General features: G+C 71.2%; 112 protein-coding genes, 4 tRNA genes and 1 riboswitch (1 of these 117 only partly in view). Of the genes, 52 read left to right on the top strand and 64 right to left on the bottom strand.

Annotation, left to right across the window (positions count from 1 at the left end):
- Positions 1-623: the 3' portion of a DMT family transporter gene (locus JUB10_RS12690; RefSeq protein WP_207457275.1), read on the top strand. 277 nt of this gene lie to the left of the window's left edge; the window shows 623 of its 900 coding nt (coding positions 278-900); its start codon lies beyond the left edge, outside the window; it ends in the stop codon at positions 621-623.
- Here JUB10_RS12690 and JUB10_RS12685 read toward each other — a convergent pair.
- From JUB10_RS12685 to JUB10_RS12655, 7 genes are all read right to left on the bottom strand, one after another.
- Positions 620-2,005: a pyridoxal phosphate-dependent decarboxylase family protein gene (locus tag JUB10_RS12685; protein WP_207457274.1), complete on the bottom strand. Its 1,386-nt coding sequence runs from the start codon at positions 2,003-2,005 to the stop codon at positions 620-622. The genes JUB10_RS12690 and JUB10_RS12685 overlap by 4 nt on opposite strands.
- 69 nt (positions 2,006-2,074) lie before the next feature.
- Positions 2,075-3,352 carry an ATP-dependent Clp protease ATP-binding subunit ClpX gene (gene clpX / locus JUB10_RS12680; RefSeq protein WP_207457272.1) on the bottom strand — a complete coding sequence of 426 codons (1,278 nt, stop codon included), beginning with the start codon at positions 3,350-3,352 and terminating at the stop codon, positions 2,075-2,077.
- A gap of 198 nt (positions 3,353-3,550) precedes the next feature.
- Positions 3,551-4,210, bottom strand: a complete 660-nt coding sequence (locus JUB10_RS12675; RefSeq protein ID WP_207457270.1) for an ATP-dependent Clp protease proteolytic subunit — start codon at positions 4,208-4,210, stop codon at positions 3,551-3,553.
- A 28-nt stretch (positions 4,211-4,238) separates the two neighbouring features.
- A complete protein-coding gene (locus JUB10_RS12670; protein ID WP_207457268.1) occupies positions 4,239-4,826 on the bottom strand; it encodes an ATP-dependent Clp protease proteolytic subunit in 588 nt (195 codons plus the stop codon).
- 135 nt (positions 4,827-4,961) lie between these two features.
- The gene (locus tag JUB10_RS12665) at positions 4,962-5,606 is read right to left on the bottom strand and encodes a spermidine/putrescine ABC transporter substrate-binding protein (protein WP_207457266.1); all 645 of its coding nucleotides are present in this window, start codon (positions 5,604-5,606) and stop codon (positions 4,962-4,964) included.
- A gap of 75 nt (positions 5,607-5,681) precedes the next feature.
- Positions 5,682-7,049, bottom strand: coding sequence for a trigger factor (gene tig / locus JUB10_RS12660; RefSeq protein WP_207457264.1), 1,368 nt, complete (start codon positions 7,047-7,049; stop codon positions 5,682-5,684).
- A 57-nt stretch (positions 7,050-7,106) separates the two neighbouring features.
- Positions 7,107-7,182: transfer RNA gene (locus JUB10_RS12655), tRNA-Pro, on the bottom strand.
- A gap of 107 nt (positions 7,183-7,289) precedes the next feature.
- Here JUB10_RS12655 and JUB10_RS12650 point away from each other — a divergent pair.
- The 3 genes from JUB10_RS12650 (at position 7,290) to JUB10_RS12640 (ending at position 8,894) form a co-directional block, all read left to right on the top strand.
- Positions 7,290-7,360 (top strand) — tRNA-Gly (locus tag JUB10_RS12650).
- A gap of 145 nt (positions 7,361-7,505) precedes the next feature.
- Entirely contained in the window at positions 7,506-8,516 is a 1,011-nt protein-coding gene (locus tag JUB10_RS12645) for a helix-turn-helix transcriptional regulator (RefSeq protein WP_207457262.1), read from the top strand.
- Between the two features lie 102 nt (positions 8,517-8,618).
- Complete coding sequence (locus tag JUB10_RS12640) at positions 8,619-8,894, top strand: hypothetical protein (RefSeq protein WP_207457261.1); 276 nt, start codon at positions 8,619-8,621, stop codon at positions 8,892-8,894.
- Between the two features lie 12 nt (positions 8,895-8,906).
- Here JUB10_RS12640 and JUB10_RS12635 read toward each other — a convergent pair whose 3' ends face one another.
- The 7 genes from JUB10_RS12635 to JUB10_RS12605 form a co-directional block, all read right to left on the bottom strand.
- A complete protein-coding gene (locus JUB10_RS12635; protein WP_207457259.1) occupies positions 8,907-9,374 on the bottom strand; it encodes an NUDIX hydrolase in 468 nt (155 codons plus the stop codon).
- 3 nt (positions 9,375-9,377) lie between these two features.
- A complete protein-coding gene (locus JUB10_RS12630; protein ID WP_207457257.1) occupies positions 9,378-9,956 on the bottom strand; it encodes a TetR/AcrR family transcriptional regulator in 579 nt (192 codons plus the stop codon).
- A 291-nt stretch (positions 9,957-10,247) separates the two neighbouring features.
- The gene (locus tag JUB10_RS12625) at positions 10,248-11,690 is read right to left on the bottom strand and encodes an amidohydrolase (RefSeq protein ID WP_207457255.1); all 1,443 of its coding nucleotides are present in this window, start codon (positions 11,688-11,690) and stop codon (positions 10,248-10,250) included.
- On the bottom strand, positions 11,687-12,322 hold the full coding sequence (locus tag JUB10_RS12620; RefSeq protein ID WP_207457253.1) for an FMN-binding negative transcriptional regulator: 636 nt from the start codon (positions 12,320-12,322) through the stop codon (positions 11,687-11,689). The genes JUB10_RS12625 and JUB10_RS12620 overlap by 4 nt, the downstream gene beginning before the upstream one ends.
- Positions 12,319-13,257, bottom strand: a complete 939-nt coding sequence (locus tag JUB10_RS12615; protein ID WP_207457252.1) for an Fpg/Nei family DNA glycosylase — start codon at positions 13,255-13,257, stop codon at positions 12,319-12,321. The genes JUB10_RS12620 and JUB10_RS12615 overlap by 4 nt, the downstream gene beginning before the upstream one ends.
- 3 nt (positions 13,258-13,260) lie before the next feature.
- Positions 13,261-13,746, bottom strand: coding sequence for a ribose-5-phosphate isomerase (locus JUB10_RS12610; RefSeq protein WP_207457250.1), 486 nt, complete (start codon positions 13,744-13,746; stop codon positions 13,261-13,263).
- 20 nt (positions 13,747-13,766) lie between these two features.
- Entirely contained in the window at positions 13,767-14,375 is a 609-nt protein-coding gene (locus JUB10_RS12605) for a mycothiol-dependent nitroreductase Rv2466c family protein (RefSeq protein WP_307859222.1), read from the bottom strand.
- A 50-nt stretch (positions 14,376-14,425) separates the two neighbouring features.
- Here JUB10_RS12605 and pepN point away from each other — a divergent pair, with 50 nt between their 5' ends.
- Entirely contained in the window at positions 14,426-16,969 is a 2,544-nt protein-coding gene (gene pepN, locus JUB10_RS12600; RefSeq protein WP_207457248.1) for an aminopeptidase N, read from the top strand.
- A 77-nt stretch (positions 16,970-17,046) separates the two neighbouring features.
- Here pepN and JUB10_RS12595 read toward each other — a convergent pair whose 3' ends face one another.
- Positions 17,047-18,993 (bottom strand): beta-galactosidase, encoded by a 1,947-nt coding sequence (locus tag JUB10_RS12595; protein ID WP_207457246.1) that lies wholly within the window; start codon positions 18,991-18,993, stop codon positions 17,047-17,049.
- Positions 18,990-22,253: a DUF5107 domain-containing protein gene (locus JUB10_RS12590; RefSeq protein WP_207457244.1), complete on the bottom strand. Its 3,264-nt coding sequence runs from the start codon at positions 22,251-22,253 to the stop codon at positions 18,990-18,992. The genes JUB10_RS12595 and JUB10_RS12590 overlap by 4 nt, the downstream gene beginning before the upstream one ends.
- Positions 22,254-22,270: 17 nt before the next feature.
- Here JUB10_RS12590 and JUB10_RS12585 point away from each other — a divergent pair, with 17 nt between their 5' ends.
- Complete coding sequence (locus JUB10_RS12585; RefSeq protein WP_242682572.1) at positions 22,271-23,212, top strand: AraC family transcriptional regulator; 942 nt, start codon at positions 22,271-22,273, stop codon at positions 23,210-23,212.
- Between the two features lies 1 nt (position 23,213).
- On the opposite strand, the gene JUB10_RS12580 is transcribed toward JUB10_RS12585, so the two are convergent.
- The 4 genes from JUB10_RS12580 to JUB10_RS12565 are packed head-to-tail and all read right to left on the bottom strand — an operon-like array spanning position 23,214 to position 27,674.
- Positions 23,214-24,515, bottom strand: a complete 1,302-nt coding sequence (locus JUB10_RS12580; RefSeq protein WP_207457242.1) for a cellulase-like family protein — start codon at positions 24,513-24,515, stop codon at positions 23,214-23,216.
- Entirely contained in the window at positions 24,512-25,384 is an 873-nt protein-coding gene (locus JUB10_RS12575; protein ID WP_207457240.1) for a carbohydrate ABC transporter permease, read from the bottom strand. The genes JUB10_RS12580 and JUB10_RS12575 overlap by 4 nt, the downstream gene beginning before the upstream one ends.
- Positions 25,378-26,337 carry a carbohydrate ABC transporter permease gene (locus JUB10_RS12570; RefSeq protein ID WP_207457238.1) on the bottom strand — a complete coding sequence of 320 codons (960 nt, stop codon included), beginning with the start codon at positions 26,335-26,337 and terminating at the stop codon, positions 25,378-25,380. The genes JUB10_RS12575 and JUB10_RS12570 overlap by 7 nt, the downstream gene beginning before the upstream one ends.
- On the bottom strand, positions 26,337-27,674 hold the full coding sequence (locus JUB10_RS12565; RefSeq protein ID WP_207457236.1) for an ABC transporter substrate-binding protein: 1,338 nt from the start codon (positions 27,672-27,674) through the stop codon (positions 26,337-26,339). The genes JUB10_RS12570 and JUB10_RS12565 overlap by 1 nt, the downstream gene beginning before the upstream one ends.
- Before the next feature lie 240 nt (positions 27,675-27,914).
- On the opposite strand from JUB10_RS12565, the gene JUB10_RS12560 reads away from it, so the two are divergent.
- Together JUB10_RS12560 and JUB10_RS12555 are read left to right on the top strand one after the other, a co-directional pair.
- Complete coding sequence (locus tag JUB10_RS12560; protein ID WP_207457234.1) at positions 27,915-28,907, top strand: mechanosensitive ion channel family protein; 993 nt, start codon at positions 27,915-27,917, stop codon at positions 28,905-28,907.
- 14 nt (positions 28,908-28,921) lie between these two features.
- Positions 28,922-29,323, top strand: a complete 402-nt coding sequence (locus JUB10_RS12555) for a globin (RefSeq protein WP_307859221.1) — start codon at positions 28,922-28,924, stop codon at positions 29,321-29,323.
- A 3-nt stretch (positions 29,324-29,326) separates the two neighbouring features.
- Here the strand turns inward: JUB10_RS12555 and JUB10_RS12550 are convergent, their stop codons facing one another.
- A complete protein-coding gene (locus JUB10_RS12550; protein ID WP_207457232.1) occupies positions 29,327-30,004 on the bottom strand; it encodes a hypothetical protein in 678 nt (225 codons plus the stop codon).
- A 21-nt stretch (positions 30,005-30,025) separates the two neighbouring features.
- Here JUB10_RS12550 and JUB10_RS12545 point away from each other — a divergent pair, with 21 nt between their 5' ends.
- Complete coding sequence (locus JUB10_RS12545) at positions 30,026-30,898, top strand: acyl-CoA thioesterase (RefSeq protein WP_207457230.1); 873 nt, start codon at positions 30,026-30,028, stop codon at positions 30,896-30,898.
- Positions 30,899-30,962: 64 nt separating this feature from the next.
- On the opposite strand, the gene JUB10_RS12540 is transcribed toward JUB10_RS12545, so the two are convergent.
- From JUB10_RS12540 to msrA, 6 genes are all read right to left on the bottom strand, one after another.
- Positions 30,963-31,436, bottom strand: coding sequence for an acyl-CoA thioesterase (locus tag JUB10_RS12540; protein WP_207457228.1), 474 nt, complete (start codon positions 31,434-31,436; stop codon positions 30,963-30,965).
- A gap of 2 nt (positions 31,437-31,438) precedes the next feature.
- Positions 31,439-33,121 (bottom strand): energy-dependent translational throttle protein EttA, encoded by a 1,683-nt coding sequence (ettA, locus tag JUB10_RS12535; RefSeq protein WP_207457226.1) that lies wholly within the window; start codon positions 33,119-33,121, stop codon positions 31,439-31,441.
- Between the two features lie 183 nt (positions 33,122-33,304).
- The gene (locus tag JUB10_RS12530; RefSeq protein ID WP_207457224.1) at positions 33,305-33,778 is read right to left on the bottom strand and encodes a DUF6993 domain-containing protein; all 474 of its coding nucleotides are present in this window, start codon (positions 33,776-33,778) and stop codon (positions 33,305-33,307) included.
- Positions 33,779-33,849: 71 nt separating this feature from the next.
- Positions 33,850-34,359 (bottom strand): single-stranded DNA-binding protein, encoded by a 510-nt coding sequence (locus JUB10_RS12525; protein WP_207457222.1) that lies wholly within the window; start codon positions 34,357-34,359, stop codon positions 33,850-33,852.
- Between the two features lie 94 nt (positions 34,360-34,453).
- A complete protein-coding gene (locus JUB10_RS12520; RefSeq protein WP_207457221.1) occupies positions 34,454-34,669 on the bottom strand; it encodes a methyltransferase in 216 nt (71 codons plus the stop codon).
- A 97-nt stretch (positions 34,670-34,766) separates the two neighbouring features.
- Positions 34,767-35,294, bottom strand: coding sequence for a peptide-methionine (S)-S-oxide reductase MsrA (gene msrA, locus JUB10_RS12515; RefSeq protein WP_207457219.1), 528 nt, complete (start codon positions 35,292-35,294; stop codon positions 34,767-34,769).
- Between the two features lie 95 nt (positions 35,295-35,389).
- Here msrA and JUB10_RS12510 point away from each other — a divergent pair, with 95 nt between their 5' ends.
- From JUB10_RS12510 to JUB10_RS12500, 3 genes are all read left to right on the top strand, one after another.
- On the top strand, positions 35,390-36,394 hold the full coding sequence (locus JUB10_RS12510; protein WP_207457217.1) for an aldo/keto reductase: 1,005 nt from the start codon (positions 35,390-35,392) through the stop codon (positions 36,392-36,394).
- A gap of 103 nt (positions 36,395-36,497) precedes the next feature.
- On the top strand, positions 36,498-36,740 hold the full coding sequence (locus JUB10_RS12505; protein ID WP_207457215.1) for a hypothetical protein: 243 nt from the start codon (positions 36,498-36,500) through the stop codon (positions 36,738-36,740).
- A 90-nt stretch (positions 36,741-36,830) separates the two neighbouring features.
- Positions 36,831-37,652, top strand: a complete 822-nt coding sequence (locus JUB10_RS12500; protein WP_207457213.1) for a hypothetical protein — start codon at positions 36,831-36,833, stop codon at positions 37,650-37,652.
- A gap of 191 nt (positions 37,653-37,843) precedes the next feature.
- On the opposite strand, the gene JUB10_RS12495 is transcribed toward JUB10_RS12500, so the two are convergent.
- The 3 genes from JUB10_RS12495 to JUB10_RS12485 all read right to left on the bottom strand — a co-directional run bounded on the left by JUB10_RS12495 (position 37,844) and on the right by JUB10_RS12485 (position 38,485).
- A tRNA-Arg gene (locus tag JUB10_RS12495) sits at positions 37,844-37,916 on the bottom strand.
- Positions 37,917-37,965: 49 nt separating this feature from the next.
- Positions 37,966-38,220, bottom strand: coding sequence for a thioredoxin family protein (locus tag JUB10_RS12490; protein WP_307859220.1), 255 nt, complete (start codon positions 38,218-38,220; stop codon positions 37,966-37,968).
- A gap of 49 nt (positions 38,221-38,269) precedes the next feature.
- Complete coding sequence (locus tag JUB10_RS12485; protein WP_207457209.1) at positions 38,270-38,485, bottom strand: SCO4848 family membrane protein; 216 nt, start codon at positions 38,483-38,485, stop codon at positions 38,270-38,272.
- 56 nt (positions 38,486-38,541) lie between these two features.
- On the opposite strand from JUB10_RS12485, the gene orn reads away from it, so the two are divergent.
- The 4 genes from orn (at position 38,542) to JUB10_RS12465 (ending at position 39,923) form a co-directional block, all read left to right on the top strand.
- The gene (gene orn, locus JUB10_RS12480; protein WP_207457207.1) at positions 38,542-39,162 is read left to right on the top strand and encodes an oligoribonuclease; all 621 of its coding nucleotides are present in this window, start codon (positions 38,542-38,544) and stop codon (positions 39,160-39,162) included.
- Positions 39,163-39,200: 38 nt separating this feature from the next.
- A tRNA-His gene (locus tag JUB10_RS12475) sits at positions 39,201-39,276 on the top strand.
- A 106-nt stretch (positions 39,277-39,382) separates the two neighbouring features.
- Complete coding sequence (locus tag JUB10_RS12470) at positions 39,383-39,553, top strand: hypothetical protein (protein ID WP_207457205.1); 171 nt, start codon at positions 39,383-39,385, stop codon at positions 39,551-39,553.
- 10 nt (positions 39,554-39,563) lie between these two features.
- On the top strand, positions 39,564-39,923 hold the full coding sequence (locus tag JUB10_RS12465; RefSeq protein ID WP_207457203.1) for a metallopeptidase family protein: 360 nt from the start codon (positions 39,564-39,566) through the stop codon (positions 39,921-39,923).
- A 27-nt stretch (positions 39,924-39,950) separates the two neighbouring features.
- On the opposite strand, the gene JUB10_RS12460 is transcribed toward JUB10_RS12465, so the two are convergent.
- Genes JUB10_RS12460 through JUB10_RS12445 form a run of 4 tightly spaced genes read right to left on the bottom strand, consistent with a single transcriptional unit; the run spans position 39,951 to position 43,364 of the window.
- On the bottom strand, positions 39,951-40,475 hold the full coding sequence (locus tag JUB10_RS12460; RefSeq protein WP_207457201.1) for a nucleoside/nucleotide kinase family protein: 525 nt from the start codon (positions 40,473-40,475) through the stop codon (positions 39,951-39,953).
- Entirely contained in the window at positions 40,472-41,272 is an 801-nt protein-coding gene (locus JUB10_RS12455) for an energy-coupling factor transporter transmembrane component T family protein (RefSeq protein WP_207457199.1), read from the bottom strand. Before JUB10_RS12455 ends, JUB10_RS12460 begins: the two co-directional genes overlap by 4 nt.
- A complete protein-coding gene (locus JUB10_RS12450) occupies positions 41,269-42,741 on the bottom strand; it encodes an ABC transporter ATP-binding protein (RefSeq protein WP_374191703.1) in 1,473 nt (490 codons plus the stop codon). Before JUB10_RS12450 ends, JUB10_RS12455 begins: the two co-directional genes overlap by 4 nt.
- Positions 42,738-43,364 carry an ECF transporter S component gene (locus tag JUB10_RS12445; RefSeq protein ID WP_207457197.1) on the bottom strand — a complete coding sequence of 209 codons (627 nt, stop codon included), beginning with the start codon at positions 43,362-43,364 and terminating at the stop codon, positions 42,738-42,740. The genes JUB10_RS12450 and JUB10_RS12445 overlap by 4 nt, the downstream gene beginning before the upstream one ends.
- A gap of 36 nt (positions 43,365-43,400) precedes the next feature.
- Positions 43,401-43,510: riboswitch (TPP riboswitch) on the bottom strand.
- A gap of 16 nt (positions 43,511-43,526) precedes the next feature.
- Here JUB10_RS12445 and JUB10_RS12440 point away from each other — a divergent pair.
- From JUB10_RS12440 to folB, 5 genes are all read left to right on the top strand, one after another.
- Positions 43,527-44,450 (top strand): LLM class F420-dependent oxidoreductase, encoded by a 924-nt coding sequence (locus tag JUB10_RS12440; protein ID WP_207457195.1) that lies wholly within the window; start codon positions 43,527-43,529, stop codon positions 44,448-44,450.
- Positions 44,451-44,530: 80 nt separating this feature from the next.
- Entirely contained in the window at positions 44,531-46,741 is a 2,211-nt protein-coding gene (gene glgX / locus JUB10_RS12435; protein WP_207457194.1) for a glycogen debranching protein GlgX, read from the top strand.
- A 1-nt stretch (position 46,742) separates the two neighbouring features.
- Entirely contained in the window at positions 46,743-49,088 is a 2,346-nt protein-coding gene (gene treY, locus JUB10_RS12430; RefSeq protein WP_207457192.1) for a malto-oligosyltrehalose synthase, read from the top strand.
- Positions 49,088-50,833, top strand: a complete 1,746-nt coding sequence (gene treZ / locus JUB10_RS12425; RefSeq protein WP_207457190.1) for a malto-oligosyltrehalose trehalohydrolase — start codon at positions 49,088-49,090, stop codon at positions 50,831-50,833. Before treY ends, treZ begins: the two co-directional genes overlap by 1 nt.
- A 10-nt stretch (positions 50,834-50,843) precedes the next feature.
- On the top strand, positions 50,844-51,785 hold the full coding sequence (gene folB / locus JUB10_RS15090; RefSeq protein ID WP_207457188.1) for a dihydroneopterin aldolase: 942 nt from the start codon (positions 50,844-50,846) through the stop codon (positions 51,783-51,785).
- Positions 51,786-51,791: 6 nt separating this feature from the next.
- On the opposite strand, the gene JUB10_RS12415 is transcribed toward folB, so the two are convergent.
- Complete coding sequence (locus tag JUB10_RS12415) at positions 51,792-52,697, bottom strand: oxygenase MpaB family protein (RefSeq protein WP_207457186.1); 906 nt, start codon at positions 52,695-52,697, stop codon at positions 51,792-51,794.
- 66 nt (positions 52,698-52,763) lie between these two features.
- On the bottom strand, positions 52,764-53,285 hold the full coding sequence (locus tag JUB10_RS12410; RefSeq protein ID WP_207457184.1) for a GNAT family N-acetyltransferase: 522 nt from the start codon (positions 53,283-53,285) through the stop codon (positions 52,764-52,766).
- Between the two features lie 35 nt (positions 53,286-53,320).
- On the opposite strand from JUB10_RS12410, the gene JUB10_RS12405 reads away from it, so the two are divergent.
- From JUB10_RS12405 to JUB10_RS12395, 3 genes are read left to right on the top strand one after another with little or no spacing between them, the layout of a single operon-like run.
- Positions 53,321-53,518 (top strand): hypervirulence associated TUDOR domain-containing protein, encoded by a 198-nt coding sequence (locus JUB10_RS12405; protein ID WP_207457182.1) that lies wholly within the window; start codon positions 53,321-53,323, stop codon positions 53,516-53,518.
- Between the two features lie 14 nt (positions 53,519-53,532).
- Positions 53,533-54,006 carry a metallophosphoesterase family protein gene (locus JUB10_RS12400; protein ID WP_207457180.1) on the top strand — a complete coding sequence of 158 codons (474 nt, stop codon included), beginning with the start codon at positions 53,533-53,535 and terminating at the stop codon, positions 54,004-54,006.
- Between the two features lie 53 nt (positions 54,007-54,059).
- Positions 54,060-54,428, top strand: coding sequence for a DUF7882 family protein (locus JUB10_RS12395; protein ID WP_207457178.1), 369 nt, complete (start codon positions 54,060-54,062; stop codon positions 54,426-54,428).
- A gap of 82 nt (positions 54,429-54,510) precedes the next feature.
- Here JUB10_RS12395 and JUB10_RS12390 read toward each other — a convergent pair whose 3' ends face one another.
- The 3 genes from JUB10_RS12390 to JUB10_RS12380 form a co-directional block, all read right to left on the bottom strand.
- Positions 54,511-54,846, bottom strand: a complete 336-nt coding sequence (locus tag JUB10_RS12390) for a hypothetical protein (RefSeq protein ID WP_207457176.1) — start codon at positions 54,844-54,846, stop codon at positions 54,511-54,513.
- Positions 54,847-54,944: 98 nt separating this feature from the next.
- Entirely contained in the window at positions 54,945-55,424 is a 480-nt protein-coding gene (locus JUB10_RS12385; RefSeq protein WP_207457174.1) for an SRPBCC family protein, read from the bottom strand.
- The gene (locus JUB10_RS12380) at positions 55,421-56,884 is read right to left on the bottom strand and encodes a phytoene desaturase family protein (RefSeq protein ID WP_207457172.1); all 1,464 of its coding nucleotides are present in this window, start codon (positions 56,882-56,884) and stop codon (positions 55,421-55,423) included. Before JUB10_RS12380 ends, JUB10_RS12385 begins: the two co-directional genes overlap by 4 nt.
- A 107-nt stretch (positions 56,885-56,991) precedes the next feature.
- Between JUB10_RS12380 and JUB10_RS12375 the strand changes: the two genes are divergently transcribed.
- Together JUB10_RS12375 and JUB10_RS12370 are read left to right on the top strand one after the other, a co-directional pair.
- Positions 56,992-57,207, top strand: a complete 216-nt coding sequence (locus tag JUB10_RS12375) for a hypothetical protein (RefSeq protein WP_207457170.1) — start codon at positions 56,992-56,994, stop codon at positions 57,205-57,207.
- A 23-nt stretch (positions 57,208-57,230) separates the two neighbouring features.
- The gene (locus JUB10_RS12370; RefSeq protein ID WP_207457169.1) at positions 57,231-58,916 is read left to right on the top strand and encodes a long-chain-fatty-acid--CoA ligase; all 1,686 of its coding nucleotides are present in this window, start codon (positions 57,231-57,233) and stop codon (positions 58,914-58,916) included.
- 62 nt (positions 58,917-58,978) lie between these two features.
- On the opposite strand, the gene JUB10_RS12365 is transcribed toward JUB10_RS12370, so the two are convergent.
- From JUB10_RS12365 to JUB10_RS12350, 4 genes are all read right to left on the bottom strand, one after another.
- A complete protein-coding gene (locus tag JUB10_RS12365) occupies positions 58,979-59,794 on the bottom strand; it encodes a hypothetical protein (protein ID WP_207457167.1) in 816 nt (271 codons plus the stop codon).
- Positions 59,795-59,897: 103 nt separating this feature from the next.
- Positions 59,898-60,545: a DedA family protein gene (locus tag JUB10_RS12360; RefSeq protein ID WP_207457165.1), complete on the bottom strand. Its 648-nt coding sequence runs from the start codon at positions 60,543-60,545 to the stop codon at positions 59,898-59,900.
- 7 nt (positions 60,546-60,552) lie between these two features.
- Entirely contained in the window at positions 60,553-60,801 is a 249-nt protein-coding gene (locus tag JUB10_RS12355) for a DUF3072 domain-containing protein (RefSeq protein ID WP_207457164.1), read from the bottom strand.
- Between the two features lie 56 nt (positions 60,802-60,857).
- Positions 60,858-61,943, bottom strand: a complete 1,086-nt coding sequence (locus JUB10_RS12350) for a VIT1/CCC1 transporter family protein (protein ID WP_207457163.1) — start codon at positions 61,941-61,943, stop codon at positions 60,858-60,860.
- A gap of 42 nt (positions 61,944-61,985) precedes the next feature.
- Here JUB10_RS12350 and JUB10_RS12345 point away from each other — a divergent pair, with 42 nt between their 5' ends.
- Positions 61,986-62,330, top strand: a complete 345-nt coding sequence (locus JUB10_RS12345; protein ID WP_207457161.1) for a DUF3140 domain-containing protein — start codon at positions 61,986-61,988, stop codon at positions 62,328-62,330.
- Between the two features lie 34 nt (positions 62,331-62,364).
- Entirely contained in the window at positions 62,365-63,339 is a 975-nt protein-coding gene (locus JUB10_RS12340) for a TIGR03557 family F420-dependent LLM class oxidoreductase (protein WP_207457160.1), read from the top strand.
- 60 nt (positions 63,340-63,399) lie between these two features.
- Here the strand turns inward: JUB10_RS12340 and JUB10_RS12335 are convergent, their stop codons facing one another.
- Both JUB10_RS12335 and JUB10_RS12330 read right to left on the bottom strand, forming a co-directional pair.
- A complete protein-coding gene (locus JUB10_RS12335; RefSeq protein ID WP_207457159.1) occupies positions 63,400-64,584 on the bottom strand; it encodes an AI-2E family transporter in 1,185 nt (394 codons plus the stop codon).
- Positions 64,585-64,648: 64 nt separating this feature from the next.
- Positions 64,649-65,497 (bottom strand): DUF3097 domain-containing protein, encoded by an 849-nt coding sequence (locus JUB10_RS12330; protein WP_307859218.1) that lies wholly within the window; start codon positions 65,495-65,497, stop codon positions 64,649-64,651.
- A gap of 64 nt (positions 65,498-65,561) precedes the next feature.
- On the opposite strand from JUB10_RS12330, the gene JUB10_RS12325 reads away from it, so the two are divergent.
- Genes JUB10_RS12325 through JUB10_RS12315 form a run of 3 tightly spaced genes read left to right on the top strand, consistent with a single transcriptional unit; the run spans position 65,562 to position 66,586 of the window.
- The gene (locus JUB10_RS12325) at positions 65,562-65,765 is read left to right on the top strand and encodes a hypothetical protein (protein WP_207457158.1); all 204 of its coding nucleotides are present in this window, start codon (positions 65,562-65,564) and stop codon (positions 65,763-65,765) included.
- A gap of 46 nt (positions 65,766-65,811) precedes the next feature.
- Positions 65,812-66,051: a hypothetical protein gene (locus JUB10_RS12320; protein ID WP_207457157.1), complete on the top strand. Its 240-nt coding sequence runs from the start codon at positions 65,812-65,814 to the stop codon at positions 66,049-66,051.
- 37 nt (positions 66,052-66,088) lie between these two features.
- Entirely contained in the window at positions 66,089-66,586 is a 498-nt protein-coding gene (locus JUB10_RS12315) for an FBP domain-containing protein (protein ID WP_207457156.1), read from the top strand.
- 5 nt (positions 66,587-66,591) lie between these two features.
- Here the strand turns inward: JUB10_RS12315 and JUB10_RS12310 are convergent, their stop codons facing one another.
- Complete coding sequence (locus tag JUB10_RS12310) at positions 66,592-67,044, bottom strand: YdeI/OmpD-associated family protein (RefSeq protein ID WP_207457155.1); 453 nt, start codon at positions 67,042-67,044, stop codon at positions 66,592-66,594.
- Positions 67,045-67,068: 24 nt separating this feature from the next.
- Positions 67,069-67,452 carry a VOC family protein gene (locus tag JUB10_RS12305; protein ID WP_207457153.1) on the bottom strand — a complete coding sequence of 128 codons (384 nt, stop codon included), beginning with the start codon at positions 67,450-67,452 and terminating at the stop codon, positions 67,069-67,071.
- Positions 67,453-67,574: 122 nt separating this feature from the next.
- Here JUB10_RS12305 and JUB10_RS12300 point away from each other — a divergent pair, with 122 nt between their 5' ends.
- The 10 genes from JUB10_RS12300 (at position 67,575) to JUB10_RS12255 (ending at position 77,225) form a co-directional block, all read left to right on the top strand.
- The gene (locus JUB10_RS12300; protein ID WP_242682570.1) at positions 67,575-68,213 is read left to right on the top strand and encodes a TetR/AcrR family transcriptional regulator; all 639 of its coding nucleotides are present in this window, start codon (positions 67,575-67,577) and stop codon (positions 68,211-68,213) included.
- An 87-nt stretch (positions 68,214-68,300) separates the two neighbouring features.
- Positions 68,301-68,744: an organic hydroperoxide resistance protein gene (locus tag JUB10_RS12295; protein WP_207457152.1), complete on the top strand. Its 444-nt coding sequence runs from the start codon at positions 68,301-68,303 to the stop codon at positions 68,742-68,744.
- A 231-nt stretch (positions 68,745-68,975) separates the two neighbouring features.
- Positions 68,976-70,382: a 2-C-methyl-D-erythritol 4-phosphate cytidylyltransferase gene (ispD, locus tag JUB10_RS12290; RefSeq protein WP_207457150.1), complete on the top strand. Its 1,407-nt coding sequence runs from the start codon at positions 68,976-68,978 to the stop codon at positions 70,380-70,382.
- A complete protein-coding gene (locus JUB10_RS12285; RefSeq protein ID WP_207457148.1) occupies positions 70,379-71,911 on the top strand; it encodes a class I SAM-dependent methyltransferase in 1,533 nt (510 codons plus the stop codon). The genes ispD and JUB10_RS12285 overlap by 4 nt, the downstream gene beginning before the upstream one ends.
- Entirely contained in the window at positions 71,908-72,102 is a 195-nt protein-coding gene (locus tag JUB10_RS12280; RefSeq protein ID WP_207457147.1) for a hypothetical protein, read from the top strand. Before JUB10_RS12285 ends, JUB10_RS12280 begins: the two co-directional genes overlap by 4 nt.
- 103 nt (positions 72,103-72,205) lie before the next feature.
- Positions 72,206-73,549 (top strand): family 1 glycosylhydrolase, encoded by a 1,344-nt coding sequence (locus JUB10_RS12275; protein WP_207457145.1) that lies wholly within the window; start codon positions 72,206-72,208, stop codon positions 73,547-73,549.
- Positions 73,539-74,669 (top strand): glycosyltransferase, encoded by a 1,131-nt coding sequence (locus JUB10_RS12270; RefSeq protein ID WP_207457143.1) that lies wholly within the window; start codon positions 73,539-73,541, stop codon positions 74,667-74,669. The genes JUB10_RS12275 and JUB10_RS12270 overlap by 11 nt, the downstream gene beginning before the upstream one ends.
- A 78-nt stretch (positions 74,670-74,747) precedes the next feature.
- On the top strand, positions 74,748-75,779 hold the full coding sequence (locus JUB10_RS12265) for an LLM class flavin-dependent oxidoreductase (protein WP_207457141.1): 1,032 nt from the start codon (positions 74,748-74,750) through the stop codon (positions 75,777-75,779).
- Between the two features lie 126 nt (positions 75,780-75,905).
- Entirely contained in the window at positions 75,906-76,244 is a 339-nt protein-coding gene (locus tag JUB10_RS12260) for a hypothetical protein (protein ID WP_207457140.1), read from the top strand.
- 99 nt (positions 76,245-76,343) lie between these two features.
- A complete protein-coding gene (locus JUB10_RS12255) occupies positions 76,344-77,225 on the top strand; it encodes a transposase (RefSeq protein ID WP_207457139.1) in 882 nt (293 codons plus the stop codon).
- Here JUB10_RS12255 and JUB10_RS12250 read toward each other — a convergent pair whose 3' ends face one another.
- The gene (locus JUB10_RS12250) at positions 77,226-78,002 is read right to left on the bottom strand and encodes an SDR family NAD(P)-dependent oxidoreductase (RefSeq protein ID WP_207457137.1); all 777 of its coding nucleotides are present in this window, start codon (positions 78,000-78,002) and stop codon (positions 77,226-77,228) included.
- Positions 77,999-79,108, bottom strand: a complete 1,110-nt coding sequence (ald, locus tag JUB10_RS12245; RefSeq protein WP_207457136.1) for an alanine dehydrogenase — start codon at positions 79,106-79,108, stop codon at positions 77,999-78,001. The genes JUB10_RS12250 and ald overlap by 4 nt, the downstream gene beginning before the upstream one ends.
- Before the next feature lie 122 nt (positions 79,109-79,230).
- On the opposite strand from ald, the gene JUB10_RS12240 reads away from it, so the two are divergent.
- Positions 79,231-79,719: an Lrp/AsnC family transcriptional regulator gene (locus JUB10_RS12240; RefSeq protein WP_207457134.1), complete on the top strand. Its 489-nt coding sequence runs from the start codon at positions 79,231-79,233 to the stop codon at positions 79,717-79,719.
- Here the strand turns inward: JUB10_RS12240 and JUB10_RS12235 are convergent.
- From JUB10_RS12235 to gatC, 7 genes are all read right to left on the bottom strand, one after another.
- Positions 79,683-81,476, bottom strand: coding sequence for a thioester domain-containing protein (locus JUB10_RS12235; protein ID WP_207457133.1), 1,794 nt, complete (start codon positions 81,474-81,476; stop codon positions 79,683-79,685). The genes JUB10_RS12240 and JUB10_RS12235 overlap by 37 nt on opposite strands.
- Positions 81,477-81,631: 155 nt before the next feature.
- A complete protein-coding gene (locus JUB10_RS12230) occupies positions 81,632-82,597 on the bottom strand; it encodes a siderophore-interacting protein (RefSeq protein ID WP_307859217.1) in 966 nt (321 codons plus the stop codon).
- A gap of 177 nt (positions 82,598-82,774) precedes the next feature.
- Positions 82,775-84,289, bottom strand: a complete 1,515-nt coding sequence (gene gatB / locus JUB10_RS12225) for an Asp-tRNA(Asn)/Glu-tRNA(Gln) amidotransferase subunit GatB (protein WP_207457131.1) — start codon at positions 84,287-84,289, stop codon at positions 82,775-82,777.
- Positions 84,290-84,424: 135 nt separating this feature from the next.
- Positions 84,425-85,195 (bottom strand): Rho termination factor N-terminal domain-containing protein, encoded by a 771-nt coding sequence (locus JUB10_RS12220; RefSeq protein WP_242682569.1) that lies wholly within the window; start codon positions 85,193-85,195, stop codon positions 84,425-84,427.
- A 135-nt stretch (positions 85,196-85,330) separates the two neighbouring features.
- Positions 85,331-86,743, bottom strand: a complete 1,413-nt coding sequence (locus JUB10_RS12210; RefSeq protein WP_207457130.1) for an APC family permease — start codon at positions 86,741-86,743, stop codon at positions 85,331-85,333.
- 134 nt (positions 86,744-86,877) lie between these two features.
- The gene (gatA, locus tag JUB10_RS12205) at positions 86,878-88,416 is read right to left on the bottom strand and encodes an Asp-tRNA(Asn)/Glu-tRNA(Gln) amidotransferase subunit GatA (RefSeq protein WP_207457128.1); all 1,539 of its coding nucleotides are present in this window, start codon (positions 88,414-88,416) and stop codon (positions 86,878-86,880) included.
- Entirely contained in the window at positions 88,413-88,712 is a 300-nt protein-coding gene (gene gatC, locus JUB10_RS12200; RefSeq protein WP_207457127.1) for an Asp-tRNA(Asn)/Glu-tRNA(Gln) amidotransferase subunit GatC, read from the bottom strand. Before gatC ends, gatA begins: the two co-directional genes overlap by 4 nt.
- 155 nt (positions 88,713-88,867) lie before the next feature.
- Between gatC and JUB10_RS12195 the strand changes: the two genes are divergently transcribed.
- The 5 genes from JUB10_RS12195 (at position 88,868) to JUB10_RS12175 (ending at position 93,075) form a co-directional block, all read left to right on the top strand.
- Positions 88,868-89,821 carry a siderophore ABC transporter substrate-binding protein gene (locus tag JUB10_RS12195; RefSeq protein WP_207457126.1) on the top strand — a complete coding sequence of 318 codons (954 nt, stop codon included), beginning with the start codon at positions 88,868-88,870 and terminating at the stop codon, positions 89,819-89,821.
- A gap of 101 nt (positions 89,822-89,922) precedes the next feature.
- Positions 89,923-90,843, top strand: coding sequence for an ABC transporter permease (locus JUB10_RS12190; RefSeq protein WP_207457125.1), 921 nt, complete (start codon positions 89,923-89,925; stop codon positions 90,841-90,843).
- Positions 90,830-91,819, top strand: coding sequence for an iron chelate uptake ABC transporter family permease subunit (locus JUB10_RS12185; protein ID WP_207457123.1), 990 nt, complete (start codon positions 90,830-90,832; stop codon positions 91,817-91,819). Before JUB10_RS12190 ends, JUB10_RS12185 begins: the two co-directional genes overlap by 14 nt.
- Entirely contained in the window at positions 91,816-92,574 is a 759-nt protein-coding gene (locus JUB10_RS12180) for an iron ABC transporter ATP-binding protein (protein ID WP_207457122.1), read from the top strand. Before JUB10_RS12185 ends, JUB10_RS12180 begins: the two co-directional genes overlap by 4 nt.
- Before the next feature lie 30 nt (positions 92,575-92,604).
- Positions 92,605-93,075 carry a DUF427 domain-containing protein gene (locus JUB10_RS12175; protein WP_207457119.1) on the top strand — a complete coding sequence of 157 codons (471 nt, stop codon included), beginning with the start codon at positions 92,605-92,607 and terminating at the stop codon, positions 93,073-93,075.
- A 133-nt stretch (positions 93,076-93,208) separates the two neighbouring features.
- Here JUB10_RS12175 and ligA read toward each other — a convergent pair whose 3' ends face one another.
- The gene (gene ligA / locus JUB10_RS12170; RefSeq protein WP_307859216.1) at positions 93,209-95,521 is read right to left on the bottom strand and encodes an NAD-dependent DNA ligase LigA; all 2,313 of its coding nucleotides are present in this window, start codon (positions 95,519-95,521) and stop codon (positions 93,209-93,211) included.
- Between the two features lie 116 nt (positions 95,522-95,637).
- Between ligA and JUB10_RS12165 the strand changes: the two genes are divergently transcribed.
- A complete protein-coding gene (locus JUB10_RS12165) occupies positions 95,638-96,990 on the top strand; it encodes an HNH endonuclease (RefSeq protein WP_207457116.1) in 1,353 nt (450 codons plus the stop codon).
- Between the two features lie 375 nt (positions 96,991-97,365).
- Here JUB10_RS12165 and JUB10_RS12160 read toward each other — a convergent pair whose 3' ends face one another.
- Both JUB10_RS12160 and mnmA read right to left on the bottom strand, forming a co-directional pair.
- Entirely contained in the window at positions 97,366-98,859 is a 1,494-nt protein-coding gene (locus JUB10_RS12160; protein WP_307859215.1) for an MFS transporter, read from the bottom strand.
- 287 nt (positions 98,860-99,146) lie between these two features.
- Positions 99,147-100,250, bottom strand: a complete 1,104-nt coding sequence (gene mnmA / locus JUB10_RS12155) for a tRNA 2-thiouridine(34) synthase MnmA (RefSeq protein ID WP_207457114.1) — start codon at positions 100,248-100,250, stop codon at positions 99,147-99,149.
- A 52-nt stretch (positions 100,251-100,302) separates the two neighbouring features.
- On the opposite strand from mnmA, the gene JUB10_RS12150 reads away from it, so the two are divergent.
- Positions 100,303-100,908, top strand: coding sequence for a hypothetical protein (locus tag JUB10_RS12150; protein WP_207457112.1), 606 nt, complete (start codon positions 100,303-100,305; stop codon positions 100,906-100,908).
- A gap of 9 nt (positions 100,909-100,917) precedes the next feature.
- Here JUB10_RS12150 and JUB10_RS12145 read toward each other — a convergent pair whose 3' ends face one another.
- From JUB10_RS12145 to JUB10_RS12135, 3 genes are read right to left on the bottom strand one after another with little or no spacing between them, the layout of a single operon-like run.
- On the bottom strand, positions 100,918-101,760 hold the full coding sequence (locus JUB10_RS12145) for a DNA-3-methyladenine glycosylase family protein (protein WP_207457111.1): 843 nt from the start codon (positions 101,758-101,760) through the stop codon (positions 100,918-100,920).
- Positions 101,761-101,763: 3 nt separating this feature from the next.
- The gene (locus tag JUB10_RS12140; RefSeq protein ID WP_207457109.1) at positions 101,764-101,856 is read right to left on the bottom strand and encodes an LPXTG cell wall anchor domain-containing protein; all 93 of its coding nucleotides are present in this window, start codon (positions 101,854-101,856) and stop codon (positions 101,764-101,766) included.
- Complete coding sequence (locus tag JUB10_RS12135) at positions 101,853-103,004, bottom strand: cysteine desulfurase family protein (RefSeq protein ID WP_207457107.1); 1,152 nt, start codon at positions 103,002-103,004, stop codon at positions 101,853-101,855. Before JUB10_RS12135 ends, JUB10_RS12140 begins: the two co-directional genes overlap by 4 nt.
- Positions 103,005-103,065: 61 nt before the next feature.
- On the opposite strand from JUB10_RS12135, the gene glgX (JUB10_RS12130) reads away from it, so the two are divergent.
- Positions 103,066-105,111: a glycogen debranching protein GlgX gene (gene glgX, locus JUB10_RS12130; protein ID WP_207457106.1), complete on the top strand. Its 2,046-nt coding sequence runs from the start codon at positions 103,066-103,068 to the stop codon at positions 105,109-105,111.
- A complete protein-coding gene (ybaK, locus tag JUB10_RS12125; RefSeq protein WP_207457104.1) occupies positions 105,101-105,601 on the top strand; it encodes a Cys-tRNA(Pro) deacylase in 501 nt (166 codons plus the stop codon). Before glgX (JUB10_RS12130) ends, ybaK begins: the two co-directional genes overlap by 11 nt.
- Before the next feature lie 15 nt (positions 105,602-105,616).
- Here ybaK and JUB10_RS12120 read toward each other — a convergent pair whose 3' ends face one another.
- Both JUB10_RS12120 and glgP read right to left on the bottom strand, forming a co-directional pair.
- On the bottom strand, positions 105,617-106,402 hold the full coding sequence (locus JUB10_RS12120; RefSeq protein WP_207457102.1) for a TspO/MBR family protein: 786 nt from the start codon (positions 106,400-106,402) through the stop codon (positions 105,617-105,619).
- A gap of 4 nt (positions 106,403-106,406) precedes the next feature.
- Complete coding sequence (gene glgP / locus JUB10_RS12115; RefSeq protein WP_207457101.1) at positions 106,407-109,004, bottom strand: alpha-glucan family phosphorylase; 2,598 nt, start codon at positions 109,002-109,004, stop codon at positions 106,407-106,409.
- 168 nt (positions 109,005-109,172) lie between these two features.
- Between glgP and JUB10_RS12110 the strand changes: the two genes are divergently transcribed.
- A partial coding sequence (locus JUB10_RS12110; RefSeq protein ID WP_242682577.1) for an alpha-1,4-glucan--maltose-1-phosphate maltosyltransferase occupies positions 109,173-110,934 on the top strand: 1,762 nt, incomplete at its 3' end.

The raw sequence follows: 110,934 nt of genomic DNA, 5'->3' as shown, positions 1-110,934 counted from the left end.
CGGCCGTCAGCGCCTCGCTCATCAACTCGGTCAACCCGGCCCTCATCACGCTCGCGGCCGCGGTCGTGCTGCGCGAGGCGGTCGGGTGGCGCGGCGTGCTCGGCATGGTGCTCGGCTTCGCCGGGGTCGTGCTCGTCATCTCGAAGGGGTCGCTCGACGCGCTGCTGTCGCTCGACTTCAACGTCGGCGACCTCCTCATGCTCGTCGCGATCGTCGCGTGGACGATCTACACCGTGCTGCAGCATCGGGCGAAGGTGCCGCCCGTGACGGCGACGGCCATCCAGGCCACGGGCAGCGCCCTCGTGATGCTGCCGCTCGCCGCGGTCACCGGTTTCACCCTGCCGCAGAGCGCATCGGCCGTGGCATCCGTGCTCTTCATCGGGCTCGTCGTCTCGGCCGCGTCGTACGTGCTGTGGAACCTGGGGGTCTCCGCGCTGCCGAAGTCGCTGTCGGGGGTCTTCCTCAACCTGATCACGGTGTTCACGGTCGTCGCGAGCATCGCGCTCGGCACGACGATCGGGCTCCCCGAGCTCGTCGGCGGCGTCATCGTGCTCGCCGGTGTCGTGCTGACGACGCTCGACCGGGCGACGGCGCGGCGCGCGAAGGCGCCGGTCGAGGTCTAGCCGGCGGCCGCCCGGGCCACCGTGTCGACGGTCTCCTCGACCTCCCGGGGCCCGGTGCGCCAGGAGCTGACGGAGAAGCGGATGACGGCGACGCCGTGCCACACGCTCGCCGAGGGCATCACGCGGCCTTCGGCGAGGATCCGGTCGAACACCGCTCGGGTGCGCTCGTCGTCGTCGAATGCGACGCTCACCTGCGTGTAGACGACGTCGTTGAGCACTCGCGCCCCGGGAATCCCGCCGAGCCCGGCGGCGAGCTCCTGCGCACTCCGGACGAGGCGCGCGACCAGCTCACGCACGCCGTCGGCACCGAGCGAGGCGATCGCCGCCCACACCGGCACTCCGCGCGCCCGCCGGCTCAGCTCGGGCACGCGCTCGTAGGGGTCGACCGCGGAGGAGGTCAGCAGGTACGCGGCGTGCACGCTCATGGCCCGTTGCAGGGCCGCGGCGTCGGCGACGACGGCGATGCCGGAGTCGTAGGGCACGTTGAGCGTCTTGTGGGCGTCGGTCGCCCAGGAGTCGGCCGACGCCAGGCCGTTCGTGAGGTGGGCGAGGTCGGGCACGGCGGCGGCCCACAGCCCGAAGGCGCCGTCGACGTGCACCCATGCCCCCGCTGCGTGCGCGATCTTGCAGGCACCCGCGAACGGATCGAAGGCGCCGGAGTGGATGTCACCGGCCTGCAGGCACACGATCGTCGGGCCTCCGCCCTCGCGCACCCTCCGGTCGAGCTCCTCGGCGTCGAGCCTCCCCTGGTCGTCGGCCGGCACGATCTCCGGCATCCCGAGCCCGAGGTAGCGCAACGCGAGATCGACCGAGCTGTGCCGGGAGGCGCCGGCGAGCACCCGCACCCTCGGCCCGCCGGCCAGTCCCTCGCCGAGGTCGTCCCAGCCGGCCCGGGAGAGCACCGCGTGCCGGGCGGCGGCGAGAGCGGTGAAGTTCGCGGTCGTCGCCCCCGTGGTGAACCCGACACCGGACTCTGGCGGCAGTCCGAGGATCTCCAGCAGCCAGGCCGCGGCGACCTCCTCGACGGCGACGACGCCGGGTGTCGCGTCACGCATGCCCGCGTTCTGATCCCACGCGCTCACGAGCCAGTCGGCGGCGAGGGCCGCGGGAAGGGAGCCGCCCATCACCCAGCCGTAGAAGCGACCGGACCCGCTCGCCATGAGGCCGGGCTCGACCGCCGCGGCGAGACGATCGATCACCAGCTCCGGGGGTTCGCCGTGCCGGGGTAGCTCGGGCCCGAGCGCTGCCGCGACGCTCGCCGGGGTACCCGCGGCGGGAACGCGGCGCTCCTCGAGCGCGGCGAGCCAGGCACGCGCGCGCGACGCCGCGCGGTCGAGAGCGTCCTCGACCGCCGCTGCCTCCGTTGCACCGGGCTCGGCCACGGCTCGATGCTCGTCCTCGTCGGAACGGGCGTCAAGGGAGTCGACGGACGCGAACGGTGCGCGTCCGGGTCAGGCGCTCTTCTCCTGGCGGCGGGTGGTGCGCGGCACGATCGTCGGGGCCGCGTTCTCGAGCACGGCCTCGCGCGTCACGACGACCGTGGCGACCTCGTCGCTCGAGGGCACGTCGAACATGATCGGCCCGAGCACCTCCTCCATGATCGCGCGGAGACCGCGCGCGCCCGTCTGGCGGAGCACGGCGAGGTCGGCGATCGCCTCGAGGGCGTCCTGCTCGAACTCGAGGGTCACGCCGTCGAGCTCGAACATGCGCTGGTACTGGCGCACGAGCGCGTTCTTCGGCGTCGTGAGGATCTCCATGAGCGCGCGCTGGTCGAGCGGCGTGACCGTGGTGACGACGGGCAGACGACCGATGAACTCGGGGATGAGCCCGAACTTGTGCAGGTCCTCCGGCAGCACCTCGCTGAAGAGGGTCTTGTCGTCGAGCTTCGAGTGCAGCGGTGCGCCGAAGCCGATGCCGCGCTTGCCCGCCCGCTGGCTGATGATGTCCTCGAGCCCCGCGAACGCGCCGGCGACGATGAACAGCACGTTCGTCGTGTCGATCTGGATGAACTCCTGGTGCGGGTGCTTGCGCCCGCCCTGCGGCGGCACCGAGGCGACCGTGCCCTCGAGGATCTTCAGCAGCGCCTGCTGCACACCCTCGCCCGACACGTCGCGCGTGATCGAGGGGTTCTCGGCCTTGCGGGCGATCTTGTCGACCTCGTCGATGTAGATGATGCCGGTCTCGGCCCGCTTGACGTCGTAGTCGGCGGCCTGGATGAGCTTGAGGAGGATGTTCTCGACGTCCTCACCGACGTAGCCCGCCTCGGTGAGCGCCGTCGCGTCGGCGACGGCGAAGGGCACGTTGAGCCTCTTGGCGAGCGTCTGCGCGAGATACGTCTTGCCGCACCCGGTCGGGCCGATGAGCAGGATGTTGCTCTTGGCGATCTCGACGTCGTCGATCACGGCGTCGGCGGCCTGGATGGTGTTGCGGGCGCGGATGCGCTTGTAGTGGTTGTAGACCGCCACCGACAGCGCACGCTTGGCGGCCTCCTGGCCGATCACGTACTCCTCGAGGAAGGCGTAGATCTCCTTGGGCTTCGGCAGGTCGAACTCGCCCGAGGGCTCCTCCCCCGCCTCGGCCAGCCGCTCCTCGATGATCTCGTTGCACAGCTCGACGCACTCGTCGCAGATGTACACACCGGGGCCGGCGATGAGCTGCTGAACCTGCTTCTGGCTCTTGCCGCAGAAGGAGCACTTGAGAAGGTCGGCGCTCTCCCCGATCCGTGCCATCCCTGTCTCCCTTGAATCGCGATTCGGCTGGGTGAACAAGAGCCTAACCCGAGCAGCGGACACGGGCGGGAGTGCGCGCGTGTCGCGTCGCTTCCGCTCTCAACGAACGTTACAGGGGCCGCAGCTTTCCGACGACCCCTCGAACGCGGAACGGCCCCGACCCGCTGCGTGCGGATCGGGGCCGTTCGTCGGGTGGTTCTAGCGCGCGGCGAGCGCGAGGCTCTTGCGGCTGGAGAGCACCTGGTCGATGAGGCCGTACTCGAGGGCCTCCTGCGCCGACAGGATCTTGTCGCGCTCGATGTCCTCGTTGACCTGCTCGACCGAGCGGTTCGAGTGACGCGAGAGCGTCTCCTCGAGCCAGGTGCGCATGCGCAGCACCTCGCGGGCCTGGATCTCGATGTCCGAGGCCTGGCCGCGGCCGGCGTCACCGGTGGCGGGCTGGTGGATGAGGATGCGCGCGTTCGGCAGGGCGAGGCGCTTTCCGGGGGTCCCGCCCGCGGTGAGCACAGCGGCGGCCGAGGCGGCCTGGCCGAGCACGACCGTCTGGATCTCCGGGCGGATGTACTGCATCGTGTCGTAGATCGCCGTCATCGCGGTGAACGAGCCACCGGGCGAGTTGATGTACATGACGATGTCGCGGTCGGGGTCCTGGCTCTCGAGCACGAGCAGCTGCGCCATGATGTCGTCGGCCGACGCGTCGTCGACCTGAACGCCGAGGAAGATGATGCGGTCCTCGAAGAGCTTGGCGTAGGGGTCCTGGCGCTTGTAGCCGTAGGCGGTGCGCTCCTCGAAGCTCGGCAGGATGTAGCGCGAGCTCGGCATCATGCCGGCGGTGCCACCGAAGGTGGGGGTCTCCATGGTGTCTGTCTCTCTTCTCGTCCGGTGACTAGCTCTGGTCGGTGCCGCCGCCGCCGCTGACATCCGCAGCGGACTGGCGGATGTGGTCGACGAAGCCGTACTCGAGAGCCTCCTGCGCGTTGAACCAGCGGTCGCGGTCGCCGTCGCGGTTGACCTGCTCGACCGTCTTGCCGGTCTGCGCCGCCGTGATCTCGGCGAGGCGGTTCTTCATGTCGATGATGAGCTGCGCCTGGGTCTGGATGTCGGAGGAGGTGCCACCGAAGCCACCGTGCGGCTGGTGCAGGAGCACCCGGGCGTTCGGGGTGATGTAGCGCTTGCCCTTGGTGCCGGCGGTGAGCAGCAGCTGACCCATCGAGGCGGCCATGCCGATCCCGACGGTGACGATGTCGTTCGGCACGAACTGCATGGTGTCGTAGATCGCCATGCCGGCCGTGATCGAGCCACCGGGCGAGTTGATGTAGAGGTAGATGTCCTTCTCGGAGTCCTCCGCCGCGAGCAGCAGGAGCTTCGCTGCGATCTCGTTCGCGTTGTCGTCCCGCACCTCGGAGCCCAGCCAGATGATGCGGTCCCTCAGCAGTCGGTCAAAAACACTGGGTTGCAGTGTCGGTTCGGCCATCGGTGATGCTCCATTCAGTTATTGCCTGCACCCGAATCTAGCGGGGCGACTTCGGCGATTCCGTGCTGTTCGCCCTGGGCAGAGCCGCGGCGCGGAGCGGTGCCACGGGTCATCCGCACCCGCTCGTCGCGCCCCTCAGGCGCGGAAGTCCGGAGGCAGCAGCCCGAGGTCGAGCTCGGCCATCATGGCGTCGAGCTGGGGGGCGACGACGAGCCGCAGACCCTCGTCGATGCGCCCCCGGTGGTCGACCAGCGCGAGGCACGCGGCGCGGCCGACGGCGGCGGCGCGGTCGTCGGCGAGGGCGATCTCGAGGCGCAGCCGCTCCCGGTCGGTGACGGGCGGGGGCACGGATGCCTCGGCGTCGCGCGCCTCCTCCTCCGCGAGACCCGCCAGCGTGAACAGGTACGGCTCGCCCGGCACGGGCTCGGGGTCGACGCCGAGTCCCTCGAACTCGTGGTCGAGGCCCTCCTCGGGGCGGTAGGGGCGGGTGGCGCGCTTCTGCGCCTCGCTCCGCTCGAGCTCGGCGTGCAGAAGGGGGAGCTCGGCCCCGGTGTAGGCGTCGACCTCGTCGTCGACGATCGCGTGGATGCGGCTGACGAGCGTGTGCTGCACCTTGTGCGGCGCCTCGCCGAGACCGGCCGCCGCGACGACGGGCGAGCCGAGGCACTTGCGGCACACGCGCCCGGCGTTGCGGGCGGTCGACGGAGTCCAGCGCGGCAGCCACGCGAGCCACGCCTCGACCGCGGCGTCGACGCGCGCGCCGATGTCCCCGTCCGGCATGACAGCCAACCTACCGATCCCTCGATACGACACGGGCCCGCAGCGGCGATGCGCTGCGGGCCCGTGTCATCCGTTCTACTTCGAGTCGGACTTCGCGTCGGTCTCGAGGGGCTGGTCGGCGACCTCCTCGATGTCGACGTCGTCCTCGTCGGCCTCGGCCGAGGTCACCATCGAGGTGAGCGCCGAGACGTCGACCGGGTTGCCGGAGCCGTCGACGACCTTCGCCTTCGACAGCACGGTCGCGAGCGCCTTGGAGCGGGCGACCTCGCCGACCATGGCGGGGATCTGACCGTTCTGGTCGAGCAGCTGGATGAACTCGCCCGGCTGCATGCCGTACTGGGCCGCACCCTGCACGAGGTAGCTCGTGAGCTCGTCCTGGCTGACCTTGACCTCCTCCTTCTCCGCGATCGCGTCGAGGAGGATCTGGCTGCGGAAGGTCTTCTCGCTCGACTCGGCGACCTCGGCACGGTGCTCGTCGTCCTCGAGGCGGCCCTCCTGCTCGAGGTGGCGGTGCACCTCGTCGTCGATGAGCGACTGCGGCACGGGGATCTCGACCTGCTCGAGGAGCTTCTCGACGACCATGTCGCGGGCCTGCGCGCCCTGGCCGAACGACTTCGACTTCGCGACCTGCTCGCGCAGGTCGGCCTTGAGCTCGTCGAGGGTGTCGAACTGGCTCGCGATCTGCGCGAACTCGTCGTCGGCCTCGGGCAGCTCGCGCTCCTTGACGCTCTGCACCGTGACGGTGATCTCGGCCGTCTCGCCCTGGTGCTCGCCACCGAGCAGGGTCGACTCGAAGGTCGTGGTCTCACCGGCGGTCAGCGACTCGAGCGCCTCGTCGATGCCCTCGAGCAGCTCACCCGAGCCGAGCTCGTAGCTGATGCCGTTGGCGGTGTCGACCTCTTCGCCGTTCACCTTGGCGACGAGGTCGATCTGCACGAAGTCGCCGGTCTTGGCGGGGCGCTCGACCGTGGTGAGCGTGCCGAAGCGCGTGCGCAGGTTCTGCAGCTCGGTGTCGATCTCCTCGTCGGTGATCTCCGCGTCGTCGACGACGAGCTCGAGGCCGTCGTAGTCGGGAAGCTCGATGTCGGGACGCACGTCGACCTCGACCTCGACCGTGAGGTCGCCCGACCAGTCCTTCGTGTCGGGCCAGGCGGTCACGTCGGCCGAGGGGCGGCCCAGCGGGCGCAGCTTCTCCTCGGTGACGGCGTCGCGGTAGAACTTGTCGAGGCCCTCGCTGACCGCGTGGTTCAGCACCTCGGCACGGCCGACGCGCTGATCGATGATCGGCGCCGGGACCCGGCCCTTACGGAAGCCGGGGATCGTCACCTGCTCCGCGATGTGCTTGTAGGCGTGGTCGATGCTCGGCTTGAGCTCCTCGGGGCTGACGGCGATGTTGAGCTTCACGCGCGTGGGGCTGAGCTTCTCGACCGTGGTCTTGACCAATGTGGGGTTCTCCTGAATTCGTGCGCCCGACGGGGCGCGTCGTTGTCGGCGCGGGTCTGGTCGGGGCGACAGGACTCGAACCTGCGATCTCCTGCTCCCAAAGCAGGCGCGCTAGCCACTGCGCTACGCCCCGGTGCCGGTTCGACGATTGACCGCCCGCAAGTCTAGCCGGATGCAGCGGGGGCACCGGCCCGGATGGGTTACGATTGCCAGGTTGCCAGGCCCCGCGGGGCCGAGCTCGGGGACGTAGCTCAATGGTAGAGCCTCAGTCTTCCAAACTGATGGTGCGGGTTCGATTCCCGTCGTCCCCTCTCCGGTTCCTCCCCTCGCCTGCCGTTCTCGGCGTCGACTCCCTCCGCCGATCCCGCCTGGCGTCGAGGCAGACGCCGGACGGATGGGTACAGACGGAATACCCGGCGGCTCGCGCGGCTTCTTCTCCGCGAGGACGACAAGCGGGTGGAAGGGGCTCCCTCGACGGTGACGGGATCGGCGCAGGACCTGCCGGAGCGGCAGCGCGTCCGCCTCGAGGCCGAGGGGCGCGACAACGATCAGGCGCGCAGCACCCTCTCGTCGTTCTACGACGGGTCCGAATGGTCGACGCATCCCACCGGCGCCTCCTACTTCTATCGATACGCCGCCGTGGGGGACGCGACGATGACCCTCCGCACGTCCGAGATGCGGGGCTACATCGAGGGCGACATCCCGCCCGGCGACGACTTCATCGTGCAGTGGCTCACCGAGGGGTCCGCCGTCGTCGACCTCCGGCGCGACGAGATCCCGCTCACCGTCGGCCGTCCGCAGCTCTTCCCCGCGCACCGTCCGTTCGTCTTCGGCTTCACCGACTACCGGCAGAAGCTCGTGCACCTGGGCCGGCAGCGTGTGCGCAGCGTGGCCGCCGAGCGCACGGGCGGCGAGGCATCCGGTGTGCGGTTCGACCACACCGCGAGCCCCTCCGACGCGGCGATCGCCCTGTGGCACGACTCGGTCGCGCTCGCCTCGCGCGCGCTCGCCCGCGGCGACGAGCTCTCCCCGCTGCTCTGGCACGAGCTCTCGCGCATGGTGACGGTGGCCTTCCTCGAGCTGTACCCGTCGCACACGGCGGAGCTGCCGCCGGCGCTGCTGGCCCCTCGGCACGCGCGCATCCGCGCGGTCGTCGAGCACATCCACGAGCACGCGCATCTGCCGCTCACCCCGACCGAGCTTGCCGAAGTGGCGGGGCTCAGCGTCCGCGCGCTGCAGGACGCCTTCCAGCGCACCCTGGGGATGCCGCCCATGGCCTACCTGCGCCAGGTACGGCTCGACCGGGCGCACGCCGAGCTCGCCGCCGCCGACCCAGCGGGCGCGAGCGTGGCCGAGGTGGCCAGACGCTGGGGCTTCGCCCACCTGGGGCGCTTCTCCGCCTACTACTCCGAACGGTTCGGGGTGCCCCCGGGCGAGACCCTCCGCAGCGCCCGGCTGTCCGCCTGACGCGAACTCGATCCGGCCGCCGCGCTTCCCGGACAGGGGGGCCGTGGATCGCCTGAATGCTGCTTACGGTACTGGCGCCTGACCAGTGAAGGGGGAGCATCGGTGCCGACTCACGAATCCACCGCCGAGCCCGCCGTCGGCACGTGCCGCGGCGAGGACCTGGTCGATTTCCAGACGATGGTCGACCGCCTCGCCCTCGCCTTCCCCGGCATGAGCCGCGCGGCGATCGAGGATGCCGCCCGCGTCGAGCACGAGGTGCGCTACGGATGCTTCGTCGCGGTGCCCCGCGACCTCGAGGACGGCGTCAGCGAGGTGCTCGCACTGCTGAGCAGCGCCGGGCTCCGCTCCCGGCAGGAGCCCGGGCTCGACCTCGACTGAGCCGCTCCCCCGTCAGCGCTCGAAGCGCGTCTCCGGCCCGGCCGAGAGGGCCACGTCGATCCGGGCGCGCATGTCGGCCGAGAGCTCCGGCAGCGCGTCGACCGGGAACCAGGCGGCATCCGTGTTCTCGCCGTCGGCGGGCGACGGGGTGCCGGAGACGTAGCGCAGCCGGAACGCGAGATCGAGGTAGCGGGCGCGGTCGCCGTTGCCGTACGTCATCGGCGGCAGCGAGTGCACCCAGGCGAGCCGCTCTGCCACCGCGACGACGTCCGCCTCCTCGAGCACCTCGCGCTCGGCGGCGACGGCGGGCTCCTCCCCCGGGTCGACGATGCCGGTGACCGGCGTCCAGGCGCCCGTGTCCGACCGGCGGACGAGCAGCACCCGGTCGCCGTCGACGACGACCGCCGTGACACCCGTCATCCAGAGCTCGTCGGTGCCGACCTTCTCGCGGAGGGCGAGGACGAACTCGGGGGTGGGCACGGGTCAGTGCATCCAGGCCGGGATCGTCGCGTGCAGCGTGCGCGCGATGTCCTCCGCCGAGCCCTCGACCTGGCCGGTGAGCCAGAGGTTCAGCAGGCCGGTCGCGCCCTGCGCGGCGACGAGCGCCGCGGCGGCCAGATCGACCCCCTGGGGCACCCGGGCGGGGTCGATGGCCTGGGCGATCGACGCGGCGTAGCTCGAGGCGGCGCCGTTGTGCGACTGCAGCGTGATCGGCAGCGCGAGGCAGGCGGTGTAGAGCGCGCGCTCGTCCTCGTAGTGGCGCACGAGGCGCTCCCACCGGGTGGCCTCCTCGTCACTCGTGACGATGTCACCGGCGGCGAGGCCGAAGATGTAGCGGGCGAGCTCGTCGAGGCTCGCGAAGTGGGAGTAGAAGGAGCTCTGGCTGATGCCGGCGGAGCGGACGATGTCGGCCACGCTGATCGTGGAGCGGCCCTCGGCGGCCAGCTGGTGCACGGCGTCGACGATCGCGGCGCGGGTGCGTACGACGCGCGGATCCTTCGACGCCTGCAGCGTCTTGCGGAGCTCCGCGTTCTGCCCCGAGCGGGGGATGTCCTGGCTCACTGTCCGAGAGTATCCAGCGGATCCCTCTTTCCCAAGTAGCAGTGCGCTCATCGTCGTTACGTCCTCTCCTAGGAATGGGGTCCCCGCCGGAGGCCGGCGGAGACCCCGACCCGCGGCACTGATCAAGCACCCCTGCCCCTCCACGAAGTCGTTCGTGGGCTCGGCACCGCGGGCCGTACCGGAGGCGAATACCACACCTCGCCGGACCGGCTTGCGGAAAGTGAACCATGTCCAGAAGCGCGGGCCCCAGGGACTAAAGACCCGTGTCCCCACCCAGAACGAGGGCCACGGTCACAGCGTGGAGTGGGTCACCCGGCCCGCGACGAGGGTCACGGCGACCGGGAACTCCCGCAGCGCGGCGGGCTCCGACCGCACAGGGTCCGCGTCGAGCACCGCGACGTCCGCCCGGCCGCCCGGCAGCAGCTCGTCGACCCCGTCGCTCGAGCAGCGCAGCGCCGTCGCGACGTCGATCCGCTGCTCCGGATGCCACGGCTCGCGCGCCTCGCGGCTGCGCGTCGTCGCCGCGGCGATCGCGACCCACGGATCGAGCGGCGCGACGGGCGCGTCGGAGCCCAGCACGACGGTCGCGCCGGACTCGATCAGGGAGCGCAGCACGAAGGCGCGCTCGGTGCGGCCCGCCCAGTACCGGTCGGCGACGTCGCGGTCGTCCATCGCGTGCTCCGGCTGCACGCTTGCGATCACCCCGAGCTCGGCGAAGCGGGGCACGTCCTCGTGCCGGAGCAGCTGTGCATGCTCGATGCGGCCGCGCAGGCCGAGGCGTGCGAACACGTCGAGGGCGAGCCGGTTGGCGTCGTCGCCGATGGCGTGCACGGCGGGCACGAGCCCCGCGGCATCCGCCCGCTCGAGCATGCGGCCGAGCTCCTCCGGCGGCACGGTGAGCAGCCCCCGCGAGTCGAGCCCGGGGTAGGGGTCGACGCAGAAGGCGGTGCGGGTGTTGAGGGAGCCGTCGGTGATGACCTTGAACGGGCCGACCTCGAGCAGCGGGGCGAGTGCCCGTCCGGTCGAGAGTCCCGCCTCGATCGCGCGGTCGAGGTGCTGCGGGTAGACGCCGAAGCGCACGCGCAGCGCATCGAAGCCCTCGGCCACCCGGCGCTGCCAGTCGTCGGCGTTCCAGCGCATCTCGAGGTCGACGACCCCGACGACGCCGCGGGTGGCGGCGCGGCGCCCCTCGTCGAGCACCCAGCGGTCGATGACCTCGGCCGGCACGTCGTCGAGCGAGCGCACGACCGCGAAGCACGCGTCCTCGCGCAGGAGCCCTGGCTCGGTGCCGAAGCGGGCCGCGGCGGCGGTGTTGAGCCAGCAGCAGTGCAGGTCGGCGCTCACGAGCACGACGGGCACGTCGCCGGCCGCGGCGTCGAGCAGCGCAGGATCGGGATCGTCGGGCCACAGCCCGTCGCGGAAGCCGGTGCCGACGAACGGCAGCCCCTGCGGCGGGAGGCCGGTCGCGTCGAGCTGGGCGCGCACGAGCGCGGCGGCCTCGGCGGCCGAGCCGGCGGGAGAGAGGTCGAGGCGCTGCCGGGCGAGCGCGGTCTGCGTGAGGTGCACGTGCTGGTCCCAGAGGCCGGGGATCAGCACGCGACCGTCGAGCTCGAGCACCTTGGCGCCGGGCGCGACGAGGCCGGGGCCGACCGCGGCGATGCGGTCGCCCTCGAGGTGCAGGTCGACGGGCACGTCGCCCCCGGGCAGCCGCCCGTTGCGCAGCAGCAGGCTCACTCCGACACCCGCCGCATCTCCACCCGGCGCATCTCCTCCGCGAGCGCGGGGTTGGCGTAGTGCTCGCCGTGCTCGAGCTCGGCGATGATGCGCTCCCTCGTCTCCTCGGGCCGGTTCTGACTCAGCTTCGCGCGCGCGTCGAAGCGGGTGACGCGCAGGCGGAAGCCCACCGTGCCGCGGGAGATGCGGCGCGCGTAGGTGCTCTGGTCGTCGTCCGCCTCCATGCGGCGCGGCCGCGGCATCCGCTGCTCGAAGTGATCGACGAGTTCGCCCAGCACGCGGTAGTTCTCCTCGGGGCTCAGCAGTTCCGGCACCCCGTAGAGGTGGGCCGTCACGTGGTTCCAGGTGGGCACGGCGGGGCTCGGGTCGTACCAGCCGGGCGAGATGTAGCCGTGCGGACCCTGCACGATCACGAGCACCTCGCCGCGACCGAGCTCGAGCGCGACCTCGTCCGGGCGGCCGACGTGGCTCACGATCGAGATGCCCTCCGCGTGCTCCTCGAGCAGCACGGGGTAGTGCGAGGCGACGAGCCCGTCGGCGGTCGAGGCGACGATCGTGGCCCAGGGGTTCTCGCGGATGAGCCGCTTGACCTCCTCGGCGTCCTCGAGGAGGTACTCGGGCGTGCGCCTCACGCCTGGTCCTTCGGGCACCAGTACAGGTTCCGCCCGGCCATCTCCTCGATGAGGATGTGCGTGCCGCACACCCGGCAGGGCAGCCCCTGCCGCTTGTAGACCCAGTGCCGGTCGGCCTGGCTGGCGATCGCCTTCTCTCGGCGCGCGGTGCTGAGCCCGTCCATCGTCAGCATCTGACCGACCTTGACGGCACGCTTCAGCAGCTTCGCCCAGTCGCGCCACAGCTCGCGCAGCTGGTCCTCGGGGATCTCGCGGCCGGGCTTGTGCGGGTTGAGACGGGCCCGGAACAGCAGCTCGGCGCGGAACACGTTGCCGATCCCGCTCACCACCGACTGGTCCATGAGCAGCTGCCCGATCGCGACGTTGCGGCTGCGGACGTTGGCGACGAAGCGGTCCTCGCCCCTGCGGCCGCGGTCGACCATCGGGTCGGGGCCGAGCTTCGCGAGCTGGCGCTCGACCTCGTCCGGTCCGATGACCTCGCACGCGGTGGGACCGCGGAGGTCGGCGACGGATGTCTCGGTGAGCAGCCGCACGCGAACGGCGCCGACCGGCTCGGGCGGGAACCCGGCGAGTTCCAGGCCGCGCTCGTCCTCCTGCTCGGCCATGCGCAGGCGCGTCAGCCGAGGGGCGCCGATGCTGGAGAGGCTCGGCTCCGCGTCATCCGCGACCGTCGACCCCTCGAAGCGCGGGGCCGACACCTCGCCGGCGAAGTCCCACGCTCCGTAGAGCCCCAGGTGCACCCGCAGGTAGCGGTCCTCGTCGAAACGCAGGAACAGCTGCTTGCCGACGGCTTTCGCCTCGGTCATCGTGCGTCCGTCGAGCTCGCGCGCGCCCGCGGCGAACCGCCCCTGCGGGGAGGACGCGCGGATGACGTCGCCGACGAAGTGCCGGTTGAACTGCTGCGCGATCCGGTGGATCGAGTGACCCTCGGGCATGGCTCAGTCGATCTGATGCCCGGCGATCGCGCCCGTCGCCTCGTACTCGGCGAGCTGGGCGATGCGGCGGGCGTGCCGCTCCTTCCGCGAGAACGGCTCCGCGACGAACGCGTCGATGAAGCCGAGGGCCTCCTCGAGGGTGTGCTGACGGGCGCCGATCGAGATGACGTTGGCGTCGTTGTGCTGGCGGGCGAGCCTGGCGGTGTCGAGGTTCCAGACGAGCGCCGCGCGGCATCCGGTCACCTTGTTCGCGGCGATCTGCTCGCCGTTGCCGGAGCCGCCGAAGACGACGCCGAGCGACTCGATGCCGGCCTTCTGGTCTCGCACGACCGCCGCGGCGGCGTTGATGCAGAAGCTCGGGTAGTCGTCGAGCGGGTCGTACGACGTCGGACCGTGGTCGACGACCTCGTGTCCCGCCGCGGCGAGGTGCTCCTGGATGCTGCGGCTCAGCTCGAGCCCCGCGTGGTCGGTGGCGACGTGGATGCGCATGGCTTCGATCCTATTGAGGGTCAGTCGAAGACCGGTCCGCGGGTGCGGGACCGCTTGAGCTCGAAGAAGCCCTCGTACGCGGCGACCGCGACGACGCCGTCCCAGAGCGCGACGGCCTCCTCGCCCCTCGGCGCGGGCGAGATCACGGGCCCGAAGAACGCGGACTCCCCCACCGCGATCACCGGGGTGCCGACGTCCTGCCCGACGCGGGCGAGCCCCTCGTCGTGGCTCGTCCGCACGGCGGCGTCGTACTCGTCAGTGTCGGCGAAGCGCGCGAGGTCCGCCGGCAGGCCGGCCTCGGCGAGCGCGCCCGCGATGACCTCGTCGGCGTCGGTCGAGCCGCCGAGGTGGATCCGCGTGCCGAGCGCGTCATAGAGGGGCTTCACCGCCTCCTGCCCGTGCCGGTCGGCCGCGGCCGCGACGAGGCGGGTGTAGCGGCGCGAGCGGACCCACATCTCGAGGCGCTCGCTCGGGGCGTCCGCGCCCTCGTTGAGCACGGCGAGCGACATGATGCGCCAAGTGACGTCGAGGGGACGGAGCCGGGCGACCTCGTCGACCCAGCGGCTCGTCATCCAGGACCAGGGGCATCCGGGGTCGAACCAGAAGTCGACGGCGGTGGAACGGGTCACGACGACGAGCCTAGGCTGGACGGCGCAACAGAATCAGCGGAAGGCGGCCCATGCCCGGTGACAACCTGACCCGTGCCGAAGCGCAGGAGCGCAAGGCCATCGTCGACGTGTCGAGCTACGAGATCGCGCTCGATCTGACCACCGGGCCGGAGGTGTTCTCGTCCACGACCACCGTGCGCTTCACGGCGACACCCGGGTCGTCGACGTTCATCGACGCGATCACCCGCAGCGTCTCGGAGGTGACCCTCAACGGGGTCTCGCTCGACGTGGCCGAGGTCGCCGCCGACAACGTGCGCATCCAGCTGCCGCAGCTCGAGGCCGAGAACGTACTCACCGTCGTCGGCGACTTCGAGTACACCAACACGGGCGAGGGGCTGCACCGCTTCGTCGACCCCGTCGACGGCGAGGTGTACCTCTACACGCAGTTCGAGGTGCCCGACAGCCGCCGCGTGTTCGCCGTATTCGAGCAGCCCGACCTCAAGGCGACGTTCCAGTTCACGATCACGACGCCGTCGCGCTGGCAGGTCGTCAGCAACTCCCCCACGCCCGAGCCCGTCAACGACGGCGAGTTCGCGACGTGGGCCTTCGAGCCGACGCCGAAGCTCTCGAGCTACGTGACCGCGCTCGTGGCCGGCCCCTACGAGGTCGTGCGCAGCGAGCTCACGAGCCGCGACGGCCGCGTCATCCCGCTCGGCGTCTTCTCCCGCAAGTCGCTGTCGGAGTACCTCGACGCCGACTACATCTTCGAGAAGACGCGGCAGGGCTTCGCCTACTTCGAGGAGAAGTTCGACTACCCGTACCCCTTCGCAAAGTACGACCAGCTCTTCGTGCCGGAGTTCAACGCGGGCGCCATGGAGAACGCCGGCGCGGTGACCTTCACCGAGACCTACGTCTTCCGCAGCAAGGTCACCGACGCGATCAAGGAGCGCCGCGTCGTCACGATCCTGCACGAGCTCGCCCACATGTGGTTCGGCGACCTCGTGACGATGAAGTGGTGGAACGACCTCTGGCTCAACGAGTCGTTCGCCGAGTGGGCCTCGACGATCGCGACCGCCGAGGCGACCGAGTGGAACCGCGCGTGGACCACCTTCAACGCGATGGAGAAGACCTGGGCCTACCGCCAGGACCAGCTCCCCTCGACGCACCCCGTCGTCGCGACCATCAACGACCTCGAGGACGTGCAGGTCAACTTCGACGGCATCACGTACGCCAAGGGCGGCTCGGTGCTGAAGCAGCTCGTCGCGTGGGTCGGCATCGACGCGTTCTACACCGGCGTCGCGAACTACTTCAAGAAGCACGCGTACGGCAACACGGAGCTGCGCGACCTGCTCGCCGAGCTCGAGACCGCGAGCGGCCGCGAGCTCACCGAGTGGTCGAAGCTCTGGCTCGAGACCGCGGGCGTCAACACGCTGCGTCCCGAGATCCAGACGGATGACGCGGGGCTCATCACCTCGTTCGCGGTGCTGCAGTCGGCACCCGAGGACTACCAGACGATCCGCCCTCACCGCCTCGCGATCGGGTTCTACAACCTCGTCGAGGACAAGCTCGTGCGCACGCACCGCGAGGAGCTCGACGTCGACGGCGAGCGCACCGAGGTGCCCGCGCTCGTCGGCAAGCAGAAGCCGGCCCTCGTGCTGCTCAACGACGACGACCTCGCCTACGCGAAGATCCGGCTCGACGAGGGCTCCCTCGCGATCGCGATCGAGCACCTCGCCTCGATCGAGAACCCCCTCGCCCGCTCGATCGTCTGGGGTGCCGTCTGGGACGCCGTCCGCGACGCCGAGACCCCGGCCAGCGCCTACATCCAGCTCGTGCTGCGCAACATCGCGACCGAGACCGAGTCGACGACGCTGCGCACGACGCTCACGCAGCTCACGCAGGCCGCGCGACGCTACGTCGCGCCGTCGACCCGCGCCGAGACGATCCTCGACGTCGGCGACGCCCTGTGGCAGCTTGCCCAGGAGGCGATCCCGGGCAGCGACGCGCAGTTCCAGTTCGTGAAGTTCTTCGCGTCGATCGCCTCGACCGAGGGCCACGCGGCGGTGCTCAAGGGCCTGCGCGAGGGCACGATCACCCTAGACGGCCTCGAGATCGACACGGACCTCGACTGGGAGCTGCTCGAAGGGCTCGTGCTCGTCGGCGAGGCCGACGAGGAGGACATCGACCGCGCCCTCGAGAAGGACCGCACCGCGAACGGCGAGCAGGCCGCCGCCCGCGCCCGGGCGACGATCCCCACCGTCGAGGGCAAGCTCGCCGCGTTCGCCTCCCTCGTCGAGGACGACTCGCTGCCCAACACGATCGTCCGCGCGACCGGCATGGGCTTCACTCACGTGAACGACCCGTCGGTGCTCGAGCCGCTCGTCGAGCGCTACTTCGAGACGATCGCCGGCATCTGGGAGAGCCGCAGCTACAAGATCGCGGAGTACATCGTGCTCGGCCTCTACCCCGAGCCGCTCGCGAACCAGGCGCTCGTCGAAGCCACCCAGGCGTGGCTCGACGCGCACCCCGAGGTGCCGGCGCTCCGCCGTCTGGTGATCGAGAACCTCGCCGCCGTCACCCGCGCCCTCGAGGTGCAGGCGCGCGACCAGCGCTGACGCGACGACGCAGGAACGGATGCCGCGGGGCTCGCGCCTCGCGGCATCCGTCGTCTCGGGCTCGTCGGCTCCGGCGATCAGTCCTCGGTGGGCACGACGACGGCGCGCGTGACCTGGGCACCGGTGCGCTCGCGCATCCGCGGCGGCACGTACACGAGGGGGTCGTTCGCCCGGGGCAGGATCTCCAGCCGCAGCGTCGGCGCCAACTGCGCCGTCACCGGCACGTGCCAGGTGCGGCCGCTGAAGAACGAGTCCGCGTGCAGTGCGTCGCCGTTCCACAGCCTTGCCGCGTCGCCGGTCCAGTCGAGGCGCAGTTCGCCCTCCGGCCAGCCGCCCCCGCAAGCGAGCTCGGCGGCGAGCGCCCCGGTCCAGTCCGTCGGGGTGGCGGCGCGGCCGGAGGGGCCGGGCGACGTGGGACGCGGCTCTCCCGCCTCACTCCGAACGGTGACGGTGACGGGCAATTCATCCGGTGCCGGCAGTCGCCGTGCTTCGGCAGCCCCGACCAGGCGCACGGTCAGCCCCGCAACGACGTTCTCCCCCGGCTGCAACCCGCCGACGACGCCGTCCACCGACACGCGCGGCGCGAGGCCCTCGACCTCGAGCAGGGTCAGCGACCCGTCCTCCCCGAGGTCGAGCGGCTGGGCGGTCGCCCAGTCGACGAGTCGGTCGCCCACCGGCATCCGCAACGGCAGCACGAAGAACGCGCCCGCGGGCACGTCGAGTTCCGGCAGCTCGACGACCCCGTCGGCGAGGCGCACCGCGAAGGCCGCGCGTCGGGCCGGCAGCAGCTCCTCCGGCGCGTGATTGGTGACGAACAGGAAGCCCGCGTCCCCGTCGCTGCGCACGGCCCAGCGCAGGTCGCCGGGCTCGGGGAAGCGCGGGGTCATCGGGGCCAACCGCTCGCCGAACGCGGCGAGGAAGCGGTGCTGCAGCGCGAGTTCCGCCCAGCTCTCACGCCGGTGCCCGGCGGCGGTGAGCGGCGCCCCGAAGTCGTAGTCGATGCGGGGCAGGTCGTTGGGGAAGCCCGACTCCTGGCTCTCCTGCAGGTGCTCCCCCGGGTTCCGCCCGTCGGAGTACATGTAGTACCCCTGCCAGTTCGATCCGCTGCCGAGCTTCGTCAGCGCGAGCGCCGCGACGTCCCGGGCGGTGGGCGCGAGCCGGCGGTGGTACGCGCTGACCATGCCGCCGCCGAGCTCGCAGGTGAGGAACGGATAGCGCTCGAGGTCGAGGTTCGTCACGGCCGGCGGCTCGTCGCGCTGGTCGGCGCCGATGCCGGCCTCGTCGCGCTCCGCGTCGTAGCGGAAGTTGCTCGCGCTGCGCTCGTCGAACTCGACGTCCGCCTCGATCCAGAACGAGGCCGGGTAGCCGCCGTACACGGGCAGCACCTCGTCGACCGGCAGTTGCGCGCCGCCCCACGCCGTCGCCGTCCAGAGCGGCGCGGCAACGCCGACGTCGCGGGCGATCGCCATCAGCTCCGAGATGTGCTCGGGGGCGTCGTAGAGCTCGTTGTCGACCTGCACGGCGAGCAGCGGGATGTCGCGGGCCTCCTCCGCGAGCCGCGTGTACCAGTTCCGCACGAGGGCGAGGTAGTCGGGATCGTTCGACCGGATGCCACCGCGCTCGACCACCCAGTCGGGGATGCCGCCGTGCCGCGACTCCCCGTGCACGAAGGGGCCGATCCGCAGGGCGATCTCGAGCCCCTCCTCGCGGCACGCCTCGAGGAAGGCTCGCAGGTCGAGGTCGCCGTCGGAGTGCCGGTCGCCCTGGGTGCGCTCGTGGTGGTTCCAGAACACGTACGTCGCGACGACGGTCACGCCGCCCTCGCGGAGCAGCCGGAGCGTGCGACGCCACCCGCTCCGCGGCAGGCGCGAGAAGTGCACCTCGGCGCTGATCGGCACGACCGGACGTCCGTCGAACTCCAGCCACCGCGAGGTCACCGTGACCCGCTCGTCGCCGAGCGCGGGCAGGTGGCCGCGCAGCGGCGCGGGGGGCGCGGCGGAGGCGTCGAGGAAGAGCGATGTCACAGGGCGAGTTTCCCCGATCGCGTGGCGAGCTCCTCTGCGAGCGCGTCGCGAGCCCTCTCGGCCGCGACCGCGGCGTCCTCGGCGAACAACAGCAGCTCCGGCAACGAGGTGGCGAAGTAGTCGACCTTCGGCGTCTGCTCCTCGAGCTCGGCGATCCTCGCCCGAACGGCGTCGAGGGCCCAGACCACGGTGGAGGTGTCGCCGAGACGCGCAGCGCAGTCGGCGACGGCGAGCGTGGCGGCGTCGGCAGGACGCTCGACACCGCGGGGGCCGGCCGGATCGTCGACGCCCGTCCGCCACTCCCGAATCGCTCTGTCCTGGTCGCCCGCGGCCGAGAGGGCGTCGCCCAGCGCCAGACGCAGCGCCGCCTGCGAGTCGAGTTCGTGCCAGGTCTCCCCGAGGGTGGTCGGCGGAGTCAGGGCTGCGAGCGCGGCGTCGGCGGACGCCAGCGGATCCTCCGCCAGGAGGGCGGCGGCGCGGCCGAGGCATCCGGCGGTCCAGGCGCGCAGGCTCCGGCCCTCTCCGCCCTCCCACGGCTGCAGCCGCCGCGAGCGCAGCAGGTCGAGGGCCTCGTCGTGACGCGCCGTCTCGACGAGCAGGTCGGCGAGACTGACGAGCACGTCGTCACGGCGGGCCGCGGCTCCGCTGCTGGTCAGCCGCTCGATCCGGTCCTCGAGCCGCTCCCCGCGGCGTTCGGCCAACTGGTCGCGCTCGAACTGCAGTCTGGCGTCGTCGGGGCGGAGGCGGAGCGCGTCGTCGTACAGAGCGGCTGCGCGTTCCTGGTCGCCGAGCACCTCCATCGTGGCGAGTGCCGCGTTCCTCAGCAGCACCGCGTCGTCGCTGCGCAGGGCGGCCGCCTCGGTCCAGAGCGCGAGCGCGTCCGCCCGCCTTCCGGCGTGGTAGCACCACGTGCCGAGCAACGAGCGCGCCGCGGCATCCGCTGGATCCGCCGCGACCGCGGCCGTGAGCGCGTCGTGCGCATCGAGGCCCGAGGGGAAGGCCAGCGTCAGGTCGGATCGTGCGGCTCGTGCCCTGAGCTCCGACGCCGCCGAGGGGTCGGACGGATCGAGGAGATGCGCGGCCAGGTAGAGCGCCGCCGGAGCGGCGTTGCCGAGAGCCCCGCTGCCGTCGGTCGCCGCGGACAGCAACAGCGCGAGCGCAGCGTCTGCCTCCCCCGCGCGGGCCAGATCGAGCGCGAGGTCGATCCGCTCGAAAGGATCGGCCGGCGTCTCGCCCGTAACCAGGTACAGGCTCCACGCGTCGAGCGGTTCGAGCGCCAAATTGTGCTCGAGCTGCGCCTGCGCTTCGGCGGCACGTCCGAGCCTGCGCAGCACCACGGCTCGCAGTGCTCCCGCACGCACATCCTCGGCGTCGTGACGGAGAGCCGTTGCGAGCCGTTGGAGCGCGGAGGCATCCCGCCCGGCGTGAGCGTCGAGGAAGGCGATCGCGAGCGACGCCGGATGGGCCCAGCGGCCGTCCCATGTCGCCTTCGCCCAGCGGTCGACCGCCTCGTCGCGCCGGCCGAGACGGGTGAGCAGGATCCCGAGGCGCACGAAGACCTCCCCGTCGACCGGGTTCGGGTTGCGGCCGGTCAGACGCTCGAGCGCGCGCTCCGCATGCTCGAGGGCGAGCTCGTAGCGTCCGCGGCGCGTCTCCTCGGCGGCGATCATCAGGTGCGCGCGGCTGTCGCCGGGATCGCGTCTGAGCAGCTCGTCGAGGTACGGGCGGGGGCTGCGGGTCGGGTGCCGGTACTGCGTGAGGTGCACCGCGGTCAGGTAGAGCTCCTCGGCCGAGTCGATCCGTTCGGGGGCCGCAGGCTCGGTCGCGACCTCAGGTTCCACTGCGTCCGCTGCCGTGTCCCTGGAGGTGAAGGAGACGAGTTCCCTTCCGCCGTGCCTCACCACGACTGAAAGCCCGCCGTCGGGGGTGCCGAGAGGCAGCGGGGCTGACAGCAGCGCCGGGCTGCCCGGCGCGGCATCCACCGTCCAGCCTTCGATCCTCGTGCCCCACGACTGCAGCTCGACGTCGAGACCGGGCCGGTCCGAGGTGACGGAGACGCCCACCGAGACCCGGTCGTTCTCGATGCCGAGCGAGACGGCGGCGTCGAGATTCGCCTGGTGCGCCGGCCCGATGCCCTGGATCGGGTACCAGTGCTGCTCGAACACGCGGGTCTCGCCCGGGGCGAGATAGGAGAAGTCGGGCTGATTGTCGGTGTAGACGCCGGCCATCAGCTCCACGTAGGGCCCGCTCGAGTCGGTCAGCAGGGCATCCCAGGCGTGCCCGAATGGCGCGTTCCCCCACGTCCACTGCTTCTTGCCCGGAGCGATCCGGCGATCGGCGACGTGCACGAAACCCGCGCCGCGGGCGTGGTCGTAGCCGCCGAAGAAGTCGTCCCGCGTCTCGGTGACCATGTACGAGGTCGGCACGGGGATGTTGCGGTAGAAGTCGAGGCGATCGGCATCGGGATCCTCGGCGCTCACCCGCGCGGGATAGTCGACCCCGTAGTAGGGCCTGTCCGCGCGCGGGAAGGCCGTGACGGCTCGCTTCGCGTGGTCGGCGACGTAGTGCACGTCGGTGGGGAAGAACGACTGATAGTCGTCGTGAACGCGGGCGGCTACGTTCGCCCACCACAGGAACGTCTGCCGCTCATCCGTGCGATTGCGCAGCCGAGCGACAAGATCGATGATCGCCCGATCGGGCGTGAGCCTGATTCCGTGGGTGCCGACCATGCGCTCGAACGGGTCGTGGTCGGAACACCACACCGTCACCGCACCGTCCTGGTGCCGTTCGATCGTCGAGTTCATCGGGTGGAAAGTGGCGGGGCGGTGGTGCTGGGGCCAGTTGAACTCCACGCCACCCGAGACCCACGGCCCGGCCAGCCCGACCAGGGCCGGCTTGATGACGTCGTTGCGGTAGAAGAAGTCGTATCCCCTCGTCTTGTCGTGCCCGACGTGGATCCGTCCGCCGAGCTCCGGAAGGATCACGAGCCTGATCCAGGCGTTCTCCAGATGGATGGCGTCCCACTCGCGGGGCCGAGCCGACTCGGCGACGCGCTCGACGAACGGGATCGGGTACACCCGACCGCTCGACCCTTGGTACACCCGGCGATCGAGGAACATCGGATACTCGCTGGGCGGCGCGGGATCGTACGTCGGCAGCGTCAGAGGCTCCCGCCACACCGCGACTCCTCCCTCCGAGAGGATCCGCGCCTCGGCCTCGGGCGGGGTGGACAGCAGAGGAGTGATGACGTCGTCGTGCACGACCTCACGCTAGGCGGATGATTGAGCGCGGGGAATGTCCGATCGGTGCGGAGCACCTGGACGATCTGACTGCGCCCGTCTGCCACACTTGCCGAATGGAGATCCGAGAGGGTTTCGCGGGCCAGCGCCTCGTCGTCGTTCCGCGGCCGGCGGTGAGGGAAGCACTCAACCGCCCGGTCACCCGTCGTCTGCTGGTGACGGACTGCGGCTACTTCCCGGCCGCGCGGGACCACGGCAGAAGCCGTACGCAGGGCGCAGCGCAGTCCATCGTCATCGTGTGCGTCGCGGGATCCGGCTGGGTGCGGGTCAACGGGGTCGAGCACCGCATCGGCGCGGGCACCGCACTGATCCTGCCAGCCGGCCTGCCGCACGCCTACGGCGCTGGCGACTCGAGTCCCTGGACGATCTGGTGGTGCCACCTGGCAGGAAGCGACGCGGCCGAGCTCATCGAGGAGACCGGCGTCACTCCGGGGCGTCCCGTTCTCCCGCTCCGATCCCCCGAGCGCGCAGTGGCCCTGCTCGACGAGATCGTCGGGTCACTGGAGCGTGACCAGTCCCCCGCACGGCTGATCAGCGCCGCCGGTGCCGCATGGAAGCTGCTGACCCAACTCGCGACCGCGCGCGTGCTGCCTGAGCGGGGCGACCCGCTCGAGCGGGCGATGGCTTTCCTCGAGGAGCGCCTCGACGGCACCGTACGAGTCGCGGAGTTGGCACGGATGGTCGGGATCTCCGCCTCGCATCTCAGCGCCCTGTTCCGCGAGGCGACCGGTGGCGGCGTGCTCGCCCATCACGTGAACCTCAGGATGGCGAAAGCCCGGCAGTTGCTCGACATCACAGCGCTGCCCGTCGCCGACGTGGCGAGCGAGGTGGGCTATTCGGACCCCTTCTACTTCTCGCGCCATTTCCGGCGTGTGCACGGGGTGAGCCCCACCGAGTACCGCGTTCAGCGCAAGGGTTGACTCAGGCCGAACGGATCTCGTCGTTGATGCGCCGTTGCCATGCCGCGTCGAGGAACATCGGATGATGAGGAGCCGCGTTCGAACTCGGCACCATCCCCCACACGCCCTGCTCCAGCGCCGAGCGGATGCCGCTCGCCGCGAGATCCTTGCCGACCGGCCCCTCCTCGAACCCGCCGTGCAGCGGGGTGTAGCCCACCCACCCTTCTCCGATGACGACAGGACGCGCGTTCCGTCGGCCCCAGGCGGCTATCGCCCGGACCCGCGAGGCGATCTCCCGGTGCATCGCCTCGCGGTACACGGCGTAGTTGTCGTACAGCCACAGGTCCCAGCGGTCCGGGTCGACCCAGTCGTAGCCGTAGATCATCTGGTCCGTGATCACCGTCGCCTCGAGCTTCCAGGGCGCGGGCTTGCCGTAGCCCTCCGGGCTCGGTGCGTCCGGCTGCAGGAGTTCACGGAGCTGCCGGTTGGGAAAGCCCTCGGAGCCCTCCGAACGTATGTCGATCCGTCGTTGCAGCGCGTCCAGCACACCGTAGGTGTAGACGTGGAACTGTCCGACATCGAGTTGCCCGGGAACCGCGGCCATGTCGGCGAAGGGCGGCCGGCCGTAGCTCACGGTCACGAGCTGATCCGGATGGGCATTCCGTAGGCGTGCGAGATCCGCGAGCGCCGCCTCGTCCAGCGCCGGCAGGACGGAGAAGTCGATCTCGTTGTGCAACTCCGTGAAGGCGATGTGCTGGCTCAGCCCCCGCTCGTCGAGGGCGGAGAGCATGCGGTCGAAGGCGCGAGCGAGGGCGGAGAAGCGCGAACCGAGGGGCGTGGCGTCGATGCGGTCGAACCACCCTCGATCGCGGGCGAAGGCGGGTGACTGCTGGTACTCCCAGCTCGCGAGGATGACGACGACGTCGTGTCTCGCCGCCGTCTCCACGAGCTGGAACAGGCGCTCACGCAGATCGAGCCGGTACCCGCCGGGCACGTCGTACCAGCGCGTGCCCCTTCCGTAGATCCCGCCGTCCGGGGCGACGCCCAGCCCTTCCACCTCGATCGTCGCGTCGTCCGCGCCGTCGCCGAAGAGGAGCAGGGGCGCCGCGCAGATCCGCACGGCGTTGTACCCACGGGCCACCGTCGCCTCGAAGGCGTCCTCCAGCGAGGAGTAGGGCCCGCCCGGTTCGGCTCGCGTGTACCAGCTGAAGTCCCACAGGCAGATCGCCAAGCGGTTCGGCAGCCGGTCCGGCACCGGCCCGGTGAGCTCCGCACTCGCCGCCTCCGGCTCGGCACCGGTGCCGAGCCATCTGCGTTCGCTCATCCCTTCGTCGCCCCGGACGTGAGCCCTGCCCGCCAGAAGCGCTGCAGGGAGACCATGACGATGACGAGCAGCACGGCGGAGACGGCGGAGCCCGCGACGACGAGCTCGAAGAACTCGGGAGCGCGTTGCGTCTGTCCGTTCCACAGGGTGAGCCCCAGGGTGACGGGGTAGGTGTCGACGTCGTTCAGCATCACGAGCGGCAGCAGGTAGTTGTTCCAGATCGCGACGAACTGGAACAGGAACACCGTGACCAGGGCCGGGGTCATCATCCTGGTCGCGATCGTCGTGAAGGCCCTGATGTCGCCGGCTCCATCGAGTCGTGCTGCTTCGATCACCTCGTCGGGGACGGACGCGGACGCGTAGATGCGGCACAGATAGACACCGAACGGGCTGACCATGCCCGGCAGCAGCATCGCCCAATAGGTGCCGGTGAGGCCCACTGCGCTGAGCATGAAGTACAGGGGCAGTGCGATGACGGTGGCCGGAAGCAGCACGCCGCCGAGGATCACCGAGAACGCCGCCTCCCGACCGCGGAACTGGTACTTGGCGAAGGCGAAGCCAGCGCCGGCGGCGAGCGCCGTGGCCACCGCCGCACCGACGCCCGAGTACAGCAGGCTGTTCAGCAGCCACCGGCTGTAGATGCCGTCCCCCTGCGAGAAGAGCTGACCGAGGTTGCTCACGAATTGCCCGGAGTCGCCGAAGGCGAGCCCGAAGGTGCCGAACAGCTGCCCCGTCGTCTTCGTCGTCGCCGTCACCACCCAGACCAGCGGCAGCACGAAATACGCGGCCGCGGCGATCAACACGGCCGTCACGAGGACGGAGCCCGCGCGGGACCCGCCACGGACCTTCAGCTGAGTCGCGTTCACCATGCGCGCTCCCCCTTCCGGTTAACCAGACGCAGGAACCCGAACGAGATCGCGAACGCGAGCACCGCGACGATGACGGCCATGGCGGCCGCGAGGTTGCTGTTGCCCTGTGCGAAGGCTTCGCTGTAGGCGGCCAGGTTCGGCGAGAAATCGGTGTTGATCGAGTTGGTGAGCGGTCTGAGCACCAGGGGCTCGACGAACAGTTGCAGTGTGCCGATGATCGTGAAGACCGTCACGAGCACGATCGACGGCCGCAGCAGCGGCAACTGGATGCTCCGGACGGTGTGCCACCACGAGGCACCGTCGATCGACGCCGCTTCGTACAGCTCGGCGGGAATGGCCTGCAGCGCCGCGATGAGCACGAGCATGTTGTAGCCCGCGAAGCCCCACAACCCGATGTTGACGATCGCGAGCAGCACGCTGTCGCTGGAGAGCGGAACGAGGTCGACACCCAGGGCGCTGAGACCCTGGAGCACCGGGCTCGTCGCGGGGATGTAGAGGAAGCCCCAGAGCAGCGAGGCGATGACGCCGGGCACCCCGTAGGGCATGAAGAAGACCACGCGGAAGAAGCGCGGCCAGTGCGCCCGGCCCGACTCGAGCAGCAGCGCCAGCACGAGAGCGCCGACCACCATAAGCGGCACCTGGATCAGAGCGATCAGCAGGACCCGCGCGAGCCCGGCCGCGAAGCCACCCTCCGCGAAGGCCCGCACATAGTTCTCGACCCCCACGAATTCGAGGGTCGGCGGCCCGAAGCCGAGACCGCTGGAGCGAAGGGCGAAGAGGCTCTGCACGAGCGCGTAGACGATCGGTGCGACGAAGAAGATCACGAAGAGCACGGCGAACGGGCCCAACAGGATCAGCAGGGGCCCGCGGGCTCCGCGCCCCTTACGCGAACGGCCGGGGCGGGCCGCGCTGGTAGCGCGGCCCACCTCGGGACGAGTCAGGGTGGAGGTCATCAGCGGGCGACCGCGAGACCCGCGGCCTCCATCTCGTCGACCATCCGCGTCTCGATGTTCTCGAAGGCCTGCGGCAGAGGCGTGCCCGACTCGACGGCGCTGCGCATCTCGTCCGTCACGAATCCGTAGAGCGAGTCGGTCAGCGGGGGCCAGGTCCAGTCGAGGGCGATCTGCTCGTTGGATGCGGCGAAGACGTCCCAGATGTCCTGACCACCGAAGAACTCGAAGACCTCGGGCGAGTCCTGAATGGCCGGCACGGAGTCCACGTCCGAGATCGCCGGCCAACCGGCGCCGGCCTCGGTCAGCATGCTGACGCTGTCGACGTTGCTGTTGAGCCAGAGGGCGAACTCCGCGGCTTCCCGGGGGTGGTCGGATCCACGCAGGACCACGTTGGACGAGCCGCCGCCCCAGCTGGCCGAGCGGGGTTCAGCGGCATCCCACTGCGGGAGTTCCGCGGCGCCCCAGAGCCCGGCGGTGTCGGGCGCGTTCCCGCGGATGATGGCGTCGGCCCACGATCCGCTCATCCACGAGAGCACGCGCCCGGCCTGGATGTCGGCGTACCACTCGCTCGAGAGATCGTTCTCGATCTTCACGAGATCCTCGTCGATCATGCGCTGCCAGAACTCCGCCATGCGGAGGGTGTCCTCGTTGGCGATGTCGACCGCCCACTCGTCGCCCTCCGCCTGGAACCACGGCGTGCCGGCCTGCTCGGCGAGCCCCATGATCCACGGCGCCTGGTTGGCGGCGAAGACGGCGATGTACGCCTCGGGGTTGGCCGCGCGGATCTGGCGCGCGGCCTGTTCGTACTCCTCCCACGTCGTCGGCACGGCGACGCCGTACTGCTCGAAGAGATCGGTCCGGTAGAACATCCCCATCGGGCCACTGGCCTGCGGGATCCCGTAGATGCGGTCGTTGAACGTGTTCGCGGCGAGCTGCCACTCCGAGAACACGTCGACGTCGTCCTGGACGTACTCGGTGATGTCCTCGAGCGCATTGCGGAGCAGGAACGAGGCCATCTGGTCGTAGCCGACCTGGGCGACGTCGGCGGGATTCCCCGCGTCGACGGCGGAGAGCATGGCGGCGTAGCCACCGTCCGGCCCCGCGGTGATGGCCTCGACCTCCACCTGGATGTCGTCGTGCTGCTCGTTGAAGTTCTCGACGACGGGCTCGATGTTCGGGACCCAGGTCTGGAACGTGAGTGTGACGGGACCGCTCTCGGCCGGCTCGCTCGAGCAGGCTCCGAGCGATGCCACGAGGGCCGCGCCGACGGCGATCCCGACGCCGGCACGCATGCCACGTGCGGCGCGGCCCTGAGCCGACCTGGAGTTGACGAACATGAATGCTCCTTTGCATCGCGAGTTGCAGGAGGCCGAGGACCTCGAGTCCGGCCGAGTTGGACGTTACGCGGACGGCCGGTTCCGCCGAATGGGCGATCTCGTCCGCCACCTGGACGTTCCTATGACATGCCGCGGGCCGTAGCAGAGCGCTCGACTCGGCGGGCGGCGGCAGCCGCGGTGCAGGACACCCATCGCGTCTCACCACGCACGGAGCGGCGGTCGCCTACCCTCGATGCCGCAATGGATGACTTCTGGGTTACCTTCTGGACCTTCGCCGAGCGGCCCGTCACGGCGCTCGCGATCGTCGTCGTGGCGTTGATCGTGCGCTACATCGCCGGCTTCGTGATCGACCGCGTGGTGCAGCGGATCGTGCACGGCATCAAGAAGCGGCAGGGCGTGGAGGACACGCAGGCGATCGATACGTCGCCGCTCGCCGCGGCGCGCACCGTGCAGCGCACCCGCACGCTCGGCCTCGTGCTGAACAACATCGTGACGACCGCGATCATCATCATCGCGACGCTCGCGGTGCTGACGACGCTGCTGCCGGATGTCACGGGCGCGTTCGCCCTCATCACCGCCGCTCTCGGCGCGGGTCTCGGCTTCGGCGCGCAGAACATCATCAAGGACGTGCTCAACGGCCTCTTCATGGTGGCGGAGGACCAGGTCGGGGTGGGCGACGTCGTCGACACGGGGCCGGCGACCGGCATCGTCGAGAACGTGGGCATCCGCGTCACCCAGATCCGCGACGTCAACGGCACGCTCTGGTACGTGCGGAACGGCGAGATCCTGCGTGTCGGAAACATGTCGCAGGGGTGGCAGCGCGTCATCGTCGACCTCGCGGTGCCGTACGACGCCGACATCGAGGCCGTCGAGGACCGCATCCTGCAGACGGCGATCGGCCTGTCGAAGGAGACCAAGTGGAAGCCCCTCATCATCGAGCGGCCGGAGATCTGGGGCCTCGAGTCGATCAGTGCGGAGGCGCTCGTCATCCGCCTCGTCGTCAAGACCCGGTCGGGCGCGAAGGACGACGTCGCCCGCGAGCTGCGTCCGCGCCTCAAGCGCGCTCTCGACGAGATGGACGTCACGCTCCCGCATCTCAACACGGTCGTGCTCTCCGGGTTCGAGGAGGCGACGAGCGTGCGTGGCGCCCGCGCCCCGAAGACCGGACCGGTCGCCGCGGTCGAGGCACCGCCGAAGAAGCCGCGCACACGCCGCACGCCGCCTGCGGAGTGAGCGACAATTCTCCGGTGAGTGACGTGACGAGCGCCGAGGCGACGAGCTTCTGGCACGAGGTCGGCGGACGGCCGACGTTCGAGCGGCTCGTGCGCCGGTTCTACGAGGGCGTGCGCACCGACGAGGTGCTCGCCCCGATGTATCCGCCCGAGGACTTCGAGGGCGCGATCCAGCGCCTCACGGGCTTCCTCGAGCAGTACTGGGGCGGCCCCGGCACGTACAGCCAGGAGCGCGGGCACCCGCGCCTGCGGATGCGGCACATGCCGTTCAAGGTGAACCCCGACGCCCGCGACCGCTGGCTCGCCCACATGAGGGTCGCCGTCGACGAGCTGGAGCTGTCACCCCTGCACAGCGAGATGCTCTGGGGCTACCTCGAGCGCGCCGCGTTCGCGATGGTCAACACCTTTGAGGCGTAACGGCTAGCGCGCGAGCGTCCACGCCCGGCGCCGTACGAGCACGTGGCCGCGCCGCGTCGTGAGCCGCGTCCACGGGCCGGTCTCGTGGATCGACACCGGGTCCTCCGGCGACAGGAAGCCGAGGGTCACCGCGGCGAACGCGGCCCCGGCCGGCACGTGCTCGAGCCCCTCGATCGGGCGGCCCCACACTTCCGAGCGCACGCGGTGCACGATCTGCTCACCCGTGCCGGTGGGCACGGCGGCGGCGACCTCCTCGATGCCGTCCTTCGCGGTGCGTTCGAGCAGTTCCGCGCCGGTCGGGTCGAGCGTGACCCAGCCGCCGCGGGGCGGGCTGATCGCGGTCCAGGTGACGGTGTTGACCGAGAGCGGCAGCGTGAGGGACACGGGCTCCGCGTCATCCGCCCCCTGGTCGAGCTTGCGGGTCACCCGCTCGGCGAGCGAGCGCACCGGCACGACGGTGTCGAACTCGGTCGGCTCGGCGAGCTCGAACGTGCGCAGCCCGAGCACCGTGGGGGTCTCGTCGAGCAGCCCGATCGGGTACAGCGCGGCGACGTACACCGCGAGCACCTGCCCGGCGGCGATGAGCCGCACCGAACCGTTCTCCACCCGCTCGGCGCGGCCGAGCAACACCTGGAGATCGCGCAGGGCGAGGCCGTCGACGAGGGTGAAGGAGTCGCTCATGACCCACCTAAACTACAGGGCGTGCCCGACCCGCTGGATTCGCTGCTCGCCGCGCTCGACCTGACCGACACCGGTGCCCGCACCAGCGAGGACATCTTCACGGGGCCCAGCCAGTGGGTGCCCGGCGGCCGGGTCTTCGGCGGGCAGGTGCTCGCGCAGTCGCTGGTCGCCGCGATCCGCACGGTCGCCGAGGACCGCGTCGTGCACTCCATGCACGCCTACTTCCTGCGGCCGGGCGACGTCAGCCAGCCGATCACGTTCTCCGTCGACCGCATCCACGACGGCCGCTCGTTCTCCACCCGCCGTACGCAGGCGTACCAGTACGGGCAGCCGATCCTGTCGATGATCGCGTCGTTCCAGACGGATGACCCGGGGCTCGAGCACCAGGTGGAGATGCCGCTCGACGTGCCCGACCCCGAGAGCGTTCCGGACGAGAACCAGCTGCTCGGCGGGCTCGAGCACCCGATGGCCAAGTACTGGGCGACGTCGCGCCCGTTCGAGATGCGTCACGTCCCCTCCCCCGTCTACCTCAGCGTCGAGGGCGAGCGCGTCGCCTCGCAGGCCGTGTGGATGCGGAGCATCGGCCCGCTGCCCGACGACGAGAACCTGCACCGCGCCGCCCTCGCGTACGTGAGCGACTACACGCTGCTCGAGCCGATCATCCGCCGGCACGGGGTCGCCTGGGCGACGCCGGGGCTGAAAGCGGCGAGCCTCGACCACGCGATGTGGTGGCACCGCTTCGCCCGCGTCGACGAGTGGCTGCTGTACGTGCAGGAGTCGCCGAACGCGATCGGCGGGCGCGGCCTGACGACGGGGCGGATCTTCGACCGCGAGGGCAGGCTCGTCGCGAGCGTCGCGCAGGAGGGCATGGTCCGGGTCAGCCGTCGGGACTGACGACTCGAACCCGGTACGACGAAGGGGGCGGATGCCGTGGCATCCGCCCCCTTCGTCGTATCCGCTAGTGGCGCTTGGTGAAGGCGACCGGCTCTTCGAGGTACGGCGTCCAGACGGCGCGCTCCTGGTCGGTGAGCCGGCGCGGGCGCATCGTCTCGGAGTCGAGCAGCACGATCGTGGTCGCCGCGCGGGTGTACATGACGAACGGCTCGACGCCGAGGGGCGAGCACACCTCGTAGCAGACCTCGATGCTCGATCCGCCGAGGCGCCCGAGCCAGAGCTGGATGTCGAGGGGCTGGCGCATGTACGGAATCGGCACGAGGTACTCGACCTCCTGCCGCGCGATCACCGTGACCGTGTTCGAGCCGGGGCGGGCGTCGAGCACCGCGGTGCCCTGCTCCTCGCTCGCGTGCTCGGTCGCCCAGAACGCCGCGATGCGCGCCTCTTCGAGCAGGCGCAGCATCTCGGCGTTGTTGACGTGCCCGTAGGCGTCGAGGTCGCTCCACCGCAGCCGGGTGGGCACGTGCATCCGGGCCATGGTCAGTCCCTCGTCAGGCGGCGGTGGGTCTGGCGACCGGGCTTGAGGGCGTCCGGCCCGAGGCGCTCGAGCTTGTTCTGCTCGTACGCCTCGAAGTTGCCCTCGAACCAGTACCAGTTGGCGGGGTTCTCGTCGGTGCCCTCGTAGGCGAGGATGTGCGTCGCGATCCGGTCGAGGAACCACCGGTCGTGGGTGATGACGACGGCGCAGCCGGGGAACTCGAGCAGAGCGCCCTCGAGCGACCCGAGGGTCTCGACGTCGAGGTCGTTCGTGGGCTCGTCGAGCAGCAGCAGGTTGCCGCCCTGCTTGAGGGTGAGCGCCAGGTTGAGGCGGTTGCGCTCACCACCGGAGAGCACGCCGGCCTTCTTCTGCTGGTCGGGCCCCTTGAAGCCGAACTGGCTGACGTAGGCACGCGAGGGGATCTCGGTCTTGCCGACCTGGATGTAGTCGAGGCCGTCGGAGACGACCTCCCACAGCGTCTTGTTCGGGTCGATGCCGCCGCGGCTCTGGTCGACGTAGGAGATGTCGACCGTCTCGCCGATCTTCAGCTGACCGCCGTCGAGCGGCTCGAGCCCGACGATCGTCTTGAACAGCGTGGTCTTGCCGACGCCGTTCGGGCCGATGACGCCGACGATGCCGTTGCGGGGCAGCGTGAAGCTGAGACCGTCGATGAGCACCCGGCCGTCGAAGCCCTTGTGCAGCTTGGAGGCCTCGATGACCTGCGCGCCGAGGCGCGGGCCCACCGGGATCACGATCTCCTCGAAGTCGAGCTTCCTCGTGCGCTCCGCCTCCGCGGCCATCTCCTCGTAGCGGGCGAGGCGCGCCTTCGACTTCGCCTGGCGACCCTTCGCGTTCGAGCGGACCCACTCGAGCTCGTCCGCGAGGCGCTTGGCGAGCTTCGCGTCCTTCTTGCCCTGCACCTGCAGGCGCTCGCGCTTCTTCTCGAGGTAGGTCGAGTAGTTGCCCTCGTAGGGGTAGAGGCGACCGCGGTCGACCTCGGCGATCCACTCGGCGACGTGGTCGAGGAAGTACCGGTCGTGGGTCACGGCGAGCACGGCGCCCGGGTAGGACTTCAGATGCTGCTCGAGCCAGAGCACGCTCTCGGCGTCGAGGTGGTTGGTGGGCTCGTCGAGGAGCAGCAGGTCGGGCTTCTCGAGCAGCAGCTTGCAGAGCGCGACGCGGCGCTTCTCACCACCGGAGAGGTTGGCGACGCTCGCGTCCGGCGGCGGGGTGCGCAGGGCGTCCATCGCCTGCTCGAGCTGGCTGTCGAGGTCCCACGCGTCGGCCGCGTCGATCTCCTCCTGCAGCGTGCCCATCTCGGCGAGGAGCGCGTCGAAGTCGGCGTCGGGCTCGGCCATCGCAAGACCGATCGCGGCGTGCCGGTCGATCTTGTCCTTGATGTCGCGGACCGCCTCCTGCACGTTCTCGAGCACCGTCTTGGTCTCGTCGAGCTCGGGCTCCTGCATGAGGATCCCGACGGAGTATCCGGGGCTGAGTCGGGCCTCACCGTTCGAAGGCTGGTCGAGCCCCGCCATGATCTTGAGGATGGTCGACTTCCCGGCGCCGTTCGGGCCGACGACGCCGATCTTGGCACCGGGCAGGAACGACATGGTGACGTCGTCGAGGATGAGCTTGTCGCCCACCGTCTTTCGAGCGCGCACCATCGAGTAGATGTATTCGGCCATGGGGTCGATTCTATTTGGGACCGGGGACCTCGCCGCGCGCCCGGGTGGGGAGCGGCTACGCCGAGAGCGGATGCCGAGGCGCGGTCGGCATCCCGACTCGGTCGGTCTCCGCAGTCACGGGTCGATGGCCGCAAGGCCGTCCGTCCAGCCGTCGATTCGTCGCGCCGCCGGCGACCTATGCCGCTACCAGTCGATCGGTCGCGTCTGACCGATGAGGCAGCCGCCCGTGCCGAGCGGCGCGGCCACCACGCTCGTGTACCCGCCCGCGCCCTTCTGCCCGACGAGGCACTGCCCGGCGAGCAGCACCGAGAACTGCACGTTGTCGGCGGCGTTGCCCGTCGGGGTGTCGTCGTAGGTCACCTGCATGGCGGCCTTATCGAAGCCCGCGGCCGCGAGCGCGTCCACGAGCTCACGCCCGCCGGCATCCGGACGCTCGGCGAGCAGGGCGGAGACCACGGAGTCGAAGTACGCCTTGCTCGCCTCGGCGGACGAGGGATCGAGGACGGGTGCCGCCGGCTCTGCAACGGGGCTGCCCGACGCGGCGGGCGACGCCGTCGGGTCAGCCGCACCCGGCGACTGCGCGGCCTGCGTGCAGCCGGCGAGCGCCACGACGAGCACGAGGCTCGCGAGCGCGCGAAGAGAGGCGGCACGACTCATCCGCTCCCCCTTCGCGCACTCGTGGCTCGATCGAGGGCAGTCTAGGTGCGGCAAGTGACGGCGACGCGACCTCAGAACGGGACCGGCGCGGCGTCCGCCGGTGCCGGCACGAGAGCGGGCCGCCAGCCCCCGTCCGGGGTATCGGCCGCCGGCTGCTCGACGGCCTCGCCCTGCTCCTCGGCGTCGTGATCGACATCGTGATCGGCCTGCTCCTCGGGCTGGGACGAGCGCCGGCGGGACCAGCGACCCGTACCGAGGGCGAGGTCGTGGCCGATGTGCTTCGCCTCGATCTCGACGCTGCGGCCCGACTTGCCGTTGCCCTCCCAGTCCTTGATGCGGACCCTGCCCGAGATGATGACGGCGTCGCCCTTGGCGAGGCTCGCCTCGACGTTCTCGGCCAGCGAGCGGAACGCGGAGACGTCGAACCAGTTCGTGTGCCCGTCGGACCACTCCCCCGTGCGCTTGTCCTGCTTGCGGGAGGTGGCGGCGATGCGGAAGTTGACGATGGGAACGCCGGAGGCGACCACGAAGCGCGGGGGCGTCGCGACGACGCCGGTGACGGTGATGGAGGAATCGATCATGCCGTCGAGTCTCGGCACCGGGGACATGGAACGGGCCGGGCTGCCGCGATCTGCGGAGGCCCGGCCCGAACCGGTGACTGTGGAGGACTGGTCGTCAGTGGCCGACGAACTCCGGCCGTTCGGCACCGGGTCCGAGGCTCGCGTGCAGCGCCTGCATCGCGACCTCGAGGGTGGGGTAGGTCCCCGTCGCTTCGTGCCCCGCGCGCTTGACGGCGAAGCCGTCCGCGGTGCGGTGCACGCTGCCCACCACGCCGGCGGCGGTGTAGGCGACCCAGGTGCGGGTCAGGGTGGAGGTGGAGGAGTCACTCATCGTCGAGTCCCCTTTCATGCGGTACATGCGTCGAGGGTGGCACCCGAACGGGCACCACCCTCGACGTTAGCCCCCGGAGCGGTCCGGGTGAAGGGGGTCAGGACGCGAGGACGTACTCCGCGTACGACTTGCGCACCTTGTTGACCTTCGGCAGCGCGACCGCGAGGCAGTAGCCCTGGCCGGGGTTCTTCGCAAAGAAGTCCTGGTGGTACTCCTCGGCACGGAAGAACTCGCCGAGGGGGCTGATCTCGGTCACGATCCCGCCGTCCCAGATCTCGGCCGCGCGGTCGCGAGCGGCCTCGAAGACGGCCTTCTCCTCGTCGTCGCGGTAGAACATCGCCGAGCGGTACTGCGTGCCGACGTCCGCGCCCTGCCGGTTGAGCTGGCGCGGGTCGTGCAGGGTGAAGAACACGTCGAGGATGACGTCGGCCGGGATGACCTCCGGGTCGAACGTGACGGCGACGGCCTCGGCGTGCCCGGTCGCACCCGTGCACACGGCCTCGTAGCTGGGGTTCTTGAAGCTGCCGCCGGTGTAGCCGGAGACGACGTCACTCACGCCGCGGAGGGTGCGGTAGACGGCGTCGAGACACCAGAAGCATCCGCCGGCGAGCACGAAAGTCTGCATGAGGAAGACCCTACTTTCTGTCGTGGGAGTCGCCTCCTGCAACCGTTCCCTGCCGTCGGTCATTCCCTCCTGGGAGCGCTCTATAGGCTGGCGCCATGCCCTATGAAGCGCACCCCGACCGCTACGAGTCCATGAGCTACGCCCGCGTCGGCCGGAGCGGTCTGCTCCTGCCCGAGATCTCCCTCGGCCTCTGGCACAACTTCGGTGACGACAAGCCGCTCGAGACGCAGCGGGCGATCCTCCGCCGCGCGTTCGACCTCGGGATCACCCACTTCGACCTGGCCAACAACTACGGCCCGCCCGCCGGATCGGCCGAGCAGAACTTCGGCACGATCTGGGCCCAGGACTTCCGCCCGTACCGCGACGAGATCATCGTCTCGACCAAGGCCGGCTACTACATGCACGAAGGCCCCTACGGCGAGTGGGGCTCGCGCAAGTACCTGCTGTCGAGCCTCGACAAGAGCCTCGCCCGCATGGGCCTCGACTACGTCGACATCTTCTACTCGCACCGCCCCGACCCGGAGACCCCGATCGAGGAGACGATGGGCGCGCTCGCGAGCGCGGTGCACCAGGGCAAGGCGCTCTACGTCGGCATCTCGAACTACGACCCCGAGCAGACGCGCGCCGCGTACGCCGCGCTCGCCGAGCACAAGGTGCCGGTGCTCATCCACCAGCCGCGCTACAGCATGTTCGACCGGCACATCGAGGACGGTCTCTTCCCCGTGCTCGAGGAGCTCGGCATGGGCAGCATCGTGTTCTCCCCGCTCGCGCAGGGCCTGCTGACCGACCGCTACCTCAAGGGCATTCCGGAGGACTCGCGTGCCGCGGAGGGCCGCTTCCTCAAGGCCGAGAGCATCGACGACACCTACCTCGAGCGGGCCAACGCCCTCAACGAGATCGCGAAGGGGCGGGGCCAGACCCTCGCCCAGCTCGCGCTGCGCTGGGTGCTGCGTCAGCCGCAGGTCACGAGCGCGCTCATCGGCGCCTCGAGCGTCGCGCAGCTCGAGAACAACGTCGCGGCGCTCGACAAGGCCCCGCTGACCGAGGACGAGATCGCGGCGATCGAGCCCTACGCCGTGCACGGCACCGCCCTGCGCTGACGGTCGGCCTCCCGTGCGGCCGGTGCGGGGAACGGATGTCGGAGGTGCTCCCTACCTTCGGAACGTCCCTTCCACCCCGGCCGGCCGCACGAACGGAGAAGCCATGACCACCCTCGACTTCGCTCCCCGCACCCACTCCGCCCTGCCGTCCGTCCTCCAGCTGCACTCGAAGCTGTGGCGGGTGACGAAGCCGGGCGGCGAGGTGCTCGGGTACATCGAGGCCTTCGACGCCGTCGGCGGCGAGCGGTTCCGCGCCAAGCGCTTCTTCGCGACCCGTCGCACGTTCGTGGAGATCGGCGAATTCTGGCGCATGGATGACGCGACGGACTCGCTCCGGTTCGCCTGACGCGCTCCTGATCGGCCGCTTTCCCGGACGCGGCGGCGTGTCGCAGCCGCTCCCGGCCCGATCCCTCAACCTCCGGTTTATGGTTCGGGCATGCAGTGGTTGAACGACTTCGTCGACTGGATCGGCTCCGAGCAGGGCGCCGCTCTCCTCACGACCGTGATCGTGCCGTTCGTCGCGATCGTCCTCGCCGGGATCATCGGCGGCGTGCTCGGACGCGGCGCGGTGAAGCGGATCGTGCGTCAGCGCGACGCCGACTACAAGGCGGGGATCGTCGCCTCGCTCGTCGCCTCGGCGCGCCGCGCGAGCCAGTGGAGCACGCTCAACGGCGAGGAGCGTCAGTACGCCGAGACGCTCGCCGGCGAGGCGGACATCCGGCTGCGTCTGCTGCCCCTCGCCGGGGCGAGCGTCGCCGCCGACTGGGCTGCGCACGAGATCGCCGAGCTGCGCAAGCACTCGGTCTCGTACAGCCGCTCGAGCGAGCAGATGGTCACCGACTTCCGCGACCGTCTCGTCGAGTGGGAGTTCCGCCCCCGCCGGGCCCGCAAGCAGTTCGTGCAGGACCTCGAGCGCTGGCGCTTCGAGCAGAACGACACGGAGCAGGAGCTCGAGGAGCGCCAGCAGGCGTGGATCCACGAGCGCACCAGCGCGGCGCGCGTCGCCGCGGCCGCGAAGCCGGCACCGCTCGCCCCCGTGCCCGTCGAGAAGCCCGCCCCGACCGTCGCCGCTCCCGTCGCCGAGAAGCCCGAGGAGAAGGGGCCCTCGTTCTCCTGGACCCCGCCCGTCAAGGCGCAGGAGCCGGAGCCCGCTCCCCTGCCCGAGCGCAAGCCGGTGGGCGAGAACGGTCTCGACGAGGACGGCCTGAGCGAGACCCAGGCTCTCGAGCCCGTGCCCGCCGGAGGCGAGAAGCACTAGACCTTCACTGAAGCGGGGTCGGCGTCACTGACGTCGGCCCCGTTTCTCGTTGCGGCGGAGTTCTACGCAGTGGCCCGGTCAGGAGATGAGAAGACCCCGCGAGAGCCGCTCCCGGCTACCGCGCCCCCGGCAGGAATCGGACCTGCGACCAAGAGATGAGAAGGCCCCGCGAAAGCCGCTCCCGGCTACTGCGCCCCCGGCAGGAATCGAACCTGCGACCAAGAGATTAGAAGGCTCCTGCTCTATCCGCTGAGCTACGGGGGCAGCACCGTCAAGATACCGCAGCCCTCGCTCGCGGCCCGGTTCGCCGGGGTCAGCCCGCCTTCGCGAGGGCGACGAGCACCTGGTTGACCGTGGGTACGCCCGTCGCCCGGAAGAGCTCGTGCCCGTCGGGACCGTCGATGACGACTGTCGGCGTCGCGACGATGCCGCGGTCCTCGGTCAGGTCCGCCTCGCGGGCGACGTCGATCTCGCGGATGCGCGCCTGCGGCACGAGCCGCGCGGCGGCGTCGAGCACCTGCCGCGTCGCGGCACAGGGCCGGCAGAACGCCGAACTGAAGAACAGCACGTCCACCTCGAGGAGAACGGATGCCCCGGGCGGGCTATTCCGGCGGGGGTCAGCCGACGAGCAGCAGCACCGCCGCGACGACCGAGAGCGCCGCGAGCACGAGCGCGATCGTCACGAGCACGAGGTGCACGGTGTAGAAGCGGGTGCGACGGCCCGAGGCATCCGTCGCCCTGGGGTCCTTCGCGACGCGGCGGAGGAACTGGGGCCAGGCGACGATGTTGAAGACCGCTCCGAGCAGGAGCACCACGACGGCGAATGCGACCACGTGGTCAGGCTAGCCGCCGCCATCGGGTTGTCCGCCCTGCGGCATAGACTGGCGAAATGCCGAGTTCTTCCGACCGTCTCGTCTGGATCGACTGCGAGATGACGGGCCTCGACATCGGCGTCGACGAGCTCGTCGAGGTCGCCGTCGTCGTCACGGACTTCGACCTCGTGCCCGTCGACCCGGGCTTCTCGATCGTGATCAACCCCGACAAGACGGCGCTCGACAACATGAGCGACTTCGTGCGGGAGATGCACACCGAGAGCGGTCTGCTCGAGCAGATCCCGAACGGCGTCACCCTCGCCGAGGCCGAGTTCGAGGTGCTCGAATACATCCTGCGCTGGGTGCCCACCGGCGGTCAGGCGCCGCTCGCCGGCAACACGATCGGCACCGACCGCACCTTCCTCGCGAAGTACATGCCTCGGGTCGACAACCACCTGCACTACCGCAGCATCGACGTCTCCTCGATCAAGGAGCTCGCCCGCCGCTGGTTCCCCCGCATCTACTTCAACGCGCCGCAGAAGGCCGGCGGCCACCGCGCCCTCGCCGACATCCTCGAGTCGATCCGCGAGCTCGACTACTACCGCCGAGCGGTGTTCGTGCCCGAGCCCGGACCCACGAGTGAGGACGCGCAGGCGGCCGCGAAGGCGGTCGTGGACGTGTGGGCCTCTCGGCTGTAATAGACTCTCGTAGTCGCGCGGCAGGTTCGCGCGCCGCGGTGGGTATAGCTCAGTCGGTAGAGCGCCTGGTTGTGGTCCAGGAGGTCGCGGGTTCAAGCCCCGTTACTCACCCCAATGGCCCGGTCCTAGTGACCGGGCCTTTTCCTTTCCGTGTGCACGCCTGTCTGCGACTTCCCCGCACCTGGAGCCGCCTCCCAGGCTGCGCGGGGACGGTGGAAACATGAGCGAGAACAAGAAGACCCCGGAGGACCCGAACTCGGAGGGCCAGGGCGTCGGCAGCGAGGGCACCATCCCCTCGTCCGACACCGGTCTGTCGGTGACCGTCGGCGAGGAGTCGACGTTCGAGCCCGAGGAGGACGAGCTGGCCGACCCCGAGGAGGGCGACCAGTAGCCTTTCCGGCATGGCTGACCTGTCGGAGATCGACGCCGAGGCGTTCGAGCGCATCGTCGTCGAGGAACTCGACGCGCTGCCGGACGAGATGGTCGAGGGACTCGACAACGTCGTCTTCGTGACGGAGGACCGCCCCGAGGACGGCACCCTCGACCTGCTCGGCGTGTACGAGGGCGTGGCGCTCACCGAGCGCGGGCAGTACGGCTTCGGCGAGCTGCCCGACCGCATCGTGCTCTTCCGCGAGCCGCTCCTCGCGCACAGCGACGACCTCGACGACCTGCGCGACCAGGTGCACATCACCCTCGTGCACGAGATCGCGCACTTCTACGGCATCGACGACGAGGAGCTGCACCGGCTCGGCTGGGACTGACCCGGCAGAGCGGCGGGCAACGAGCGGTCAGACCGGCAGGTCGCGCCCGTCGACCACGACGTCGGCCAGCAGGTCCGAGCGTTCACGGGCGTAGAACGCGTCCTCCTGCGCCGCCCAGCGGTCCCACTCGCGCTCGTAGCTCTCGCCGTCGCGGGCGATGGCCCTCCGGTGCCGTTCGGCCGCGTCGAGCTCGATCCACACGCCGAGGGTCGCCAGCGACCGAGCCGACCGGCTGAGGGCGCCACACCCCTCGACGACGAGCGGCCGCGCGGGATCGATCCGCCGCTCCGGCATGTGCCGCGCGGCGTGCCAGTCCCAGGGGCGCCAGCGGCCGTGCGGCAGCAGGTCCTCCCACACGGCGCGGCTGCCCGCCTCGAGGCCGTCCCACCCGGGATAGAGGTCGTCGAGCCGCACGAGGTCGGCGTCGAGCGCGGCCGCGACCGCGGCCGCGAGTGTGCTCTTGCCCGAGCCCGAGCGGCCGTCGATCAGCACGACGGGCCGCGGACCCGTGACACGGTCGGTGACGGTGTGTACCGCCTCGTCGAGATTCACCGCGCGCCGATGAACGTGAAGGCGCCGGTCAGCACGGATGCCGCGAGCGAGAGCGCCGCGATCGCGACGCCGATCCCGACGAGCACCCACTCGGCACGACCGAAGCGGGCCTGCCGGGCCCAGGTGCGCCGGGTGCCGCTGCCGAACCCCCGCGCCTCCATGGCGACGGACAGCGCGCCGGCGCGCCGGATCGCGAACACCAGCAGAGAGAACCCCAGTCCGCCGACGAAGCGCAACCGCCCGAGCAGTCCGCCCGCGTCGCCGACCCCGCGCGCCCGTCGCGCCGAGACGAGCACGCGCCAGTCCTCGACGAGCAGCCCGACGAGCCGGAAGGCCGCCAGTCCGCCGAGCACGAACCGGGCCGGCAGGCGCCACGTCTGCGCGAGGCCGTCCGCGAGGTCGGTCGTGTCGACGGTCGCGACGAGGAGGGTCGCGGGGATGCCGATGGCGAGCACCCTCAGCAGGGCGGCGAGCGCGAGGGCGAGCGACCCGTCGCTGACGGTGATGAGCAGGAAGCGGAAGTGGACCTCCCCCGACGGTGCACCGTACAGGGCGATCGTCAGCGCCGTCAGCGGGGCCGCGACGAGGATCGGCACGAGCCGCACGAGCAGCGCCCGCCACGGCACGCCGGCGAAGGGCAGCAGGAGCAGCACGCAGGCGAGGGCCGTCGACGCGGAGACGGGGTCGATCGTGATGAGCAGCGCGAGGCCGATGACGGCGGACGCGGCGATCTTCGCGACCGGGTTGATGCGATGCACGACGCGGTCTCCGCGCACTGGGGCGAGGAGGGTCGTCACGCCGCCTCCCGGGTGCGGCCCAGGCGGTGCTCGGCGGCGCCGAGACCCTCGACCACGGCGGGGTCGTGGGTCACGGCGAGGATCGCGCGACCGGCGTCGAGCTGCTCGCCCAGCAGGGCGATCAGCTCGCGCCAGGTGCGGGCGTCCTGACCGAACGTCGGCTCGTCCAGCACGATCACCGAGGGCGAGGTCGCGAGCACCGTGGCGACCGAGAGCCGCCGCTTCTCACCGCCCGAGAGGGTGTGCGGGTTCGCCTTCGCGAGCCTGCCGAGCCGCAGGCGTTCGAGGAGCGGATCGACGACGGCGGCGAGGGCGGCACCCCGCAGACCGAGCGCGCGGGGCCCCAGTTCGAGCTCGGCCTGCACGGAGCCGGTGAGGAACTGATGCTCTGGGCTCTGGAACACCGTGCCGATCCGGGTCAGCAGGTCGCGGGAGCGCCAGCGCACGGGCTCGGCGGAGGCGAGGCCCTGCCGGAGAGCGGCGGATGCCTCCAGCTGCCCGCCCCGCGGGGCGAGCAGCCCCGCGAGCGTCAGCGCGAGCGTCGATTTGCCGGCCCCATTCGGTCCGGTGATCGCGAGCGCGGCGCCCCGGCGCACGTCGAGCGCGATCCCCCGCGCGACGGGGTGTGCGCGCTCGCGCCCGACCGCGAGGTCGCTCGCGGAGAGCAGCACGGCACCGTCCTCCGAGCGGAGGAGCGGCGCGGGCAGCTGTGCGCCGGGCACCCAGACCCCGGCGGCGTCGAGCCGCGCGCCGTGCCGGGCGAGCACGTCGGCGGGGCGGCCGTCGGCGATCACCCCGTCCGCGCCGAGCACGACGACGCGGTCGACGAAATCCCACCAGGTGGCGACGCGGTGTTCCACGACGACGACGGTGCGCTCCCCCGCGATCCGCTCGAGCGCGTCGCGCACCTCGGCGACCCCGTCGGGGTCGAGATTCGCCGTCGGCTCGTCGAGCAGCAGCAGTCCCGGCTCCATCGCGAGCACGCCGGCGAGCGCGAGGCGCTGCTTCTGTCCTCCGGAGAGGGCGGAGGTCGAGCGGTCGAGCGGCACGTCGAGGCCGACCGCGGCGAGCGCGGCGGTGACGCGCGGCCCGATCTCGGCCGGCGGCGTGCCGAGGTTCTCGAGACCGAACGCGACGTCGTCACCGACCCTCGCGAGCACCGCCTGCGTGTCGGGGTCCTGCAGCACGAGGCCGATGCGCTCGCGGGCATCCGCGGGGTGCCGGCCGTCGACCGACACCGAGCCCTGCTCCTCCCCCTCGTCCGAACCGCCGAGCAGGCCGGCGATGCCGTGCAGAAGGGTCGACTTGCCCGACCCGGATGCCCCGAGCAGCAGCACCCGCTCCCCCGGCTCGATCACGAGGTCGATCCCGGAGACGGCGAAGTCGCGCCGGGTAGCGTGCCGCCAGCCCCAGCCCCGCAGTTCGACGCGGGCGCCGGGGGCCGGGGCGGCGGGGATGGACAGGGTCAGACCCGTTCGCCGTGCTCGCGCCCGGCGGCGAAGCGCGAGAGGGCTCCGGTGCGGGCGAGGGCGCGCACGAGCGCCCAGCCCAGTAGTCCGGCGAGCACGACGCCCGTGACGATCGAGCTGATCGTGTAGACGACGCCGAACAGCGGGGTGAGCGACGAGGCGTACCAGACGACGAGGTCGTTGACCGCCATGGCGAGACCTGCGCCCGCGCCGGCGAGCAGCGCCGGCACGAGGCCCCAGCGGCGGTAGAGGAAGAGCGCGAACACGAGCTCCGCGCCGATGCCCTGCACGAGGCCGGCCTCGATCGTCCACCAGCCCCACTCGTTCGGCACGATCAGCACCGAGACGGTCGCGGCGAGCAGCTCGGTGTAGAGCGCGGCGCCGGGTTTGCGGATGACGAGGGCGCCGAGCACGGCGGGCAGGAGCCAGATTCCGGCGAGCAGGGCGCTGAGGCCCGGGACGACCGCGCCGAGCGCGTCGCGCAGCGGGGTGCCGGCGGCGTTCCAGAGGATGAAGACGAGCCCGAGGGCGACGCCCAGCACGCTCGCGGTGACGATGTCGACGACACGCCAGCGGGTGGAGGCGGGACGGCGGGTGCCCGTGGGGGCGGCGGTGGTGGTCACGAAGATCGTGCCCCTTTCGTGGATGCGAAATGGAAGGGCACGGGTAGAGGTCCTCCCTGCGCTGGCATGACCCAGATCAGGTTCGACGGTCGAAGGTTGAGAACCTTCCTCTCAGCCCGGCTCACCGGACTCCCGTGGTGTCGCCCAGCATAGGCTCGAAGGATGGAGTTCTGCATCTTCACCGAGCCCCAGCAGGGCGCGAGCTACGACACCCTCCTCGCCACGGCGCAGGCCGCCGAGGATCTCGGCTTCGACGGCTGGTTCCGCAGCGACCACTACCTCGTGATGGGCGACGGCGACGGCCTGCCCGGGCCGACGGATGCCTGGACCACGCTCGCCGCCCTGGCCCGCGAGACGAAGCGAGTGCGTCTCGGCACCCTCGTCTCGAGCGCGACCTATCGCTACCCCGGCATCCTCGCGATCCAGGTCGCCCAGGTGGACCAGATGTCCGGTGGCCGGGTCGAGCTCGGGCTCGGCACCGGGTGGTACGAGCAGGAGCACCGCGCGTACGGCATCCCGTTCCCGGCGAAGCGCTTCGGGCTGCTCGAGGAGCAGCTCGCGATCGTCAGCGGCCTGCTCTCGACGCCGCTCGGCGAGACGTTCTCGTACTCCGGCGAGCACTACACCCTCGAGGACGCTCCGGCCCTGCCGAAGCCCGTGCAGTCCCCCGTGCCGCTCATCGTCGGGGGCGGCGGACCGAAGAAGACCCCGGCACTCGCCGCGAAGTACGCCACCGAGTACAACGCGGGCTTCGCGACGGTCGCCGACGTCGAGGCCAAGCTCGGCCGCACCAAGGCGGCGGTGGCGGAGGCCGGTCGCGACGCGGCATCCATCAAGTACTCCGTCGCGGGCACGACGGTCACGGGCGCGGACGAGGCGACGGTTCGGCGGCGCGCCGATGCGACCGGCACGACCCCCGAGGACGTGCGGCACGGCGGCTTCGGCGGCACCGCGAGCGAGGTCGTCGACAAGATCGGGACCTTCAAGGAGATGGGCATCACCCGCGTGTACTTCCAGGTGATGGATCTCGCCGATCTGGACCACCTGGAATTCATCGCGCAAGAAGTGGTTCCCCAGGTGCGCTGACGGGTATGGGGGTCTCAGAGGATGCCTCTCAGGTTCCTCTCGCTACGTTGAGAAAAATCCCCCAACGGAGGTACCTAGCAGTGCAGACCTGGCCCGGTAGTCCCTATCCGCTCGGCGCGACCTTCGACGGGAGCGGCACGAACTTCGCGCTGTTCAGCGAGGCCGCGGAACGTGTCGAGCTCTGTCTCTTCGACGACGCCGGAGAGGAGACGCGCGTCGAACTGCACGAGGTCGACGCCTACGTGTGGCACGCGTACCTGCCGTCCGTGCAGCCCGGTCAGCGCTACGGCTACCGCGTGCACGGCCCGTACGACCCGGAGAACGGCCTTCGGATGAATCCGAACAAGCTGCTCCTCGACCCGTACGCGAAGGCCACGACCGGGGAGATCGACTGGGACCAGTCGCTCTTCTCGTACAACTTCGGCGACCCGGACTCGCGCAACGACGACGACTCGGCCGCGCACATGACGAAGGGCGTGGTCATCAACCCGTTCTTCGACTGGCAGGGCGACCGTCACCCGCGCACCCCGTACAACGAGACGATCGTCTACGAGGGCCACATCAAGGGCCTCACGATGCGTCACCCCGACCTGCCCGAGGAGCTCCGCGGCACGTACGCCGGCGTCGCGCACCCGGTGATCATCGAGCACCTGCAGAAGCTCGGCGTCACCGCCCTCGAGCTCATGCCCGTGCACCAGTTCGTGCAGGACTCCACCCTGCTCGACAAGGGCCTGCGCAACTACTGGGGCTACAACACCCTCGGCTTCTTCGCGCCGCACAGCGCCTACTCCTCCACCGGCACGCAGGGCCAGCAGGTGCAGGAGTTCAAGAGCATGGTGCGCGCACTCCACTCGGTGGGCATCGAGGTCATCCTCGACGTGGTCTACAACCACACCGCCGAGGGCAACCACATGGGCCCGACCCTGTCGTTCCGCGGCATCGACAACCAGGCGTACTACCGCCTCGTCGACGACGACCAGCGCTACTACATGGACTACACGGGCACCGGCAACACCCTCAACGTGCGCCACCCGCACTCGCTGCAGCTGATCATGGACTCGCTGCGCTACTGGGTGACCGAGATGCACGTCGACGGCTTCCGCTTCGACCTCGCGTCGGCGCTCGCCCGCGAGTTCTACGAGGTCGACCGCCTCGCGACCTTCTTCGAACTCGTGCAGCAGGACCCGGTGGTCTCGCAGGTGAAGCTCATCGCCGAGCCGTGGGACGTCGGCCCCGGCGGCTACCAGGTGGGCAACTTCCCGCCCCAGTGGTCGGAGTGGAACGGCAAGTACCGCGACACCGTGCGCGACTTCTGGCGCGGCGAGCCCTCGACGCTCGGCGAGTTCGTCAGCCGCATCTCCGGCTCCGCGGACCTCTACGAGGGCTCCGGACGCCGCCCCGTGGCATCCATCAACTTCGTCACGGCGCACGACGGCTTCACGATCCGGGACCTCGTCTCGTACAACGAGAAGCACAACGAGGCGAACGGCGAGGACAACAACGACGGCGAATCGCACAACCGCTCCTGGAACTGCGGCGTCGAAGGCCCGACCGACGACCCGCACGTGCTGAACCTGCGGGCGAAGCAGCAGCGGAACTTCATCGCGACGCTGCTGCTGTCGCAGGGCGTGCCGATGATCCTGCACGGCGACGAGCTCGGCCGCACCCAGCAGGGCAACAACAACACCTACGCCCAGGACAACGAGCTGACCTGGATCGACTGGGAGCACGCCGACCAGCCGCTCATCGAGTTCACGGCGGCGGTCGCCCGGCTTCGCAAGGAGCACCCGACCTTCCACCGCAACCGGTTCTTCAACGGCCGCCCGGTGCGCCGCGCCGAGGGCGAGCCGCTGCCGGACGTCGTGTGGCTCTCGCCGGAGGGCGAGGCCATGAGCGAGGACGACTGGGAGTCGGGCTTCGGCCGGGCGATCGGGATGTTCCTCAACGGCCAGGGCATCCGCGGGCGCAACGCGCGCGGCGAGCGCATCACCGACCAGAACTTCGTGCTCTACTTCAACGCCCACGACGACACCGTCGACTTCACCCTGCCGGCGGACGAGTACGGCGCCACCTGGGAGGTCATGGTCGACACGGCCGGCGAGACGGTCGGCTCCGACCTGAAGCCGGAGTCGCAGCTCCCGGTCGCCGGGAAGGCGCTCGTCGTGCTCCGCGAGAAGAAGCTCGTCGAGGAGGACACCGACCCGAGCGTCGCCGCCTCCCTCGCCGTGCTCGCGAACGCCGCGGGCGACCTCGCCGGCAACGCCGCTCCCGCTCCGACGATGGGTCAGTGACATGTCGCGCATCCCGATCTCGACCTACCGTTTGCAGGTGCGGGAGAGCTTCGACCTCTTCGCCGCCGCCGACGTCGCGGAGTACATCCGCGACCTCGGCGCGGACTGGGTCTACCTCTCCCCGCTCCTGACGGCGGAGCAGGGCAGCGACCACGGCTACGACGTCACCGACCACTCGCAGGTCGACCCGACCCGCGGCGGCGCCGTCGGCCTCGAGACCGTCGCCGACCGAGCGCACCTGCTCGGTCTCGGCGTGCTCGTCGACATCGTGCCCAACCACATGGGCGTCGCGACGCCGCACCAGAACGGCTGGTGGTGGGACCTGCTGACCCACGGACGGCAGTCGCGCTACGCGGAGGCGTTCGACGTCGACTGGGAGTTCGGCGGCGGCAAGGTGCGCATCCCGGTGCTCGGCAGCGAGGACGACCTCGACAAGCTCGAGGTCGTCGACGGCGAGCTGCGCTACTACGACAACCGCTTCCCGCTCGCGCCCGGCACGGCCGACGACGGGGCGGATGCCAGGACGGTGCACTCCCGCCAGAACTACGAGCTCGTGCACTGGCGCCGCGCCGACGCCGATCTGAACTACCGGCGCTTCTTCGCCGTGTCGACCCTCGCCGCGATCCGCGTCGAGCTGCCGTGGGTGTTCGAGGAGTCGCACCGCGAGATCATCCGCTGGGTGCGCGAGGGCTACGTCGACGGCCTGCGGGTCGACCATCCGGACGGCCTGTTCGACCCGGGCCAGTACCTCGACGACCTCGCCGAGGCGACGAGCGACGCGTACGTGCTCGTGGAGAAGATCCTCGAGTCCGGCGAGCAGCTGCCCACGGCGTGGGCGACCGCCGGGACCACCGGCTACGACGCCCTCGCCGACGTCGACCGGGTGCTCGTCGACCCGAAGGGGCGGCTCGCCCTCGACGCCCTCGACGCGCGCCTCCGGGGCCGCGAGAGCGCCGTCGACTGGGCCGAGCTGATCCACGGCACGAAGCGCGCGATCGCCGACGGCATCCTGCGCAGCGAGGTGCTCCGCCTCGAGCGCGACTTCCTGCGCGAGGAGACGGGCGCGAGCGAGAGCGAGCTGCCCGAGACGCCGGAGGAGTCCGGCGAGCTCGCCGACGCCCTCGCCGAGCTGCTCGCCTGCTTCCCCGTCTACCGCTCCTACCTGCCGCTCGGCGAAGAGCACCTCGACGAGGCCGTACGACTCGCGACGGCCCTCCGTCCCGAGCTCTCGGGCGCGATCAATCGCCTGCTGCCCGCTCTGAAGAACCCCAGGACGGCGGTCTCGCAGCGCTTCCAGCAGACCAGCGGCATGGTCATGGCCAAGGGCGTGGAGGACACCGCGTTCTACCGCTACAGCCGGCTCACCAGCCTCAACGAGGTCGGCGCCGACCCGGCAGAGTTCGCGATCGGCCGCGCCGAGTTCCACTCCCGCCAGGAGACCCGCCAGGCGCTCTTCCCCGCCTCGCTCACGACGCTCTCGACGCACGACACCAAGCGCGGCGAGGACGTGCGGGCGCGCATCAACGTGCTCGCCGAGATCCCGGATGAATGGGACGCGACGCTCTCGCAGCTGCGCGAGCGTCACCCGCTCGGCGACGGCCCGTTCGAGAATCTGCTCTGGGAGGCGATCGTCGGCGCGTGGCCCGCCTCGCGCGAGCGCCTGCACGCGTACGCCGAGAAGGCCTCCCGCGAGGCCGGGACCTCGACGACGTGGACGGAGCCGAACGAGGAGTTCGAGGGGCGCATGCACGCGCTCGTCGACGCTGTGTTCGACGACGAGGAGACGAGCCGCATCGTCGCCGACGTCGTCGCGCGGGTCGAGCAGCCCGGCTGGTCGAACTCGCTCGCGGCGAAGCTCATCCAACTGACGGCGCCGGGCGTGCCGGACGTGTACCAGGGCAGCGAGCTGTGGGAGACGTCCCTCGTCGACCCCGACAACCGCCGGCCGGTCGACTTCCCGCTGCGGCGTCTCTACCTGCAGGCCGTGCACGACGGCGCGATCCCGCCGATCGACGAGACCGGCGCGGCGAAGCTGCTCGTCACGACGAAGGCGCTGCGCCTGCGACGGGACCGCCCCGAGCTCTTCACCCGGTACGCCCCGCTGCCCGCCTTCGGCGAGCGCGCCCCGCACGTCATCGCGTTCGACCGCGGCGGCGCCTACACCGTGGCGACCCGCCTGCCGATCGGCCTCGAGCGGGCCGGCGGCTGGGGCGACACGACGATCATCCTGCCGCGCCGCCCCATGCGCGACGCCCTCACGGGCCGCACCTTCGAGGGCGGCACCATCCGACTGTCCGATCTGCTCGCGACCTACCCGGTCGCCCTTCTCGAAACGGTGAAGCGCTGATGACCTTCGACGTGTGGGCCCCCCTGGCCGAGCGTGTCCGCCTCGTGCTCGACGGCACCGACCACGAACTGGTCCGCGCCGAGGACGGCTGGTGGCGCCCCGAGCAGCCGATCGAGGCTCGGCCGGGCGCCCGCTACGGCTACCGCCTGGGCGACGACGACAAGGTGCTGCCCGACCCGCGGTCGCGGCGGCAGCCGGACGGCGTGCACGAGGCATCCGCCGTCTTCGACCCGTCCGCGCACCAGTGGACCGACCAGCGGTGGACCGGCCGGCAGCTGCCGGGCAGCGTCATCTACGAACTGCACATCGGCACGTTCACGCCGGAGGGCACGCTCGACAGCGCGATCGAGCGGCTCGACCACCTCGTCGACATCGGCGTGGACCTCGTCGAGCTGCTGCCGGTCAACGGCTTCAACGGCACGCACAACTGGGGATACGACGGCGTGCTCTGGTACACCGTCTCGGAGTCGTACGGCGGCCCGGAGGCGTACCAGCGCTTCGTCGACGCCGCCCACGAGCGCGGGCTCGGCGTCATCCAGGACGTCGTCTACAACCACCTCGGACCGAGCGGCAACTACCTGCCCCTGTTCGGCCCGTACCTCACCGACGCGCACGCCAACACCTGGGGCCTCTCGGTCAACCTCGACGCCGACGGGTCCGAGAACGTCCGACGGTTCATCATCGAGAACGCGCTCATGTGGCTGCACGACTACCACGTCGACGGCCTGCGTCTCGACGCCGTGCACGCGCTCGTCGACGAGGGGCCGAAGCACCTGCTGCAGGAGATGGCCGAGGAGGTCGACGCGCTGAGCGCCCACCTGCGCCGGCCGCTCACGCTCATCGCCGAGAGCGACATGAACGACCCGAAGCTCATCACCCCGCGTGAGGGCGGCGGCTACGGGCTGCACGCCCAGTGGAGCGACGACTACCACCACTCGGTGCACGTCGCGCTGACGCGGGAGACGGCCGGCTACTACGCCGACTTCGAGTCGCTGTCGGCGCTCGCCAAGGTCATGACGGAGGGCTTTTTCCACAACGGCACCTACTCGTCGTTCCGTGAGCGGGACCACGGCCACCCGATCGACACCGAGAACATGCCGACCTGGCGTCTGGTCATCGCGAATCAGAACCACGACCAGATCGGCAACCGGGCGATCGGCGATCGCCTGACCGCGTCCCTCGACGAGGGCCAGCTCGCGATCGCCGCGGTGCTGACGCTCGCCGGGCCGTTCACGCCGATGCTCTTCATGGGCGAGGAGTTCGCCGCGTCGACGCCGTGGCAGTTCTTCACGTCGCACCCGGAGCCCGACCTCGGCGAGGCCACCGCAAAGGGCCGCATCGAGGAGTTCGCGAAGATGGGCTGGGACGAGTCCGTCGTGCCCGACCCGCAGGACCCGGAGACGTTCACTCGCTCGAAGCTGCAGTGGTCGGAGGCCTACCCCGAGCACGGGGAGGCGAGCCGGCACACCCGCACGCTCGGCGTGTACCGCGCCCTCGCTGCCCTGCGGCGGGAGATCCCGTCGCTGACGGACCCGCGCTTCCCCGTGATCGACGTGCGCTACGACGACTCTGCGCGATGGTTCATCGTGCGGCGCGGCGAGGCGACGATCGTGATCAACTTCGCCGAGGAGCCGCTCGAACTCGAGGTCGGGGCGTCGCAGTTGCGCTTCGGCACCGACGAGAACGTGCAGCTGACGGATGCCACGTTGAGGCTGGGGGCGCACAGCGCCGCGATCCTCACGTAGCGTTCTCGGCATGCCAGATCTACCCGCCGCGGAAGCGGCGATCCGCGCCTTCCTGCAGGCGATGGGCGCGGACCCCGACGACCCCCGGCTCGCCGGCACCGCCACCCGCGTCGCGACGACAGGAGCGGAGCTGTTCTCCGGGCTGGGGGTCGACGCGGCGGCCGTGTTCGCGACCGACGTCGAGGCGCCGACGACCTCGCCGGTGATCGTGCGGGGCATCCCGTTCCGGTCGATGTGCGAGCACCACCTGCTGCCGTTCTCGGGCGAGGCCGCGATCGCGTACCTGCCGCGGGAGCGGGTCGCGGGGCTCGGCGCCCTCGTACGTGTCGTCGACACGGTGGCGTCCCGGCCGCAGGTGCAGGAGCGCGTCGCCGACGAGGTGGCCGACGCGGTGTTCCGCGGGCTCGACGCCCGCGGCGTCTTCGTGCGCATCGAGGCGGAGCACGCGTGCGAGTGGGCCCGCGGCCGCCAGGTGCGCGGCGCGAGCATGCTGACGGTCGCCTCGCGCGGCGAGTACGACGCGGGTGTCTCCCGCATGGAGGCGCTGGCGCTGCTCGGCACCCCCGCCCGTCCGCAGGCAAGGGCGGATGCCGCGGGTGATCGCATCGTGCTCGAGGGCATCAGGGTGCGGGCCTTCCACGGCGTGCACGACGTCGAGCGCGAGCAGGGCCAGACGTTCGTGATCGACGTGGAGCTGACCGTGCCGCTCGCGACGGCCGCCGCCACCGACGACGTGACCGACACGGTGCACTACGGCGTGCTGAGCGACAGGATCGCCGCCGCCGTGGCATCCGACCCGGTCAACCTCATCGAGACCGTCGCGGAACGCGTCGCGGCGCTGTGCCTCGACGACCCGCGGGTCAGCCGGGCGGTCGTCACGGTGCACAAGCCGGAGGCCCCGCTCCGGGTCGAGTTCGGCGACGTGATCGTGCGCGTCGACCGCGGGCGCTGACGCCGCTCAGCTCGCGAAGCGCTCGGCCCGGATGCGGGCGATGCGCTGACGTGCGGCGATCTCGCTCGCGCCCGGGTGCGTGACGAGCTTGCCCGCGACCGTGAGGAACGCCCGGCACGCACCGATCGCCGCCGCACGGCGCACGGGCCCGCGCTCGAGGCGCAGCTTCACGCGGTAACGCTCGGGCAGCGAGGCCACCGCCGCTTCGAACAGCACGCGGTACGCCGGCATGATCGCAGGCTTCAGCCCCGGGTTGCGCAGGAACCGCACCACCTGCTCGGTGCGGTCGTCGTACTTGAGGTCGTCGTCGAAGGCCGCGAGCGCGGCCTCGTGCTCGGCGAGGCTGCGCGGCGGGTGCTCGACGCCCATCAGCTCCCCCGCGACGGCCCACTGCTTCACGTACGCGTCGGCTCCCCCGGGGATCGGCGACCCCCAGAGCAACTGGGCGCCGAGGAACGCCTCGGTGAAGGCGACATGCACCCAGAGCAGCAGTTCGGGGTCGCCGGCGGCGTAGGGGCGCTCGACCCCGCGCGCGTCGACGTAGGTGCCGCGCACGCGATCGTGCAGCTTGCCGACCATCGCCGACGCCTGCTGCGCAGTCTCCGTCGAACCGAACGTCACCGACATGAGCCAGCGCACGGTGCCGGAGAGACGCCCGAGGGGGTCCTCCTCGTAGCGGGAGTGGTCGTGCACGCCCGCGAGGGCACCCGGATGCAGCGCCTGCATCAGCAGCGCCCGCACGCCCGCGACGAGGGTCGGCAGTTCGCCGTGCACCACCCACGGGGCGGAACCGGGCCCGAAATAGCCTTCGTCGTCGCCCTCCGCGAAGGAGTAGACCCACGCGGGTTCGCCGCCCTTGTCCTTCGTCAACGTCTCCAGCAGCAGCGACTGGAAGGCGGACGCGAGACTCACGGCATCAGTGTGGGGTGACGATGCTGAAGGACGGCTGAGGCGGGGCCGTGCTCGTCGAAGTCGTCGTCAGGCGACGGATGCCGCGAGCAGCGCGACCACGACGCTGCCGCCCTTCGTGGCCTGCTGGCCCACCTCAGCGAAGCCGAGCCGCGAGTGGAACGCGAGCGACCGCGGGTTCGGCGGCTCGATGTTGACCTCGCACTGCACCTCGCTGAGACCGGCCCGGCGGGCCGCGTCGAAGACCGCGTCGTAGAGCCGCGGACCGAGTCCCCGGCTGCGGTGCGCCTCGTCGAGCACGATCCGGTCGACGTAGAGGCCCGCCACCCCGCGGCGGGTGAACCAGACGTAGTTCTCGCTCGCGTAGTCCTGACCTGGCTCCATCGCGAGCAGGAACCCGATCGGGCGCTCGGTCGCCTGGTCGTCGACGACAGCCAGGGCGAGCGACGACAGCGCGACGAGCTCGGCGATGTCCTCCCGGGTCGACTGCGGCACGGCGGGGGTCGCGGCGTTGTTGAGCTCGACGACTCGGTCGAGGTCCGCGTCCCCGAGCGGGCGGAGGGAGAACGAGGCGAGTTCGCTGGAAGTCACCAGGCAACGGTACAAGCCACGGAAAGGTGGGAGGCATGAAGAACGGAGACCACGTCACCTGGAACACGTCCCAGGGCGAGACGAGCGGCAAGGTCGTGGAGCGCAAGACGAAGGACTTCACCTTCGACGGTCAGCACTTCACGGCGAGCGAGGACGACCCGATGTTCATCGTCGAGAGCGACAAGTCGGGCAAGAAGGCGGCCCACAAGGGATCGGCGCTGCACGCCAAGTGACCGCGGTCGTGCTGATGTCCGACACGCATCTGCCCAAGCGCGCGAAGGACCTGCCCGCGGCCCTCTGGGCGGACGTCGCCGCGGCCGACGTCGTCGTGCACGCCGGCGACTGGGTGGACGTGCCGCTGCTGAACGAGCTCGAGGATCGGTCGCGGCGCCTCGTCGCCTGCTACGGCAACAACGACGGGCCGGCGCTCCGCGCCCGGCTGCCCGAGATCGACCGGATCGAGCTCGACGGTCACCGGTTCGCCGTCGTGCACGAGACGGGTCAGGCGACCGGGCGGGAGAAGCGCTGCGACATCCGCTTCCCCGACGTCGACGTGCTGGTCTTCGGGCACTCGCACATCCCCTGGGACACGACGACCCCGCGCGGGATGCGGCTGCTGAACCCCGGCTCGCCCACCGACAAGCGGCGGCAGCCGAAACACACGTGGATGCGGCTGGACGTGCGCCGGGAGGCATTGACGGTCGAGCTCGTCAGCCCCTGAAAACCGACCGATGGATCAGTGACCCGGACGCGCTGCAGGAGTACGTTCGGCGCGTGGGCAAACTGTTGTACGGCCCGTTCGGGGCCGAGTTCCAGTTCGACGACCGACTGCTGGCGCACCTGCAGGTGGTCATCGGCGCGAAGCTGCGCCGCCACGAGAGCTTCTTCTTCACGTGGCGCGACGACGCGAGCGTCGGCGACGGGCGCAGCGCGATCTGGATCAGCCCCTCGATCCCGCTGTACTTCAAGTACCACGGCAGCAAGACGCCGGAGATCAACCGCGAGTGGCTCGAGGTGCTGAGCGCGAGCGCGAACAGCTCGACGGGCCTGCAGGTGCTCGAGGAGCCGCACGCCAGCCACACCCCGCACCACATGGCGCAGCACCACGGCGCGATCGGCAACGGGCACGCTCGCTCCCGCTAGCGGGCACGACGAAGAGCTCCGGCGCCTGCCGGAGAGCCACCGGGCGGCGTTCGGGCGCCGCGCGGGTCAGGAGAGGGTCAGCTCAGCGGAGGGTGAGCGCGCCGAGCGACGTGAGCGCGGAGGCCGCGACGCCGATCGAGCCGATGCCGACGACCGTCGCCAGCACGGCGAGCAGCACGTCACCCAGCGAGGCGCGCTTCGCCTCGGTCTGGCCGGCGAGCTCGGCGGCGACGCGCTCCTTCGCGGAGACGAACGAGGGGTAGCTGCCGAGGGCACGGCCGGCGCTGTCGAGAGCGACGAAGCGTCCACGGACGGTGCGTTCGATGGCTCCGGCGTGGCCGCCGTCGAGCTCGGCCTCCCACACGCTCGCGCGCACAGGAGCCCATCGGACACCGGGATTCATTGAGGTTGTGGTCACAATCTCACCTTCGGGTTTAGGCGGAAGTTATCCACATCCGACTGTAGCGCACGGCGTGTCGAGCTCGCAGGATGCTTCCCATCAGCCATTTTCCGCTGCTACCTTGCGGCCCCGGATTCGGCGGCCGGCAGGGCCGGGCGTGCGCCGCCCTCCGCGAGCCAGGCGAGCCGCTTCAGCGTCTCGACGTTGCGCAGGTGGATGCCCACCGATCGCACGGCCTCCGGCACCATCGTCGCGGGCCCCTCGATCGCGTCCTCGGCGATGCGGACGACGCAGCCGTCGCCCCTCCGCTTCACGTCGATCGTGACGAACGCCTCGCCGAGCACGGGCCAGCCGCGCGCCCGCAGTCGCGCATGACGCGGCGGATCCCACTCCTCGAGCGTCGTCGTGTCGTTGACGACGAGCGGCCACAGCCCGAAGGAGTGGTGCAGCACGGCACCGTCGGAGGGCCAGCTCGCCTCGACGTCGCGCATCCGCGAGGCACCGGGCACCCACGAGGCGTAGAGCCAGCCGTCGGCGAGCACCGCGAACAGCTGCTCGGGCGTCGCGGCGATCCTGCGGTAGGTGACCCCGGTCATGACAGCACTCCTTCCGGCGCGAGCTCCGGCGCGCGCCTGATCCCGAACTCGTGGCGCAGCGCGCTCGTCGCGGCACGCCAGCCGTTGAGCCCGTGCACCCCCGGACTCGGCGGCGTCGCCGACGAGCAGAGGTAGAACGTCCCACCCGGCGCCCGCCAGGGGTCCGGCGAGAGCACGGGCCGGCGCAGCAGCCGGAGGAACGTCACGTCGCCGATGGCGATGTCGCCGCCCACGTAGTTCGCGTTGTACTCCTCCATCTGCGCCGCGGTCTTGCTCGCGGAGCCGACGATCCTGTCGCGGAAGCCGGGGGCGAAGCGTTCGATCTGCGCTGTGATGGTCTCGGTCTGGTCGACGGTCGAGCCGTGCGGCACGTGGGTGTAGGCCCAGAGCACGTGCCGGCCCGCGGGCGCGCGAGTGGGATCGAGCACCGACGGCTGGGAGACGAGCACGTACGGGCTCGGCGCGTGGCGGCCGCGCCGCACCTCGTTCTCCGCGCGCTGCAGCTCGGCCCGCGAGCCGCCGACGTGCAGGGTGCCGGCCTCGGCGAGCGCGGGGTCGCGCCACGGCACGGGCCCGTCGAGCACGAAGTCCACCTTCGCCGCGGCGTTGCCGTAGCGCACGTCCTCGAGCGCCCGGCGGTAGCGCTCGGGCAGCCGGTCCCCCGCGATGCTCGCCATCGCCCGGGCGCTCGTGTCGAAGAAGACGGCCTTCGCGGGAGGGAGCTCGGCGACGGATGACACGGGGCTGCTCGTCACGATCTCGGCACCGTGCGCTTGGGCATCCGCCGCCATCGCGTCGACGATCGTCTGACTGCCGCCGCGCACGACGGGCCAGCCGCGGCCGTGGGCGAGGGTCGCGAGCACGAGGCCGCCGGCGCTCGTCGCGAGCGACGGCATCGCCTGAATCGAGTGGGCCATCGCCCCGGTGAGGAGCGCCGGCGCGACGCCCTCCCGGAACCGCGCGTTCCACGCGGCCGAGCCCTGCTCGAGGGCGCGCAGGCCGAGACGCAGCGCCGTGATCGGCGACTGCGGAATGCGCACGAGCGAACCGGAGGTGAAGTCCGCCACGCCGCGCAGGTCGTCGACGAGCGGCGCGAACAGCTGCCGCCAGGCGGCCCCGTCCCGGCCGAGCCCCTCCACCGTCCTGTCGAGGTCGCGCCAGGCGAGCCCCGAACGGCCGCCGTCGAGCGGCTGCGCGTAGGAGAGCTCCGGGGTCAGCAGCTCGATCCTGTCCTCGAGGCGGAAGCGCCGGAAGAACTCGGACTCGAACGCGAGCGGGTGCACAGCGGAGCACACGTCGTTGAGGTGCCCCGGCTCGACGAGCTCCATGGTGCGGGAGCCGCCGCCGATGGTCGCCGCGGCCTCGTACACGCGCACCGAGAGCCCGGCACGGGCGAGGGTCACCGCGACGGCGAGCCCGTTCGGCCCGGCGCCGACGACGATCGCGTCGAAGGAGTCCACGTCCCCACTATTCCCCGTGCGGCTGCGACGGACACCTGCGGGGAAGAAGTCTCAGCATCCGCTGAACGACAGGGGCGGCGTGGGGACGCCCGCGTATCGTCGGGACCATGGCAGACGAGAACGCCCTTCCGCCCGTCGAGGCCTGGTGGCCCAACCTGAGCATCGACGCGAAGCACTCCCTGACGGACAACCTCGACGACGCGGTGCCCGCCGACGTCATCAGCGAGATCGAGGCGACGACGTCGAAGGGCGTCGACGTGCCGGCGTACCTGAGCGACGACGACAAGCAGTACATCCGCGAGCAGGGCGAGGTCGTCGACTGACCGACGTTCCGTAAAGTGATCGCGTGACGATCGGAACGCCCCGGCCCTGGCTCGCGAGTTACGCCGAGGGGGTGCCGACCGAGCTCGAGCTCCCCACGGGATCGCTCTACGACATCGTCGAGGGTTCCGCGCGGCAGTACCCGGGCAGCGTCGCGCTCGAGTTCTTCGGCGCGGAGACCACCTACCGCGAGCTCGGCGAGCAGATCGAGCGCGCCGCCGAGGGGCTCCGCAGGCTCGGCGTCACGAAGGGCGACCCCGTCGCGCTCGTGCTGCCGAACTGCCCGCAGCACATCGTCGCGTTCTACGCCGTGCTGCGGCTCGGCGCGATCGTCGTCGAGCACAACCCGCTGTACACAGCGCGCGAGCTCCGCCACCAGTTCGAGGACCACGGCGCGAAGGTCGTCATCGCCTGGGACAAGGTCGTCGAGACGATCCAGGCCTTCCCCGCGGATGTCGCGGTGGAGAGCATCGTTTCGGTTAACGTCACGCGCTCGATGCCCTTGCGCATGCGCGCCCTGCTGCGGCTACCGATCGCGAAGGCGCGGGAGTCCCGGGCCGCGCTCACGACGAGGGTCAGCGGCACCACGACGTGGGAGAAGCTCGTCGGCTCCCCCGCCCTCGACCCGGCGCACCCCGCCCCGGCCGCCGAGGACATCGCGCTCATCCAGTACACGAGCGGCACGACCGGCTCCCCCAAGGGCGCCGTGCTCACCCACCTCAACCTCAGCGCCAACGCCGCGCAGGCACGCGCCTGGGTGCCGACGATCCCGCGCGGCACGAGCGTCGTCTACGCCGTCCTGCCGATGTTCCACGCCTACGGCCTCACGCTCTGCCTGACCTTCGCGATGTCGATGGGCGCGCGCCTCGTGCTCTTCCCCCGCTTCGACCCCGACCTCGTGCTCAAGGCCATCAAGAAGCACCCGCCGACCTTCCTGCCCGCGGTGCCGCCGATCTACGAGCGGCTCACGGCCGAGGCCGACCGTCGCGGCGTCTCGCTCGACGGCATCCGGATCGCGATCTCCGGCGCGATGCCGCTCCGTCAGGACGTCGTCGAGCCGTGGGAGGAGCGCACCGGCGGCTACCTCGTGGAGGGCTACGGCCTGAGCGAGACCTCGCCCGTGCTCATGGCGAACCCGGTCGCACCCAGCCGCAAGGCCGGCACGGTGGGGCTGCCGCTGCCCGGCACCGACGTGCGCGTCGTCGACCCGGAGGACCCCAGCTCCGACCGCGCGATCGGCGAGGAGGGCGAGCTGCTCGTGCGCGGCCCCCAGGTCTTCAGCGGCTACTGGCGCAAGCCCGACGAGAGCGCCGCCGTCTTCGCCGACGGCTGGTTCCGCACCGGCGACATCGTGACGCTCGACGAGGAGGGCTTCGTGCGGGTCGTCGACCGCATCAAGGAGCTCATCATCACCGGCGGCTTCAACGTCGCCCCGAGCGAGGTCGAGGACGCGATCAAGCTCTTCCCCGGCGTCGCGGATGCCGCGGTCGTCGGGTTGCCCTCGCAGCACAGCGGTGAGGACGTGGTGGCCGCGATCGTCGTCGAGCCCGGCGCGACCGTCGACCCCGAGGCGCTCCGGGCGTTCGCCCGGGAGCGGCTCACCCCGTACAAGGTGCCGCGCCGCGTCGAGGTCGTCAACGAACTGCCGCGCTCCCTCATCGGCAAGGTGCTGCGCAAGAAGGTGCGCGAGGGCCTGCTGGCGCGGGGCTGAAGGGACGAGAGGGGCGGATGCCGCGTGGCATCCGCCCCTCTCCCCTCGACCTTGTGCCGCGGCTAGAAGTCGCCGCCCCCGAAGTCGCCTCCGCCGAAGTCGCCGAAGCCGCCACCGAAGTCGCCGCCCCCGAAGTCCCCTCCGCCGAAGTCGCCGCCACCGCCGAAGTCGGCGCCTGCTGCGTCACCGGCGTCCGCTCCCGCGTCGCCGCCCTCTGCTCCGGCATCGCCGCCGTCCGCACCGGCGTCCCCGCCGTCGCCCGCGTCCGCCGCCTGGTCGTCGTAGCCGATGTTGTCGGGAATGAAGGCGCTGACGAGCGCGGAACCGACGACGTAGCCCGCGACGGTGCCGAGCAGCGAGGCGCCGAGCATGCTGCCGAAGCCGGGACCGCCGCGGCCCATCATGCCGCCGCCGTATCCGCCTCGGCCGTAGCCTCCGCCACCGCCGAACGAGCGCTCGAGCATGCCGGGCTGACGGAGCTCGGAGCGCGTCGCCGCCTGTGCGAGGCTCCGCGGGTCCTCGCCGCGGGGCGCCTCTCCGGCCGGGGCGTCGCGGCTGAGCTCGTCGAACACCATCCGGCGCTGCTCCGGCGTGAGCTTGGAGAACGCTTCCTCGTGCACCTGCTCGATGGTCTCGGGGGGCGCCGTGCGCAGCAGATAGCGGTAGCGCTCGACGGCGATCTCGTCCTCGCTGCGGCCACCCGTCGAGCGGGGGCGCTGCTGCCCGAACGGGCCGCCATCCTGCCCGTAGCCCTGCTGTCCGTAGCCCTGCTGGGGCTGGCCGTAGCCCTGCCGGTATCCCGGCTGCGCGTAGTCGGGGGCCGGGGGCGGCGGGGTGGTGCTGCTCTCACGTCCGAGCAGTCGGTCGAGCCATCCCATGTCAGTCTCCTTCGGGTCGGTGCTCCGAGCGTAGGGACGCCGAGTCCGCACGGTCTGAACGGCGGCTGGGAGCGCCCTCAAGGCACGTCGGCGGGTGCGACGGTCAGTGGGCGCGTTCTTCGCGCCGGCGCCGGAGCCGCCGCACGACGAGCCAGCCGACGACGCCGACGACCGCGGCGATCACGACGTAGTCGAGCACCTGCGAGTACTGGTCGACGAGCTCGTACTGGCTGCCGAGCAGATAGCCGGCGCCCACGAGCAGCCCGTTCCACAGCCCACTGCCCAGCACGGTGAAGAGCGTGAACGTCAGGTACGGCATCTTCTGCGCGCCGGCGGGCAGCGAGATGAGACTGCGCACGCCGGGGATCAGCCGGCCGAAGAACACGGCCGAGCGCCCGTGCCGGTGGAACCAGCCCGACGCCTTCTCGAAGTCCTCGCGGTCGACGAGCGGGAGCTTCGACAGGGCGTCGACGGTGCGCTTCTCGCCCACCACACGCCCGAGTTCGTAGAGGATCAACGCGCCGAGATAGGCGCCGAGCGTCGCGAGCCCCCACACGAGCACGACGTTGAGGTCGCCCTGCCGCGCGATGAATCCCGCCAGCGGCAGGATGACCTCGCTGGGGATGGGCGGGAACACCGTCTCGATCAGCGTGAGCAGCCCCACGCCGACCTCGCCGAGGGCGGAGATGATGCGCGCCGCGACCCCGAGGAGGCCGTCGAGGTTCTCTACGCCCTGGCTGGCGAGGATCACCTGCGGCTCACTCGCCGCGGCCGGTCTTCGACTGCAGCCGCTCGATGTGCTCGCTGGCCTCGGCCTTGGTGAGGTCGGCCGAGAGCTCCTCCCCCGCTTCGCGGGCGAGCGTGTCGAGGTAGCTCCGCTGGGCGCCTGTCATCGGCTCGTCGCCGGTGACCCAGTCGCTCGGGTCCTTCGCGGCGGTGTTGCCGGGCTCGGGCGAGCCGCCGAGGGTGTCGCCTGAGTGGTCCTTGTTCGCGCTGTCGTCGCTCATGCCTCGACCATACGAAGCACCGCCGACGTCAGCCTGAGCGTCGGCGGAGAGAGCGCTCAACCGAGCGTCGTGCCGAAGGCGAGCCCGAGCAGATAGGTGACGGCCGCGGCGCCGTAGCCGATCGCGAGCTGGCGCAGCGCGCGCAGCAGCGGCGGGGCGCCCGAGAGCACGCCGACGATCGATCCGGTCGCGAGCAGGGCGAGCCCGACGAGCACCGCGGCCGTGACGACCGCGGAGAGCCCGGTAAGCCCGAAGAGGTAGGGCAGGATCGGCACGAGCGCGCCGGATGCGAAGAAGCCGAAGCTCGACAGCGCGGCACCGGTCGCCGAGCCGATCGTGTCGTGCTCCTCTCGCTGGATGGGCGTGGAGCCGGTCACCGGCGCGAGGCCCGCGAGCATCTGTCGCGCGTGCTCGGTGGCATCCGCCTGGCTCATGCCGCGCGCGCGGTAGACGAGGGCGAGCTCGTTGGCGTCGACGTCGAGGTGCGGCACGGCGCGCCGGGCGCGAGGGTCGGGGGTGGATGCCTCGTGCAGCTCCCGCTGCGACCGCACCGACACGTACTCGCCGGCGCCCATCGACAGCGCACCGGAGAGGAGGCCCGCCACGCCCGTCAGCAGCACGGCCTGCGCGGGCAGCCCGCTCGCGCCGACGCCGGCCACGAGCGCGAGGTTCGAGACGAGGCCGTCGTTCGCGCCGAACACCGCAGCCCGGAAGGTGCCCGAGATGCGCGCACGACCGCGGGCCGCGAGGCTGCGGACGACCTCGGCGTGGATGCGCTCGTCGGCGGCCATCGCATCGGTGGCATCCGCGTCCTGCTCGTACGGCGACCGGGACTCGGCCCGCTGCGCGAGCGCGAGCACGAAGACGCTGCCGAAGCGGCGGGCGAGGAAGCCGAGCATCCGGGTGCGCAGGTCGCCCTTGCGGGGCCGGCCGGCCTGGTCGCCGAGCAGTTGCCGCCAGTGCGCCTCGTGCCGCCCCTCCGCCTCGGCGAGGGCGAGCAGGATCTCGCGCTCCTCGCCCGTGCGACGGCCCGCCAGATCGCGGTACACGGCGGCCTCCGCCTGCTCGTCGGCGAGGTACTGGCGCCAGCGACGGATGTCGGCGGGGCGTGGCTGCTGGCGTGTGGCGGTCACACTCACCATTGTCCCACGGCCCTCCCAGCAGGCCTTGGCAGCGTTCGAACCATGGCGAACGACGAACTCGACCGCGACGCGGTCGTGAAGGATTTCGACGACGCGGTGAACATGACCCGGTCGCAGATCGAGAAGTGGCTGCAGACCGAGGAGTCGCAGTCGGTGGGGATGAGCAAGGACGGCGGGGAGGCGGTCGGCCACGAGATGGGCCGGCACATCGTCGAACTGCTCGACAAGAAGAAGGGCGACCTCGGCGAGGACGACCTGAAGGCGATGAAGAAGGTCGTCGGCTACGTGCACCGGCACCTGGCCCAGGGCGGCCCGGAGGACGACGTCGAGCACTCCCGCTGGCGCTACTCCCTCATGAACTGGGGGCACGACCCCCTCAAGAAGTGATCGCGCCCGCGATCCACCGAACCGGAAGGCGAGAATGACCAACTTCGGCTACACCCTGATGACCGAGCAGTCCGGCCCGAAGGACCTCGTGCGCTACGCCGTCAAGGCGGAGGAGCGCGGCTTCGACTTCGAGGTCTCGAGCGACCACTTCTCCCCCTGGCTCGAGTCCCAGGGCCACGCCCCGTACGCCTGGAGCGTGCTCGGCGCCGTTGCGCACGCCACCTCACGGGTCGAGCTCGCGACCTACGTCACCTCGCCGATCATGCGGTACCACCCCGCCGTGGTCGCGCAGAAGGCCGCGACGATCCAGCAGCTCGCCGACGGGCGCTTCATCCTCGGGCTCGGCGCGGGAGAGAACCTCAACGAGCACTCGATCGGCGAGGGCTGGCCCGACGTGCGCGAGCGCCACGACCGCCTCGAGGAGGCCGTGACCCTCATCCGGGAGCTGCTCACCGGCGACCTCGTGACGTGGGAGGGCGACTACTTCCGCACCGAGGCGACGCGCATCTGGGACGCCCCCGAGGGCGGCGTGCCGATCGGCATCGCCGTCTCGGGCGAGAAGTCCATCGCGCGGTTCGCCCCGCTCGCGGAGCACCTGATCACCACCGAGCCCGACGCGGAGATCATCAAGGGCTGGGACAGCGCCCGCGACGCCGACGCCCCCGCCTCGCGCAAGATCGGTCAGATCCCGATCTCGTGGGGACCGGACAAGGACGAGGCCGTGCACCGGGCCCACGAGCAGTTCCGCTGGTTCGCGGGCGGCTGGTTCGTGAACTCCGACCTGCCGACGACGACCGCGTTCGACGCAGCGTCGAAGTTCGTGCGGCCGGAGGACGTCGCGGAGCAGATCGCGTGCGGCCCCGACCTCGACGAGCTCGCGGAGAGCGTGCGCCCCTTCGTCGACGCCGGCTTCACCGACATCGCCCTCGTGCAGATCGGCGACGAGCTGCAGGACCGCTTCCTCGACGAGGTGGCCGAGCCGCTGCTGGAGAAGGTGCGCGCCCTGTAGCCCGTCGGGACGCACGAAGAGGGGCGGATGCCGCGGCATCCGCCCCTCTTCGTGTTCCGCCTACTCCGCCACGAGCGGGGCGCCTCCCGTGCGGCGGCGCGCCTCGGGCTTGCCGATCGTGCCCTGCGGGTGCTCGTCGCCGCGCCACGCCTTGTAGATGCCCCAGACGCAGGCGACGAGCGGCACGGAGAGGATCGCACCGGTGATGCCGGCGAGGATCGTGCCGGCGGTGATCGCGAGCAGCACGACGAGCGCGTGCAGCTTCAGCGATCGGCCGAGCAGCACCGGCTGCAGGAAGTTGCCCTCGATCTGGTTGACGGCGATCACGATGCCGGTCACCCACAGGGCGTCGACGAGACCGCCGGAGACGAGCGCGACGAGCGCGGCGAGGACGCCCGCCGCCGTCGCGCCGACGATCGGGATGAACGCGAAGATGAAGACGAGCACGGCCAGCGGCAGCGCGAGCGGGATGCCGAGGATCAGCAGCCCGATGCCGATGAACACGGCGTCGACGAGGGCGACGAGGGCGGTGCCGCGCACGTAGCCGCCGAGCACCTCGAGGGCCCGCTGACCGCTGCGGTCGGCGCGCACCCGGTACTCGCCCTTGAAGGCGCGGGTGAGGAACTGGAAGATCGGGCCCCCGTCGCGGAGGAAGTAGAAGAGCACGAACGCGAAGAGCACGGCGCCCGTGATGATCTCGACGGCGTTGCCGACCTGGGCGATCGCGCCGCTCGTGAAGCTGGAGCTCGTGAGGAACTCCTGCACCTGCTGCACGGCGTCGTTGATCGCCTGCTCGTCGGTCGGGATGCCGAAGTTCGCGGCGATGTCGCGGAGCTGGTCGATGCCCTGACCGGCCGACTCGACGAGCGCGGGCCACTGGGCGCGCACCGCGAAGACGATGCCGGTGATGAGCCCGCCGAGACCGAGCAGCGCCACGAGCAGCACGATCCCCGCGCCGAGCGCCCGCGACAGTCCCCGGCGGTGCATCGCGTCGACGAGGGGCCCGAGTGCGGCGCCGACGATCAGCGCGAGCAGCACCGGGATGACCACGAGCCGGAGCGCGATCGCGGCGTAGACGAACGCGATGATCGCCACGAGCAGGATGAGCACCTGCATCGTGCGGGTCACCACGGTGCCGAACTTGTCGGCCCAGAGCCCGGCGGGAGGCGGCGGCACGTCGGCATCCGTCGAGTGGTGCGGGGCCGGACGGACCTCGGGACGCACGGGTCGGCGCGAGAACAGCATGCTCCGAGCCTACGGGCGTGCCGTCCCGCTCCTAGGTGGCGCCCAGGTTACGGCCAGCAGAACCTCAGCCGACGGTGACGAAGTCGATGAGCTGCTCGACCCGGCCGAGCAGCTGGGGCTCGAGGTCGGCGTACGAGGTCACCCGCGTGAGGATCCGCTTCCACGCCCTCGCGATGTCGGCCTGGTCGTCGTGCGGCCAGCCGAGCGCGTCGCAGATGCCGTGCTTCCACTCGATCGAGCGCGGGATCACGGGCCACACCTCGAGGCCGACGCGAGCCGGCTTCACCGCCTGCCAGATGTCGACGTAGGGGTGGCCGACGACGAGCACGTTCTGCCCGTGCGGGCCGCGCGCGACGGCATCCGCGATCCGCTGCTCCTTCGACCCCGGCACGAGGTGGTCGACGAGCACACCGACGCGCGCCTCGCGGGTGGGGCGCTGCCGGTCGAGCAGCGCCTCGAGGTGGTCGACGCCCTCGAGGTACTCCACCACCACACCCTCGACCCGCAGGTCGTCGCCCCAGACCTTCTCGACGAGCTCGGCGTCGTGCCGGCCCTCGACGTAGATGCGACTGGCCCGAGCGACACGGGCACGCTGCTCCTCGACCGCGAACGAGCCGGATGCCGTGCGCATCGGGCTCTTCGACGGGGCGCTCGGCGCCTTGAGCGCGACCGGCTCGCCGTCGACGAGGAACCCGGGCCCGAGCGGGAAGAGCCGCACCTTGCCCTTGCGGTCCTCGAGCCGCACGTAGCGACCCTCGAGGCCGAGCACGGCGCCCACAAAGCCCGTCGCGACCTCCTCCACGACGAGGTCGCGGTCGGCCGGAACGACCTTCGGCTTCGGTGCCGACTTCTTCTTCCAGTCGCCGGCGAGGACGTCGCCGCCGTAACGGTCCCAGTTGGTGTCGATCGTCACCCGAGCGAGGGTAGGCCGACGCCGCGGTCTATCCACGGCGACTGGCCGTGCCTAACGTGGACTCATGAGCGAACACGAGCACCCGTCCGAGCGCGTCTCCTCCGCGCGGCCCAACAGCGACCTGGAAGACGCCGTCCGCTCGATCGAGGCCACGGGCGAGGACGAGTGGCCGCGCGGCGCGACCGACTCCGGCGAGGAGCCCGACAAGGCGCCGAACCTCGCCGACGACAGCGACAGCGACGAGGAGGAGCCCCGCCAGCCCTCCTGAGCGGAGCCTGGACGCGGAGCGCTGCCCCGCGGCATACCGTCGGAGGATGAGCGACAAGACGCCGAACGACAACGAGCTCACCGAGCACGACACCTCGTACAGCCCGTCGAGCGAGGGTGAGATGGCGAACGCCCAGCGCGACGACCCGGCGCGGGCCGTGCGGGACGACCCGGACGTGGACCCGGACGACGTGAAGGTCGCGCCCGGCACGGGCGACTACACCGACGACGGCGCGGTCGAGATCGACCCGAAGGACATCCACGGGATCCCGCAGTTCGACAAGTGACGCGTTCGCGAGCCCGCGACTACGCTGAACGGGTCTCATGAAGCCACTCACCGCCGCCGACATCCGCTCGTCCTTCGTCAACGCCAGCCGCGGCGACGCGGACCGGCTCTGGCTGCCGGGCCTGCACGAGGTGGTCTGGGAGGACCGCGAATACCTCGGCTGGCGCGACATCCGGATGCCGCACCGCGGAGCGATCGTGTACTGGCGCGACGACAAGCCCGTCGGCATCATGCTGCGCGCGGCGGAGTCCTCGATGTCGCGCGGCCGCAACGCGATGTGCCTGCTCTGCCAGACCCCGCAGCCGGCCGATCAGGTGTCGCTGTTCTCGGCGCCCCGGGCCGGAGAGGCGGGGCGCAACGGCGACTCGGTCGGCACCTACATCTGCGCCGACCTGGGCTGCTCGCACATGATCCGCATGGGCCTTCCGCCCGCCTCCGACATGACGCCGCCCGCCGAGCACGTCGTCGCGCACCGCGCGGCGGGCCTCGGCCGCCGGCTCGACGGCTTCACCGCCAACGTCCTGAAAGCGGCCTAGCCGCGTCAGTGGCGCGCCTTGCCCTCCCTGAGCAGCGCGACCGCCTTTTCGACGCGGCCGGCGCGCGTCTCGGGCTTCTTCGGCTCCTCCACCCACCGCACGTACTCCTTGCGGTGCGAGGGCGCGAGGCCGTCGAAGAACGCCCGCGCGGCGGGCTCGTCGGCGAGCGCGGCCGCGAGGTCGGCCGGCACCTCGAGCTCCGGCGGCGAGTCGTCGCGTTCGATCTCGAGCTCCACCTCGTCGCCGGGCTCGATGCCCGCGCCGCGACGGTTCTCGGCGCTGAGCGAGAGCGCGTACTCGCCCTTGTAGGGCGCGACCGTGGTGCGGTAGCTGTAGCCGTTGATCGTCACGCGCACCGGATGCCGTCGACCGGGGCCGAGCGCGGCGAACTGCTCCTCGGTGAGCGCGAACCCGGTGGTCGTGCCGCCGGTGGCGAGCACCGTCGTGGTGATCCTCATGTCGCCATCGTGGCAGCGCGCGCGTCAGCCCGCGAGCACCGAGAGCACGTTGCCCGAGGGGTCGCGGAACCACGCGATGTCCGGCCCGCGCGTGCCACCCCTCGCGATGCCCTTCGCGTCGGTGCCGTAGTCCGGGTCGCGGTAGATCTTCGTCTCGACGCCCAGCCGGTTGAGCTCGTCGACGGCAGCCTCCACGTCCGGCACGGCGAAGTTCAGGATCGTGAACCCGGCCGGCTCGTGGTCGGGCTTCGGATACGCGATCACGAGCGCGCCGCCCGGCAGGGTCAGTTCGAGGATGCCCATGTCGTTCTCGCGCACGTCGAGGCCGAGCACCTCCGAGTAGAAGCGACGCGCCTCGCCCGTGTCGCGCACGGCGAAGCCGCTGAACGCAGCGGTCGCTTGGAACATCGTCGTCCTCCGCACTAGCGTGATGTGAACGACGTACACAATCCGACGTCGTGCCGGCGTTGTCCAGTGCGCTCCGCCGACCGCGGGTACCCTGACCCGGGCGGAACGAGCGGGAGGTCCGATTGAGCGAGCAGGCGGTGCGGTCACGCAGCACCTACCGACACGGCGACCTGCGCCGCGCGCTCGTCGAGGCGGGCTTCGCCATGGCGCGCGCCGGCGGACCCGGCGCGATCGTGCTGCGCGAGGCGACGAGGACCGCCGGGGTCTCCCCCAACGCCGCGTACCGGCACTTCGCCGACCGCAACGCCCTCATGCTCGCGGTCTCCGGCGTCGCTCAGGGGCTCGCCGCCGACGTCATGGAGCAGACGCTCGCACAGCTTCCGGCGTCCGGCGACCCGGCGACGGATGCCAGGGCACGGCTGCGCGCGGTCGGCCGCGCGTACCTCCGCTTCGCCCGGGACGAGCCCGGGCTGTTCCGCACGGCGTTCTCCGTGCCCGAGGACATGGCCCGCGCCTTCGCGCCGGACAAGGCGGGTGAGAGCGGGCGCACCCCGTTCCAGATCCTCGGCGCCGTGCTCGACGAGCTGGTCGAGGCGGGCGTTCTCCCGCCCGAACGACGACCGAACGCCGAGTTCCTCGCATGGTCGTCCGTGCACGGGCTCGGGATGCTCGTGATCGACGGGCCCCTCTACGGGCTCACCGACGATCTCATCGAGCGCACGACCGAGCACCTGCTCGACATGGTCGACCGCGGTCTCTGACCTCCGCCCGGAGCGTCCCGCGCGGCATCCGCCGCTTTCGGAGGCCGGACCCACCTGGCGCCCACCCTGCCCGTATTGGCTCGACGGATGACCACCGACGAGAAGACGACCCGCATCCTCTACACCGCCTCGGCCACGAGCACGGGTGACGGCCGCAACGGCCACGTCCGCAGCACCGACGGCTTTCTCGACCAGGAGGTGCGGACGCCGAAGGAGCTCGGCGGCCCCGGTGGCGCGACGAACCCCGAGCAGCTGTTCGCCGCCGGGTACTCCGCGTGCTTCCACTCGGCACTGAAGGGCGCGGCCAAGCAGCTCGGTCTCGCGATCGCGGACAGCGCCGTCACCGCCGAGGTCGGGATCGGCCCGACCGGGGGCGGAGCATACGGCCTCGCGGTCACCCTCGTCGTGGAGCTCGACGGCGTCACCCAGGAAGAGGGTGAGCGGCTCACCCAACGCGCTCACGAACTCTGCCCCTACTCGAACGCGACGAGGGGCAACATCGAGGTCGTGCTGCAGACCGAGATGGCCTAACAGGGTGCGTGACCGGCAAATCCGCGGTACCGAGGGTGCGCCCGCCTGGCGCGGGCGCACCCGTTCACCTCGCGTTTACCAGTGGTTCACCCGCCTGTAAAGCCGGTGAATCCTCAGGTTCCAAGGGGCTCAACTTGGGGGACGACATGAGTTGACACGAGACCCGCCACGGCGGCCGGTGGTCACGACGCCACCGCGCACGCGGCCGAAGGGAGGACGATGACGATCCGGATGACCCAGCGGCCGCGAACGGTGGCGGTGATCCTCGCCGCCGGCATCGGCTCCCGGATGGGCCTCGACATCCCGAAGCAGTTCGTGCCGGTCGCCGGCAAGACCAGCCTCGAGCACACGGCCGACACGTTCCAGGACACGCCGTGCATCGACGAGATCATCGTCATGACCAACGCAGACTGGCTCGAGGAGACCACCGACCTGCTGCCGCGGAGCCGCTACCCCAAGATCACGGCGGTGCTGCCCGGCGGCGGCACCCGCAACGAGACCTCGCGCCTCGCACTGCTCGCGATCGACGACCCCGACGCGAAGGTCCTGTTCCACGACGCCGTGCGTCCGCTCATCGACCCCGAGGTCATCCGCACCTGCGTCGACGCCCTTGACTCCTACGACGCCGTCGACACGGCGATCCCCTCCTCCGACACCATCGTCGAGGTCGACGAGGGCAACTTCATCAGCGACGTGCCCCCGCGCTCCTCGCTGCGCCGCGGCCAGACCCCCCAGGGCTTCCGCCGCTCGACGCTCCTCAGCGCCTACGAGAACGCGGCCGAGGACCCCCACTTCACGGCGACCGACGACTGCTCGGTCGTGCTCAAGTACCTGCCCGGCACCCCGATCTTCGTCGTCGAGGGCCGCGAGGCGAACATCAAGATCACCCAGCCCATCGACATCCACCTCGTCGACAAGCTGTTCCAGCTGCGCGCGCTCCCGGCACCGGATGCCGCGCTGCCGGCGCTCCAGGGCAAGGTCGTCGTGGTCTTCGGCTCGAGCTCCGGCATCGGGTCCGCGCTGTGCGAGCGCCTGAGTCAGGCCGGCGCCATCGCCGTCGGCTGCAGCCGCACGACGACCGGCACTCACGTCGAGCAGCGCGAGTCCGTCGCGGCCGCGCTCGTCGACGCGAAGCGGCGCTACGGCCGGATCGATCACGTCGTGCTCACCGCCGGCGTGCTCACCGTCGGGCCGCTCAACCGGATGTCCGACGACCAGCTGCACCACGACGTCGAGGTCAATCTGCTCGCCGCGTTCGTCGTCGCGCAGGAGTCGTACGAATACCTCAAGGCCTCGCAGGGGTCGCTCATGCTCTACGCGTCGAGCTCCTACACCAGGGGCCGGGCGAACTACACGGTGTACTCGGCGACCAAGGCGGCGATCGTCAACCTCACGCAGGCGCTCGCCGACGAGTGGCACACCGAGGGCATCCGCGTGAACTGCATCAGCCCGAGCCGCACCGCGACCCCCATGCGCGAGAAGGCCTTCGGTCACGAGGCGCCCGAATCGCTGCTGCGGGTCGACGCGGTCGCCGAGGCCAGCCTGCGCGTGCTCGCGTCCGAGGCGACCGGTCAGACCTTCGACATCCGACTTCCCCAGGCCGAGCCCGCGTCGACACACGCGACCGCGGCGTCATGACCGCGGAGGTCACCGCCTCCCCCGAGTTCCTCAGGGTCGGAGGCGTAGCACTCGCATCGGATCAGGCGCTCTCCGTGCGCTTCGACGGCCGCCGGATCTGGACCTTCCGCGTCGACGAGGCCCAGCGCGACGCCCGCGGCGACCTCGTCGTGTCGTGGCCGCCCGCGCTCGCGGAGCGTCTCACCGGCCGCGTCCGGCTCGGGCTCGACGCGGGCGAGACGCTGCTCGCAGAGGCGCCCGTCGTCTTCGGCGACACGGATGCTCCGCTGACGCTCGTCGACCCCGGCTCCGGCACCCCGCTCGTCGTGAACAAGTGGGGCCGCCTCGCGAAGTCGTTCGAGGGCCGCGACCCGGACCTCGTCGAGGGCGTGCTGCACGAGACCGAGCGCCTCGTCGCCCTCGTGCGCGAGCGGTTCGGTCACGAGCTCTTCGTGACCGGCGGCACGCTGCTCGGCCCCGTCCGCGACGGACGGATGCTGCCGCACGACGACGACGCCGACCTCGCCTACCTCAGCCGGTTCGACAACCCGTCCGACATCGTGCTGGAGAGCCTCGAGCTCGAGCGGGGGCTGCTCGAGGAGGGCTACGAGCTCGTCCGCCACTCGAGCGGACACCTCCAGGTGATGTTCCCCGGCGACAGCGTCAGCGACGCGTTCTACATCGACATCTTCACGTACTTCGTGTGCGACGGATGGTTCTACGGCACCTTCCACGCCCGCGAGCGGGCCGCGCGCGTTCGGCTCCTGCCGACGCATCCGATCGACGTCAACGGGCACTCGCTGCCGGCACCGGCCGCCCCCGAGACGCTGCTCGCCGCGATCTACGGGCCCGGCTGGGCGACGCCCGACCCCGCCTTCCGCTTCGAGACCCCGCCCGCCGCGGCCCGCCGCTACTTCTGGTGGCTCAACCACTTCGACTTCGACCGGGAGAACTGGGAGGAGTCGCACCGCACCGCGATCGGCACCGGCTACGACCACGGGCCGTCGGACTTCGCCCGCTCCGTCGCCGCGGGCCTCGAGCCCGACGCGAGGGTGATCGAGCTCGGCTGCGGGCTCGGCGACGACGCCCGGTTCTTCGCCGAGCGCGGGCACCCCGTGCTCGCGGTCGACTTCAGCCGGCCCGCCCTCGTCAACGCGCGGCGCGTCGCCGCGGGGATGGACCGGCCGCCGACGTACGAGCGCGTCAACCTCAACAGCGACCGCGACGCCGTGCGGTTGTGGGGGCGCTGCAGCGCGACCGCGGACCCCTCCACCCACATCTACGCGCGGCAACTGTTCAACGCCCTGAGCCCGCTCGGCTGGGACGTCTCGCTCCGATTCATCCGGCACGCCCTCCGCACGAGTGGCGGGACCGCGCACCTCGAGCTCGACGTCGGCGAGCAGATCCCCCACCCCGGCTGGAACGACCTCGCCCCGCGACCGCGGCAGGCGCTGTTCGACGCCCTCGAGCGGTACTCGCTCGACGTCGTCGACGAGCGGTACGAGGCCGACGACGGCCTGAGCAGAGTCACCGTGAGGAGCAGATCGTGAACTTCCATCCGATCAAGGCCATGACCGAGCACGACGAGGTGTGGGAGAGCGTGCACCGACTCGAACGCGAGGTGCAGGAGCTGCGCGAGCAGCTCGCCGAGCTGAACGCCGACCTCGACGAGTCCCGTCGCCTCAACCTGCGCGCGGCCGAGCTGCTCGATCTCGCCTACCAGTCGTTCGACCGCCGGTGAAGCCCGCGACAGGGCGAGCACCCATCACGTCCACTGGACGTCCGCCTGCTGGGCGGATGTCCGACAACCCGGGCGACGCCCGCCACGCTGAGGAGGCGACACAGTGACAGCACCTCTCGGAGCCGCGCAACGGCCGATCGAGATCGTCGGTGGTTTCGAGAGCACCTACCAGCCGGCCCATGACCGCGACGTCATGGAGAGCACGGAGCACGACCGCCGCTGGCGGGAGGACCTGGCACTGCTGCGCGAGGCGGGGATCACCCGGCTCCGCTACCCCATCCGCTGGCACCGCGTCGAGCAGGTTCGCGGTGAGTACGACTGGACCGAGACCGACGAAGTGCTCCAGCACATGCGCGACACCGGGATGTCGCCGATCGTCGACCTGGTGCACCACACGAGCTACCCCGCCTGGCTCGAGGACGGCTTCGCCGACCCCGACTTCGGCGAGGTCTATCTCGCGTACGCGGAGGAGTTCGCGCTGCGCTACCCGTGGATCACCGAGTACACGCTGTTCAACGAGCCGTTCTCGACCCTCTTCCTCTCGGGCCACGAGGCGATCTGGCCGCCGTACCACTCCGGCCTGCGCGGCTTCGTCGACCTGATCGTCAACGTGCTGCCCGCCGTCGTGCAGGCGAGCATCCTCTACAAGGCGCTGCTGCCCGAGGCGCGGCACGTCTGGGTCGACACCTGCGAGAACCACACCGGGTCGGATGACTCGGGGCGCGCCTACGCGGCGATGGCGAACGACCGCCGCTTCATGGTGCTCGACGCCTTCCTCGGCCGCGGCTACGACCCCGAGTCCGAGCTCGGACGGCTGCTCGGCGAGGTCGACGGCGAGCGCCTGCTCGACATCGGTCCGGGCTCGATCGACGTGCTCGGCCTCGACTACTACGCCCACTGCCAGTGGAACTTCTCGATCGACGGAGGCACCACCCCGACCCCCGACCCCCTGCCCCTCGCCGACCAGATCGTGGACTACCACGAGCGGTACCGGATGCCGGTGATGGTCACCGAGACGAACGTGCGCGGCGCCACCTCCGATCGCGCCACGTGGCTCAAGTACGTGCTCGAGCAGTGCGAACGCGCCCGCGACCGCGGCGTGCCGATCGAGGGGCTGTGCTGGTTCCCGACGATCGACTCGACCGACTGGGACTCGCTGCTCTTCCGCTGCGACCGGCACATCGACCCCGTCGGCATGTACTGGCTCGACGACGACTTCGACCGCCACGAGTCCGTGGCATCCACCGCCTACTCCATGGCGGCCCATGGTTTCGCGTCGGAGGACCTCCCCGCGTACCGCCTGCTCGAGCCGGCGGCGACGTGGTTGCAGGGATACCTCCCCCAGATGGCGCACTGGACGTGGCAGGAGCCCCCTGCCGACGGACGCGGGAACAGCCTCCCGCGTGTCACCACGAGAATGGAATTGAGGGTCGTCGATGCGCAGTGAACTGATCGTCCTGTCCCACCTGCGCTGGGACTGGGTCTGGCAGCGCCCGCAGCAGCTCGTCTCGCGCCTGGCGACGGCTCACGACCGTCGCACCTGGTTCGTCGAGGAACCGGTGACACCGCCCGGCTACGACCGGTCGGACAACCGGCTGAACTACGAGCACCTGGACGGGGTCAACCGGGTGCGCCTGGAGATCCCCGAGCAGCACCGCTACGTCGGCTACTTCGACGAGGTGCTCCCCGACTACGTCGAGCAGCTGCCGGAGCTCGTCGGCGAGCCGACCGAGGATCGCGTCGTCTGGCTCTACACACCGCTCGCGCTCGAGGTCGCCCTCGCGCTCAAGCCGACGACCCTCGTCTACGACGTGATGGACGACCTCGCCGCGTTCAAGGGCGCCGCACCCGAGCTCGTCGTGCGTCAGCGTCAGGCGCTGCGCGAGGCCGACGTCGTCTTCGCCGGCGGCCGCTCGCTGCACCGCTCCGTCGTGCGTCAGGGTCGGCAGGACGCGCACCTCTTCCCCAGCGGCGTGAGCGTCGACCACTACCGCCGCGACCGCGCGCCCCGCTCCGCCGGCGACCGACCGGTCGCCGGGTACGTCGGCGTGCTCGACGAGCGGCTCGACATCGAGCTGCTCGACGCCCTCGCCGCGGAGCTGCCCGACTGGGAGATCCGCATGATCGGCCCGGTCATCAAGATCGATCCGGCCGACCTGCCGCAGCGCGACAACATCACCTACCTCGGCATGCAAGCGTACGAGCAGCTGCCCGACCGGATGGCCGAGCTCGACGTGGCGATCATGCCCTTCGCACTGAACGAGGCCACCAAGTCGATCAGCCCGACGAAGACGCTCGAGTACCTCGCCGCCGGTCTGCCGGTCGTCTCGACCCGCGTGCCCGACGTCGTCGCCGACTTCCCCGGCGTGGTCGACCTGCGCGACGACGCGGCCGGCTTCGCCGAGGCGTGCCGAATGCTCCGCGGCCGGGCCGAGGAGGCGCCGAGCGCGAAGCTCGGCAAGATGCTGCAGAAGGCCGAGTGGAGCTCGATCGCGTGTCGGATGGAGGCGCTCGCGTTCAACCGCCAGTCGCTGAAGGACACAGCCCCGCAGGAGGCCACGGCGTAGTAGGAATGGGAACGGCGTCGACGCAGTTGACGCGGACATGAGGCGATTCAGCGCGCAGGCGATGCAGGGAGCGGCGGCATGACCAAGAAGATCGGCTACCTCTCGTTCGGGCACTGGTCGTCGGCGCCGTATTCCCAGGCCAGGACCGGCGCGGACACCCTGCTGCAGGCGATCGAACTGGCGGAGGCCGCCGAGGAGATCGGCGTCGACGGGGCCTACTTCCGGGTGCACCACTTCGCCCGGCAGCACGGTGCCCCGTACCCGCTGCTCTCGGCCATCGGCGCCCGCACCTCGAGGATCGAGATCGGCACCGGCGTCATCGACATGCGCTACGAGAACCCCCTGTACGCGGCCGAGGAGGCGGCGGTCGCCGACCTCATCTCCGGCGGCCGACTGCAGCTCGGCATCTCGCGGGGGTCGCCCGAGCAGGTGATCGACGGGTTCCGCTACTTCGGCTATCAGCCGGACGAGAACGACCCGGAGGGCGCGCAGATGGCGCGCGACAACTTCCAGGTGTTCCTGCAGGCGATCCAGGGCGCGCGATTCGCCGAGCCCAACCCGCGCCCGATGTTCCCGAACCCCTACCCGGGGCCGCTCGGGATCGAGCCGCAGTCCCCGGGGCTCCGGGATCGCATCTGGTGGGGTGCCGGCAACCGGAAGACCGCGGAGTGGGCGGCGGAACTCGGCGTGAACCTGCAGTCGTCCACGCTCGTCATGCACGAGTCGGCCGAGCCGTTCCACGTGCAGCAACGCAAGCAGATCGAGGCCTACCGGGCGAAGTGGGCGGAGATGGGCCACGAACGCGAGCCGCGGGTGTCCGTCTCCCGCTCGATTTTCGCACTCGTCGACGAGACGGACTGGAAGCTGTTCGGCCACGATCGGACGAGCGAGGATCAGGTCGGCCAGCTGCCCGGCGCCGGACCGGCGATCTTCGGCAAGTCGTACGCCGGCCCGCCGGACAGGCTGATCGAGGAGCTGAAGGAGGACGAGGCCATCCAGGCCGCGGACACCCTGCTTCTGACGATCCCCTCGCAACTCGGCGTCGAGTACAACGCGCACGCCCTCGGCGCGATCCTGGAGCACGTCGCGCCGGGGCTCGGCTGGCGCTGACCCTCGGCGCGCCTCGCGCGCCTGCTGAGTCTCCGCCCTGAACTCCTCGAATCCCCAGCCGCCCGTCCGTAGCGTGGAAGGACGAGTCGCCACCCACTAGGGATGGCCCAGGAAGGAGCGACCAGCATGACGAACGACAAGCAGGACCTGCCTCTGCCCGACTTCGACCACATCCCGCTCGGCACACTGCCCAGCCGGATCGCCGGGCTCGACGAGCAGGGCATCACGGCCCTCGTCGAGTTCGAGCGGGCGCACGGCAACCGGGTTCCGGTGCTGACGGTGCTCGAGGGGCGCCTCACCCAGCTGGCGAACGGCGCCGAACCCTCCGGCGGGGTGCCCGAGGACCTGCCGGAGGTGCAGCAGTCGCAGCACGACTCGGCTGTCTCACCCGAGACATCCGGTCGCGACGCGTTCCCGCCGCCGGCGAAGAGCAGCCCGATGCTGCCGAGCCAGCCGCGCCGCTGATCCCGCCGTCGAGCGGCCGTTCGACCCTCTCCCCTGGTCGGCGGCCGCTCGATCACGTTCGGGCCGCTGATCGCGGCGCTTCGTGGGGACAATGACGGTATGACCGCGCTCACGGATGCCGCGCAGGAGCTGTACTCGCTTCCGCTCGAGGAGTTCACGAGCGCGCGGAACGCCCGCGCCCGCTCGGTGCGCTCCGAGGACCGCGACGCGGCGGCCCGCATCGGCAAACTGCCGAAGCCGACGACCGCCGCATGGGTCGTCAACATGATGGCGGTGCATCTCGCCGACGAGCTCGGGCAACTGCTCGCGCTCGGCGAGTCGCTGCGGGAGGCGCAGCAGAGCCTCGATCGCGACTCGCTGCGGGCCCTCACCCGGCAGCGAAGGCAGCTCGTGGCGGCGCTCGCCCGGCAGGGCGGGGAGCTCGTCGAGTCGCTCGGCTACGAGCCGACGCCCGCCGTCTTGGCCGAGGTGGAGCAGACGCTGCAGGCCGCCCTGACCGATCCGGATGCCGGCGAGGCGGTCAGCAGCGGGAGGCTGCTGCGTTCGCTCGACGCGGAGGGCCTCACGGTGGACCTCGAGGGAGCCGTCGCCGAGCTCGACGAGTCGGCGCCGCCCGCCACCCCGGCAGCGCGGAAGGCGAGCAGGGACGACCTCGAGGCGAGACGCCGCGAGAAGGCGGACCGCGAGCGAGAGGAGGCGCTGCGCGACCTCGAGGAGGCGGAGCGCCGCTCGGAGGAGGCCGCGGACCGGCTGGACGAGGTCGAGGAGCGGCTCGACGAAGCATCCGCCCGCCGCGACGAGGTGAGCGAGGAACTCGACGAGCTGCGCGACCGCATCACGCGGCTGGAGCGGGAGCTGGCGGGGCTGACGCCCGAGCTCGAGCGGCTCGAGCAGCAGCGGGAGGATGCCGAGAAGGCCGCCCAGACGGCCCGGCGCGAGGCGCGGCGGGCGCGGCAGCGCGCGCAGGCGCTCGGCGACTGATCAGCCGCGGCGTTCCTCCAGCACCGTGTTGCCGCCGTCGACGGCGACGACCTGCCCGGTGACGTAGGACGCGCCCGGCGAGGCGAGCCACGCGACGACCGAGGCGACCTCCGCCGCGGTGCCGCTGCGCCCGACGGGCACGAGCGTGCCCTCGATGGCCTCCTCGGGCAGCTGCGATCCTGTGGCGATCCAGCCGGGGGCGACCGCGTTCGCGGTGATGCCGTGCCGCGCCTCGTCGACGGCGAGGGCCCGGGTGAGACCGACCAGACCCGCCTTCGCGGCCGCGTACGTGACGTCACCGGCGGAGGCCATGAGCGGGCCGGTCACGCTCGCCATCATGACGACGCGACCCCACCGGCGCTCGCGCATGCCGGGCACGAGCTCGCGCGTCAGCAGGAACGCGCTCGTGAGGTTGCGCGCGAGACCCTCGGTCCACTGCGCGACGGGGAGCGTGATGTCGCCGCCGGGCATGCCGTCGTCGCCGACCGCGATCATGCCCGCGTTGTTGACCAGCACGTCGACGGCATTGGTCTGCGCGGCGAGGGCCGCGACCTCGAATTCGCTGTCGAGGCGGGCGACGACCCCGACCGCGTCGATGCCCTCGGCGACGAGCTCGGCCGCCCTCTCGTGGATGCGGTCCGTCGTGGCCGTGACGACGACCCGCGCGCCGAGCTCACCGAGCGCCCGGGCGGACGCGAACCCGATCCCCGTCGGACTGCCCGCGCCGGTGACGAGGGCGGTGCGCCCCGCCAGGTCGAGCGCCGCGGGAAGGGTCATCGGTCGGTGAGGGTCGCGAGCTCCATGCCGAAGGCGGCGGCGACGCCCGAGTTGTAGACGCGGCCGGCGTGCGCATTGAGACCGAGCGCGAGCGCGGGGTTGTCGGCGAGGGCGGTCTCCCAGCCCTTGTCGGCGAGGGCGAGCACGTACGGCGTCGTGGCGTTCGTCAGCGCGACGGTCGAGGTCTGCGGCACCGCGCCCGGCATGTTCGCGACGCAGTAGTAGATCGCCTCGTGCACGGGGAACACGGGGTCGTCGTGGGTCGTGGGTCGGCTGCCCTCGAAGCATCCGCCCTGGTCGATGGCGATGTCGACGAGCACGGCGCCGGGCTTCATCGTCGACACCATCTCGTCGGTGACGAGCTTCGGAGCCTGCGCGCCCGGGATGAGCACCGACCCGATGACCAGGTCGGCCTCGCGCACCTGAGCGGCGATCTCGTAGCGGGAGGAGGCGCGGGTCTGGATGCGGTCGTTGAACCGCTCCTCGAGCTGGCGCAGGCGCGGCAGCGACACGTCGATGACGGTCACGTCGGCCCCCATCCCCACGGCGTTCGCGGCGGCGTGCTCGCCGGCCACTCCCCCGCCGATCACGACGACCTTGGCCTTCGGCGTGCCGGCCACGCCGCCGAGCAGGAGCCCGCGGCCGCCGGAGGCGCGCATGAGGTGATAGGCGCCGACCTGCACGGAGAGGCGGCCCGCGACCTCGCTCATCGGCGACAGCAGCGGCAACTGGCGGGTGGGCAGCTGAACGGTCTCGTAGGCGATGGCCGTGGTCTTCGAGGCGAGCACGGCGTCGGTGCAGGCGCGGGAGGCGGCGAGGTGGAGGTAGGTGAAGAGCACCTGACCCTCGCGCATGAGCGCGTACTCGGGCTCGATCGGCTCCTTGACCTTGACGAGCAGGTCGGCCTCGCCCCACACCTCCTCGGCGGTCGGCACGATGCGGGCGCCCTCGGCCGCGAACTCCTCGTCGCTCAGGCGCGAGCCGTTGCCCGCGCCCTGCTGCACGAGCACCTCGTGGCCGTGGGCGACGAGTTCGTGCACCATCGCGGGCGTCGCCGCGACGCGGTTCTCGTTGTTCTTGATCTCCGTGGGGATTCCGACGCGCATCGTTGCACTCCTTCCGATACTCGTAATGGTGGAACTTCTCCGTTACCGTGACGTTTCAGACGAAGGATCGTCGGAAGAAGCAGCAGAACTGGCTCGAATCGTCACGGAAGGATGGGCGACGGATGTCTCTCGCGAACGATCTACGCGACGGCCCGCTCGACGAGCTGGATCTGCGCATCCTCGACGAGCTCAACCTCAACGCACGCATCCCGAACGCGCAGCTCGCCCTGCGGCTCGGCATCGCCCCCTCGACGGCCCACCAGCGCGTGAAGTCGCTTATGGACCGAGGCATCATCACGGGCTTCCTCACGAGCGTCGACCAGTCGAAGCTCGGCCACGAGATCCAGGCGCTCATCGGGGTCACCCTCCGGCCGGGCTTCCGCCAGGCGAGCATCGAGGAGTTCGCGCAGACCGTGCGGCGGATGCCCGAGGTGCTCCAGGTGTTCTTCGTGGGCGGCGGCGACGACTTCGTGATCCACATCGCGGCCCGGGACTCCTCGGCGGTGCGCCGCTTCGTCATCACGTTGAGCGGCCAGGCATCCGTCGCCTCGACCCGCACGAGCCTGATCTTCGACTACCACCGCAACGGGGTCGCCGCCTCGTTCGAGTGAGCGCCGCGCCGCCGGCGCACCAGGAGGGCCGCGCCCGTCGCGATCGTCCCGACGGCCAGCGCGAGAACCACGGCGGCGGTCTCGCCCGGGCCCGTCTCCGCGAGTTCCTCGCGCACGGTCACCGTCTCTGACTCGTGCACGGTGCGGTCCTCGAAGACGGGCACCGTGCTGCCGTCGGCCGAGCCGGCCGAGGCGTAGGTGAAGACGTAGTGACCGGGCTCGTTCACGGGGATGCACAGGGTGGTGTGCTCGCCGTCCGCCGGGATCGTCGTGGTCACCCGGCCGGCCTGCGGGGCCGCGGGGTCCAGCACCGAGCCCGGGGCGGGGCGCTGCTCGAACGGGCCCCACAGGATCGAGTCGACCTCGAGCGGTCCGGCGGCCGGGTTGAGCCTCGACACCGTCAGCCGGTCAGCCACGCAGTCGCCGACCGCCGCGCTCTGGGGGGTCGCCACCGTCTCGATCAGCGGGGCGAACGGCACGAGGGTCGTCTCGGTCGCGACGCCGAACCGGCCCTGCCACGGCAGCACCTTCTCGCCGCCCGTCGCCGTGCCGTCGGGCCCGATCGTCTCGACCCACACGTAGTAGCCCACGTCGGGTAGCACGCACGGCGGGGTGTCGTACGTTCCGGGCGCTGTGGCGACCGTGACGACCTCGCAGACGATCTGGGCGTCCGACGGCGGCGCGTCCGCCTCGACCGGCGGCGCGAAGAACGGGCCGAGCAGTCGGCTGCGGATGGTCACCTCAACCGGGCGTCGCCCGTCGGGTCCGTCGACCACGGGCCATTCGACCGACGGGCTCGCCGCGTCGATCGTCACCTCCAGCCGGTCGGTCAGCTGTGCCCCGGCGCTCGCGACGGCGGCGCTCGTCTGCGTGGTCACGACCGGCTGGAACGGCGCGTCGGACGGCACCGACCGCTCGGCGGCGGCCTCCGCCGTGACCGTCACGGGGGCGCCGAGCACGAGGTTCTGTGAGCCGGCGGGGCTGGTCGCCGTCACGAGTCCCGCGCCGAAGGGCAGGTCGGTGAAGCGCACCGCCGCGGCGGCCTCGAGCACGGCCGCCCCCGTCGGCACCGTGACCTCGAGCGGGACGCCGTTGGCGAGGCTGGCCGTCGTGCTGCCGTCAACCGTCGCCGCGCCCGTCAGCTCGAGCACGCCCGACACGGCGCCGGGCGGCAGCGTGGCCGGCCCGCCGGCGAGGTAGTCGACGACGACCTGCGCGACGACCGTGCCCGTGCCGTCCGCCCGGAGCTCGACGTCGAGCGTCGCTGTGGCTCCGCGGGAGGCGCCGCCGGGTCCGTCGACCGTGGCGAGCATTTCGGCGGCGAGCTGTCGCACCCGCCCGGCCTGCCCGTTCGCCCGCGAGGCGTACGCTCCGGGGTCGCGCCCATTCAGCCCGGTGACGCTCCAGATCGCCAGCTGCGCCGCCGCGGCGATGTCCGGCTCGTGACTGCCCGCCCACCGCCGGGTGAGTTCGGCGACGCGCGCCGCGGTGTCGCCGGTGACGCCGAGCGCGGCGGCATCCGTCTCCGTGTAGTCGTTGCCGAGCGGTGAGGGCGCGCCCGCCTGGAGGCAGAAGGCGAGCCGGCCGTCGGCCAGGCGGTAGGACCCGATCCACGAGCGGCCGTCGGCCTGCCACAGGTGCCCGATCCCGTGTTCCGTGGCAGGGACGGCCGCGGCGGGTGCCGGAGCGGCGAGCACGAAGGCGGTCGCGGCGAGGGCCAGGATCAGGGCGACGAGTCGGGCGCGGAGAAGCTGCATGCGCCGAGACTCGCGCTCGCGGGGTCGGCCAGGGGCTCGCGGGTGCAGATCCGTGGGCGCGGCTGGCAGGACGTCGGCTGGGGAGGACAGGGCGAGGCCCCGCCGGCTGTGCGACGGGGCCTCGTCCAGGAGCAGCCGCTACTGGGAGGCGGCGCTCACTCTCCTTCGGCGCGTCCAGCGCGCCAGTAGCCCATGAACGCGACCTTGCTGCGGTCGACGCCGAGGTCGCTGACCAGCAGGCGGCGGAGCCGCTTGATGACGGATGACTCGCCTGCGAGCCACGCGTAGAAGGGGCGCGCCTGCTCCTCCGGCGAGTCCCACAGCAGCTCGAGGTCGACGTCGATGTCGTCGACGGGCTCGAGCGCCGGGCCGCGCGCGCCGTCGAGCAGCGGCGCCGCGACGGTGGTCCAGCGGGTGACGGCGTCGAGCAGCAGTTCGCCGTGCGGGCGGCCGTCGCGCACGAGCCAGTGCACGTCGAGCTCGGCGTCGGAGGTGATCGGGAGCACGTCGTCGGCGTGCGGCACCTCGATGAACGCCGTCGCGTGGACGCCCGCGGGGCGCGATTCGAGGATGGAGGCGATCGCGGGGGCCGCGGTCTCGTCGCCGGCGAGCAGCACCTCGGTGGCGCCGCCGCAGCGCCAGTCGAGACCCGTGCGCCAGGAGAGGCTGCGGTCGTCGGGACCGATCATCACGAGCGCGTCGCCGATCCGGGCGCGCTGGATCCAGCGGGAGGCGGGACCGGCATCGCCGTGCACGACGACGTCGACGTCGACCTCGCGCGCGTGCTGCCGCACGGCGCGGACGGTGTAGGTGCGGAACGGGTTGCGGAGCTCGTCGGGCAGCTCGCGCCAGCGCACGAACCAGCCGTCGTCGGCGCGGTCGAAGCCGCAGTCGCCGTAGCCGCCCGCGAGGGGGTGTCCGTCGGGGTGCGGCAGCACGAGCTTGATGCGCTGGTCGAGGCCCGCGGTGCCGAAGTGCTCGAGCTCGTCGCCGACGAAGGTGACGCGCATGAACGAGGGGCTCAGTCGCGTGAGCCGCCCGATCGTGACGAGGTAGGGCCGGTAGGCGGGTCGCTCGTCGCGGACTCGCTCGTCGGTGCCGAGGCTCAGGGGATGAAGCACGCAGCCAGCTTAGGTGAGCCTTACCTACTCTCGCTAGGGTGGCGGCGAGATCCGGCGGGCGGAGCGAGGTCCGGTACGCCACTCCGCCGCTACTCCGGCCGACGGGAGGAGCAGTCGCCGCGCGGCTGCTCGACCGACGGGATGAGCGGCGCGACTACTCGACCAACGCCTGGGCGGCTACTGCGCGGCGCGCTCCAGCACGAGCTCGCGGACGCGCGCGGCATCCGCCTGGCCCTTCATCGCCTTCATGACCGCGCCGATCACGGCACCGGCGGCCTGCACCTTGCCGTCCTTGATCTTGGCGAGCACGTCGGGCTGGGCGGCGAGCGCCTCGTCGATCGCGGCGAGCAGGGCGCTGTCGTCGGAGACGACGCGGAGGCCGCGCTTCTCGATGACCTCGCCCGGCGTTCCCTCGCCGGCGATGACGCCCTCGAGTACCTGGCGGGCGAGGCGGTCGGTGAGCTCGCCGGACTCGACGAGCTGCGCGATCTGCGCGACCTGCTGCGGGTTCACGAGCGACGACGGCTCGACGCCCTGCGCGTTGGCGAGGCGGGCGATCTCACCCGTCCACCACTTGCGGGCGGCGGCGGGCGTCGCCCCGGCGCGCACGGTGTCGACGAGCTCGGCGAGGAGCCCCGAGTTGACGACGTCGCGGAACTCGTTGTCGGTGAAGCCCCACTCCCCCTTGAGCCGGCGGCGCATCGCGGCGGGCGACTCGGGCAGGGCTGCGCGCAGCTGCCCGATGAGCTCGGCGGGCGGGGCGACCGGCAGCAGGTCGGGCTCCGGGAAGTAGCGGTAGTCGTCGGCGTCGCTCTTCGGACGGCCGGGCGAGGTCGTGCCGGTGTCCTCGTGCCAGTGGCGGGTCTCCTGCTGGATCGTGCCGCCCGCGGCGAGGATCGCCGCCTGGCGCTGGATCTCGTAGCGCACCGCACGCTCGATGCTGCGGAAGGAGTTGACGTTCTTGGTCTCGGTGCGGGTGCCGAACTTCTCCTGGCCGCGCGGGCGCAGCGAGACGTTGGCGTCGCAGCGCAGGTTGCCGCGCTCCATGCGCGCGTTGCTCACGCCGAGCGCGCGGACGATGTCGCGGATCGTCGAGACGTAGGCGCGGGCGAGCTCCGGGGCATCCGCCTCGGCGCCGACGATCGGCTTCGTCACGATCTCGACGAGCGGCACACCGGCACGGTTGTAGTCGACGAGCGAGTACTCGGCGCCCTGGATGCGACCGGTCGCGCCGCCGACGTGCGTGAGCTTGCCGGCGTCCTCCTCCATGTGCGCGCGCTCGATCGGCACGTGGAACACGCGCCCGTTCTCGAGCTCGACCTCGACCGAGCCCTCGTACGCGATCGGCTCGTCGTACTGGCTGATCTGGTAGTTCTTCCCGAGGTCGGGGTAGAAGTAGTTCTTGCGCGCGAAGCGGCTCGACTCGGCGATCGAGCAACCGAGCGCGAGCCCCAGCTGGATGGAGTAGCGCACCGCCTGCTCGTTGACGACGGGCAGCGAGCCCGGCAGTCCGATGTCGAGCGGGGTGATCTGCGTGTTCGGCTCGGCACCGAAGGCCTCGCCGTAGGCGGGGTTCGGGGCGGAGGAGAACATCTTCGACTTGGTCGAGAGCTCGACGTGCACCTCGAGCCCGATGACCGGCTCGAACATCTCGAGCGCCTTGTCGAAGTCCATCAGCTGCGCTTTTGCCACCCGATGATTCTAGGCGGGGCCCCGCACGCCTCCGATCCGCCGATGCGGCACCGCCCGGACACACGGATGCCGCGGGGCCTTCGCACCCGCGGCATCCGTCCCCGGTCTCCCCTGGCTGTCAGGCGTCCTCGACTGTCAGGCGTCCTCGCGGTCGGGGCTCTCCAGAATGAAGAACGTCGACTGGTTCCCGTCGCTCCGCTGCTCCTGGTAGATGAAGTTCAGCTTGCGCTCGTCGAACGTCTCGAACCACTCCTCCCAGCTGACGTGACGGAGGTCGTCGTTGTCGCCGCCGAAGTCGATGCGCAGCACGCCGAGGTGGTCGCCGTGCTCGGTGCCGGGCACCGTCGCGGGCACGCCGCCGCGCGACTCCGCCCACTCGCGGATGACCTGGTGGTGCGTGGTCGCGAGGCTCCGCCCCTCACGCTCGGGCTCCTCGTCGGTGGAGGTGACCTCCTGCGAGTACTTCAGCGACTTCGAGGTCTCGGCTCCGGTGCGGATGTGGCCGCCGTCCGGTCCGGCGCCGAGGTCGTCCGGCGTCTCGTCCGCGCCGTCCGCTCCCCCGCGGCCGCTCTCGGCATCGACGATCGCGTCGACGAGCTCGTCCTTCTTCATGCCGGACGTGCCGCCGACCCCGTCGTCCTTCGCGCGCTCGCGCAGCTCGTCGACCTTGCTCTCTCGCAGCTCGTCCTCGGCGGTGCCGCTCGCCGCGCCGGCGCCTGTGCCGTCACCGCCGCCGCTCTCCGCCTCGACGATCGCGTCGATCAGTTCGTCCTTCTTCAATCCCGACGTGCCGGAGACGCCGGCCTTTTCCGCGCGCTCGCGCAGCTCGTCGACCTTGCTCTCCCGCAGCTCGGTCTCGCTGATGCCGGGGGTGTTCGGGGTCTGGTTGCCGGGTTGTTCGGCCATGACATGTCCTCCTCAGTCGCCTGATGTCTTTCCACCGTGGCGCGGCCGGTTGGGAGCGCCGTGGGAGTTCGGCGAGCGCGCGGTGTGCGCGAAGAGGGTGACGGATGACTCGGAGCGGCAGCCCCGCGTCATCCGTCAGTCGACCCGGTCGACGCGATCGGGGTCGAGCTCGGCCGCCTTGCGCCCATGCGAGAACCAGGTGATCGCCCACAGCACGACGCCGATCACGAGCAGCCCGACCGCGATCTGGTACTGCTCGACGGCGCGCCCGGACGAGAACGGGAGGACGAGCCAGAGGCAGGCGACGATGCCGATCACGGGCAGCACGCGTCCCGCACGGAAGTGCCGGTGCTCCACGCGGTCGCGGCGGAGCACCAGCACCGTCGCGTTCACGACCGCGAAGACCGCGAGCAGCAACAGCGACGTCGTGCCGCCGAGCACGACGACGACGGGCGACTCGGGGGCGAGCGTCACGTAGACGATGAGGCCGAAGGCGAGGAGCGTCGTGAAGACGATGGCCGACCACGGCGTGCGGCGGCGCTCGTGCACCCGGCCGAGGAAGGCCGGCAGCACTCCTTGACGACTCATGCCGTAGAGCAGCCGCGAGGCCATCATCATGTTGATCAGCGCGGTGTTGGCGACGGCGAACATCGAGATGAAGGGCAGCAGGTCGGCGATCGGGAAGTCCGGGGCGGCGGTCTGCACGACCGTCACGAGCGGCGTCGAGTTGTTCGCGAGCTCGCCGATGGGCACCACCGCGACGGCGACGATGGAGACGAGCACGTAGATCACGGCCGCGATGCCGAGGCCGGTGAGCATGATCGGGGGGAAAATCCGGCTCGGATCGCGCGTCTCCTCCGCCATGTTGACCGAGTCCTCGAAACCGACCATGGCGAAGAACGCGAGCGACGTCGCCGTCGACACCGCGAGCAGCAGCGACTTGTCCTCGGGGGTGTCGAAGAGCACGACGCGGGAGAAGTCGGCGGCCCCGGCGAGGATCGCGCCGAAGCCGATGAACAGCACGAGCAGCAGGCCGGAGAGCTCGACGAGCGTCAGCACGACGTTCGTCTTGACACTCTCGCTGACCCCGCGGAAGTTGACGAGGGCGACGAGCAGCATGAACCCGAGCGCGATCGCCATCACGACCGGCTCCGCCAGCTCGAGCCCGAAGCCGGCGGCGAAGTTCGCCGCGCACGCCTGCGACGCCGTCGACGCCGACGTGATGCCGGAGCACATGACGATGAAGCAGACGAGGAACGTGACGAAGTGGATGCCGAACGCCTTGTGCACGTAGAGCGCGGCGCCCGCGGTCTGCGGGTACTTGGTGACGAGCTCGAGGTAGGAGAACGCCGTGACCAGCGCGACAGCGAACGCGATGAGGAACGGCAGCCACGCCGCGCCGCCCACCTCGGCGGCGACCTGTCCGGTGAGGGCGTAGACGCCCGTGCCGAGGATGTCGCCGATGATGAACAGCAGCAGCAGCTTCGGGCCTATGGCCCGCTTCAGCTCCGGTTCGCCTTCGGTCTTCTGAGCAGCGCTGCTCGACATGGCTCCCCCTCAAGGATTGTTCCCGTTGAGGAACACGTACCCCCGGTAGGGATCAGCTGAAACACCCTGATCAGCGCGAAAGACGAAGCGGCGCCGCCCGGGGAGACCCGGGCGACGCCGCCGTGGATCGTCGGTCAGACCGCGCCGTCGCGCGCGGCCTCCATCTCGGCGGGCTCGAGCGCCGGCGCCTGCGCCAGCAGCGAGCCGCCCCACTGCTCCTCGAGCAGCGACTCGAGGGCGGCGCCGTGGCGGTAGAGCCGGGCGTCCTCGCGAGCCGGAGCCATGAGCTGCATGCCGACCGGCAGCCCGTCCTCGGGAGCGAGACCGATGGGCAGCCCCATGCCCGGGACACCGGCGAGGTTCGCCGGGATCGTCGTGATGTCGTTGAGGTACATCGCCAGCGGGTCGTCGAGCTTCTCGCCGAGCTTGAACGCCGTCGTCGGCGCGGCCGGCGAGACGAGCACGTCGACCTTCTCGAACGCGCTCGCGAAGTCGCGCTGGATGAGGGTGCGCACCTTCTGCGCGCTGCCGTAGTACGCGTCGTAGTAGCCGGCACTGAGGGCGTAGGTGCCGAGGATGATACGGCGCTTCACCTCGTCGCCGAAGCCCTCCTCACGGGTGGCGGCCATGACCTTGTCGACCGTCGCGCCGGGGGGCGAGACGCGCAGGCCGAAGCGCACGCTGTCGAACTTGGCGAGGTTGCTGGATGCCTCGGCGGGGAGGATCAGGTAGTACGCCGCGACGGCGTACTCGAAGCTCGGGGCGTCGATCTCGACGATTTCCGCGCCGTTCTTCGCGAGCAGCTCGAGCGACTCGTCGAAGCGCTGCTGGACGCCGGCCTGGAAGCCCTCGCCCTGGAACTGCTTGACGACGCCGACGCGCACGCCCTTGAAGGAGCGCTCCGCGAGGCCCTGCCGCGCGGCATCCGCGAAGCTCGGCCAGCCGTCGGTGAGGGAGGTCGAGTCGTGCGGGTCGTGGCCGCCGATGATGTCCTGCACGAGCGCACTGTCGAGCACGGTGCGGGACACCGGACCGACCTGGTCGAGCGAGGAGGCGAGGGCGATCGCGCCGTAGCGCGAGACCGCGCCGTAGGTGGGCTTGACGCCGACCGAGCCGGTGACGGCGGCGGGCTGGCGGATCGAGCCGCCGGTGTCGGAGCCGAGGGCGACGGGCGCCTCGAAGGCGGCGACGGCCGCGGCCGAGCCGCCGCCGGAGCCGCCGGGGATGCGCTCGAGGTCCCAGGGGTTGCGGGTCGGGCCGTACGCGGAGTGCTCGGTGGAGGACCCCATGGCGAACTCGTCCATGTTGGTCTTGCCGAGCGGCACGAGGCCGGCCTCGCGCAGGCGGCGCACGACGGTCGCGTCGTACGGCGGCACCCAGCCCTCGAGGATCTTCGAGCCCGCGGTCGAGGGCATGTCGACCGTGCAGAGCACGTCCTTGATCGCGATCGGCACGCCGGCCAGCGGCGAGTGCTCGGTGCCGTCGAGGCGGGCCGCGTCGATCGCCGCGGCGGTCGTGAGGGCGTTCTCGGAGATGTGCAGGAACGCGTGGACGTCGCCGTCGACCTCGGCGATCCGGTCGAGGTGCGCCTGCGTGACCTCGACGGAGGAGACCTCCTTGGCGCGGAGCTTCTCGCTGAGCTCCGCCGCGGTCATCCGGATGAGCTCGCTCACTGCTCCTCCCCCAGGATCGCGCTGACCTTGAACCGGTCGCCGTCACGCTCCGGGGCGCCCGCGAGCGCCTCCTCCGGCGTGAGCACGTCGCCGATCTCGTCCGGCCGCCACACGTTCTGCAGCGGGATCGGGTGACTCGTCGCGGGGACGTCGGGGGTCGCGACCTCCGACACCTTGGCGACCGAGTCGACGATCGCGCCGAGCTCACCCGTGAGCTTCGCGATCTCGTCCTCGGTGAGGTCGATGCGGGCGAGGTTCGCCAGGTGGGCGACCTGTTCCGGCGTGATTTCGGACATGCGGCTCCGTCTGTTGCTGGCCCGGGACGCCGACAAGTCTATTGCGGCGCTTTCAGCCCCTCCGCCCGACCCCGACTCGACAGGAGAAGAAAGGTAAGGCTAGCCTTACTCCGCTGCAGCGCTCCTCCGACCACCACGAGCACAAGGGAACATCCGTGCCTGCCACCCCCACGTCGAGGTCTCTCCTCGGCGGAATCGCCCTCCTGTCCGCCACCGCTCTCGCGCTCACCGGCTGCGCCACCACGGCCGCCGAGGCCGAGACCGCCGAGACCGCCGCGCCGACCGAGATCACGGTCGAGCACGCGCAGGGCGAGACCGTCGTCCCCGTCGACCCCGAGACCGTCGTGACGTTCGACCTCGCGAGCCTCGACACACTCACCGCGCTCGGCGTCGAGGTGACGGGTGTTCCGGATGCCGCGCTGCCGGAGTACCTCGAGGGCGACTACACCCCCGTCGGCAGCCTCTTCGAGCCCGACTACGAGGCCGTGATCGCGCTGCAGCCCGACCTCATCATCGTCGCCGGACGCTCGGCGAGCGTGTACCCGCAGCTCGCGGAGATCGCCCCCACGATCGACCTCACCGTCGACGGCACCGACTACTTCACGAGCGCCCGTGAGAACGCGGAGATCCTCGGCGAGGTCTTCGGCGAGCAGGACGAGATCGCCGCCGCGTTCGAGGACATCGACGCGAAGGTGGCCGACGTGCGGGCCGCCGCGGAGGACGCGGGCACCGGCCTGTTCCTCATGAGCAACGCCGGCGAGATCTCCGCCTACGGCATCGGCTCCCGCTACGGCTGGCTCTACGAGGAGCTCGGCGTCACCCCCGCCGTCGAGAACGTCGAGGCCGCCTCGCACGGCGACCCCGTCTCCTTCGAGTTCGTGCTCGAGGCCGACCCCGATCACCTCTTCGTGCTCGACCGCGACGCCGCCATCGGCCAGGAGGGCTCGCAGTCGGCCGAGCAGGTGCTCGACAACGACGTCATCGCCCGCACCACCGCGGCCCGGAACGACGCCATCACCTACCTCAGCTCCACCGAGTGGTACATCGTCGGCAACGGCCTCACCGCCCTCGACACGATGATCGGCGAGGTCGGGAAGGCCCTGGCCTGACCTCCCTCGCCACGAAGCCCGCAGCGGCGGACCTCCCCGGTCCGCCGCTTCGGCGTCCCCTCGACCGCCCGCTGGCCCTCGGCGCCGCCGCCGGCGCGGTCGTGGTGCTCGCCGTCGCGAGTCTCTTCGTCGGGGTCATCGACCTCTCCGCCGGTGGCCTCCTCACGGGCTCCGACGACTGGTGGCTGCTCGCGGCGAGCCGACTCCCCCGCACGCTCGCCATCCTGCTCGCCGGCGTCGCCCTGCCGATCTGCGGGCTGCTCATGCAGCAGCTGGCGCGCAACCGTTTCGTCGAGCCGTCGACCGCCGGCACCGTGGATGCCGCGACGCTCGGGCTCCTCGTCGTGACGCTGCTCGCGCCCGGGCTGCCGGTACTCGGCAAGCTCGGCGCGGCGAGCGTGTTCGCGCTCGCCGGCACCGCCGTCTTCCTCCTCCTGCTCCGCCGCATCCCGCTGCGCTCGATCGTCATGGTGCCGCTCGTCGGGCTCATGTTCGGCGGCGTCATCGCGGCGGGGTCCGGCTTCCTCGCCTACCGCTTCGACCTGCTGCAGGCGCTGAACGGCTGGATGATCGGCGACTTCTCGGGCATGGTGGCCGGGCGCTACGAGCTGCTCTGGATCGCGGTCGCGCTCACCGCGGTCGCCTGGCTGCTCGCCGACCGCTTCACCGTCGCGGGGATGGGTGACGCGTTCACGACCAACCTCGGTCTGAACTACCGGCGCATCCTGGCCGTCGGGCTCGCCCTCGTCGCCGTCATCACCGCGATCGTCGTCGTCACGGTCGGGTCGATCCCGTTCCTCGGGCTCATCGTGCCGAACGTCGTCGCGGCCTTCGTCGGCGACAACGTGCGCCGCGGCGTGCCGTGGGTCGCCACCCTCGGCGCCGGGTTCCTGCTCGCGTGCGACCTCGTCGGCCGGCTCGTGCGATTCCCCTACGAGATCCCGCTCGGCGTCGTCGTCGGCGTGATCGGCAGCGTGCTCTTCGTCCACCTCCTGCTGAGGAGGCCCGGTGCTCCTCGCTGACCCGCCCCGCCCGCGGCCGCTCGCGGCGCTGCGGCATCCGAAGGTCCGACTCGCGATCGTGCTCGCGGCGGCGCTCGTCGCGATCGTCGTGTTCCTCACCGCCGGCAGCCCGGCTCCCCTCTCGCTCGTGCTACCCCTGCGCCTGCCCAAGGTCGCGGCGCTCGTGCTCGTGGCGGTGGCGATCGCCGTGTCGACGGTGCTGTTCCAGACCGTCGTCGGCAACCGCATCCTGACCCCGTCGCTCATGGGCTTCGACTCGCTGTACGTGCTCATCCAGAGCGGCACGGTGTTCTTCTTCGGCGCCTCGGCCCTGCACCTCGCCCAGGCCCAGGTCAAGTGGGCGCTCGAGGTCGCGGTCATGGTCCTCGCGGTCACGGCGCTCTACCGCTGGCTGTTCTTCGGGCGCCGACGCGACCTGCACCTCCTCGTGCTCGTCGGCATCGTGCTCGGCACGCTGTTCCGGTCGCTGTCGTCGTTCCTGCAGCGGATGCTCGACCCCACGGCCTTCGCGACGCTGCAGGACGAACTGTTCGCCTCCTTCAACGTCGTCGACACGAGCCTGCTCGGCATCTCGGCGGTCGCGATCGCCGGATGCTTCGCGGCACTCGCCCGCATCCGCCGCACCTTCGACGTGCTCGCTTTGGGCCAGGACATCGCGATCGGGCTCGGCATCGACCACCGCCGTGTGGTCATGCGGATCCTCGTCGTCGTCGCCGTGCTGACCGCGGTGTCGACCGCCCTCGTCGGGCCCGTCGCCTTCTTCGGGCTGCTCGTCGCGAACCTCGCCTACCTGCTCGTCGGGGACCGGCACGCGCTCAGCGTGCCGACTGCCGCGGGGCTCGCGGTCGTCGCCCTCGTCGGCGGGCAGTTCCTGCTCGAGCGGGTCTTCGCGTTCGGCACGGGGCTCAGCATCATCATCGAATTCCTGGGAGGGATCGTGTTCATCGCCCTGCTGATCTCGCGAGGCGCCCGGTGATCGCGGTCGAGGGCGCGACGAAGTCGTACGCTTCGGGGCCGGTCGTCGACGGGGTCGACCTGACCCTGGCGGATGCCGGCATCACTGCGATCATCGGCCCGAACGGCGCCGGCAAGTCGACGCTCCTGTCGATGATCGCCCGGCTGCTCCCGCTCGACGCGGGGCGCATCACGGTCGACGGGCTCGACGTCTCGACGACCAAGACGGACGTGCTCGCGAAGCGACTGTCGATCCTGCGGCAGGAGAACGCGCTCACCGCCCGGCTCACCGTGCGCGACCTCGTGAGCTTCGGACGGTACCCGCATTCGAAGGGCCGGCCCACCGCAGTCGACCTCGCCGTCGTCGAGCGCACCCTCGCCTACCTCGACCTCACCGAGCTCGACGGCCGGTTCCTCGACGAGCTCTCGGGCGGGCAGCGCCAGCGGGCGTTCATCGCGATGGTGCTGGCGCAGGACACCGAGTACGTGCTGCTCGACGAGCCGCTCAACAACCTCGATCTCAAGCACGCCGCCGAGATCATGCGGCTGCTGCGCCGGGCCGCCGACGACCTCGGCAAGCGCGTCGTGCTCGTGCTGCACGACATCAACTTCGCCGCGCACTACGCCGACCGCATCCTTGCGATGAAGGACGGCCGGGTGGCCGCGTACGGCACCCCGGACGAGATCGTCACGAGCGACGTGCTCGGCGACGTGTACGAGATGGACATCGCGGTCGACGTCATCGGCGGCAAGCGGGTCGCACTCTACTACGGCTGAACTCCCACCCGGCCGCGGTAGACCTTCCGCATGCCGAAGACCGAGTCCGTCTGGGACTACCCCCGCCCGCCCGCCGTCGAGCCCAGCGACGAGCGCATCACCGTCGTGCTCGGCGGACGCACCATCGTCGACACGACGGACAGCGTGCGGGTGCTCGAGACGAGTCATCCGCCGGTCTACTACGTGCCTCGCTCGGCGGTCGCCGACGGCGTGCTGAGCACCGCGGACGGCGCGAGCTCCTGCGAGTACAAGGGCCGGGCGAAGTACCTGACCCTCTCCGCGGGCGGCCGCACGGCCGCCGGTGCCGCCTGGTACTACCCCACTCCGAACCCGGGCTTCGAGGCCTTGCGCGACCGCATCGCGATCTATCCCGGACGGATGGACGAGGTGCGGGTCGCCGGCGAGGTCGTCACGCCGCAGGAGGGCGACTTCTACGGCGGCTGGATCACGTCGCGCGTGACCGGGCCGTTCAAGGGAGCGCCGGGGACGCTGGGGTGGTAGCTGCTTCCGGTCGCGCGGGGTGTTTCCGCGTTAGTGCGCCAGCGGCTTCCCGCCGCCCGTCGTTGCCGCGGCTAGGCAGAGCCGTCCCTGTCAGGGCCCGCTGGATGCGAGTCCCGGCCGCTCGACAGCTCCGCTACTCGATAACCGCCGGCTCCTCGGCATCCGTCGGCGCCTGCTCCTTCGCATCCGTCGTCGCCGGACCCAGCGCGTCCGGGCCCTGCTCGACGAGCACCTTGAACTGCGCGGCGTCGATGATCCGCACGCCGAGCTGCTCGGCCTTCGCGAGCTTCGAGCCCGCGCCGGGGCCGGCCGCGACGAAGTCGGTCTTCTTGCTGACGCTGTTCGCGGCCTTGCCGCCCGCGGCGAGGATCGCCTCCTGGGCGCTCTCGCGCGAGTAGCCCTCGAGTGCGCCCGTCGCGACGACCGTGAAGCCGGCGAGCACGCCGTCGCTCGCGACCAGGTGCCCGGGTCCCGGATGCCCCGGGGTGAAGAGTTGCACGCCCGCGGCGGTCCACCGCTCGACGATCTCGCGGTGCCAGTCGACCTCGAACCAGTCGAGCACGGCGTCGGCGATGATGCCGCCGACGCCCTCGACCCCGGCGAGCTCCTCGCGGCTCGCCGACCGGATCGCCTCGACGGAGCCGAAGTAGGTCGCGAGCGCGCGGGCGGCGACCGGTCCGACATGCCGGATGCTCAGCGCGACGAGGAACCGCCAAAGCTCCGCGGTCTTCGCCTTCTCGAGGTTGGTGATCAGCTCACGGGCGGTGCTCGAGGGCACGTAGAACTCGTCGCCGTCGAACGGGCCCTCGGGGTCGTACGGGCCGTCCTTCTTCTGACGGCGGCGCCGGAACGGGGTGTCACGCTTCTCGACCGCGGTGCCGTCGGCGCGCTCGACGAGCTTCGGCAGCCCGGTCTCGCTGTCGCGGACGACGACCTCGATGCCGAAGAGGTCCTCGAGCGTCAGGTCGAAGAGGCCTGCCTCGGTCTCGAGCGGCGGCGTCTCGGGCACGGTCGGCTGTGTGAGCGCGGCAGCGCTGACCTCGCCGAGGCCCTCGATGTCGAGGGCGCCGCGGCTGCCGATGTGCTCGACGCGGCCGCGCACCTGCGCCGGGCAGCTGCGAGCGTTCGGGCAGCGGAGGTCGACGTCGCCCTCCTTCGCCGGTCGCAGCTCGGTGCCGCACTCCGGGCAGTCCTTCGGCATGACGAACTCGCGTTCGGTGCCGTCGCGCAGCTCGACGACGGGGCCGAGCACCTCGGGGATCACGTCGCCCGCCTTGCGCAGCACGACGGTGTCGCCGATGAGCACACCCTTGGCCTTGACGACGTCCTGGTTGTGCAGGGTCGCCTGGCGCACCTCGGAGCCGGCGACGCGCACCTTCTGCATGACGGCGAACGGGGTCGCGCGGCCGGTGCGGCCGACGCTGACGACGATGTCGAGCAGCTTCGTGTTGACCTGCTCGGGCGGGTACTTGTAGGCGATCGCCCAACGCGGGGCACGGCTGGTCGAGCCGAGCTCGTCGTGCAGGGCGAGCTCGTCGACCTTGACGACGACGCCGTCGATCTCGTGCTCGACGCTGTAGCGGTGCTCGCCGAAGTGCTCGATGAAGGAGGCCGCCTCCTCCGCCGTCGGCTTCACCTGGTAGTGCGAGCTGGTCGGCAGGCCCCACTGCTTCAGCAGCGAGTAGATCTCGCTCTGCGCCTGCACGGGCGGGTTCTGCCACGCGCCGATGCCGTGCACGAGCATCGACAGCGCCCCGAGGCGCTTCTTCATCTGCTCGACCTGGACGGGGTTCTTCCCCTCCTCCTTCTGGCGGAGGGAGCCGGATGCCGCGTTGCGCGGGTTCGCGAACACGCGCTCGCCGGCATCCGCCTGCGCCGCGTTCAACGCCCGGAACTTCTCCACCTCGAAGAAGACCTCGCCGCGGATCTCGACAATCTCGGGGTGCCCCTCGCCCGCCAGACGCTGCGGGATGATCGGGATGTATTTGATGTTCGGCGTGACGTCCTCACCGACGACGCCGTCGCCGCGGGTGGCGGCCGTGACGAGGCGTCCGCGCTCGTAGCGGAGGTTGATCGCCAGGCCGTCGATCTTGAGCTCGCAGAGGTAGTCGACGCGACGGTTGGAGTCGCGCTCGACGCGGGCGGCCCAGGCGAGGAACTCGTCGCGGGAGAAGACGTTGTCGAGGCTCAGCATGCGCTCGACGTGCTGCACCGGCGCGAAGAGCGTCGTCTCGGCGCGGCCGCCGACGGTCTGGGTGGGGCTGTCCTGGCTCTGCAGCTCGGGATGCAGCCGCTCGAGCTCCTGCAGCCGGCGCAGCATCGCGTCGTACTCCTCGTCGGAGACGAGCGAGGTGTCGCGCTCGTAGTACGCGTCGCGCAGTTCGAGGATGCGGGTCGTCAGCGCCGCGGCCTCGGCCTTGGCCGCCTCGAAATCGGTGTCCGCCACGTCACTCACTGTATTGGTGGCTGCTGACACGGTGCCTCGATGCGGGCATCCGTACTCAACCGCGGCAGCAATCGCCGCCCCTTCGAATGTCGGTGGTCGGGGGTTGAGTTGGACTCGTGGATGTCGAGGGGAACGACCTTCGCCGTCGCTGGGATCAGTTCAGCGACGACGAGCGCAGCGAGCTCATGACGCCGCTCGACGACGTCCTCGAGGGCGAGGACGGCAACGCGCTGCTCGACGGCCTGCAGCAGGCGGGTCGCGACCAGGCGGCGCTGGCGGCGATGCGGTTCGAGCAGGTGCACCTGTTCCGGCGACACCGCGAGGGGTCAGCCGACTCGCGGAGACACGCAGCCGACCTCTTCGCGCGCTCCGTGCGGGCAGAACTCGCCGCCGCCCTGGACCTGCCGGAGCGGTCGGCCGAGGCGCTGCTCGCGCGTTCGACCATGCTCGTCGAGGCTCTTCCGGCGACGCTCGCCGCGCTGCGCAGCGGTCGCTTCTCCGAGCGGCATGCGGTCGTGCTCGCAGACGAGGCGGCGGGCCTGCCAGATGACCTCCGCGGGGAGTTCGAAGCACGAGCTCTTTTCTGGGCGGAGCGGCTGCGGGTCGGACTGTTCGAGCGCAAGGTGCAGCAACTCCGTGAACTCCTGGTCGGCGAGCAACTCGCGGAGCGGCACGACGACGCACGGCGCCGCCGTGACGTGCACGTCGAGCCGGGGCCGGACGGCATGGGCTGGCTGTCCGCCTACCTGCCGAACCCGGAACTGCTCGGCATCCGCAACAAGCTCGAGAACATCGCCAGGTCGCTCGACGTCGAGGGCGAGGAGCGGTCCCGTGCTCAGTTGCGGGCGGATGCCGTCATCGACCTGCTCCTCGACGAGGGACGCCTGCTGCCGCCCGGCACCTCCGAGGCCGAGCTCCGCGCCCCGGTGAAGCATCGCGGCGTCGTCGCGGAGGTCAGCGTCGTCGTGCCCGCGCTCACCCTGATGGGCAGGGCGGCCGAGCCGGGCATGCTCGAGGGCACGGTGCCGATGGACGACGAGAGCGCCCGCCGCCTCGCCGGCACGGCCAGCGGCTTCACCCGCATCCTCACCCATCCCGAGACGGGCGCCGTGCTCTCCTTCGGCAAGGACCGGTATCAGGTGCCCCCGGAGCTCAAGCGCTACCTGCGCGTGCGCGACGAGACCTGCCGCTTCGTCGGTTGCGCCCGCCCGGCTCGCTTCTGCGACATCGACCACACCGTGCCATGGGCCGACGTCGGGGAGACCACGCACACGAACCTCGCGCACCTCTGCCGCGGCCACCACAAGGTGAAGGACGCCGGCTGGCAGGTCAGCCAGGCGCGGGATGGCACCGGACGTCTCGACTGGACGAGCCCACTCGGCCGTGAGTACTCGACCCACGCGACCGCTCCGCTCGGCGGGCGGCTGCAGGCACAGGTGGACTGGCTCGACGATCCGCCGCCGTTCTAGGAGGAGGTGCCGCTAGCGGCCGGGCTGGCCGAATCTGGTCGTCGCCCGCGCTTCAGTGTCGGCGATGCGCGTGAGGGAACGGCCTTTGCCGCACGCGCCCGACCAGTGAGCTCGGGCAGTCCCTCAAGCACATGTGCGCGAGCCCGTGCCGGCTCCCGCACGGCGACAGCGGCCCAGGAAAACGCACGGATGCCTCGGACGACAGGTTCGGACAGCGGCAGCCGCATGGGCAGACGTCCGGATGCCCCCGCACCCGACGCAGCCCTCGCCAGCGCGTCGGGTGCGACACACACTCATTCCAGACGCACGGATGCCTCGAGGCCGACGCACCCGAAGGGCGTCGGCCTCGAGGCATCCGTGGTTCTGTTGGTCGGGCTACTTGCCGTCGCGTCCGAGCAGGCCGGTCTGCTGGTTCTTGAGGTTCGCGGCGTTCTCGTCGCCCGGTGTCACGCTGCTTTCCGCGCCCTCGACGAGCGAGAGCGGGTCGGCGATGTCCTCGAGGCTCTTGCCCGCGGCGCTGACTCCGAACACTCCGGAAATCACGCCGCCGACCATCATCACGACGGAGCCGAGCACGTAGCCCCAGAAGAGCGGCTGACGGTCGGTGCCGTCGCCGATCAGGGCGCCGTAGAGGGTCGGGGCGATCGCGCCGACGAGCTGACCGATCGAGAACACGTACGAGATCACCTGGCTGCGCAGCTCGAGCGGGAAGATCTCGCTCACCGTGAGGTACGCGGCCGAGGCGCCGGCGGAGGCGAAGAAGAACGACGCGCACCAGAACGCGGTGTGGGTCGCGGCGTTCAGCACGCCCGCGTTGAAGAGGAACGCGCTGACGAGCAGGATCAGGCCGGCGAGGACGTAGGTGCCGAACAGCATCCGTCGACGACCCCACGTGTCGAAAAAGTGACCGAGCACGAGCGCGCCCATCAGGTTGCCGATCGCGAAGACGAGGAAGTACTGCGACGCCGAGGCGGGCGGGGTGTCGTAGAAGTTCTCGAGCACGAGCGCGTACGTGAAGAAGATCGCGTTGTAGAGGAACGACTGCGTCACCATCATCGTGACGCCGACGAGCGTGCGGCGCGGGTACTTCTTGAACAGCACCTTCGCGATCACGAGGAACGGCACCCGGCCGTACTCCTTGACCTTGATCGCCTTCGACTCGTCGACGGGGGCGAGTTCCTTGCCCTCGTCGCGGATGCGCTGCTCGATCTCGTCGACGTTGCGCTCCGCCTCCTCCTCGCGGCCGTGCGTCATCTGCCAGCGCGGGCTCTCGGGGATGTGCCGGCGCAGGTAGATCAGCAGCAGACCGAGGATCGGGCCGACGAAGAAGCTGAGGCGCCAGCCGAGGTCCTGCGGGAAGATGTCGGTGTTCAGGAAGTAGACGCCCGCGACGGCACCGAGCGCGGCGCCACCCCAGTAGGTTCCGTTGATCGCGATGTCGACGCGTCCGCGGTACTTCGAGGGGATGATCTCGTCGATGGCGGAGTTGATCGCGGCGTACTCGCCTCCGATGCCGGCACCGGCGACGAAGCGCCAGATGTAGAAGAACCACGGGGCGAAGGCCAGGCCCGCGACCGCGCTACCGATGAGGTAGACGGCGAGGGAGATGAGGAAGAGATTCTTCCGGCCGAGGTGATCGGTGAGCCGTCCGAAGAACAGCGCGCCCGTCACCTGACCCAGCAGATAGAACGTGCCGGCGAGGCCGACCTCGACCGGCCCCATCCCCAGCGTCTGCGCGTAGCCGTTCGCGGCGACGATCTGCACCTCGAGTCCGTCGAGGATCCACGAGAACCCGAGCCCCACGACGATCAGCCAGTGGAACCGCGACCACGGCAAACGGTCCATCCGCGCCGGGACGAGCGACTTCACTTCTTTGGCCTGCAAACCGGACGACGACATCCGAATCCCTTCCGGCAGGACACCACGTCGCGCCCGCCTCCCCTTCCGGCTTACCCCTGGTAGGTGCGCTCTCTGCAAATCTCGGCTCGCTCGCGAGGAAGTCCCAGCGAGCGCTCAGGAGGGGGCGGCGTGGCGTGCCGGCGGGAAGCAGAGTCGAGGTTGGCCGCCGAGAGCGCGCGAAGCGCCGTCGAAGCGGATGCGAGCGGACAGCTCGCCCGCTCTCGCGACGAGCGGATGGGCGCGGATGACGCGCTGGGTCAGCCGACCGGGACCGCGCTCACCGTGCGGTCGATCGTGCACTGCCCGAGCACGCGCGTGCCGACATACAGCACGGCGGTCTGTCCGGGCGCGACGCCGCCGAGCGGCTCGTGCGGGCGCACGACGAGTTCGCCCTCGTGTATCCGCGCGGTCGCCGGCACCGGGTCGGCGTGGGCGCGGATCTGCACGTCGCAGTCGAACCACTCGTCGGCGTGCTCGGGCGGGAGCCCGGCCCAGCTGTGCTTCGACCCCGCGAGCTCGGCGACCTCGAGGGCTTCCTTCGGGCCGACGACGACCTCGTTGGTCTTCGGCCGCACCTCGAGCACGAAGCGCGGGCGTCCGTCGGGGGCCGGCACCCCGATGCTCAGCCCGCGGCGCTGCCCGACGGTGAACGCGTGCGCGCCCTGATGGGTGCCGACCTGCTGGCCGGAGCGGTCGAGGATCGGACCCTGCTCGGCGCCGACCTTCTCGGCGAGCCAGCCCCGGGTGTCCCCGTCGGGGATGAAGCAGATGTCGTGGGAGTCGGGCTTGTTCGCGACCGAGAAGCCGCGCTCGGCGGCCTCCGCGCGCACGTCCGCCTTGGAGGGCGTCGCGCCCAGCGGGAACATCGCGTGGGCGAGCTGCTCCGCGGTGAGCACGCCGAGCACGTACGACTGGTCCTTGGCCCAGGCGGCGGCGCGGTGCAGTTCGCGGTTGCCCGCGTCATCCGTCACGATCGAGGCGTAGTGCCCGGTGCACACGGCGTCGAAGCCGAGCGCGAGCGCCTTCTCGAGCAGGGCGGCGAACTTGATGCGCTCGTTGCAGCGCATGCAGGGGTTCGGGGTGCGCCCGGCCGAGTACTCGGCGATGAAGTCGTCGACGACGTCGAGCTTGAAGCGCTCGGAGAAGTCCCACACGTAGTACGGGATGCCGATGATGTTCGCCGCGCGCTGCGCGTCCATCGAGTCCTCGATCGTGCAGCAGCCGCGGCTGCCGGTGCGCAGTGTGCCCGGCATCCGGCTGAGGGCGAGGTGCACACCGACGACGTCGTGCCCCGCATCGACCGCCCGGGCGGCCGCGACCGCGGAGTCGACGCCACCGCTCATGGCTGCCAGAACACGCATGCTCCAAGGGTACGGGAGCGGATGCCGCAGGCGCCGGGCGCATAGTGGAGGCATGCCCCTCTACTCCGCCTATCCCCTGCAGCGCAGCCGCCAGCTCGCCGCGGACGTGGTCGCGCTCGCGCTCGTCGTGCTGTTCGCCGTGCTCGGCGTCACGGTGTCGCAGCTGATCGGCCAGGCGGCCGAGGTGGGGCGCCAGGTCGAGCAGGCCGGTGCGACGTTCGAGCAGCGGATGACGGAGGCGGCCGAAGCCCTCGGCGAGGTGCCGCTCGTCGGCGAGAGCGTCCGCGCGCCGTTCGACGGGGCGGGCGACGCCGGCGCCGAGGTCGTCGCCGCGGGGCAGGGCCAGCAGGAGCTCATCGCGTGGCTCGCGCCGACCGTCGGGGCGCTCGTCGCGTTCGCCCCGATCGCGGCGGTGCTCGTGGTGTGGCTGCCCCGCCGCCTCCGCTTCGTGCGGCGGTCGCGGATCGCGGCGCGGCTGGCCCGGATGCCGGAGGGCGTCGAGGTGCTGGCCGCGAAGGCTGTCGCCGACGCCTCCCCCGCCGCGCTCCTCGCCGCGGCCCCCGACGTCGTGCGGCGCTGGCGGGAGGGCGACCCCGAGGCGGTGCGGGCGCTCGCCGGTGTCGGCCTGCGCGAGGCGGGACTCAAGCCGCTGAGCTAGTAGTCGGAACTAGGCGAAGACCGCCCCGGTCCACAGATGCAGGAGCGCGTACGCGCGCCACGGGCGCCACGGCTCCGCCCGCTCGACGACGTCACGCATCCGGTCGATGCCGAGGGCACGACGCAGCACGAGGTCGCCCGCGGGGAACGCGTCGCGGTCGCCGCTGCGCACGGCGAGGTAGTCGGCGGTCCAGGGTCCGATGCCGGGCAGCGCGAGGAGCGCGCGCCGGTCGGCGAGGTCGAGGCCGTCGGCGAGCGCCCCGGCGAGGGTCTGCACGCTCGCGGCGCGGGAGCGGGTGAGGCCGATGGCCGCGCGGAACGACTCCGGCTCGGCGGCGGCGATGGCGGCGAGGTCGGGGGTGCGACGAAGGCCCGAACCCGTGGGCGCGGCGAAGCCGTCGACGAGCCGCGCGGCGAAGGTGCGCGCCGCGGCGAGCGAGACCTGCTGCCCGAGCACCGCGAACACGGCGACCTCGCGAACGTCGATCGCGCCGGGGATCCGGAGCCCCGGTCGCGCGGCGGCGAGCGGGGCGAGCAGCGGATCGGCGCCGAGCACCGCCTCGACCGCGGCGGGGTCGGCGTCGAGGTCGAGCCAGCGGCGCACCGCCGCCGTCACGAACGCCTCGTCCGCGGCATCCGTCAGCTGCACCTCGATCGGCAGCACGGACGCGCCGAGGCGGGTCCAGTCGAGGCGCACCACCGCGTCACCACCCGGCGTATCGATCGAGCGGAGATGCGTGCCGTCCGGCTCGACGTGCTCGAGGCCGGGCACGGCGTGGGCGACGAGGAATCGCCGCAGCGGCTCGGCCGCGAGCGGCGGCGTGAACGGCAGCTCGAGGGCGAGCCGGCGCACCCGTCAGCGACCTCGGCGGCGGCGGCGGAGCACGACGCCCGTGACCCCCGCGAGCACGAACGCCAGCAGCACGACGAAGGTGATCGCGAACGTCACCAGCCCACCGCCCGAGCGGAGAGTCCCGCCTTGCGCGCCCGCTCGACGGCGGCGGGCAGTGCCGCGAGGAACGCGTCGACGTCGGCCTCGGTCGAGTCGTGGCCGAGCGTGATGCGCAGCGCTCCGCGCGCGTCGTCCTCGGGCACGCCCATCGCGAGCAGCACGTGCGAGGGCTCGGGGATGCCCGCCTGGCAGGCGGAGCCGGTCGAGACCGCGACGCCCGCGGCATCCAACAGGAACAGCAGCGAGTCGCCCTCACAGCCCGGGAACGTGAAGTGCGCGTTGTTGGTGAGTCGGTCGACGGGGTCCCCCCGCAGCACGGCGTCGGGCACGGCCGCCCGCACCCCGGCGATCACCCGGTCGCGCAGCGGCGTGAGGTCGGGCAGCGGGGCGGATGCCGCGGCGCCGAAGCCGACGGCGGCCGGGGCGTCCTGCGTGCCGCTGCGCACCTGCCGCTGCTGACCGCCGCCGTGCAGCAGCGGCACCACCTGGGCGGTGCGGGCGAGGGCGAGCGCGCCGATGCCGAGCGGGCCGCCGATCTTGTGCGCGCTGACGCTGAGCGCCGCGAGCCCGGTCGCGCGGAAGTCGAGCGGCTCGTGGCCGTAGGCGGCGACGGCATCCGAGTGCACCGGCACCCCGTGCTCGGCCGCGAGCGCGACCACCTCGGCGACCGGCTGCCGCGTGCCGACCTCGTTGTTGGCCCAGAGCAGGGTGACGAGCGCGACGTCGTCGGCGAGCGCCGCCTCGAGCGCGTCGAGGCGGATGCGACCGAGCCCGTCGAGCGGCAGCCACTCGACCTGCGCGCCGTCGTGGGCGGCGAGCCACTCGACGGTGTCTACGGTGGCGTGGTGCTCACCCTGCGGCACGAGGATGCGGGGGCGGGAGCCGTCGGCGTTGCGCTGCCAGAACAGCCCCTTGATCGCGAGGTTGATCGACTCGGTGCCGCCCGAGGTGAAGACGACCTCGATGGGCTCGCAGCCGAGGGACGCGGCGACCTGCTCGCGCGCCTCCTCGAGTGCGCGGCGGGCCGCCTGTCCCGCGCTGTGGATCGAGGACGGGTTGCCGACGAGCGACAGGGCCCGGGTGTAGGCGGCGAGCGCCTCGGGCCGGAGCGGCGAGGTGGCCGCGTGGTCGAGGTAGACGGTCATCGGCACCCCCTCCGCCTTTACGTTGATGCCCCGGTAACGTCGCGGCTCTACTGTAGGTCCCGTGCCCGCCGCAGACCCGTTCCGCAATCTGGGCGTGCGCCTGACCTCTCGCGGCGGCGAGATCAGGGTCTTCTCGGAGAACGCGACGGCTATCGAGCTGTGCCTGTTCGACGACCGCGACCCCGACTGGATCGTCGGCACGATCGACCTCAAGCCCGGCCCCGGCGGCGTCTGGTCCGGCTCGAGCCGGCTGCTCACGGCGGGCCGCCGCTACGCGCTGCGCGCCGACGGGCCGACCGGGCCGACTCACGCGTTCAACCTCTCCCGCAACCTGCTCGACCCCTATGCCCGCGGGCTCGCCCGCACCGCGCAGGGCGGGTGGCACTCGAGCGTGGTCGACGACGAGTTCGACTGGGGCGGGGTCGGCAAGCCGAACATCCCGCTCGACCACACCGTCGTCTATGAGGCGCACGTGCGCGGCCTCACCAAGCTGAGCCCGCACCTGCCCGAGGAGCTGCGGGGCACCTACGCCGGCCTCGCCCACCCGTCGACGATCGGGTACCTCAAGGACCTCGGCATCACGGCGGTCGAGCTGCTGCCGGTGCATCAGTTCGTGAGCGAGCAGCGTCTCGTGAAGCAGGGCCGCGTCAACTACTGGGGCTACAACACGCTCCACTACTTCGCCCCGCACACCGCGTACGCCACGCCCGCCGCCCAGCGCGGCGGACCGGCGGCGGTGCTGCGCGAGTTCAAGGGCATGGTGCGCCTGCTGCACGAGGCTGGCCTCGAGGTCATCCTCGACGTCGTCTACAACCACACCTCGGAGGAGGGGCTCGCCGGGCCGACGACGAGCTTCCGCGGGCTCGACAACGCCACCTACTACCGCCACCAGCCCGACGGCACCTACATCGACGTCACCGGCTGCGGCAACACCGTCGACTTCTCCAAGCCGGTCACGCAGCGCCTGGTGCTCGACTCCCTCAAGTACTGGGCCAACGAGGTGCAGGTCGACGGCTTCCGCTTCGACCTCGCCGCCACCCTCGGGCGCGACGAGAACGCGCACTTCGACCCGCGGCATCCGCTGCTCGAGGCGATCGTCACCGACCCGGAGCTCACGGGCGTCAAGATGATCGCCGAGCCGTGGGACGTCGGGCTCGGCGGCTGGCAGGTGGGCAACTTCCCCCGCGGCTGGATCGAGTGGAACGACGGCTACCGCGACCGCGTGCGCGAGTTCTGGCTCACCGACGTGCGCGACCAGCGTCTGCACGGGCGCGCGCCGCACGGCATCGGGGCGTTCACCGGTCGCGTCGCGGGCAGCGCGCACGTGTTCGACCACGAGCGCGGGCCGCTCTCGAGCATCAACTTCGTCACGGCGCACGACGGCTTCACCCTCGCCGACCTCACGTCGTACGACCTCAAGCACAACCTCGGCAACGGCGAGGACAACCGCGACGGCACGAACGACAACCACTCCTGGAACTTCGGCGTCGAGGGCCCCACGAAGATCGACTCGATCACGGCCGATCGGGCCCGCGCGATGCGCAACCTCCTGGGCACGCTGCTGACCTCGACGGGCATCCCGATGATCACGGCGGGCGACGAGTTCGGGCGTTCGCAGCGGGGCAACAACAACGCGTACTGCCACGACAGCGAGCTGACCTGGCTGCCGTGGGCGCCCGAGAAGCGGCAGCTCGACCTGCTGCAGGTCACCCGCACCCTGCTGCGCCTGCGCCGTGAGAACCCGGCGCTGCGTCCCGTGCGCTACGGCCGCGAGGGCGAGAAGGTGCCGAGCGCGAACGACATGAGCTGGTTCAACGGCACCGGCGCGCCGATGACGGAGGAGGACTGGAACTCCCCCGAGGCCCGGCTGCTGCAGTACCTCGGCGCCGCGACGCCGGAGCTCGAGCAGCACAACCGCGTGCTGCTCGTCTTCAACGGCGTCGACGCCGACCGTACGATCACGCTGCCCAAGCACGACACGGTCGTGTCGTACGTGCTGCTCTGGGACTCCGCCGACGACCGGGGCGCCGGTCGCGTGCACTCCCCCGGCGACCGCGTCGCCATCGCCGGCACGTCGATGCTGCTGTTCAGGGCCGATGAGCCGTAAGCCGGCGGATGCCGCGGTCCCGGGCACCCCGGCGACCGTCGCGCTGACCCGCGCCGGCATCCCCTTCACCGCGCATCCGTACGAGCACGACCCCGCAGCGCCCGCTTACGGGTTGGAGGCGGCGGAGGCGCTCGGCGTCGAGCCCGCGCGCGTGTTCAAGACTCTCCTCGCCGACACGGGCGGAACGCTCGTCGTCGGCATCGTGCCGGTCGACGCGCAGCTCGACCTCAAGGCGCTCGCCGCGGCGGTCGGCGCGAAGAAAGCGGCGATGGCCGACCCGAAGGTCGCCGAACGGAAGACGGGCTACGTGGTCGGCGGCATCAGCCCCATCGGCCAGAAGGCGAGGCTCGCCACCGTGCTCGACGAGAGCGCCCTCGAGTTCGACACCGTGTTCGTGAGCGGCGGGCGCCGCGGTTTCGACGTCGAGCTCGCCCCCGCGGATCTCGTCCGCGCGACCGGGGCGACGACGGCGGTCATCCGGCGCCGCTAACGATCCTCGCTTGCTTCAGGCAGCGGGATGCCCGGGGTGGCGGACGCGCAGCGCGATCGTCACGGCGAGCACGACGAGCGCCACGACGATGGCGGTCACGCCGACCGGCAGCGACTCGGGCTGCCCGGCCAGGCGGCCGGCCGCGATCCAGCCGACGCCCCAGCAGAGCGCGAGCGCCGGGGTGAGCCGCCCGCGCCCGCGCACGGCGAGCACGACGCCCGCCGCGGCGGCGAGCAGCAGCACGGCGATGCCGACGGGCGCGTTCAGCTCGGGCGAGCCGACGCCGAGCGCGACGAGCAGCGCGGTCACGTTCGCGACCGTCGCGATGGCGACCCAGCCGAGGTAGAGCCCGAAGGCGCCGTCGACGAGCACCGCCTCGACGACACCGCGCGGACGCGTCGAGGCGAGCAGCACGAAGATCCGCAGCAGCACGGCGAGCAGCGCCGCGATGACCGGCACGCTGAGGGCGAGCAGGTCGAACTGCACCGACAGGATCCATGCGGCGTTGAGCACGAGCGACGCGGCGGCGAGCCAGCCGATGCGGCGCTGCCGCGCGTCCTCCCGCCGCCCGGGCAGCGCCTGCCAGACCGCGTAGGCGACGAGGCCGGCGTAGATCACCGACCAGATCGCGAACGCGGGCCCGGCGGGCGCGAGCACGGTGGCATCCGCGGCGAGCGCGCCGCCGGACGCCTCGTCGATCGGCACGCCGCCGAACGCGCCCGACCCGACGGCGGAGCCCGCCACGGCGACGAGCGCGCTCGCGACGACGGCCGCCTGGCGGATGCCGTCGGCGGCCGTCATCGCGTCACCGTGCCGTCGCGATGACGCCGAGCTCGGCGGGCGTCGCGAGCAGCGGATGCCGCGGCACGACCCGCACCGTGTAGCCGAACGAGCCGGCGCGCTTCAGCGGCACGGTGCCGGCGAACTGCACGGGGGCGTCGCCGCCGCCGATGCGCACGGGACCGGTCGCGGTACCCGGCTCGGCGGTCTGCACCGCGAGCTTCTTGCGCTCGATGTTCGTGAGGGTGTCGCCGTCGCGGGCCTGGCCGTAGACGGCCTCGACCGCGACGTCCTCGGGGGTCAGCGCGCCGAGGTTCACGAGCGCGCGCACGTGCAGCTCGTCGCCGACCTGCGGGGTCGCGTCGACGCCGCCGGACTCGACGTGCGTGACCGAGACGCCCGGCCACGCGGCGATGACGCGGGCCTTCCACTCGGCGAGCTCGCGGGCCGGCTGGTGGTCCGCCGCGACGACCGCGCGGTTCGAGACCGCCGCCGGCACGTAGAGCCGCTCGACGTACTCCTTCACCATGCGGTCGGCGCTGAGCTCGGGCGAGAGCGTCGCGAGCGTGTGCCGCATCGACTGCACCCAGCGGGTGGGCACGCCGTCGGCGTCGCGGTCGTAGTACCGCGGCGCGATCTGGTTCTCGATGAGGTCGTACAGCGACTCGGCCTCGAGCGCGTCGCGCTCGGCGGCGTCGCCTGCGGCATCCGCCGACGGGATCGCCCAGCCGTTCTCGCCGTCGTAGAACTCGTTCCACCAGCCGTCGAGGATCGACAGGTTGAGCGAGCCGTTGAGCGCGGCCTTCATGCCCGACGTGCCGCACGCCTCGAGCGGCCGCAGCGGGTTGTTGAGCCAGACGTCGGTGCCCGGGTAGAGCAGCTGCGCCATGCCGATGTCGTAGTTCGGCAGGAAGACGATGCGCTGGCGCACCTCCGGGTCGGAGGCGAACTGCACGAGCTGCTGGATGAGTCGCTTGCCCTCGTCGTCGGCCGGGTGCGACTTGCCCGCGATCACGAGCTGCACGGGGCGCTCGGGATCGGTGAGGAGCTTCCGCAGCCGTTCCTGGTCGTGCAGCATCAGCGTGAGCCGCTTGTAGGTGGGCACGCGGCGCGCGAAGCCGATCGTCAGCACGTCGGGGTCGAGGATCTGACTGAACCAGGCGGGCACGCCCGCGCCCGGGTTCTGCTGCTCCCACTCGACCGTGAGGCGGCGGCGCGCGTCGGCGACGAGCTGCTGCCGCATGCCGCGCTTGACCTGCCACAGCTCCGCGTCGCTCACCGCGTCCGAGCGCCAGTCGACGCTCGTGGCATCCGACGTGCCGAACGAACGCTGCGCGAGGGCCGAGAGGGCGGGATCGGTCCAGGTCGGGGCGTGCACGCCGTTGGTCACCGAGGTGATCGGCACGTCCTCCGACTCGAAGCCCGGCCAGAGGCCTGCGAACATGCCACGGCTGACCTCGCCGTGCAGCTTCGAGACGCCGTTGGCGCGCTGGCCGAGACGGAGGCCCATGACGGCCATGTTGAAGGTACCGGGCGCACCGCCGGCGTACGTCTCCGCGCCGAGCGCGAGCACGTCCTCGACGGGCACGCCGGGCAGCAGGTCGGTCGAGAAGTAGCGCTGCACGAGACCCGCGTCGAAGCGGTCGATGCCCGCGGGCACCGGCGTGTGCGTCGTGAAGACGGTGCCGGCGCGCACGACCTGCAGCGCCTCCTGGAAGCTGAGACCCGCGGCGATGAGCGTCGCGATGCGCTCGAGGCCGAGGAAGCCGGCGTGACCCTCGTTGGTGTGGAACACCTCGGGGCGGGCGCGGCCCATCAGGTCGGTGTACGCGGTGACGGCGCGGACGCCGCCGATGCCGAGCAGCAGCTCCTGGAGCAGGCGGTGCTCTCCCCCGCCGCCGTACAGGCGGTCGGTGACGCTCTGCAGGCTCTCCTCGTTCTCGGGGATGTCGGTGTCGAGCAGCAGCAGCGGCACGCGGCCGACCGACACGACCCAGACGCGGGCGACGAGGGCGCGGCCCTCGGGCAGCGCGAGCGTGATGTGCACGGCGGTGCCGTCGGGGCGGCGGAGCACCCGCAGCGGCAGGCCGTCGGGGTCGAGCACGGGGTACGCCTCGAGCTGCCAGCCCTCGCGGGAGATCGACTGCTTGAAGTAGCCCGCCCGGTAGAAGAGGCCGACGCCGATGATCGGCACGCCGAGGTCGGACGCGCTCTTCAGGTGGTCGCCGGCGAGGATGCCGAGGCCGCCCGAGTACTGCGGCAGCGCCGCGGTGATGCCGAACTCCGGGGAGAAGTAGGCGATGGTCTGCGGTGCCTCGTCGCCCTGGTGGTGCTGGTACCAGCGGGGCTCGGTGAGGTAGTGCTGGAGGTCGTCGCGCAGCGCGTTGGCGTCGCGGACGAAGTCCTCGTCGCGCGCCAGCTGCTCGAGCCGCTCGGTGCCGACGGCGCCGAGGAGGGCGATCGGGTCGTTGCCGCTCTCGTGCCAGACATCCGGATCGATGCGGCTGAAGAGCTGCCGCGTTGGTTCGTGCCATGACCAGCGCAGATTGCCGGTCAGATCGTCGAGGGCGCGGAGCGCCTCGGGGAGGACAGTGCGGACGGTGAATCTGCGAATCGCCTTCACCCTGCGCACTCTACGGCACCTCTCGTTGGCCGGTCAGACACCAACCGCTACGGTCGGGATATGGCCAACGTGAGCACCCGGCGGGCCGTGACGCCCGCCGCCGTGACCGAGCCGGCGCCCTTCGCGCCGAAGATCGGTCGGATCCCCATCCGCTTCGTGACCCCGGCGATGCCCGAGCGGCTGTACCCGCCGAAGGCGTTCGACGGCGAGGTCGTGCCCTTCTCCGCGGTGGTGTTCCGCGAGGGCCACGATCAGCTGGGCGCCGATCTCGTGCTGACGACGCCGAGCGGCGTCGAGTGGCGGCACGCGATGATCCCGGGCGCGAAGGGCACCGACCTCTGGTCGACCGAGGCGCAGGTGCACACCCCCGGCTGGTGGACGTTCAAAGTGCAGGCCTACGCCGACGACTGGGCGACCTGGCTGCACAACGCCGAGATCAAGGTCGAGGCCGGCCAGGACATCGAGCTCGTCTTCGCCGAGGCCGTGCAGCTGCTCAAGCGCACGAGCCGCGGCAAGGCCGTGACCGCCGCGGCCAAGATCTTCGCCGACACGACCCTCAGCGCCGACGAGCGCCTCAAGGCCGCGCACGACCCGGGCCTCGCGCTCGCCCTGGCGAAGAAGCCGATCCGCAGCCTGGTCACCGACTCCGAGGAGTTCCGCCTGCGCGTCGAGCGCTCCCGCGCGGGGATCGGCAGCTGGTACGAGTTCTTCCCCCGCTCGATCGGGGCGAAGAAGCGGGCGGATGGCTCGTGGCAGTCCGGCACCTTCCGCACCGCCGCCAAGCGGATGCCGGAAGTCGCCGCGATGGGCTTCGACGTGCTCTACATCCCGCCGGTGCATCCGATCGGCACGGCGTTCCGCAAGGGCCCGAACAACACGCTGACGGCCGGCCCGAACGACCCCGGCAGCCCCTACGCGATCGGGGCCAAGGAGGGCGGGCACGACGCCATCCACCCCGAGCTCGGCACGGTCGCCGACTTCAAGTACTTCCTCGCCCAGGCGAAGAAGAACGGCCTCGAGGTCGCGCTCGACCTCGCGTTCCAGTGCTCCCCCGACCACCCGTGGGTCACCGAGCACCCCGAGTGGTTCCAGAAGCGGCCCGACGGCACGATCGCCTACGCCGAGAACCCGCCGAAGAAGTACCAGGACATCTATCCCCTGTACTTCGACAACGACCCCGTGGGGCTCCGCGAGGAGCTGCTGCGGATCGTGCGGTACTGGATCTCGCTCGGCGTGACGATCTTCCGCGTGGACAACCCGCACACCAAGCCGCTGCAGTTCTGGGAGTGGCTGCTCGGGATCATCTACGAGGAGCGGCCCGACGTCATCTTCCTCAGCGAGGCGTTCACGAAGCCCGCGATGATGCAGGCGCTCGCGCAGGTCGGGTTCCAGCAGTCGTACACCTACTTCACGTGGCGCAACACCAAGCAGGAGCTCGAGGAGTACTTCACCGAGGTGTCGAAGGAGACCAGTTCGTGGCTGCGCCCGAACTTCTTCGTCAACACCCACGACATCCTCACCCCCTACCTGCAGTTCGGCGGCTGGGCGGCGTACAAGGTGCGCGCGGCCCTCGCCGCGACGGCGTCGCCCACGTGGGGCGTCTACTCCGGCTACGAGCTCATGGAGAACGTCGCCCGACCGGGCGCCGAGGAGAACATCGACAACGAGAAGTACGAGTTCAAGCCGCGCGACTACGCCGCCGCCGAAGCACGCGGCGCGTCGCTCGCGCCGTACCTCCGACGGCTCAACGCCATCCGCCGGGAGCACCCGGCGCTGCACCAGCTGCGCAACCTCGAGACGCACTGGAGCGACGACGACTCGATCATCGTGTACTCCAAGCACCTGTCGAAGCGGTTCTCGCCCACCGGCGAGGCCGACACGATCATCGTCGTCGCGAACGTCGACCCGCACTCGGTGCGCGAGACGACCG

It is taken from the genome of Desertivibrio insolitus (assembly GCF_017355965.1).
In the GTDB taxonomy this organism is placed as follows: Bacteria; Actinomycetota; Actinomycetes; order Actinomycetales; family Microbacteriaceae; genus JAFIQW01.
This window is presented reverse-complemented; position numbering and strand designations above follow the sequence as displayed.

What these genes read in the sequence shown, in the direction of transcription:
- JUB10_RS12565 (WP_207457236.1), bottom strand. Translation starts at nt 27,674, where the DNA reads ATGTTCGTCAACTCCAGGTCGGCTCAGGGCCGCGCCGCACGTGGCATG.
- JUB10_RS12550 (WP_207457232.1), bottom strand. Translation starts at nt 30,004, where the DNA reads ATGAGCGACTCCTTCACCCTCGTCGACGGCCTCGCCCTGCGCGATCTC.
- pepN (WP_207457248.1), top strand. Translation starts at nt 14,426, where the DNA reads ATGCCCGGTGACAACCTGACCCGTGCCGAAGCGCAGGAGCGCAAGGCC.
- JUB10_RS12240 (WP_207457134.1), top strand. Translation starts at nt 79,231, where the DNA reads ATGTCTCTCGCGAACGATCTACGCGACGGCCCGCTCGACGAGCTGGAT.
- JUB10_RS12175 (WP_207457119.1), top strand. Translation starts at nt 92,605, where the DNA reads ATGCCGAAGACCGAGTCCGTCTGGGACTACCCCCGCCCGCCCGCCGTC.
- JUB10_RS12210 (WP_207457130.1), bottom strand. Translation starts at nt 86,743, where the DNA reads ATGTCGAGCAGCGCTGCTCAGAAGACCGAAGGCGAACCGGAGCTGAAG.
- JUB10_RS12135 (WP_207457107.1), bottom strand. Translation starts at nt 103,004, where the DNA reads ATGACCGTCTACCTCGACCACGCGGCCACCTCGCCGCTCCGGCCCGAG.
- JUB10_RS12385 (WP_207457174.1), bottom strand. Translation starts at nt 55,424, where the DNA reads ATGACCGGGGTCACCTACCGCAGGATCGCCGCGACGCCCGAGCAGCTG.
- JUB10_RS12295 (WP_207457152.1), top strand. Translation starts at nt 68,301, where the DNA reads ATGACCACCGACGAGAAGACGACCCGCATCCTCTACACCGCCTCGGCC.
- JUB10_RS12675 (WP_207457270.1), bottom strand. Translation starts at nt 4,210, where the DNA reads ATGGAGACCCCCACCTTCGGTGGCACCGCCGGCATGATGCCGAGCTCG.
- JUB10_RS12615 (WP_207457252.1), bottom strand. Translation starts at nt 13,257, where the DNA reads ATGCCCGAGGGTCACTCGATCCACCGGATCGCGCAGCAGTTCAACCGG.
- JUB10_RS12120 (WP_207457102.1), bottom strand. Translation starts at nt 106,402, where the DNA reads ATGACGGCCGCCGACGGCATCCGCCAGGCGGCCGTCGTCGCGAGCGCG.
- JUB10_RS12315 (WP_207457156.1), top strand. Translation starts at nt 66,089, where the DNA reads ATGAAGCCACTCACCGCCGCCGACATCCGCTCGTCCTTCGTCAACGCC.
- JUB10_RS12670 (WP_207457268.1), bottom strand. Translation starts at nt 4,826, where the DNA reads ATGGCCGAACCGACACTGCAACCCAGTGTTTTTGACCGACTGCTGAGG.
- JUB10_RS12270 (WP_207457143.1), top strand. Translation starts at nt 73,539, where the DNA reads ATGCGCAGTGAACTGATCGTCCTGTCCCACCTGCGCTGGGACTGGGTC.
- JUB10_RS12505 (WP_207457215.1), top strand. Translation starts at nt 36,498, where the DNA reads ATGACCACCCTCGACTTCGCTCCCCGCACCCACTCCGCCCTGCCGTCC.
- treZ (WP_207457190.1), top strand. Translation starts at nt 49,088, where the DNA reads ATGACCTTCGACGTGTGGGCCCCCCTGGCCGAGCGTGTCCGCCTCGTG.
- JUB10_RS12525 (WP_207457222.1), bottom strand. Translation starts at nt 34,359, where the DNA reads ATGATCGATTCCTCCATCACCGTCACCGGCGTCGTCGCGACGCCCCCG.
- JUB10_RS12585 (WP_242682572.1), top strand. Translation starts at nt 22,271, where the DNA reads ATGATTGAGCGCGGGGAATGTCCGATCGGTGCGGAGCACCTGGACGAT.
- JUB10_RS12335 (WP_207457159.1), bottom strand. Translation starts at nt 64,584, where the DNA reads ATGCTGTTCTCGCGCCGACCCGTGCGTCCCGAGGTCCGTCCGGCCCCG.
- JUB10_RS12375 (WP_207457170.1), top strand. Translation starts at nt 56,992, where the DNA reads ATGGCAGACGAGAACGCCCTTCCGCCCGTCGAGGCCTGGTGGCCCAAC.
- msrA (WP_207457219.1), bottom strand. Translation starts at nt 35,294, where the DNA reads ATGCAGACTTTCGTGCTCGCCGGCGGATGCTTCTGGTGTCTCGACGCC.
- folB (WP_207457188.1), top strand. Translation starts at nt 50,844, where the DNA reads ATGCCAGATCTACCCGCCGCGGAAGCGGCGATCCGCGCCTTCCTGCAG.
- ybaK (WP_207457104.1), top strand. Translation starts at nt 105,101, where the DNA reads ATGAGCCGTAAGCCGGCGGATGCCGCGGTCCCGGGCACCCCGGCGACC.
- mnmA (WP_207457114.1), bottom strand. Translation starts at nt 100,250, where the DNA reads ATGCGTGTTCTGGCAGCCATGAGCGGTGGCGTCGACTCCGCGGTCGCG.
- JUB10_RS12265 (WP_207457141.1), top strand. Translation starts at nt 74,748, where the DNA reads ATGACCAAGAAGATCGGCTACCTCTCGTTCGGGCACTGGTCGTCGGCG.
- JUB10_RS12570 (WP_207457238.1), bottom strand. Translation starts at nt 26,337, where the DNA reads ATGACCTCCACCCTGACTCGTCCCGAGGTGGGCCGCGCTACCAGCGCG.
- JUB10_RS12520 (WP_207457221.1), bottom strand. Translation starts at nt 34,669, where the DNA reads ATGAGTGACTCCTCCACCTCCACCCTGACCCGCACCTGGGTCGCCTAC.
- JUB10_RS12540 (WP_207457228.1), bottom strand. Translation starts at nt 31,436, where the DNA reads ATGGCCCGGATGCACGTGCCCACCCGGCTGCGGTGGAGCGACCTCGAC.
- JUB10_RS12365 (WP_207457167.1), bottom strand. Translation starts at nt 59,794, where the DNA reads ATGGGATGGCTCGACCGACTGCTCGGACGTGAGAGCAGCACCACCCCG.
- JUB10_RS12285 (WP_207457148.1), top strand. Translation starts at nt 70,379, where the DNA reads ATGACCGCGGAGGTCACCGCCTCCCCCGAGTTCCTCAGGGTCGGAGGC.
- JUB10_RS12220 (WP_242682569.1), bottom strand. Translation starts at nt 85,195, where the DNA reads ATGGCCGAACAACCCGGCAACCAGACCCCGAACACCCCCGGCATCAGC.
- clpX (WP_207457272.1), bottom strand. Translation starts at nt 3,352, where the DNA reads ATGGCACGGATCGGGGAGAGCGCCGACCTTCTCAAGTGCTCCTTCTGC.
- ispD (WP_207457150.1), top strand. Translation starts at nt 68,976, where the DNA reads ATGACCCAGCGGCCGCGAACGGTGGCGGTGATCCTCGCCGCCGGCATC.
- JUB10_RS12345 (WP_207457161.1), top strand. Translation starts at nt 61,986, where the DNA reads ATGGCGAACGACGAACTCGACCGCGACGCGGTCGTGAAGGATTTCGAC.
- JUB10_RS12150 (WP_207457112.1), top strand. Translation starts at nt 100,303, where the DNA reads ATGCCCCTCTACTCCGCCTATCCCCTGCAGCGCAGCCGCCAGCTCGCC.
- JUB10_RS12440 (WP_207457195.1), top strand. Translation starts at nt 43,527, where the DNA reads ATGGAGTTCTGCATCTTCACCGAGCCCCAGCAGGGCGCGAGCTACGAC.
- JUB10_RS12560 (WP_207457234.1), top strand. Translation starts at nt 27,915, where the DNA reads ATGGATGACTTCTGGGTTACCTTCTGGACCTTCGCCGAGCGGCCCGTC.
- JUB10_RS12340 (WP_207457160.1), top strand. Translation starts at nt 62,365, where the DNA reads ATGACCAACTTCGGCTACACCCTGATGACCGAGCAGTCCGGCCCGAAG.
- JUB10_RS12355 (WP_207457164.1), bottom strand. Translation starts at nt 60,801, where the DNA reads ATGAGCGACGACAGCGCGAACAAGGACCACTCAGGCGACACCCTCGGC.
- JUB10_RS12255 (WP_207457139.1), top strand. Translation starts at nt 76,344, where the DNA reads ATGACCGCGCTCACGGATGCCGCGCAGGAGCTGTACTCGCTTCCGCTC.
- ettA (WP_207457226.1), bottom strand. Translation starts at nt 33,121, where the DNA reads ATGGCCGAATACATCTACTCGATGGTGCGCGCTCGAAAGACGGTGGGC.
- JUB10_RS12305 (WP_207457153.1), bottom strand. Translation starts at nt 67,452, where the DNA reads ATGTTCCAAGCGACCGCTGCGTTCAGCGGCTTCGCCGTGCGCGACACG.
- JUB10_RS12250 (WP_207457137.1), bottom strand. Translation starts at nt 78,002, where the DNA reads ATGACCCTTCCCGCGGCGCTCGACCTGGCGGGGCGCACCGCCCTCGTC.
- JUB10_RS12500 (WP_207457213.1), top strand. Translation starts at nt 36,831, where the DNA reads ATGCAGTGGTTGAACGACTTCGTCGACTGGATCGGCTCCGAGCAGGGC.
- JUB10_RS12510 (WP_207457217.1), top strand. Translation starts at nt 35,390, where the DNA reads ATGCCCTATGAAGCGCACCCCGACCGCTACGAGTCCATGAGCTACGCC.
- JUB10_RS12665 (WP_207457266.1), bottom strand. Translation starts at nt 5,606, where the DNA reads ATGCCGGACGGGGACATCGGCGCGCGCGTCGACGCCGCGGTCGAGGCG.
- JUB10_RS12320 (WP_207457157.1), top strand. Translation starts at nt 65,812, where the DNA reads ATGAGCGACAAGACGCCGAACGACAACGAGCTCACCGAGCACGACACC.
- JUB10_RS12325 (WP_207457158.1), top strand. Translation starts at nt 65,562, where the DNA reads ATGAGCGAACACGAGCACCCGTCCGAGCGCGTCTCCTCCGCGCGGCCC.
- JUB10_RS12310 (WP_207457155.1), bottom strand. Translation starts at nt 67,044, where the DNA reads ATGAGGATCACCACGACGGTGCTCGCCACCGGCGGCACGACCACCGGG.
- JUB10_RS12235 (WP_207457133.1), bottom strand. Translation starts at nt 81,476, where the DNA reads ATGCAGCTTCTCCGCGCCCGACTCGTCGCCCTGATCCTGGCCCTCGCC.
- JUB10_RS12260 (WP_207457140.1), top strand. Translation starts at nt 75,906, where the DNA reads ATGACGAACGACAAGCAGGACCTGCCTCTGCCCGACTTCGACCACATC.
- JUB10_RS12405 (WP_207457182.1), top strand. Translation starts at nt 53,321, where the DNA reads ATGAAGAACGGAGACCACGTCACCTGGAACACGTCCCAGGGCGAGACG.
- JUB10_RS12465 (WP_207457203.1), top strand. Translation starts at nt 39,564, where the DNA reads ATGGCTGACCTGTCGGAGATCGACGCCGAGGCGTTCGAGCGCATCGTC.
- JUB10_RS12530 (WP_207457224.1), bottom strand. Translation starts at nt 33,778, where the DNA reads ATGAGTCGTGCCGCCTCTCTTCGCGCGCTCGCGAGCCTCGTGCTCGTC.
- JUB10_RS12470 (WP_207457205.1), top strand. Translation starts at nt 39,383, where the DNA reads ATGAGCGAGAACAAGAAGACCCCGGAGGACCCGAACTCGGAGGGCCAG.
- ald (WP_207457136.1), bottom strand. Translation starts at nt 79,108, where the DNA reads ATGCGCGTCGGAATCCCCACGGAGATCAAGAACAACGAGAACCGCGTC.
- JUB10_RS12350 (WP_207457163.1), bottom strand. Translation starts at nt 61,943, where the DNA reads ATGGTGAGTGTGACCGCCACACGCCAGCAGCCACGCCCCGCCGACATC.
- JUB10_RS12580 (WP_207457242.1), bottom strand. Translation starts at nt 24,515, where the DNA reads ATGAGCGAACGCAGATGGCTCGGCACCGGTGCCGAGCCGGAGGCGGCG.
- gatC (WP_207457127.1), bottom strand. Translation starts at nt 88,712, where the DNA reads ATGTCCGAAATCACGCCGGAACAGGTCGCCCACCTGGCGAACCTCGCC.
- JUB10_RS12400 (WP_207457180.1), top strand. Translation starts at nt 53,533, where the DNA reads ATGTCCGACACGCATCTGCCCAAGCGCGCGAAGGACCTGCCCGCGGCC.
- orn (WP_207457207.1), top strand. Translation starts at nt 38,542, where the DNA reads ATGCCGAGTTCTTCCGACCGTCTCGTCTGGATCGACTGCGAGATGACG.
- treY (WP_207457192.1), top strand. Translation starts at nt 46,743, where the DNA reads ATGTCGCGCATCCCGATCTCGACCTACCGTTTGCAGGTGCGGGAGAGC.
- JUB10_RS12610 (WP_207457250.1), bottom strand. Translation starts at nt 13,746, where the DNA reads ATGCGCATCCACGTCGCCACCGACCACGCGGGGCTCGAGCTGAGCCGC.
- JUB10_RS12575 (WP_207457240.1), bottom strand. Translation starts at nt 25,384, where the DNA reads ATGGTGAACGCGACTCAGCTGAAGGTCCGTGGCGGGTCCCGCGCGGGC.